Source organism: Amycolatopsis mediterranei (genome assembly GCF_026017845.1).
GTDB classification, from domain to species: Bacteria; Actinomycetota; Actinomycetes; order Mycobacteriales; family Pseudonocardiaceae; genus Amycolatopsis; species Amycolatopsis mediterranei.
Genome location: NZ_CP100416.1, coordinates 1,507,818 through 1,620,592, shown reverse-complemented (window position 1 = coordinate 1,620,592; position 112,775 = coordinate 1,507,818). Strand labels below are relative to the sequence as shown.

The window sequence follows — 112,775 nt, the reverse complement described above, 5'->3', positions numbered from 1 at the left end:
CGACCCAGCGCTCCCCCTCACACACATACCGGCGCAGAGCAGCCACCGCCACGGCAACGTGCGCCTGACCGAGGACGGCCAGTACGTCGACGGTCTGACCGAACCGGTTGCCGTCGTACTTTCTGTTCAGCCCGGTTCGCCAGAGCTGTTCGACGATGGGATCGATGGACAACTCGACGTCGAGGACCAGCCGGGCGAGGTAGACCGCCCGTTCGTCGACCTGCCGGTCCCACCGGTAGTCCCGGCGCACGCAGTCCAGCACCAGTTCCGGATCGACCCGATGAGCCGCGACCCAGGCGCCGGCCGCGCCGCAGCCGCGTTGCAGCGCTCCCCGCAACGTGGTGGCGGATGCGTAGGACCAGCAGTCGTTCCCGGCATCCGGATCGTCGGTCATCCCGGCCAGTGTGCGTCAGCGCGAGCCCGGCGGCGAGCGAATTCCGAAGAGCGGGTGACGTTGCTCAGACGGACGTCGTCGGCGTGGCGGGTGCGTCGAGCAGGCCGCTCAGCAGCTGAAGCCGTTCGTGGTCCGGGCCGCCCGGCTCGGCGGTGTAGACGACGAGCACGGGCCCGGGAGCACCCGGCATCGGGTAGGCGTCCCAGTCCAGGTTCAGCTCGCCGACCAGCGGGTGCTGGACGCGCATCCGGCCCCGTGTCGTGTCCTCGACGTCGTGGCGGGCCCACAGCGTCGCGAACTCCGTACTGCGCACCGCCAGCTCACCCACCAGTTCGACCGCGCGCGGGTGCCCCGGCTCGGCGGCGACCTGGGCCCGCAGCATCGCGGTCAGCTCGGCGACGGTGGCCGCCCGCTCCGGGCACGTCCGGTCGGCCTCCGGGTGCAGCAGCAGCGCGAGCAGGTTCCGCTCGGCCCGGGGCAGCTCGGTGAACGCGCCGAGCAGCGCGCCGGCCAGCGGGTTCCAGGCCAGCATGTCCAGGAAGCGCCCGACGACCAGGGCGGGCGAGGCGGTCGCGCGCAGCAGCCGCAGCGTGGTCTCCGGCACCTCCTCCGGCGGGTACGCGCGGGCGGGGCGGGCCGGCGTGCGCGCGGCGGCGGCGAGGCTGTGCAGGTGCCGGGTTTCCTCGGCGGAGAAGTTCAACGCGCCGGCGATGGCGTCGAGGACCTGGTCGGAGGGCCGCACGTCACGGCCCTGCTCCATGCGCTGGTAGTAGTCCGAGCTCACGCCGGCCAGCAGGGCCAGTTCTTCGCGGCGCAGCCCGGCGACGCGCCGCCGCGGGCCGGGTTCCAGACCGACGTCCTGCGGCCGGATCCGGGTTCGCCGGGTCCGCAGGAAGTCGGCGAGCGCGCCGCGGGGGTCGTCGGTCATCGGCCCAGTATGCCGGTGCTGCGCCGGGCCAGGGTGGGTCCGGCGGTCCCAGGAAAAGGGGAACGACCGTGCGGTCGCGAACAGGGCCCAGGATCGGTTCCGCACCAGCCGATCACGAGAGGAAACGCGCCATGAAGGCCGCACAGATCATGAGCTTCGGAACGCCGGACGTCCTGCGGGTCACCGAAACCGAGACCCCCACGCCCGGTGCCGGCGAAGTCCTGGTGGCGGTCGAGGCGTCCAGCGTCAACGGACACGACACGATGGTCCGCGCCGGTGGGCTCAAGCTGGTGCTGGGCCGCAAGGTCCCGATGGGTACCGGCCTGGACTTCGCCGGTGTCGTCGTCGAGATCGGCACGGGCGTGGCGGGTTTCCGCGCCGGGGACCGGGTGTGGGGCATGGTGCACCCGCGGCGGCGGCACACGACCGCGGCGGCGGCCGAGTACGTCGTGGTCGCCGCCGACCGCATCGGCCTCGCTCCTGCCGGTGTCTCGGCGATCGAAGCCGCGTCCCTGGTCGTGACGGGCAGCACCGCGTTGATCGCGTTGCGCGAGAGCGTCGGGCTGGCCGGCGGCGAGCGGGTGCTGGTGCGTGGCGCCGCGGGTGGTGTCGGCACCGCGGCCGTGCAGCTGGCGCACGCGATGGGCGGTCACGTCACCGCACTGGCCCGCGGCCGCCACGCCGCGGCCCTGCGCGATCTGGGTGCCGACGAGGTCCTCGACTACGGCACCACCACCGCGGAGGAGATCGGGCCGTTCGACGTCATCCTCGACACGGTCGGCTCCGAGCTGAACTGCTACCGCAGCCGGCTGGCCAAGGGCGGCCGGATGGTCACCGTCGGGCTGTCGGCTCCCGCACTGGCCGCGATCGCGGCCTCGGCCATCCACGGTTCCCGGCGTATCCGCACGTTCAGCGCCAATCCCGGCTCGGCCGTGCTGGACGATACGGCCGATTACGTCACCTCCGGCGCACTGCGCCCGATCGTGCACAGCGTGTACCCGCTGGCCGATATCGCCGCCGCGCACCAGGCCTTCGAACACGGCGGCGTCCTGGGAAAACACGTACTCGCCGTCTCGAGCTGACCCGTCGAACGCGTGCTCGTGCCGCCGGCGAGCACGGGGATCAGTCGGCGGCGGTCAGGGTTCGAAGCTGGGCGAACGACTGGTCGATGGCCTCGCGCAGGTCCAGGTCGCCGGCGTCGTCGGCCCAGCGCCGGAAGGCGACCCGGTACACCGCGGCGCCGGTTTCGGCGGCCAGCTCGGCCTCGGCGTCGCCGATGCCCCGCCGGCGAAGCCCGTCGGCGAGTGCGGCCGTCATCTGGGCGAGCTTGATCAATTCGCGTTCCCGGAGTTCGGCGTTGGCCATGATCACCGTGTGCCGGATCCGGGCGAGCTCACGGTCGTGTCCGATGGTGCCGGCCACCGCGTCGAGCGCGGCCGCGACGAGCTCCAGCGCCGACGCCGTGGCGGGCGCCCCCTCCAGCGCGGCCAGCGACTTCTCCTCCATTTCGGCCGCGGCGTCGAAGAGGACCTCGCGTTTGTCGGCGAAGTAGCGGAAGAAGGTCCGGGCGGTCACGCCGGCCCGTTCGGCGATGTCGTTCACCATGGTCTGGTCGAAGCCGCGTTCGAGATACAGGTTCAGCGCGGCCTCGCGCAGCCGGCCACCGGCTCCCGGCTCCCATCGCCCCATCCGGCGAGTTTAGTGCGCCCGTCCACGCACCCGCAGAGTGATGTCAGCTGATGACATCGCCGTGGTACGGTGATGTCATCAGCTGACATCACTGCGGAGGGGTCCTCACCATGACGACGGCGAAACGCATCCAGTACCACCACTACGGCGGTCCCGAGGTACTGCGCCTGGAGGACTTCCGGCCGGCGCGGCCCGGTCCCGGCGAGGTGCTGATCCGCGTGAAGGCAGCGGCCGCGAACCCGATGGACCGGAAGATCCGCAACGGCGAGATGAAGATCCTGACCGGCCGGAAGTTCCCGCGCGGCCTGGGACACGACTTCGCCGGTGTCGTGGCGGCCGTCGGCGAGGGCGTCACCCGGCTCGGCGTCGGCGACGAAGTGCTCGGCGGGACCGGCCTGAAGGCGGCGGGAGCGTTCGCCGAAATGGTCGTCGCCGAAGAAAAAGCGGTCGTGACGAAGCCGGCGAACCTCTCCTGGGAGGAGGCCGCCACGATTCCCGTGGTCGGGCTCACCGCGTTCCAGGCCGTGGTCAACGCGGGCGAACTGCACGCCGGGCAAGCGGTGTTCATCCACGGCCGCCTCGGCGGAGTCGGCCGCTCCGCCGCACAAATCGCCTTGGCCCGCGGCGCTTCCGTGGGAGGCAGCTGCCGCGACACCGCGAGGCGCGAGGCACGCGGCCTCGGAATCTCGCCGATCGTGGACTTCGACTTCGACGCGACGAAACTCGCGAAGCAATTCGACGTCGTGTTCGACACCGCGGGCACGCTGCCGATCAGCACGGCACAGGCGTTGCTCAAGCCGGGTGGCCGCATCATCGACATCAACCCCACGCCGGCGAAGTTCGTGAGAAGCGTCCTGCCGGGACCGTATCGGGTGCTGATGGGAAAACCCGCCGTGGCGGACCTCGACGCGGTCGCGCAGGCTGCGGCGAAGGGCGTGTTGCGGTTGCCGGTTGCGCGCAGCGTGCCGCTCGGCGAGGCGATCGCCGCGCTCACGGAACTCGAACGCGATCGCCCACCCCAGGGCGGAAAGCTCGTCATCACGACCGAGTGACCACCGCGTCGCTCGCATCCCATGAGGACTCTCCGGGCCGACCCGGCCCGGCGTGACAACACCCCTGATCACCCTCGAAAGGACCGGCCATGTCACCGACCCGGAACACCGCCGCGACGCCGACGTTCATGGTGTTCGCGACCCTCCGCGACGACACCGACTTCGCGGAATTCGCCGCGCTGCGCGAGGACGAGCAGAAGCAGCTGGAGGTGCTGCGCTCGGAGGGGCGGATCGGCGCCCACTACGTTTCCCCCGCCCGGCGGGCGACGTTCCTCGAGATCGTCGCCGACGACGAGGCGCAGGTCGCGGAGACGCTGGCGACCCTGCCGTTCGCCCGGTTCTTCGACGCCGACGTCTACCCGACCACTCCCCCGGACCCCGCGGAGGTCGCCCACCGGGCGCGATCGTGAACCCTCCCCGGCGCCGGCAACGGCCGCACCGGCCCCAGCCGCTGACGGCGACCGCGCTCGTGCCGGCTTCACCGATCTTGTCGCCGCCCCAGCCCGCGTAGCTGATCGCTCGTCAGTCGCAGGTCCAGCGCAGCGCGGCCGGTGCGTTGCTGGTGTTGCCGAAGATGACGCCGTCGTCGCCGATGACGAACACGTCCGCGTCGCCGCCGTCGGGGAACGGCAGCCGGCCCAGCAGCTTGGTGTCCTGCCAGACCGCGGCCGGTCCGACCAGGTTGGTCAGGCTGCCCGCGATCAGTCCGTGCTTGTTGGTCGCTTCCGCCGTCCCGCCCTGCTCGAGGGGCCGCGGGTCGGCCGGGCCGTGCCACGCCAAGGCGCGCGAAGCGGGCCACGAGCCGATCGCCGTGCCGACCACGACTCCGTTGCGGATCTGGCGGATCAGCACGGGACGGTCTTCGCCGGTCAGCGGGATGACCACGCCGGCCCGCCAGAGTCCGCCGAGCTGGTTGTCCGGGGCGCCGAGCAGCACTGTGCCGTCGTCGTCGAGGTCCATCCCGAACCGGTCGCGGATGTCGATGATCCGCGGTCCCGCGGCCAGGACCGACCAGAGGACGCTCACCCGGTGGCCGTCCCGGAGATCGGTGGCGGAGGTGAGCACGTCGCCCCGGTCGTTGAGCGCGACGGCCGATTCGAGCCGGTAGCCGGGCGGGTCGGGCAGCCGGGTCAGCGTGCCGGGACCGCGGTGGCCGCCGCTGAAGAGGTAGACGCCCCTGGTCGTCGACGGAAGGCCGCCGTCGAGCAGCACCGTTCCCGCGGCGTTCTCGTCGGCGACGTGCGGGTAGACGAACGGCGCGAGCGCGTCCGGGATACGGGGCTTGCCGTCGGTCCAGAGCACGACCTTGCCCATGTCGACGCTCCGGTCGCTGACGTCACCGGAGTAGTTGCCGTGGCTGTCGGTCCCCCTGATGTCGACGTCGGCGTCGAAGTAGCCGTCGGGCGCCACGATCCTGTGCGCCGTCCAGGTGCAGGCCGCGGCCGCGGTCGCCGCCGGCGTGGTGACGGCGGCGCCCAGTGCGAGTGCCGCGAACGTGAACGCGGCAGCACGTCGGAACATGCGAATTCCCCCTCGGAATCGGTCGACGCCGACTCCACGCCCCGGCACGCCCGCGGGTTGAGCCGTGTCACCCGCACGGCCCAGTCAATGATGCCTGCGGCAACTCGCCCATGACGCCCGCCTGGCTAGTCTCCGGTCTCATGGGCGCACCCGATCTCATCGCGATCGACCACGACACCTACCACGCCGAGCACGTCGGCCGCACGGCTGACGGCCGGCAGTTCTTCCTGACCACGCCGTTCGAATCGGCTGCGAAAGGACAGGGCAACGAGTTCGTTGCCCTGTTCCTGTTCGATCCATCCGGACGGTTGCCGGAAGCCAGGATCGACGAGTTCGGGCCGCGAGCTCAGATGGATCGGGACCGCCGCCAGAGTCGATATGAGGCCAGGCTGCGGGAACTCGGCCCGGTCACGTTCACTCGAATCGAGGTCGCACCCTTCGCTCTCGAGCGGTTCGGCACCACCTTCGGTCTCGTCCCCAGGCCCGGCGACGACGAAGACGATGCGTGGTGGGTGGAGCTACATCCGGGCAACTACATGGCGTTCACCGAGCCCTGGGACAGCGGCAGGTACGACACCTGAGCGGCGAGGCCTTTTGGGCCCTTAACGGCGCGAACACCGCCCGCCGCGACGCCGATCTGCTGCGTGCTCCGGCCATCGATCGACGGCCGTACGGAGCGTGGCGCGGGCGGGACAACTCGGCGAGACTGCTCCGATGGTTTCCGAATACACCCAGAGCGACCAATTCCGCGGTGGCCGTATCCACCTGTGCGACCTCGCGGGCCTCGAGATCCGCGACTGCGAGGTGAACGGCCTGAAGATCGTCGACTGCTACGGCAGCGACGTCTACCTCGGTGGCGACTTCGAGCGCCTCGTCGTCAACGACGTCGACGTGACCGCCTACGTCGAGGCCGAGCTCGACCGCCGGCACCCCGCGCGGGCGGTCGCACGGAATGCGGTCTCTCCCGAGGACTACCGGGCTGCTTGGGACGCCATTGAGGCCCTGTGGCGCACGACGCTCGACCAGGCGAGGCTGCTGCCCGAGGCCGAACTGCACGAGCAGGTCGACGGCGAGTGGTCGTTCGTCCAGACGCAACGGCATCTGCTGTTCGCCGGCGATGCCTGGCTCGGCAACGCCGTGCTCGAAGAGGAATCGCCCTACCACCCGCTGGGTTTGCCCGCCGGGGGCACGCCTCCCGACGCGGCGGCGAAGCTCGGCCTCACCCTCGAAGCCACGCCGACGCTCGACGAGGTGCTCGCGCCGCGGCTCGCCCGCATGGCCGTGATGCGGCGGGTCGTCGACGGGCTCACCGCGGCCGAGCTCGATCGGGTGTGTGGTCGCAAGCCGGCTGATCTGTATCCCGACCGGGAATACGTTGTGCGCCGCTGCCTCAAGGTGGTGCTGAAGGAAGAAGCCGAACACCACCGTTACGCCGTGCGCGACCTCGCGGTGCTCGAGGCGGGTGTCTGACCCGCGGTGGTCGCCGACGCGGCTGCGGGATGGCAGCCACGAACCACACCGCTCCCGCGGCGAAGCCGAGGCGCACCGCCATCGGCACGTCCACCACTTCCCCAGACACCGACACTGCCATCAGCTCGCCGACCAGGCCCCGGTTCCAGCCGCTCCCAATACGTGGCGGTCCCGCGAATCGGCGTCCCCAGGTACCGGTCCCACCGGCTCCCGGGACCGGCGTCGGGACCGATGCGCTCCGGACCCTCGTCACCCAGGCTGAGATCCGGACGAACAGATCACGCGTCGCGTCCAGAACGGCCTGCGCGGCAGCTCGCCATCCCGTGGGTGAGCTTCGTCCACAGCCCGGCCCCCATCGACGCGGCTCTCGAGGGCGGCCTGGTGAAAGCGCCGGCGCAGCGCGACCTGACGCTGCCCGTCCGGCTGACGACCGTCCAGCTGTGGCCGGAGTGGCTCGAGAGCGAACCGGCCGGAGATGGTGGTCCACCCTGCGAGACCGCCTCGGCGGTTCCGCGCGGTAACCCGGCCGACCTCGGGCTCTCCTGCCGAGAGTGGGCCATTCGGCTTAATTCCGGAACGTCTGCCGCACGCCGCTTCGATTTCGGTGGTTTCCTCGTACCCGACTCGGGGATGGGGGGATGGACAACAGGATGAGGGAGCCGATATCGGACAAAGCCGAGAATGCGGAAGCCCGCGTCGACCAATTGGTCGCGCAAGCGAAGCAGAAAGCGCAGCGTTACCGCGCGATGCAGCAGGCCGTCGAGCAGGTCTCGGTGTCGGCCGCCAGCAAGGACGGCACCGCCACGGTCACCGTCGACTCCGCCGGCAACGTCACCGACCTGCGGATCACCGATCGCGTCCGGGAGATGTCGGGCACTCAGGTCGCGAAAGCGGTGCTGTCCGCGCTGCGCACCGCGCAGGCGAAGCTGCCGGACCGGCTCGGCGAGGTCATGGCGGAGACCATCGGCGACGATCCGCAGACCCGCGACACCATCGTCGGCAGCTACCGGGCGAAGTTCCCGGAACCCGAACCCGAGCCGGACGAAACCGGGCCGGGCGCCCGGATCGGCCGGCTCGCCGACGAACCCGAAGCCGCGTCGACACCACCGCCGCCGCAGAGGCCGCAGCCGCGCCGGCCACCCCCGCCCGACGATGACGATGAGGGCTTCGGCGGCCCGGTCATGATCCGCGAATAGCCGGGACGAGAGGCGACCGTGCCGGACGGTGCGATGAACGGCGGCGGCTACCAGGTCCGCCCGGACGAACTGCTCACCCACGCGAAGGCGGTCGAGCAGGTCGGGCAGACGCTGGGGCAGGCGCTCGCCGCCGCCGAGCAGGTCACCATGGGCGTCCAGGCCTACGGCCTGATCTGCGGCCCGCTCTTCGTGCCGATGGTGCTCGGGGTCAGCGCGCCCGGGGTGATCACCCTCGGCGCCGCGCAGGACGCCATGGGCACGCTGGCGCAGTCGGTCCGGCAGGCGGCGAAGACCTATCAGGACGCCGAACAGGCGCACGCGCAGCGGATCACCGGCCTCGGCGAGGGCCTGTCGTGAGCAATCCCCTGGTCGCCGCGAAACAGGATTCGACGACCTGGCACACCGGCATCAACGTCCTCGACGACGCGATCGGCGCCTACGACGGCATCAAGTCCGGCTCGTGGATCGAGGGCGGCATCGCCGCGCTCGGCACCGCGATGGACCTGCTGACCATCGCGATGAACCCGGTGGGCACGCTCATCTCCTACGGCCTCAACTGGCTGATCGAGCACGTCCAGCCGTTGCAGGACGCGCTGAACCAGCTCGCCGGGGACGCCGACCAGATCACCGCCTACGCGCAGACCTGGGGCAACATCGCCAAGGCCGTGGAGAAAGCGGCCAAAGACCTCGGCGACAGCGTGCGGAAGGACACGGCGAACTGGACCGGCCGCGCCGCGGACGCCTACCGCGCGAACGTCAAGGACAAGATCGACCACCTCAACGCGGCCGCGACCTGCGCGAACGGGATCAGCACCGTGGTGGAGGTCGTCGGGGTGATCACCGCCGCGGTGCGCGCCATGGTCCGCGACATGATCACCCAGGCGGTCGGCGACTTCATCCAGGACGCGCTGGAGGAGGTCTGCTCGCTCGGGCTCGGCACGCCGGTCGTGGTGGCGCAGGTGGTCGAGCAGGTGTCGGCGTGGATCGAGAAGATCGGCGCGCTGGTCAAGAAGCTGATCAACTCGGTCGAGAAGCTGCGGCCGCTGATGGCGAAGCTCGAAGAGATCTTCGCCGCGGTCAAGAAGGTGATGTCCGAGCTGCACGGACGTCCCGGCGAAGAAGGCACGCACGTCTCGTCGGCCGAACCGGGCCACTCCGGCCCGCCCGAAGCCGGCGCCCCGCACGACGGCACCTCGCCGTCGTCCGCGCCGGAACCGGACGGCAGTGTCCCCGACGGCACGCCGTCCGGCAGCCGCGGCACCGACCCGGCCGCGTCCGGGAGCCACGATCCGGAGGCGGCCGGCGGGCAGAAGTCCGAGGGCACCGGCGGCTGCGACGGCAAGGGCGGCGACCCGGTCGACGCGGTGTCCGGCCAGATGATCACCGCGGGCACCGACGTCGAGCTGCCCGGGCTGCTGCCGCTGGTGCTGAACCGCGCGTACGCCTCCGGCTACGGCGACGGCCGGTCCTTCGGCCCCGGCTGGGCGTCCACACTGGACCAGCGGCTGGTGCTGACCGACGACTTCGTCCGGTACTACGGCTTGGACGCGGAGGTGCTGAGCTACATCCACCCCGCCCGCGACGGCTCTCCGGTGCTGCCGAGCTTCGGCGCCCGCTGGCCGCTGAGCTGGGACGCCGCCGCGGGAACCTACCTGCTCGTCGACGAGGAATCGGGCTGGACCCGCCGGTTCGCCGCGCACCCCACAGCGCCGGGGGAATGGCAGATCAGCTCGCTGTCGGACCGCAGCGGGCACCGCGTCGACTACCTGCGCGACGAAACCGGCCGCCCGCTCGCGGTCACGCATTCCGGCGGCTACCGGGTCGGCGTCGACACCGTCGACGGCGCGGACGGCCTCCGCATCGCCGGATACCGCCTGCTCGGCGGCGGCGAAACCGGCGAAGACGTGCCGATCGTGTCGTTCCGCTACGACCGGCGCGGCCGGCTCTCCGGCATCGTGAACTCGACCGGCGCGCCCTACCAGTACGACTACGACGACGCGGACCGGATCGTCGCCTGGATCGACCGCACCGGCTACCGCTACGAGTACGAATACGGCCCGGACGGACGCGTCGTCCGCGGCGCCGGGCTCCACGGCTACCTCGACGCGACCTTCGGCTACGACCTGGCCGGCCGGGTCACCGTCGTCACCGACAGCCTCGGCGGGCGCACCGAATACCACTACGACGAGCACAACCACATCACCGCGGTGGTCGACCCGAACGGCGGCGTCGAACGCCCCGAGTTCGACCGGTTCCACCGGCTGCTGTCGTTCACCGACAAGAACGGCGCGGTCACCCGCTACCAGCGCGACGGGAACGGCGACCCGACGCGGATCGAATACCCCGACGGCACCGCGCTCACCATCGAGTACGACCCGCGCCGGCGCCTGCCGGTCACGGTGACCCAGCCGAACGGCGCGGTCTGGCGGCACACCTACGACGACGCCGGCCGCATCCTGTCCACAGTGGACCCGCTGGGCGCGGTCGCGACGAGCGAGCTGGACGAGCGCGGCCACTTGGCCGCCACCGTCGAACCGGACGGCGCCCGCTGGACCTACACTAGCGACGACGCCGGCCGCCCGCTGTCGATCACCTCGCCGGACGGCGAAACCACCACGTTCCGGCTCGACGGCTTCGGCCGGGCGATCGAAGCGACCGACCCGCGCGGCCGCACCACCCGGTACGGCTGGACCCGCGAAGGCGCGCTGGCCTGGCGCGTCGCCGCAGGCGGCGACCGCGAGGAACGGTTCTACGATCTCGAAGGCAGCCTGGTCCGGGCCCGCTCGGCCACCGGCGCGACCACGGTGTTCGAACGCGGCCCGTTCGGCCTGCTCGCCGCGCGCACCGGCCAGGACGGCGTCCGGCACACCTTCACCCACGACACCGAACTGCGGCTCACCGGCGTCCGCAACCCGGCCGGGCAGACCTGGTCCTACCGCTACGACCCGGCCGGAAACCTGATCGGCGAACAGGATTTCACCGGCCGCGCGCTCGAATACCGGGTCGACGCGATGGGCGCGATGATCTCGCGCGCCGAAGCGGGCGCGGTGACCGAACTGACCCGCGACGTCCGCGGCCGGGTGTCCCGGCAGACCTCCGGCGAAACGACCATCGCCTACGACTACGACGAAGGCGGCCGGCTGCGCCGGGTCGCCGACGGCACCGTCGAAGTGACCTACGAACGCGACCTGCTCGGCCGCCCGGTCGCCGAAGCCGTCGACGGCCGGGTGCTGCGCAGCGAGTACGACCTGACCGGCCGCCGCGTCCGCCGGATCACCCCGTCCGGCGTGGAAGCGCGGTGGCACTACGACGAGCTGCGCCGGGAAACCGCGCTGACCGGGACCGCCGGCACGGTCGCCTTCGAGTACCGGGAAGGCCGGGAGGTGCTCCGCCGCCTCGGCGAAAACGCGAGCCTGGCCCAAACGCACGACGAACTGGGCCGCCTCGCCGGGCAAACCCTCTTTTCCGGCGGCGAACCGGATCGCGCGCTCCAGGAACGCGGTTTCCGCTACCGCGCCGACGGTCAGGTGCTCGCGATCGACGACCGGGTGCACGGCCCACGCGTCTTCGCCCTCACCCCGGGCGGCCGGGTCACCGGCGTGCAAGCCGCCGGCTGGACCGAACAGTACGCCTACGACGCACTGGGAAACCTGGTCTCGGCCCAGCCCGGTCCGTCCACTGAGGACGCCTCGGACGTGGCCGGCCCCCGCGCGGTGGACGGAATGCTGCTGCGCAGCGCGGGCCGGACGTCGTACTCCTACGACGCGGCCGGCCGGGTCGTCCGGGAAATCCGGCGCAGCCTCTCGGGCCGGCGCCGGATCCGCGAGTACGCCTGGAACGACCGCGACCAGCTGGTCGGCGTCACCACGCCGGACGGCACCCGCTGGCGCTACCGCTACGACCCGTTCGGCCGCCGGATCGCCAAGCAGCGCCTCGCTCCCGACGGCGGCATCGCCGAAGAAACCACGTTCTCGTGGGACGGCAGCGTGCCGGCCGAAGCCGCCCGCACCGTCGACGGCCGGACCACCGTCACGACCTGGGACTACCGCGGCGGCTCGGCCGAGCCGATCGCGCAAACCACCCGCTCCTGGCTGGCGGACGCGCCCACCGCGGTCATCGACACCCGCTTCCACGCCATCGTCGCCGACCTGATCGGCGCACCGACCGAACTGGTCGACGCGACCGGCCGGATCGCCTGGTACCGGACCAGCGGCTTGTGGGGCAACACCATCGTCATGTCCACTTCGGACGGAATCGGCTGCCCGCTGCGCTTCCCGGGCCAGTACCACGACGACGAAACCGGGCTGCACTACAACGTGCACCGCTACTACGACCCGCACACCGCGCGGTACCTGTCGCCGGACCCGATCGGGCTGACCCCGTCCGCGAACCACTACACGTACGTCCCGAACCCGCTCGCCGTGGCCGACCCGCTGGGCCTGGCCGGCTACCGGGACCCGGGGAGCCAGCAATGGGCCCGTGACCCCGCGCTGCGGCCCGCCGACCACGTCCACAACCGGGGCACCGAATACCCCGGCGGCTACTGGCAGTCCACCCACGACGCGATGGCGACGAAGTGGACCACGGAGGGCCGTGCCCTCGGCGGCGTCCCGCGCGACCCGAGCGGTGCCCGCATCCCGCACGACCAGCTGACCTGGGTGGACGCGCAGGGCCGGCCGATCCCGTACTACGACGCGAACGGCAACCGGAACCTGACCTACGAGCACGTTCCCCCGGTCGTGGAGCACTGGCGCGACGAGGGCCACAACATGACCGACGAGGAGCGCAAGGCCTGGTACAACAACACCGACGACATGGAAGCCATGGGCCGATCGCAGAACTCGTCCGAAGGCGCGCAGCTCACCGACCGTTACGCGGAGACGGAGCCGGGACCTCGGCATCCGTGTACCTTGCACTGACCAGGCCGGATCGGGAGGCGAACAGTGGACCCACGGGAAACCTACGCGGCGATGCCCGGCGTCACCGCTCTCGGCGACCTGCCCGACGCCTGGCACTGGGCGGCCGCCCCCGGCTTCGACCACTGCGCCGCCCTGTACGACGACGGCAAGCGCGCGTTCCAGGCCTACGCACTGGATTCGTACGACGAAGGCTTCGCCGTCGCGCTGCTGTCCTTCGCCCGCTCGCACAGCGCCGAATTGACCACCGACGCCCCGCTGACGCCGGCCGAAGGCTTCTCCCACCGGGGATACGGCTTCGACGCGGTGGCCGCGGCCGCCCCGCCCCTGCACCGCTTGTACCCGGACGACGCCGAGATGAACGACGCCGTCCGGGCGGTCATCCCGGTCTACCGCTGCGAGGTGGCCGGCGACGAGAGCCTCCAGGACGCCGAATACCGCTACAGCCGCGGCTCGGGCATCCGCGGCACCCGCTGGGACCGCCCGCCGTCGCCGTACCTGAAGTACCGCTACCGGGGCGCCACTGGTTCCGTGCAAGCAAAACGCGGCTTCGCCGGGCTCAAGTCGATGATCAGCACGGTGACCCGGGGCGAGGGCCGGGACGACCTGTTCGTGGAGTTCGAGAACTACCGGCACGAGGTGTACACGATCACCTGGGCCGGCACTTGGACCCTGACCGGGCCGGACGGCATCGCCACGCCGGTCAGCCTCGAGGAACTGCTGGAAGCGATCAAGGTCGCGCTGTACGGACCGAACGTCGAGTACGCGGACTTCCCCGGCTGAAGCGGGCTATCTCTTCGTGAGAAGCCGGGTCTGTTCGCGCAGGATCTCGGCGGTGTTCGCCACCCAGCCCGCGATCACCGCCTGCTCGGCCGGGGAATAGCGGGCCATCAGCTTCGCCATTGCCGCGTCGAGGCCGGCGAACAGCTTCCTGAACGCTCCGGGCACCGCCGTGATCACCAGCCGGCGGCGGTCGGCCGGGTCCGGGGCGCGATGGGCCAGCCCCGCGCGTTCGAGCCGATCGACCACGCCGGTCACCGCGCCCGGGGTCAGGCCGATCTCCTTGGCCAGGTCGCCCGCCGACACCGACCCGGCCCCCGCGATCACGGCGAGAGCGCGCTGGTCGACCGCCGTCACGCCCAGGCTCGCCCCCACCGCCTCGTGGAACGCCACCACGGCGGTGCTGAGCTCACGTCCGGCGTCCCGACCTTCCATGCCGTCACTTTACCTGAGCAGATATTTCAGTACACTGAACTAAAATGTTCAACGACTGAGACATCGGGGTGGTCATGAGCGAACTGAAACTGGCGCTCGAGGTGCCGAGATGGGCCTGGCAGTGCTACATCGAGCACCTCGGGCTGGTGCTCGGCCTCTCGTCGGTCGCCTCGATCCAGCGGCTGGTCGTCGTCAACTGGACCGCGCAGATCCCCCACGGTGTCGCGCTCGCCTCCGAGGTCGTGGTGCTGGCCGCCCGGGTCACTCTGGTCGTCGCCATCTGGCGGATCGCCATGCGCGGCCAGGCCCTCCGCCTGAGCGCCGGCCGGGCATTCGCGCGAAACCACTGGCGCAGCCTGCTGTGGCAGGGCGCATTCCCCGGTGCCGCCTACTTGGCCTTCCAGATCCTGGCCGAAGACGCCCTGGCGAAGCTGCTGCCCGAGTCCGCCCGGCAGACCTTCCTGGCCATCCTGCTGTTCCTGAAGAACCCCACGATCATCGCGCTGACGTTCCTGTGGTGGATCGGTGTGCTGCGCCAGGCCTTCCGGCCGAACGTTCCCCGGCCGGCGGCTGGCGTTCAACAGCCCTCGAGCGCACTCTGTCGAAGTGACGGATGAGGACGAAGACGGCTTCGGCAGCGACTGGATCTTCGGCTCGGTGCCCTGGCGGGAGATCAGCGAGCCGGGGCCCCACACCGAAGAGCCGCTGATCGACGCGTGGTGGCACGGCACCCGGGTCACCGTCGTCGCGCCCGGCGTCATCGAGGAGTGGGCGGCGACGGCGCAGGCGGCCTTCTTTCCGACGGCGGACGTCGACGCGCAAGTCATCGACGTCCCGGCGACCTTGGCCGAGGAGGGACTCACCGGCCCGCTGCCGCGGAACGCGCTGGTCGTCAAGAACTGTGCCGGGATTCAGATCGGGAACTGGAACAAGCAGACGAACATCCACAAGTTCCGGGTCGAGGACGTGCGGATCACCCTCGACCAGGCACTGGCCCGGAGCTTCGCCACCAGCGTGCCGACGCCGGAGGCGGTGAAGAGCCGGACGAAGGTGGCGATCTGGAACTCCCGCGGCGTGCAGGTGGGCGACTTCAACCGGCAACGCAACGTGTTCCGCCACGTCGTCACCGGCCCCGAAATCGCACTGGGCCGCGGGGACACCGCGATCGTGGACCAGTTGCGTGACGGGCAGGTCGACGCGGCCGAGCGGGCGCTCGTCAAGCTGGTGCGGCGGGAATTCGAGCGGGATGCGGCGCAGCTCTACACGGCGCTCGACGTGACGTGCAACGAACGGCTCCCGGTTCCGCCGCCGATCGTGGAGAACACGTTCGGTGGCGAGTACGGGCTCGGCAACGAGCAGAAGGTCCGCGAAGACATCACCGTCACCGGGGTGAACGCCACCGACCTGATCGACACCCTGGTCGAATTGCTGCTCGAAGCCGAGGCGCTGAAGGGCCCGTCACCCGGCGAAGAGGCGGTCGGCTTGGAGCCGGTGGACCTCGAGCCACCCGCCCCTCTCGATCTCGAAGACATCGTGCTCGAAGCCGAGCCGGATCCGTTCACGATCAAGCCGGTGGAACGCGAGCCGATCCCGCCGCCGGTCATCGACGAGCCCGCTCGAGACCCCTGGTTCCGCTGGTGACCCGGTCGGCCCGCGGTTCGCCGGTCGGAGCACGCTTCGGCGCGGCGAGCCGGCCGATCGCCGGAATCGGACTCCGAAGCCGCCGGACCAGGGTTGATCCGCGTGTCGGGTGGGACCTACTCTTCAGCGTCGATGCTTGCCGAGGAGGACCCATGCGAGGCGTCAACCGTAGCCGTGGTCACCGGGTGATCATCTCCTGTGCGCTGTCCGCCGGTCTGCTGGCCGCGACGAGCCCGGCAGCGGAGGCGGTCCCAGCGCCACGGTTCACCCCCGGTGCACCCGGCGCCGGGGATCCGTACTTCCCCGACATGGGCAACGGCGGCTACGACGTCGGCCACTACGACATCCGGCTGGCGTTCGACCCCGGCACCGGCGCGATCGACGCGACCACGACGATCCTCGCCACGGCCACCCAGGACCTCTCCCGCTTCGACCTGGACTTCCAGGGACCGCTGACGATCAGCAGGCTCTCGGTGAACGGCCGCAACGCCGCCTTCACCCGCAGCGGCGCCCAGGAGCTGGTGATCACCCCGCCGTCCGGCCTGCGGAAGGGCAGCCCGTTCGTCGTCTCGGTGAGCTACGCCGGCGTCCCGCAGAAGATCGACGACCCGGCGCTGGGCCTCTCCGGCTGGGTCGCCACCAAGGACGGCGCGGTCGCGCTCAACCAGCCCATCGGCGCGGCGACCTACTACCCGGTGAACGACACCACCGACGACAAAGCGACCTACACCCAGACCATCACCGTGCCGGCCGGGCTCACCGTGCTGGCCAACGGCGAACCCGGGCCCAACACCACCCGCGACCACCAGACGACCTTCCGCTGGTCCATGAACCGGCCGATGGCCAGCGAGCTGAGCATGCTCGCGATCGGCCACTACGACGTCACCCGCGGCGTGACGGCCGGCGGCCTGCCGAACATCACCGCGATCGGCCAGTCGATCGACACCAAGCCCGGGCAGGGACAGGTGTTCAACCAGACCACGGCGCAGGTCGTCCAATGGGAATCCTCGGTGTACGGGCCGTACCCGTTCGACTCGACCGGCGGCATCCTCGCCGACGTCGGCGTCCACTACGCCCTCGAGACCCAGAGCCGGCCGGTCTACGACCAGGACACCAGCGACGTCGACGGCGACCTGCTCGCCCACGAACTCGGCCACCAGTGGTTCGGCGACAGCCTCACCCCGGTGCACTGGTCGGACATCTGGCTCAACGAAGGCTTCGCGACCTACTCCGAGTGGCTCTACCAGGAGAAGTTCAACGGCGTCCCGGTGCAGCAGACCTTCGCGAAGACCTACACCGACGAGAAGGATTGGACCGGCGCAGTCGCCGACCCCGGCCGTGACAACATCTTCAACGACCTGGTCTACAACCGCGGCGCGATGACCCTGCAGGCGCTGCGGATGAAGATCGGCGATCGCGCGTTCTTCGAGGTGCTCACGCTGTGGCCGACGCTGCACCGGTACGGCAACGTCTCGACGCGGCAATTCATCCAGTTCGTCGAGCGGCTGACCCACCGCAACCTCGACTCGTTCTTCCAGACCTGGCTCTACCAGCCGGGCAAGCCGGCACTCTGACCCCCGGCCGGAGTGCCTATCCGGGCTCTCCCGTCCGCACGGCCGATGCTTCCGTGGCGCTCGCCAGCGCGCGGTTGTTCAGCCGGGGATAGGCCACCAGCGTCAGCAGGATCAGGAAAACCCCTCCGGCCACGTACGGGATCCGGACGCCGAACGCGTCGGCGAGGATGCCACTGAGGGCCGCGCCGATCGGGCCCCCGATCATCACCACCATCCGGCTCGACGAGAGCACCCTGCCCAAGAGGCGGCGGGGCACGATCTGCTGGCGGAGTGTGCTGACGACGACGTTCTGCGCGGTCGTCAGCGCGCCGGTGGCCATCATCATGAACGCCGCAACCCACACATCGGCGACCAGCCCCAGCCCCAGAACGGCCACCCCCACGCCGCCTTTGCCCGCGAGCAGCACCGCACCCGGGCCGAATCGCTTGCTGACGGCCGAGGCCGCCAGCCCGCCGGCCGTCGCCCCCACCGCGGTGGCCGTCAGCAACAAGCCGAAACCGACGTCCGGAAGCCGGAGAACCTGCTTGGCCAGCAGGGCCAGCATCGCGAACTGAGCCGAGGCGACGACGTTGCTGAGGCAGGTGATCACGGCCAGTGCCCGCAGGGTGCGGTTTCCGAGCAGCCACCGGATACCTTCGACGATTTCCAGCCGCGCGCTTTTGCGTAGGGTGCCGGACGGCACTTCGGTCGTGCCGTCGGCCCGGATCGACCGGATCAGCACACCGCTGGCCGCGAACGAGAGTGCGTTGCCCGCGAACGGCAGGACGTTCCACACCCCGAACAACGCGGAGCCCAGCGGCGGCCCCACGAAGTCCTCGCCGTTGCTTTCCGCCGCGGCGATCCGCCCGTTCGCAGTGGACAGGTGCCGAGGGTCTCGTGACACGAAATCGGGAACCGCCGACTGAGCCGCGAGGTCGAAGAAGACCTGCCCCACGCCGAGGGCGAAGGCCGCGAGCACCAGCCACACCAGGTTCACCCGCGAAGTCAGGATCAGGACCACGAGAGCGGCCAGGACCGCGAACCGACCGGCGTCCGCCCACACCATCACCCGCCTGCGGTCGAGTCGATCGACCACGACACCGGCGTACAGCGAAACCAGCACCCAGGGAAGCTCGACGGCCACGACGACCAGGCTCAACGCCACCGGGCTACTGGTGATCTGCAGGACCAGCAGGGGCAGCGCGGCCGCGTGCATGCCGGTGCCGGTGGCCGAAACGAGCGTGGCGGCGAAGAGCCGGTGGAAGCGGCCGCCCAGTTTCACCTTGGTGCTGCCGTGGTCCTTCGCCCGCAATTTGCGACTTCCCCCACCGTCGATGGTGATCCCCGCGAGCCGCGCCGCGCAAAAATGGACGACGTGACGATCACCTTGACCGTACCGCGGACCGGGTCCGAGCCCGCCCTGCGCTTGCGCCCGTGGCGGCCGGACGACCTCCCGGCACTGGTCGCGGCCCATCGCGATCCGGTGCTGCGCCGGCGGCTGACCACCGCCCTGGCCGACGAAGCCGAGGCCCGGCGGTGGCTCGACGCCCAGGCCGCCGGCCGGAAGTCCGCGACCCGGTTCGGTTTCGCGGTGGTGGCCGAGGACGACGACCGGACGCCCCTCGGCCACGTGGGCATCAAGGTGGTGACCGCCGGCGTGGCCGAAGCCGGCTACTGGACAGCGGCGCAGGCCCGGGGGCGGGGCATCGCCACCCGGGCCCTGGAGACCACGTCGCACTGGGCGCTGCACACGCAGGACGTCGTCCGGTTGACCCGGCTCGACCTGCTGCACGCGGAGGACAACCCGGCCTCCTGCCGGGTGGCGGAGAAGTGCGGCTACGTCCTGCGCGAACTGCTCCCGCCCGCACCGCCGGCCTTCCCGGCCCGCGGGCACCGGCACGTGCGCACACCGTGCGTCCCGAACCGGCTGACGCTCGTCCGGGTGGGTGAGGCTCGTTCCGAGCTTCACCCACCCGCGCCGAAGAGCGTCCTTCAGCCGGACTCCGGCCGAACTCAGCCGTGCAGGGCGCTCCCGGCCTGCCAGGCCGCCCAGCTGATGGCCCAGTCGCCGTGGCCGTTGTTGATGGCCAGCTGCGGGCCGCCCGAGTTGGTGACCTCGACCACGTCGCCGACGTTGAAAGTGTCGAAGAACCACTTGGCGTTGTCGGTGTTCATGTTGAGGCAGCCGTTGGAGACGTTGTCGCTGCCCTGCACACTGACCGTCTTCAGGTTCTCGTGCAGGTATTCGCCGTCGTTGGAGATGCGGACGTTCCAGTTCTCCGGTGCGCTGTAGTAACCGGGGTCGCCTTCGCACACGCCGTAGGTGCAGGAGTCCATGATCTTGTGGTCCTCCTTCCCCAGCACGGTGTGCGTGCCGTTGAAGGTCGGGGTCGCGCCCCGCGGCGGGGTGTCGGCGGTCTTGCCCATGCTGGTCGGCGCGGTCCGCACCAGCTGGCCGTTGTGGAACGCCTTGATCTGGTGCGTCTTGCCGTCCGCCTTGGCGATCCAGGAGTCGTGCACCTTGTAGGTGGCCGAGACGTCCTGGCCGCCGTACAGGCCGCCGCCGATCGGCGTGCCGAAGGTCGTGGTCTCGAGCTTCACTGTCGAGCCGGCCTTCCAGTAGTCCTTGGGCCGGAAGTGCACCTCGCGCTTGCCGACCCAGTACCAGCCGCCCTCCTGGGCGGGCGAGGACGTCACCTTGAAGGACTTCTCCACCGTGGCCTTGTCGGTGATGTCGTGGTCGAACTTCAGGCCGATGATCAGGCCGACGCCGAAATCACCCGACGCCGACTGGAAGAGCGCCGGGGTCGCGACCCCGGCCGGCTTGACCGTGTGCACTTCCCCGCGCTGCTCGCTCGCCGCGCCCGCCTGGTTCACCGCGGTGGCGACCACCTGGTAGGTGGACGCGTAGCGGAGGCGGTCCGAGCTGGTCCACGTCGTCTTGTCCGGCGAGAGCTCGCCCTTGACGGCGTTGCCGGTCTGCGGGTTCGTCACCGCGACCGCCTGCAACGTGCCACCGGACGCCTTGACGACGATCGGGTCCTTGGGGCTCAGCTGGTCCCCGCCCCCGAACGCCACAGTCGCGGCCGGCACCCCGGGTACGGTCGCCGTCCCGGGCGCTCCGGCCGCTCCGATCGCGCCGGCCGGTTGCGCAGCCCCCACGGTGCCGGTCTCTCCACTACATGCCGCCAGCAGCAGGGCCACCAGGCCGAGTCCGGCGATGCGGATCATTCTCACGACCACAAGACGTCCGACCCCCACCCGAAGTTGTGTAACGATCCGATCTCTCGAGGACCCGGCGGGCAGACGCGGGCCGCCGGCCGGGAGGCCCTACGCTCCCACCGTCGATTCCCCCGTCTTGGAGGTGCTGTGGAGCGGCTGGTTCCCGACGTCACGGGATGCGATCCGGCGCTGGCCGGCCGGATGCTGGCCACCGTGGCCTGCATCGACGCCGACGGCATCCCGAAGGTCGCCGACGCGGGGGCGTGCCGCGACCACGAGGGCGGCCGCGTGCAGGTCATGCACAACGGCCTGCTCGTCGAGGAGGGCGGGTACTACGGCGCCTGGATGTCCGAGATCATCCGGGCCCTGCGCGGCCACCACGAACCGCAGGAAGAGATCGTCTTCCACCGGATTCTCGAACGCCTGGCCGCCGACGGCGGGGCGCCCGCCATGATCGAGTTCGGCAGCTTCTGGACCTACTACGGCCTCTGGTTCTGCCACACCATCCCCACCGGCCGGGTCGTCGGCCTCGAGCCGGACCCCGCCTGGATCGACGTCGGCCGCCGCAACGCCGCGCTCAACGACTGCGAAGACCGCATCCGGTTCGTCCGGGGCGCCCTCGGCGACGCCCCCGGCGAGCCACTGGCCTTCGAGGCCGAGAGCGACGGGCAGGTGCACCACGTCCCCCAGTACGACCTGGCCTCACTGCTGGCCGAAACCGGCCTGGACCGGGCCGACCTCGTCCTGGCCGACGTCCAGGGGGCCGAGACGGTCCTGCTCGCCCGCGCCCGCGGCGACCTCGAGGCCGGGCGGGTGCGGTTCCTGGTCGTCTCCACCCACCACTACACCATCTCCGGCGACCCGCTCACCCACCAGAACGCCCTGCGGCTCCTGCTCGACGCCGGCGCGCACGTCATCGCCGAGCACACGGTCGGCGAATCCGTCAGCGGCGACGGCCTCATCGCGGTGTCCTTCGACCCGCGTGACAAGGACTTCACCGTCCCGGTCACCCATGCCCGCCACCGCGACTCCTTGGGCGGCGAACTCGAGTACGACCTCGCCGCCGCGCTGGCGGCGCGCGCCGAAGCGCAGGAGTCCGCCAAGGCGGCCACCCACCACGCCGGCCTGCTCGACGAACAGCTCGGGCACCTCCGAGCCGAGCTGGCCCGCACGGCAGCCGAGCGCGACGAGTACCGGACGGAACTCGAGGCCGTCTTCGCCACCAAGCTCTGGCGCTGGGCCAAGAAGCCCCGGGAGATCTACGGCCGCCTGACCAACCGGCACTGACCGGCTCGAGGGCGTCAGAACAGGGTCGCGGGCTCGACCGGCGCCGGCTCGGGCAGGGGGTCGAGTCCGGGCACCAGCGCGCGCACGTCGTCGTGGAACCGGCGGGCGAGTGCCGGAGCGTCGTTGTTGTCGGGGGTGTGCACGAACACCGTCGGCGACCGGCCCTCGCGCAGCCAGCCCGCGACCACCGCCGTCCACGGCCGCCACCCCTCGATCGTCTCCTCGGCCGAGTCCCGGCCCAGGTAGCGGACGACCGGCCGGTCGGTCAGGGCCCGCGTCCGCCGCGGCAGCCGCGGTTTCATGGTCCAGGTTTCGCGTTCGACCTCGCTCTCCGGCGGGCGCCGGAAGAAGACCGTGGTGTCGAACGGCACCCACTCGGCGTGCGCGCCGGCGAGCGTCTCCTCCAGCAGCGACGTCGAGCCGGCGTCGGTGAAGAACCCGGGGTGGCGCACCTCCACGGCGCGCCGGTTGCCGGCGGGGAGCCGGCGCAGGAAGCGGCCGAGGGCGTCGACGTCCGCGGGGCCGAACGAACCGGGCAGCTGGGTCCACAGGACCGCCCGCTCGCCGAGGGGTTCGATCGCGTCCAGGAACGCCCGCATCTCGGCTTCGACCCCGGCGAGCCGGCGCTCGTGCGTGACGACCTTGGGCAGCTTGACCACGAACCGGAAGCCGGGATCGGTCTGCTGCGCCCAGGTTTCGACGGTCGCCCGGGCCGGAGTCGCGTAGAAGGTGGTGTTGCCTTCGACCGCGTTGCACCAGCCGGCGTAGGCCCGCAGCCGTTCCTTCGCCGGCAGCGACTGCGGCAGGAACCGCCCGGGCCACGCCTTGTGGGACCACATCGCGCAGCCGACATGAAGACGGGCCACCGGCGTCAGCTCCCCTCGATCGTGGGTGAACAGTTTGCCAGGTGCCGGGCGGGCCCGCCGGACGCCGGAACCCCGTTTCCCGGCGCCAGGCCGGTTCGAGCGCCTCGGCGAACCGCACCGCCGGCACGGGGACAACTGGGCCGGCGACCGGAAGTGCTTGAAGGAGCAACTAGATGCGAGTAGTAGTGGCATGAGGACCGAACGAGTCCGTTCACTCTTCAGGGGAGAAGCAATGCCACTGGGTTTCAGCCTTCCGGTGTTCGGCAAGGCGGCGGCCACGCCGGGCGGGATCGCGCGGTACGCGCGCGAGGCGGAACGGGCCGGCGCGGCCAGTCTCTGGGTGGGTGACCGGCTGCTGTCGCCGGTCGCGCCGGTGGTGCCGTACCCGGGCTACGACACCATGCCCGAGGAGTTCCACACCGCGCAGGACCCGTTCGTCGCGCTGGCCGTCGCCGCGGCGGTGACCGAAACCGCGGTGCTCGGTTCCAGCACCATCAACGCGACGCAGTACCAGCCCGCCAACTTCGCCCGGCTGCTGACCAGCCTCGACGTCGCGAGCAACGGCCGGCTGCTCCCGGGGCTGGGCATCGGCTGGTCCCCCGACGAGTACGACGCGGTCGGCGTGCCGATGTCCGAGCGCGGCAAGCGGCTCGACGACCTGCTCGACCTGCTCGAGACGTGGTGGACGAAGGACACCGTGACCCACGAGGGTGTCGGCTACAAGATCGCGGAGTCCGACGTTGCCCTGAAGCCCGTGCGCAAGCCGCCGATCCACCTGGCCGGCTTCGGCGAGAAGTCGCTGCGCCGGGTCGCCGAGCGAGCCGACGGCTGGCTCCCGGTCTGGTCGGTGCCCGAGCAGTTCCCCGCGGACGTGATCACCTCGACCCTGGCCAAGCTCCGCGCCGACGCCGAGCAGGCCGGCCGCGACCCGCAGGCGCTGGGGGTGGCGCTGCGGGTGAACCCCGACCCCGGCACGGACGCGGAGACCATCGCCGAGTCGGTCACCCGGATCGTCGAGCTGGTGAACCCGGACCACACGTTCGTGGACCTCACCTACCTGACCGGCAGCATCGAGGAACACCTCGACCTCACCGGCCGGCTGCTCGAGCTGACCGCCAAGGGCTGACCGCCCGGCGCGGGAGCCCCTCGGCGGAGGGGTTCCCGCGCCGACGCGCACGGCGCCGGCTGTTCGAGGTGCAGGCGAGCGGCTACCGGGAACCGACGTCACCCCGGCCCTGACGGCCGGAGCCGACCGGGTCCGAAGTGGACTGTGGTACGGCGCCGCGGAGGAGCGGGGCGAAGGCGACGAGCAGGAGCGCGGCGCCCAGCGGGATGAAGTCCTTGTCGAGCAGGGGCAGGACGATCTCGGCGAGGACCAGCACCGGCGCCCACGGCTTCACCCTCCGCCGGAGGGCGAGGAGCGTGACCAGGACGAGCTGGCCGGCGAAGAACAGCAGCGGCCCGTAGCTGTAGAACGCCGCGTCGACTCCCGGCACGTCCTGGATCCGGGCGAAGGACGCGTCCATCCCGGCGCGGTCGGCGGATCCGAACCCGACCACGAGGTCGATGCCGAACTGGACGCCGACGGCCAGCTCGCCGGCGAGCCCGGCGAGGAACCCGGCGGTGGCGAGGCGGCCACGGCCGGCGATCGTCCACATGGTCCGGAAGGCGTGGGCGAAGAACCCCAGCCCCACGAGGAAGACCAAGTGACCGGCGGTCCAGGCGAGCCCCGGGCCGCGGCTGCCGTCCAAGCCGTCCAAGATCCTGATGACACCGTAGAGGCCCAGGCAGAGCGGGGCGGCGAGGAACGCGAAAGCGGAAGAACGCATGCGGCAGAGTCTCTTCGCGTGCGCTGCCGCGGACAATCGGGGAAACCCCCGGGCGTACCCCCGGCTTCGGCTCAGGGTCGCCGGCGAACGGACTCCGAAAGTTTCGGCCGGAAATCCGTTCTTTTCGAAAGCGGAAACGGTGGGGAATAACCACGATTCCGGTCCGGCGTTTGGTTGAAGTTTGTCCGGATCGGGGATAAGCTGCTGCCACCCTGGGAGCGCTCCCACATGAACCACCACCGCTCGATCATCCGAGAATGGAGGCTCATCCATGCGTAGGCGCAACTTCTCCGGGTCCGGCACCGGACGGCGAGGCCTGCTCGCCCTGGTCATCGCCGGGCTGGCCGGTTTGTTCGTCGGGGTGCCCGCCGCTTCGGCGCACGGGACCATCGTCGATCCCGCCACCCGGGCCTACCAGTGCTGGAAGGACTGGGGCAGCCAGCACACGAACCCCGCCATGCAGCAGCAGGATCCCATGTGCTGGGCGGCTTTCCAGGCCAACGCCGACACCATGTGGAACTGGATGAGCGCCCTGCGGGACGGGCTGCACGGCAACTTCCAGGGCGTGACGCCGGACGGGCAGCTGTGCAGCAACGGCTTGGCGCGCAACAACTCCCTCAACACCCCCGGCCCGTGGCGCACCACCAGCATCGGCAGCACCTTCTCGATGCACCTCTACGACCAGGCCAGCCACGGCGCCGACTTCATCCGGGTCTACGTCAGCAAGAACGGCTACGACCCCACCACCCAGCCCCTCGGCTGGGGCAACCTCGACCAGGTCACGCAGACCGGCCGCTACGCCCCGGCGAAGGACATCACCTTCACCGTCCAGACCAACGGTGGTTACCGCGGACACCACGTCGTCTTCACGATCTGGCAGGCTTCGCACCAGGACCAGACGTACATGTGGTGCAGTGACGTGAACTTCGGCTGACCGCGATCCGCCGTGCCGCATTGAACGGGCAGCGTCCTGTTCAATGCGGCACGGCGGTGTTCTTTTCTGACCGATCCTGAACGGTTCGCTTCGGAACCCTGGCCGCTTGCCCGGGCCGGGTGTTAACCAGTGTCTCGACCATTTCCGGCTGCGCAGGATCCGGGAGGAACGAGCCGATGAGACCGACCCATTCCGTGCTTCGCAGGACGCTGTCCACGGCAGTCCGGTTCTTGGCGCTGTCCGCGCTCGCCGGTGGGCTGCTGACCGCCGTCCCGTCGCAGGCCCAAGCGTCCACGGCCGGGCTCAAGGGCGTCAACTGGGCCGACGCGCGGGACAACTTCGTCAACGGCGTGCTGTACGTCTCCGGGCTCGGTGCCTCGGACACGTACTCCTCGGCCGCCGCCACGGCGAACCAGGTCGTCGGCCAGCTGTACTCGATCACCGGGGGCAACACCGTCCGGATGCCGATCAACGAACCGACGGTCTCCGGCTACTGGGGCACCTACACCGGGGCGATCGACACCGCGCTCGCCAAGGGCAAGGTGATCCTGGCGTACTGGGCCTACACCGGTGGCAAGCCGACGGACACGGGCCGGTTCCAGCAGATGTGGGACACCGTCGTCGCCAAGTACGGCAGCAACCCGAACGCCTACTTCGAGGTCATCAACGAGCCGTACGCCTACAGCGCGGGCGACCTCGACAACTTCTACTATGCCTGGCTGAACCGCTACCCCGGCGTGCCCCGCGACCGGGTGATCCTCGACGGCACCGGGGACGCCCAGAACGTGCCCGCGGTCGGCAGCGACCGGCGGCTCGACGGGACGCTGCTGGCGGCCCACGACTACTCGTTCTTCGCCGGCTACGAAAGCGAAACCGAGTGGGCCGACCACATCGGCGGCTACATCGGGGCGTACGCCGACCGGACCGTCGTCACCGAGTGGGGCGGCCCGATGTCGCCCGGCAGCAAGAACGGCGTGCACTACGACACCCTCGACTACAGCATCCCGAGCGGATCGTTCTTCGCCGACTACATCCGGGGCGTCAGCGCGAAACTGCGGAGCCTGGGCCTGGGCAGCGTGTACTGGCCGGGCCTGCGCGACGGCGACTGGTACAGCTTGACGACCAAGGCGGGCACCGGTGCGGGCATCAAGCTGACGCTGTCGAACCCCAGCGGGCTGACCCGGCTGCGGTACGCGTGGGGCCTGGGCGACGGAGGCGGCACGTACGTCCGGATCGTCAACGCCGCCACCGGGCTGTACGTCGACGGGCTGGGGCGCACCGCCAGCGGCTCCGGCACCGGCCAGGCCGGCGGCGACCCCGCCCGCTACGACCAGCAGTGGGTCGTCGAGAACGCCGGCAACCGCGTGCGCATCAAGAACCGCGCCACCGGCCTCTACCTGGACGGTGCGGGCCGCACCACCAACGGCGCCGTGGTGAGCCAGTACGCCGCGAGCGGCAGCGCCAACCAGCTGTGGTCGGTGGTGACCGACGCGAACAACGTCCGCATCCGCAACAGCAGCACCGGGGAATACCTCGACGGCATGGGCCGCACCGGCAGCGGCACCGACCTCGGCCAGTACGGCGACAGCAGCAGCACCAACCAGCGGTGGCGGATCGTCGCCGCCGGCTGAACCCACCGGAGGGCCGCGCTGCCGGCTCCCTCCGGCCTTTCTGCACCGCATCGTCGCATTTGCCCGCTCATTGCGACCCGCAGGCATGTTTTGCCGACCGCAAGGGCGTCAAACCGTGACCGAGCGGTCCGGCGGCCACGCCGTCGCGGAAGGGAGCGGGGCCATGCGAGCACTCACCGTGGTGCCGGAACAGCGGGGATCGCTGCAGGTGAGCACCGTGCCCGAGCCGCGGCCCGCGCCGGGCGAGTTGCTCGTGCGGGGGCTCGCGCTCGGCGTGTGCGGCACGGACAAGGAGATCGTCCGCGGCGAATACGGCTGGGCGCCACCCGGCCGGGACCGCTTGGTACTGGGGCACGAGTCACTCGGTCAGGTGATCACCCCGGCCGCCGGCTTCGCCGAGGGCGACCTGGTCGTCGGGATCGTCCGCCGGCCCGACCCGGTGCCGTGCGGCGCGTGCGCGGCCGGGGAGTTCGACATGTGCCGCAACGGCCGCTACACCGAGCGCGGCATCAAGGAGATCGACGGCTACGGCAGCGAACGGTGGACCGTCGAGGCGGAGTACGCGGTCCGCCTCGATCCCCGCCTGCGGGACGTCGGCATGCTGCTGGAACCCACGACGGTCGTCGCGAAGGCGTGGGAGCAGATCCAGCGCGTCGGGGAACGCGCCTGGTTCGAGCCGCGGCGGGTGCTGGTCACCGGCGCGGGCCCGATCGGGCTGCTCGGCGCGCTGCTGGGTGTGCAGCGCGGCCTCGACGTCCACGTCCTCGACCGCGTGACCGACGGCCCCAAGCCCCGGCTCGTCGAGGCGCTCGGCGCGACCTACCACCACGACCCGGTCGAAAAGGTGCTGCCGTCGCTCGAGCCGGACATCGTCCTCGAGGCCACCGGCGTCGGCTCCCTGGTGTTCGACGCGATGGCGGGCACCGGCGCGTACGGCATCGTCTGCCTCACCGGCGTCTCCCCCGCCGGCCGGAGCCTCACCGTGGACGCCGGGACCGTCAACCGCGAACTCGTCCTCGAAAACGACGTCGTCATCGGGTCGGTCAACGCCAACCACCGCCACTACCGGGCCGCCGCCGACGCGCTCGGCCGCGCGGACCCGGACTGGCTGGGCGGGCTCGTCACCCGGCGGGTGCCGCTGGCCCGGGCGGCCGACGCCTTCGCGGTGAACGACGACGACGTCAAAGTCGTCATCGACCTCGACGGCGAGCGCTGATCCCGATGGCCCCGATCGAGGACTACGCCCTGCTGGGCGACCTGCACACGGCGGCGCTGCTCTCGCGCGACGGCGCGATCGACTGGCTGTGCCTGCCGCGCTTCGACTCCCCGGCCTGCTTCGCCGCGCTCCTGCACGACGAGCACGCCGGCACCTGGCGGCTCGCCCCGGCGAGCGGCGGCCCCGCGACCCGGCGTTCGTACCGCGGCGAGTCGCTGATCATGACGACCGAGTGGGACACCCCCGGCGGCACGGTCCGCGTCCTGGACTTCATGCCGCCGCGCGGGGAAGCCGCGGACGTCGTCCGGATCGTCGAAGGCGTGTCCGGCCGGGTGCCGATGCGCATGCTGCTGCGGCTGCGCCTCGACTACGGTTCCGTCGTCCCCTGGGTGCGGAACGAGGACGGCGAGTTCGTCGCGGTCGCCGGGCCCGACGCGATCCGGGTCCGCACGCCGGTGCCGCTGCACGGCGAGGACCTGGCCACGCACGCCGAGTTCACCGTGGCCGCCGGGGAGCGCGTCCCGTTCGTCCTCACCCACAGCGCCTCCCACCGGCCGCGCCCGCGGTCCGCCGACGCCGGAACCGCGCTCGCCGGCACAGAACGTTTCTGGGCGGAGTGGATCGGCCGCTGCCGGTACGAAGGGCCGTGGCGGGACGCGGTCCGGCGCGCGCTGATCACCCTCAAGGCCCTCACCTACGCCCCGACCGGCGGCATCCTCGCCGCCGCGACGACGTCGCTGCCGGAACAGCTCGGCGGGTCGCGCAACTGGGACTACCGCTACTGCTGGCTGCGCGACGCGACCTTCACCCTGCAGGCCCTGATCGGCACCGGCTACCACGCCGAAGCCCGCGCGTGGCGTGAATGGCTCGTCCGCGCGGTGGCCGGCGACCCGGCCGACCTGCAGATCATGTACGGCCTCGACGGCACCCGACGGCTGCCGGAGTCCACATTGGACTGGCTGTCCGGCTACGAAGGTTCGACGCCGGTCCGGGTCGGCAACGCCGCGGCGGACCAGTTCCAGCTCGACGTCTGGGGCGAGGTCCTCGACGGGCTCCACCTGGTCCGCGAAGCCGGGCTCCCGACGTCCCACCCGGCCTGGGACCTGCAGCGCCGGCTGCTCGACTTCCTCGAAGGCCACTGGGACCAGCCGGACAACGGTCTCTGGGAAGTTCGCGGGCCGCGCCGGCACTTCGTCCATTCCAAGGTGATGGCCTGGGCCGGGGTCGACCGCGCGGTGCACACGGTGCGGGCCCACGGCCTCGACGGCCCGGTCGAGGATTGGGGGGCCCTGCGCGAAAAGATCCACCAGGACGTCTGCGCCCACGGTTACGACGCCGACCGCAACACGTTCACCCAGTTCTACGGCTCCCGCGGCCTGGACGCGGCGCTGCTGCTCATCCCCCGCGTCGGCTTCCTGCCGGCCGGGGACCCTCGGGTCCGCGGCACGGTGGACGCGGTCCGGGCCGAGCTCGCCCACGGCGGGTTCGTCCGGCGCTACGACGCCGACGCGGACGGAGGTGTCGACGGACTGCCCGGCGGCGAGGGCAGTTTCCTGGCGTGCAGCTTCTGGCTCGCCGACGCCCTCCACGCGACCGGTCGCACGAGCGAGGCCCGCGCGCTGTTCGAGCAGTTGCTGGGGCTGCGCAACGACGTGGGCCTGCTGTCGGAGGAGTACGACACCGACTCGGGCCGGCAGGTGGGGAACACGCCGCAGGCGTTCAGCATGGTCGGGCTGGTCAACACGGCCCGGCAGCTCTCGGGTTCGGAAACCGGCACGAACGCCCCGGGCGAGCACCAGCGCTCCTAGCCCTGCCGTAGCTGGTCGTGAGTGGTTAGGCGGGTTCTTACCCGCCCTACCACTCACGACGGTCTAGCGAGGAGGCGGTGCCGAGCGCCCGCAGGAACGTGTCGACGATGACGTCGGCGGCCTGGACGTCGTTCAGGACCGAGAGGTCCTTTGTGGACAACCGCACCAGTGCCCCCAGGACGCTGCCGGGCCAGCGGGCCGGCAGCCCCGCCCGCAGGAAGCCCTCGTAGGTGGCCCGCTTGAGAAACCGGTCGACCTCCTCGACCGCGCGCTGGCGGCGGGCCCAGATCTCCGGGTCCGAGCGCATCCGGCTCACCTCGGTCGGCCAGGTGCGGTTGACCCTGACGATCCCCTGGACGTACTGGTACAGGGCCACCGGGACCGGCGCCTCCCGCAGGCGGGCGGCCTCGATCGCCGCTTCGATCGCGTCCAGGCGGGCCTGATAGACCGCCGTCAGGAGCTCCTCGCGGCTCGTGAACCGGCGGTACACCGTGCGGCGGTCGACGCCGGCCTCCGCCGCGATCGCCGCGATGCTCGTGGCCGGGTCTTCGGCGAGCATGCGGGCGCCCGTGGTCAGGACCAGTTCGAGATTGCGTGCGGCGTCGGCTCTCACTCTCCCACCCTAGCACTAACTGACACATTGATGAGACAGTTAAGTGCTACACTGATGTGACAGATCGACATAGGAGGCAACAGTGATCACCTACGCAGAACTCTTCATCGGCGGCACGTGGACCCCGTCGAGCAGCACCGAGCTGCTGGACATCCGGTCCCCGCACGACAACTCGGTCATCGGCCGCGCCGCGCAGGCGCTGCCCGCCGACGTCGATCGCGCCGTCGCGGCCGCCCGGAAGGCCTTCGACGACGGCCCGTGGCCGCACACGTCGCCCGCGGAGCGCGTCGCCGTTGTCCGCAAGCTGACCGAGCTGCGCGAGAAGCGCGCCGACGAGATCGCGGCGCTCATCTCCGCGGAGAACGGCTCCGCCCTCTGGTTCACCAAGGCCGGCCAGTCCGGCCTGACCCGGCAGGCCAACGCCTACCTGAAGGCGGCCGAAGAGTTCGGCTGGGAGGAGACCCTGGCGCCGTCGGATCCCGCCGCGCCGTTCCGGTCGGTCGTGCGCCGGGAGGCGATCGGTGTGGTCGCCGCGATCATCCCGTGGAACTCGCCGTTCTCCTCGGCGTCGGCCAAGATCATCCCCGCGCTGCTCGCCGGCAACACCGTCGTGCTCAAGGTCTCGCCCGAGAACACGCTGAGCATGAACCTCCTCGCGGAACTGCTCGCGGAGGCCGGGCTGCCCGAGGGCGTCATCAGCGTGCTGCCCGCCGACCGCGAGACCAGCGAGTACCTGGTCAAGCACCCGGACGTCGACAAGATCGCCTTCACCGGCTCCACCCGCGCCGGGCGCCGCATCGCGTCGCTGGCCGGGGAACAGCTCAAGCGGGTCAGCCTCGAACTGGGCGGCAAATCGGCCGCGATCATCCTGCCCGACGCCGACCTCGACGCGGCCGTCCAGGGCCTGAAGTTCGGTTCCCTGCTCAACAACGGCGAATCGTGCATCGCCCAGACCCGCGTCCTCGCGCCGCGCAGCCGGTACGAAGAAGTCGTCGCCGGGCTGAAGGACCTGATCGAGTCGCTGGGTGTCGGCGACCCGGCCGACGATCGCACGTTCATCGGCCCGATGATCCGCCGCGACCAGCAGCAGCGCGTCCTCGACTACGTCCGCCTCGGCGTCGAAGAAGGCGCGCGGCTCGTCACCGGCGGCCCGGAAGTCCCGCCAGGACTGGAAGCGGGCAACTACGTCACGCCGACGCTCTTCGCCGATGTCGACAACTCGATGCGCATCGCGCAGGAGGAGATCTTCGGCCCGGTCCTGGTCGTCATCGCCTACGACGACGAAGACGACGCCGTCCGCATCGCCAACGACTCCGAGTACGGCCTGTCCGGCGGCGTCTGGTCGGCCGACCCGGCGCACGCGCTCGCCGTCGCCCGCCGCGTGCGGACCGGCACGGTCACGATCAACGGCGCGCCGATCGGCTTCGACGGCCCGTTCGGCGGGTTCAAGGCCAGCGGTCTCGGCCGCGAGTACGGCGCCGTCGGGCTCGGCACCTACACCGAGTACAAGACCATCACCGTTCCGGAAGCGAAATGACCCTCGACGTCTCCCTCAGACCCGCGGTGCGCCCGGCGATGACGGCGCTGGTCCTCGCCGTCCTGCTGGCCGCGCTGGACCAGACCATCGTGGCCACCGCGCTGCCCCGGATCGCCCGCGACCTCGGCGGATTCCGGGACATCGCCTGGATCACCGCGTCCTACCTGCTGGCTTCGACCGCCGCGACCCCGCTCTGGGGCAAGCTCGGCGACATGCTGGGGCGCAAGCGCCTCTACCTGCTCGCCACGACCGCGTTCCTGGTCGCGTCCGCGCTGTGCGGCCTGGCCGGGGACCTGCCCCAGCTGATCGCCGCCCGCGCGCTGCAGGGCCTGGCCGGCGGCGGAATGATCGTCCTGACGTTCGCGCTGGTGGGCGACATCGCCGCGCCCGCCGACCGCGGGCGCTACCAGGGCCGGTTCGGCTCGGTCTACGGCGTCGCCAGCATCGCCGGGCCGCTGCTCGGCGGCCTGTTCACCGACCACCTCTCGTGGCGGTGGGCCTTCCTGATCAACGTCCCGGTCGGGCTGGTGGCCGTGGTGCTCGCGGCGCGGGCCCTGCCCGCCGCGGTCCGGGAGCCGCGGCGCGCCCGCGTCGACTACGCCGGCGCGCTGCTGCTGGCCGGCGCGGCCACCGCGCTGGTCCTGATCACCTCCTTCGGCCCGCGGTGGGGCTGGACGTCGCCGGGCACGCCGGCCCTCGCCGCCGCCGCGATCGTCCTCATCGGACTGGTGGTCCCGGTCGAACGGCGCGCCGCGGCGCCGGTGCTGCCGCCGGCGATGTTCACCTCGCGCACGGTCGTGCTCGCCGCGATCGTCGGGCTCATCGCCAACGTCGCGATGTTCAGCGTGCTGGTCTACCTGCCGACGTACCTGCAGGTCGTCGACGGTGTCTCGGCGACGCTCTCCGGCGTGCACCTGCTGCCGCTGGTGCTCGGGCTGGTCGTCAGCCAGTCGCTCGCCGGGCGGTGGGTCGCGGACCCGGCGCGCGTGCGGGTCGTCCTGGTGACCGGCATGGCGCTGAACGTCGCCGGGCTGCTCCTGCTGAGCACCCTGGCGCCGGGCACCGCGCAGCTCGCGCTGATCGGGTACTTCGCCGTCACCGGCGTGGGGATCGGCATGGTCCCGATGGTCGCGCTGACCGCGGCGCAGAACGCGGTGCCCGCCGCCGGCATCGGGGCCGCGAGCGCGGTGGTCACCTTCGCCCGGTCGATCGGCGCCGCGTTCGGGGTCGCCGTCTTCGGCAGCCTGCTCGGCGAGGACGTGGCCGGGCACATCGGGGGCGCCTTCCTCGCGCTGACCCCGGTGGTCTTGCTCGGCACCGTCCTCGCCGCACTGCTGAAGCGTCCCGCTCAGCTTTCTTCGGCGACGGCGGCGAACAGTCCGGGCTCGTAGGACCCGCCCTTCTGGTGCACGATCACGGCGAGCCGGTTGGCGGCGTTGATCAGGGCGACCAGCGCGACCAGCGCGGCGACCTGCTCGTCGTCGTAGTGCTCGCGCACCCGGGCCCAGGTCGTGTCGGACACGCCTTCGGCGGCGTCGGCGAGCCGGGTGCCCTCCTCGGCCAGCGCGAGCGCGGCTCGCTCGGCTTCGCTGAAGACCGTCGACTCCCGCCAGGCGGCGACGAGCGCGAGCCGGACCGCCGACTCGCCGGCCGCGGCGGCTTCCTTGGCGTGCATGTCGAGGCACCAGCCGCACCCGTTGAGCTGGCTGGCCCGCAGGCTGACCAGTTCCCGGGTGAGCTTCGGCAGCGGCGACCGGTCGATGACCTGGCCGAGGCCCGCGAAGCGCTTGGCCAGCCGGGAGCCGGTTTCGGTGGTGAACAGGTCGAAGCGGGGTTCCATGGGTTCGTCCTCCGGTGTCATGGGCTGGGAACGACCTCGAGACACCGGTGGGGCAGAGCTTGTGACACTCAGTCCTCCGGGACGGCCACCTGGATTTCGACGCGGTGCCCGAGGTAGTCGTCGGGGTGGGTCCGCGCGAGGTGCACCGCCTCGGCGACCAGCGGGCGCAGTTCGGCGGGATAGCGAGCCGGGTCGAGGGTGAGGCCGGGCAGCACGCACCGGCGGACGTCGAGGTCGTCGTTGGCGACGAACTCGCGCAGCGCGGCGCGGTTCCAGCGCTCCTGGAGGTCGTCGAGCCGCTCGAGCGTGGCCCAGTACCAGGCGCGGGCCGCCCCGGCGCGTTCCGGATTCGTGCCGGTCGTGAGGACTGCGAGGAGCGCTTCCTGCGTCCGGCGGGCACCGAACACGCTGCGCAGCGGCTCGACGAACTGCCGGTTGAAGCTGGGATTCGGGTCGTGGACCGCGGCGCGCACGAGCGCGGCGAAGAACGGCTCCGGGAGGTCGGGGTAGTCGGAGTTCCGGTAGCCCAGCGCGCTACGCAGGACGATGCGTCGATCCCACTCGTCCTCGCCGGTCTCGGCCGTCCGGGCCGGCAGGTGGACCCGGCACAACTCGACCAGCTCGGCCAGACAGCGCGGGAAGCCGTCGCTCGCGGCGCGGTCCGGCAGAGGCATGAAGGTCATCGTGTCTTGTCCTTCGCTCCGGCCGGCCTGCTCGTTACCGGACGTATCACCGCTGCTCCCGGCGTGCTCAGAGGGGCGAAAGTGCTCCGAATCGAGGGAGGGACCGACATGTCCGCAACGTTTTCCGGGGGACGAAGCCGGCTACTGCGCAAGCTGAGTGGCGGCACCGTCGCCGCCGTGCTGGCCGCCGCGCTGATGGCCGTGACGTCCGGGGTGGCCCACGCCTCGCTGTCGCAGGTGCAGGACGGGTTCGAGGTCAACCCGCAGTCGTCGTGGCTGGTGGCGACCGGTGGTGCCGCGTCGGCCGGGTTCGACGTCGGGGCCGGGACCGCCCGGTCCGGCCGCAACAACGGCTGGCTGTTCGCCACCGACGGCTGGGCCTTCGAGGGCTTCTGGGTGCCGACGAACTCGGTGCCGGGCAACGCCCAGTGCGCGTCGCAGTTCTACCTGCAGACAGCGGGCGGAGCGCAGGTCGGCATCGAGATCTGGGACGCCTCCGGGCACCTGCTGGCCGGCACCTACCCGTGGCTCAACGGCAGCGGCGCGTACCAGGCGGTCAACACGGCCCGGTGGAACCTCAACGGCGTCAACCCGGTGTTCGTCAAGGCGATCATCGGGGCGAACGGCTCGTCCCGGTTCGTCCGGCTCGACGACATGACCACGCAGTGCTACTGGTGATCGGGCTGTACCATCACTGCCGATGAGCTGGGCGGGGTGGAAGGTGCGGTTGCGGGAGGTCCGCCCGGCGGATCACCGCACCCTGATCGGGTTCGACCGCGCGTCGGACCGGCAGATCGGCGGCTACCGCCACTGGGCGACGCACCGCGGCCCGGCGGGCGACGACTTCCACTTCGCGATCGAGACGCTGCACAACCGGACGCTGGTCGGGTCGATCTGGATCCAGGCCGACCCGGCCGGCGGCCACTTCAGCTACGGCATCGGCATCGGGACCCAGTACCGCCGCTGCGGCTACGCGGCCGACGCGGTCAGGGTCCTGCTGGCGTACATGTTCGAGCTGCAGCGCTACCGCAAGTGCGAGGTCAGCATCAACGGGAGCAACTTCGCCTCGCTGGCGCTGCACGGCGAGCTGGGCTTCCGCGAGGAGGGCCGCCCGCGGGACACGGAACTGCGCCGCGGGGAGGTCCGGTACCCGGTGCTGATGAGCCTCACGGCGGAGGGTTTCGCGGAGCACCAGCCGGCGTTCCTGGCGGCGCGTGGTCCGGTGCGGCCGTGGCGGGGACGCCATTGGCGGACACCCCGGCGGGGACGGCACTGGCGCACCGACCACCTGCGACCGGCCCGCTGAGCGTTCGATCCGCGGCTTCGGTCGCGGTTCGGCCCGCTGCGGACCCGGCACCACCCGGCTCGGCCGACGGGGTCGCCGGACCGGACCTCGCCCGCGACCACGGCTCACCTCGCGAACACTGCCACCGGACCCGGCGGTGACGTCGCCGGGGTGAAGCTCACCACCACCGGGTCCGGGCGGTCGCCCATCCGGGCCCACCCGCCGCGGCAAACCCGCCGCGTCCAGCCAATACCCGGCCGCACCGCCGTGGCCGCGGCCGTCGCGCGGGGCGGCTGGGGGCCGTCGACCACGATGTCGCCGACCATGTCCGGGCGCGGCTGAACTCAGAAAGAAGGCACTCGCCGAGGGGGCTACGGCCAGTGAATGAAGCCGGGAGGCTCGCGCGGAGCCTCCCGGCGTCCGGGTCAGCCGTCCGATTCCGCGGACGGGAGGTACGCGCCCGGCACCTGCTCCGGGGCGTACACCTGGTTCTCACCCGGGTAGGGCAGTTGCCACCCGTGCGTCTGGTACCACGTGAAGTGGTTCATCTGCGCGGGGTTGGCGAAGTCGGCGACCGCGTCGGGGCCGGTCAGCCGCTGGTGCGTCGTCCACTCCTGCCACTGCGCCGCCACGTGCTGCTTGTCCGACGGCACCGCCGAGGACGGCACCGGGGCGGCGGCCGGGTTCGGCGGCGCCGGGGTGTCCGCACCGCAGGACGGCTGGGTCGCCAGGCCGCCCGTCAACGACGTCCGGTTCGGGAGCGCCGTGAAGGGCGTGTAGTCCGGCTTCTGCGTGAACGCCGCGCTCATCGGCGTCGCCGCGCTGTCCTTCTGGTTCATCGGCTTGACGCCGAGGATCTGCTCGATCGTGCGGATCATCGTGATCTGCGAGTAGTAGTGGCTGTCGACGACGCCGTGCTGGGCGTACGGGCTGATGATCTGCACCGGCGCCCGGTGGCCGTCGACGTGGTCCAGACCGGCCTGGGAGTCGTCCTCGACGACGAAGATCGCCGAGTCCTTCCAGTACGGGCTGTGCGAGATCTCGTCGACGATCTTGCCGACCGCGAGGTCGTTGTCGGCGACCTGGGCGGCCGCGTTCGGCGGGCCGCCGGTGTGGTCGCTGGACAGCCAGAACATGTTCAGGTTGGCCGGCCCGTGCTTCTCGAAGTCGTCCTTCCAGATCTGGTAGCGGTAGACGTCCGGCACCGAGGTGTCGAACTTCGGGAAGCCCGGCACCGACACGTCGTTCAGCGACGGGATCGGCGACGACGACACCAGCGGGTAGGCCGTCGGCTGACCGGTGGCCGCCATGTTCTTGGCGTCGCAGTAGAGGTTCTGCCAGCTCGCGCCGGCCGGCTTGGTCAGGAACTGCTGGAATTCGCCGAAGTCCCGCACCGACTTCCCGGCCGCCTGCGCGCCGGTCCAGAGGAATCCCGACGTCTGGTGGCCGAGCGCGTCGTCCTCGGTGTCGTAGCTGCGCAGGTACTCCCCCGCCGACGATTCGGTGTATTCGGGGTTGTCGGCCTGCATGAGCCAGTTGTGGCCCTCGGCGGAGTTCGTGCCGATGTCGTAGGTGTTGTCGTACAACCCGAACTGGCGCTCCAGCGCGTGCTGGTTCGGCGTGACGTTCTCGCCGAACTGCGTCACGGCCGGGTCGCCGTGGCCGCGGGTGTCGTCGCCGAACACCTGGTCGTAGGTGCGGTTTTCCTTGACCAGCAGGAAAACGTGCTTGATCGTCGACGGGTCGCCGAGCCGGGCGGGCACCGGCACCGGACGGCGGTGGCCGTAGTCCTGCGCCACCTGGACCGAGTTGTCCGTCCAGCCGTTCTGCTTGAAGACCTGGCCGGTGTAGCCGCGGATCGCGCGGTCGTCCGGCAGCCGGAACTTCTGCACGCTCGACGTCGTGTCGTGCGTCCCGTGCCCGGCCGCGGTCGTGGGACGGCGGGCGTCGATGCCGCGGGTGTTGGAGACCACGACGTCCTTGCCGACCGTGGTGATCGCCGTCGGGAAGTAGTCCGTGGGCAGCAGGCCGACGTAGCTCACCGGCGCCTGCGCCCACCAGTAGCGGTAGACGGCGACCGCGTTGGCGCGGCCGAGCGTCACCAGCAGGTGGCCGTCGTCGGTCAGCGTCACGCCGTCCGGCTCGTACCCGACCGAGGCCTGCGGCCACGGCTGGGTCGCGATGGTCTGGACGACCTGGTCGCGGCCGGTGTCGATGACGGAGACGCTGTTGCTCGCGGTGTTCGTGACGAACAGCGCGCCGTTCTTGAAGTACACCGCGGTCGGGTGCAGGCCGACGTCGATGCTCTTCGGCGCGGCGGCCGCGTTCGCGAGGTCGATGACGCTGACCGTGCCGCTGGTGGTGGCGCCGGTGAACTGGCTGGCCGGCACCTGGGTGTCGTACGAGTTCAGCGTCGGCTCGCCCGGCTTCGCCGCGTGGCCGCCTTCGTTGCTGACGTACAGCTTGGTGCCGACGCGGACCAGGTCACGCGGGGCGTTGCCGGTGGCCCAGCTCTGCTTGATCGCGCCGGTCGCCGCGTCGAGGGCGACGACGCGGTTCTGGCCGTTGACCGCGGAGTACACGGTCGCGCCGTCGGGCGAGAAGACGGCCTGGGCCACCAGCGCGTGCTTGGTGCCGTCCGCCGGGATCTTCACCGACGCCGGCGCGGCGACCGTGCCGTCCGGGTTCACCGTGAACTTGGTGTAGCCGTCGGTCTGCGCTAGCCACAGGCTCTTGCCGTCCGGGGAGTACGACGGACCTTCCTGTCCGACGTCGTTGCCGGCGATGCGCAGGTTCGCCGTCGCCGAGTTGCCGACGAGCTGCTGCACCTTCCAGCTCTTCAGGTCGACGATGGTCAGCGCGATCCCGCCGTCGGCGGTCAGCGCGGCGAGGTGGGCGCCGTCGGGGCTGACCGCGGACGCCATGATCTTGCCGTTGTTCACGACCAGCCGATCGCCGATCGGCTTGAGGTACTGGTCGGCCGAGACGACCTGGCCGTTCTCGGTGACCTGGCCGACCTGGTCCTGGCCGAACTGCGCGGTCGACGCGACGCCGGCACCGGTGCCGGTGGCGATGAGCACGAGCGTGGCGGAGCCGGCGGTGGCGTAGCGCAGCCGATGGCCGCCCAGCCGGCTTTTCCCGGCACGCCGTCTGCGGCGTGTTACCTGCATCGGACTCATCCCTTCGTGGTGGGAAGCAGCTCGACGTTCGCGTCGAACTGCCAGAGCGGGTTGGGTTGGTCTCCCTCGGGGGTCCGCACCTGGAAGTAGCCGTTGACTTCCTTCGGGCCGTCGCCGTCGGCGACGTACCGCCCGTCCGCGGTGACGTCCAGCTGGTAGATCGCCGATCCGGTGGCCGCGACGCCGGGCAGGTGCCAGGTGACGACGCACCGCCAGTCGTTGCCGGGTCCGTCGGCGGCGACCAGGCCGTCGCCCTTGGTGCACGCGGCCGTGGCCGCCAGCTCCGCTTCGGTGACGTCGGGGCGGTGCAGCTGCCCGGTCTGCAGGCGGTAGAGGTGCGCGAACGCGGTGGCGACCGACTGCTGCACCTTGTTTTGGGTGATCCCGGAGCCCAGCGCGGGTGTCGCCACGGCGACGATCGCGGCGGTGGCGCCGAAGAGCACGACCAGCGGCACGGCGGCGAGCGCCCGGCGTCCGGAGCCTTCGTGGGCGGCGTTGGTGAAGTCGCGGCGCACGAACAGCAGGTACGCCGGCGTCGTCGCGGCCACGGCCCAGGCCAGGCTGACACCGGCCGCGACGAGCAGCGGCCCGAGCTGCGCGGGGCTGGTGAAGAGACCGTTCCACGCGATGAAGGCGTAGCTGGGCAGGGCGAGCCGCACGGCGACGGGCAGTGGCAGCAGCTGGGCGAGCGCCATGGCGAGGGCGGCGACGGCGGGCAGGAGCAGGCCCATCGGCGACCGTCCCCAGAGGACGGACCCGAGCAGCCCGAGCGCGGCGAGGGCCAGGGTCGGAGCGAGCACGCTCACCCAGGCGAGGAGCACGCCGGTGGCCGCGTCGCCGGGAGCGAGCAGGTGCCCGTCGAAGCCGACGAGGGCGCGGTTCCCGGCGGTGAGCAGGCCGCCGGCGGTGCTGGAGACGGCCATCCCGGCGACCAGCACGAGCAGGACGGTCAGGCTGGCCAGCGCTTTCGCGGCGAAGAGCCGGCTCTTGGACCGGACGGCCACGAGCAGGTGCCGCCAGGTACCCAGCCGGTCCTCGGCGGCGAACACGTCCCCGGCGACGACGGAGGTGAGGAGGGGAAGCGCGTAGGTGCCGGCGAAGCCGAGCATGACGAGCGGGCCGGCCCACCCGGTGGCGTTCATCCAGCGGCCGAAGAGGGTGTCGACGGGCAGCGAGCTTTGTTCGCTCACGGCGGCGACGAAGATCGCCGGAGCGAGCCAGCAGGCCAGCACGAGCAGGCGGATGCGCCAGGTGGAGAAGAGCTTGACGAGCTCGAAGCGGTAGGTGCGCGCAAGGGGAACCGGACGGGCGGGGACGGCGACGGTCGCGGTCATCGGGTGGCCTCCTGCCCGGTCAGCGCGAGGAACGCCGCTTCCAGGGGCGACACCACGGGCGCGAGCTCGCGCACCGCGACACCGTCCCGCCCCAGCCGCAGCACCAGTTCGTCCAGCGCGGGCACGAGCGCGCGCACGACCACGCCCTCGGCCTCCCGCGGCGCCTCGACGAGCCGGATCCCCCGCGTCTGTTCGATCACCCGGCGGGCGGCGGCCGGGTCGGAGGTCCGCAGCCGGTAGGCCAGCTCGCCGCTCTCCGCGGACAGCTTGGCCAGCGGGCCGGTGAAGACCACCCGGCCGGTCGCGAGGATCGTCACCTCCGCGCACAGCGCCTCGAGGTCGTCCATCCGGTGGCTGGACAGCACCACCGCCGTGCCGGCCGCCGCCAGCCGTGCCAGGACGCCGTGGACGTGCTGCTTGCCCGCCGGGTCCAGGCCGTTGGCCGGCTCGTCGAGCACCAGCAGCCGGGGCGAGGTGAGCAGGGCCGCCGCCAGGCCGAGCCGCTGGCGCATGCCGAGGGAAAAGCCGCGCACCCGGTCGTCGGCGACGTCGGCGAGCCCGACCTCCTCGAGGACGTCGCCGACGGGGTGACCGCCCAGCTTGGCCAGTGCGGTCAGGTTCTGCCGCGCGGTGAGCGACGGGTAGAGACCCGGCCCGTCCACGAACCCCGCGACCCCGGCGGGAGCGGCGAGCGCCCGGCCGACCGGCGTCCCGAGGATTTCCAGCCGCCCTTCGTCGGCGACGGCCAGGCTCAGCAGCAGGCCGAGCAGCGTCGTCTTGCCGGCACCGTTCGGGCCGGCCAGGCCGTGGATCCGCCCGGGGGCGACGTCGAAGTCGATGCCGTCGAGCGCGACGACGTCACCGAAGCACTTGGTGATCCCGCGCGCTCTCACAGCCAAGGGTGCGTCCACGCGAAGAAACTTAGGCACCGCAAATGACGGGTGCGGGCGACCGAAGTGAACGCTGCGGGAACGGCACCCGACCGGCCGTCACCGGGCCGGTGAAATGTCCGAGTTAACCGGCGCCTTGCCTTGGCCGGCGGCTGGGAAATCCACTGTGGAGGGTCGGATGGTGGCGCGGCGGGGTGCAACCGCCGCGCCACCTCCCGCACCGTCAGCCCGGGGCGACCGCCCGCCCCGTCTGCGGTGAGATCATCCCGGCGCAGAGCCCGCGGCCGGCGAGCGTCTGGGCGATGCGCGGGATCGCGGACAGGGTGTTGGCCGGCCATTCGTGCATCAGGATGACCTGGCCGTTCGTGAGCCGGGCGTTGGCCGCGACGATCGCGTCGACGCTGGCGTTGTTCCAGTCTCCCGAGTCGACGTCCCAGATGATCTGGCGGAGGCCGTACTTCGACTCCACCGACTGGACCGTCGCGTTCGTTTCCCCGTACGGCGGGCGGAACAGCCGGGGTGTGCCACCGCCGGCGGCCGCGATCGCCTGCTGGGTCCGGGAAATCTCGGAATCCACCTGCGCCTGGCTCAGCTGGGTGAGGTGCGGGTGCGTGTAACTGTGGTTGCCGACCCACATCCCCGCGCTCACCTCCGCTCGGACCTGGGCCGGGTACGCGGCCGCGTACTGGCCCTCGTTGAACATCGTGGCCCGTAACCCGTTCTGCCGCAACGCGTTCAGGATGGCCGGGGTGTGGGCGTTCGACGGCCCGTCGTCGAAGGTCAGGCCCACGTACCCGTTGCACGTCGCGGCTTGCGCCGGGGTGACGGCGACGGCGCTCGCCACGGCGATGGCCGCCGTCGCCAGCAAAGTGCTCCACGCGCGCATGGTCAGCCCACCGTCAGGTTGGAGTTGCCGCTGCTCTGGTACCCCTCGGTCGCGAGGATCATGTAGTAGTTGAAGCTGCCGAGGTGCATGCCGGCCCGGCCCCACGCGTCGAAGTGGTTGCCGGTGGTGATGGTGCCGCCGGTCCGCCGCTGCTGGCGCACGCTCCAGTACTGGTTGAACGTCTTGTTGCCCTCGACGGACGGCGCGTTGTAGCGGGTCGTCTGGTAGATGTCGTACGTGCCGCCGTCGCTGGTCACGGTGCCCTTGTACGTCCCGGTCGGCCGCCAGCTGCCCCAGTTGTCGACGATGTAGTACTCGACGAGCGGGTTGGACGTCCAGCCGTAGAGCGACAGGTAGCTGTTGCCGGAGGGGTTGAAGCTGCCGGAGTAGTTCACGTTCCGCCGGCTGCCGTTGCTCCAGCCCTTGCCGGCGACGAAGTTGTTGACGTTGCTCCAGTTCGTCCGGTAGTTCCCGCCGGACCCGAGCGTCATGGAGACCGAGCCGCCACCGGCGGACCAGAACGAGTAGTAGTACCCGTTGTTGTTGCCGGTCTGGTTGGTCGTGATGACGGTGTCGGCCCAGGCGGTTCCGGGCAGGAATGCGGCGATCAGCGCAAGGACGGCGCCGCCGGCGAACATCCTGCTGCGGCCGCGTTTCTTGGTGAGCATGCTTCCTCCTCGTCGAGGCTGGCAGGCGAGCCAGGATGGCCAAAAGCATGCGAGTGGTTCCCCTGGTCGGGCAATAACTTTCGGAAAATTTCGATGATCCCGCGATGCGGGGTGAGCCCGGCAGGCCCACCCCGCACCCCCCTACTCGCGCAGGCCGATCGCGTCGATCGGCCGGGCCCGCAGCGCCACCGTCGTCGCCACCCCGATCGCCACCATCCCGAGCAGCACCGCGCCGGCGATGATTCCGAAGTAGACGGACGGCGGCCCGGCCGGAACCGGGTTGCCCCGCAGCCCGATGTTGAGCAACGCCAACGGGATCACGGCCACCAGCGTCCCCATGACGACGGCGATCCCGACCGTGGCCAGTGCTTCGAGCCGCATCATGCGGGTCACCTGACGGCGGGTCGTGCCCACCAGCCGCAGCAGCGCGAACTCGCGGCCGCGCTGGGCGGTCGTCAGGACCAGCGTGTTGGCCACCGAAATCGCCAGGTACCCGACGATCACGCCGGCCGCCACCAGGTTCAGGTAGAACTGCGCCTGCCGTTCCCCGCCTTCCGGAGCCGCGACGACCGCGGCCGGGGCGACCACCAAACCCGGGTACGGCAACGCATTCAGCGCCGCACCCACCGCGCCCGCGTCGGCGCCGGGCTGCCGCCGGATCAGCACCGAGTCGTCCAGGCGGCCGCCGATGTGCTCGCGGGCCAGCGCGACCGGCAGCACGAAGTCGCCGAAGGCCAGGTCGTGCCTGTAGGTGGCGACCAGCCGCAGCTTCGCCGGGACGCCGTCGCCGAAGTAGAACTCGACCTCGTCACCGAGCTTCTTGTCCAGCCAGTCCGCTTCCGAACGGCTCAGCGCCACGGTGTCGCCGGTCAGGTCGGTGAGCCGCCCGGCGTCGACGCCCAGTTCGAGGGCGGCCCCGGCCTGGCCGCCCGCCAAGCCCTGCGCGGGCGTCCGCTGGACCTCCACGCTGTCGCCCACCGTCGACGCGGTGATCACGGACGTGCGGACCACCGGTGTCGCCGCCGCGACCCCCGGCACCCGGCCGGCCGCCGCGGCCACCTCCGGCGAGACCCCGCCCGGCGCCGTGAGCACGTAGTCGGCGGTCGTCGACCGCGCCGACTCCTGCTGGGCCGCCGCCGTCATGGCCGTCGGCCCGTAGAAGGTGGCGAGCGCGAACGCCACCGCCAGCATCAGCGGGGTCACCGCCGCCGCGACGCGCCGGGCGTTGGCGTGGCCGTTCGCTCCCGCGAGGTAGCCGCTGATCCGCCAGAGCCGGGCGAGCACGGGGACCAGGAACCGCATCACCAGCCCGGTCACCTGCGGGCCGACGACGGCCAGCCCGATGACGATCACCAGCGTCGCCATCGACGATGTCGCAGCGGCGATGTCGCCGCGCAGGAACAGCGGGACGAGCGTGCCGCCGAAGCCGGCCAGCACCAGGCCCCAGCCGGTGAGCAGGCGGCCCCGGCCGAGCTCGCGGCGCTCCACGGCGGCCTCGCCCAGCGCCTCGACGGGCCGGATCGACGACGGCCGCCGCGCCGCCGCCCAGGCGGCCAGCCGGGCCGCGCCCAGGCCGAGCAGGACCGCGGCCAGCAGCGGGAGCGGGCTGATCGCCAGCCCGAAGTCGGCCGGGATCACCCCGATCGCGGCGAACGCGTCCCGCAGCCCCCCGGCGACCGCCAGGCCCAGCACGCTGCCCAGCACGCCGGCGACGAGCGCGATCAGCGTCGTCTCGGTGCCGATGAGCTTGCGGATCTGCCGCGGGGTCGCCGCGACCGCCCGCAGCAGCGCGAACTCCCGGCGGCGCTGGTTGATGGTCAGGGCCAGCGTGCTCGCCACCACGAACACCGCGACCAGCAGGGCGAAGCCGCCGAACGAGCCCGCGATGGCCAGCAGCAGCGTCCGCGTCTGGCTGACGTCGAGGAACTCGATGCTGCTGCGTTCGATACCGGTGGTCACCTCGGCGCCGTCCGCAACGGCACGCACCCGCTCGGCGAGGGCCGCCGGCTCGACCCCGGGCTCGGCGAGGACGCCGATCGCGTGCGCTTGGCCCGGTCGTCCGGCCAGCTCCGCCGCCCGTTGCGGGGTGAAGAACACCGCCGACTGGCGCGAAGTGCCGTCGACGACGCCGCTGACCTTGACCGCCTCCGTTCCGGACCGGGTCGTGATCCGCACCTGCCCGCCGATGCCGACGTCGGCCCGGCGCGCCAGGTCGGCGTCCAGCACGACCTCGCCGGCGGTCGCGGGTGCGTCGCCGCCGCGCAGGGTGAACGGCGCCAGCACGGCCGCGTCCCAGTTGTGCCCGAGCGACTCCCGCCCGGCGAGCACCTGCCCGTCCCGGCTCACGACCTGCGCCGGGAAGCTCTGCTCCGCCACCGCCGCGCGCACCCCGGGCACCGCGGCGATCCGCCCGGCCAGCGCCACCGGCACCGACGGCTGCTCGCCGACCTGCTCGGTGGAGAGGGCGTCGGCGCCGGGCGGGCGCACGGTCTGCGCCCCGCCGACGACGACGGCCGCGGCGGCGTAGCGCTGGGTGGGGACGCCGGCGCGCAGGCCGGACTCCATGAGGACGCCGCAGGCGGCCACCAGTGCGGTGCCGCACAGGATCGCGATGAAGGCGCCGGCGAAGCCGCCGAGCCGGCTCCGGATGGTCTGCCAGGCGAGAGTCAGCACGCTCACCACTCCCCGAGGTGCGTCATCCGCTCCGCCACCCGCTCGGGGGTGGGGTGCGGGAGGTGCCCGGCCAGCTTGCCGTCGGCCAGGAAGAGCACGCCGTGCGCGGCCGACGCCGCGACCGGGTCGTGGGTCACCATCAGCACGGTCTGCCCCATCTGCTCGACGATCGCGCGGAGCAGGTCCAGCACCTGCCGCCCGGTGCGGGTGTCCAGCGCGCCGGTCGGCTCGTCGGCCAGCACCACCTCGGGCCGGGTGACGAGCGCCCGCGCGATCGCGACGCGCTGCTGCTGCCCGCCGGACAGCTCCGCCGGGCGGTGTTCCAGCCGGTTCGCGATCCCCACGCCGTCGACGATCTCCCGCAGCCACTGCGGGTCCGGCTTCCGCCCGGCGAGCCGCAGCGGCAGCGTGATGTTCTGCAGCACGTTCAGCGACGACAGCAGGTTGTAGGCCTGGAAGACGAACCCGATCCGGGTGCGCCGCAGCTCCGTCAGCTCGCGTTCCTTCAGCCTGCCGATCTCGGTGCCGCCGAGCAGCACCCGCCCCGACGTCGGCCGGTCGAGGCCGGCCGCGCAGTGCAGGAAAGTGCTCTTGCCCGAGCCGGACGGGCCCATCACGGCGGTGAACGACCCCCGCGCCACCCCCGCCGACACCCCGTCCAGCGCGGTGACCGCGCCGTCGCCGGAGCCGTACACCTTCCGCACCCCGCTCAGCTCCAGCGCGTACGCGCTCGCTGTGGTCATCTCTGTCCCCTTAAGACTGATCCTTGCGTCCCAAGGAAAACTAGGTCGCGCGCACCGGGACTTCGATCCCGTGGAGGGGTGGATCGGGGGTAGCGCCAGCACCACCACGGCGGTGGGGTGGGACACTGTCCGGGTGACGACCCGCCTGCGCGAGTGCTGGTCGGCGGTTCGCTACCTGGTGGTCGGCGCCGGCACCTCGTTGCTCTCGTTGTTCGCCCTCATCGGGCTGTTCGCGGTCCTGCTGCTGTGCCCGTTCGGCATCGGGATCCCGTCGCTGGCTCCGGCGATCCGGCTGGCGCGGTGGCCCGTGGGGGTCGACCGCCGCCGGGCCGCGCGCGCACTCGGCGAGCCGATCCCCGAGCCCTACCGCGACGGCTCCCCGTTCAAGGACCCGGCCACCCGGCGCGACCTCGCGTGGCTCGCGATCCACGGCGCGACCGGCCTGTTCATCGGCGCGCTGGCGTTCGGCCTGCCGCTCGGCGCGGTCCAGCAGGTGATCACGGTCTTCGTCTGGCCGCTGGTGCCCGGCGGGATCGAAGGCTCGCTGGGGATCGTGGTGGACTCCTGGCCGCGGGCCGGGCTGGACCTGCTGGTGGCCGCCGCCATGGTCGCGGCCACCCTGCAGCTGCCGCGGGTCGCCCGGTGGCAGGCCCGCACCGCGCGGAAGCTGCTGGCGCCCGCTCCGGGCGTCGTGCTGGCGGACCGGGTCGCCGAGCTGACCGCGACCCGGGCGGCGGCGCTGGAGGCGCACGGCGCCGAGCTGCGGCGCATCGAGCGTGACCTCCACGACGGCACGCAGGCGCGGATCGCGGCGGTCGTGCTGCAGCTGGGCATCGCCGGCCAGCTGTACGACCGCGACCCCGAGACCGTGCGCGATCTGCTGGTCAAGGCCCAGGACACCGCGACCGACGCGCTGGCCGAGCTGCGCACGGTCGTCCGCAGCATCTACCCGCCGCTGCTGAGCGAACGCGGCCTGGCCGGGGCGGTGCGCGCGCTCGCCGAGCGCAGCCCGGTGCCGGCCGTCGTCGCCGTCGAGTACGAGACGGGCCGCCCGGCCGCGGTCGAAGCGGCCGCCTACTTCGTCGTCGCCGAAGTGCTGGCCAACGTCACCAAGCACGCCGACGCGTCCCAGGTGGACATCACGCTCGGCGGCACGGCGTCGGTGCTGTGCCTGGAAATCCGCGACGACGGCCGCGGCGGCGCCGACGAGTCCCGCGGCAGCGGGCTGGCCGGCATCCGCCGCCGCGCCGAAGCCTTCGACGGAACCCTCACCCTGACCAGCCCACCCGGTGGGCCGACCGTGCTGCGAGTGGAGCTGCCATGCGGGTCGTGATCGCCGAGGACGACGCTTTGCTGCGCGAAGGCCTCTCCCTGCTGCTGAAAACGGCGGGCATCGAGGTGGCCGCCGCGGTGGACAACGCCGAGGACTTCCTGGCGTTCATCGAGGGCGAGCGGCCCGACGCGGTCGTGATGGACGTCCGCATGCCGCCCACGCACCGCGACGAGGGCCTGCGCGCCGCCGTCCGCGCCCGCGAGATCCACCCGGCGCTGCCGGTGCTGGTGCTCTCGGCCCACGTGGAGACGAGCTACGCGGTCGAGCTGCTCGCCGACGGCGTCGGCGGGGTGGGTTACCTGCTCAAGGAGCGCGTCGGCAAGGTCGAGCGGTTCCTCGACGCACTCCAGCGGGTCGCGAAGGGCGGCACGGCGATGGACCCCGAGGTGATCGGCCGGCTGATGGCCCGCCACCGCACGGCCGACCCGCTGGAGTCGTTGACCGCCCGCGAGCGGGAAGTGCTGGGGCTGATGGCCGAGGGCTACAACAACAGCACGATCGCCGAGCTCCTGGTCGTCAGCGACGGCGCGGTGCTCAAGCACATCCGGAACATCTTCGCGAAGCTCGGCCTGCCGTCCGACGAAGGCGCGGGGCACCGCCGGGTGCTGGCGGTGCTGGCCTACCTGGGCCGGGACGCGGGGTAGCGCAGGCACCACCCCGCATCCGGGTGCGGACGGCATTCTCGCCGTCGCCGCGAGTCCCTAGCGTTGCCGGTATGAACAACGACAACGTTTCCACGCGTCCTTCGAGCCCGGTTCTCCTGTGGCTGGTGCTGGTGGTCAGTTCCGCGGTCAACGCGGCAGGCCCGTTGGTGGGCTTCGGAATGCCGGTGCGGATCGTCGCCGGTGTCATCGCGATCGGGGCGATCGCGATGCTGGTCGTCCACTACGTCCGGCGGCGCCGCTGACCACTCGGCACTCGAACCGCGGTCAGCCGATCCCCGGTGTGGTGTCCCCGGGGTCCTCGAGCACCCCGACCTGATCGGGGTCTTCCGGAGGGGGCATGTGCCGGATGCTGTCGCTGCCCTTGTGGTCGTGGGCGCGGTTGTACCGGGAATCCAGCACGCGCACCAATTTGTGCTTCGCCCCGGCGAAGGCATCGTCCACAGTGGCCGCGTGGTGGGTGACCGCCACCGGCTGCTTGCCACCCGGCCGCGCCTCGATCACGCACTTCTTGTCTTCCGGTTTGCTGCCGCCGTCTTCGCTGAGGTGCACTTCCACCCCGGTCAACCACGTGCCGAACCGGGACAGGCCCTCCTCCAGGTCGGTGGTCACGAAGGTGGCCAGCCGTTCGCCACCGTGGACGTTGTGGTCGGTGTTGACCTGGATCTGCACGAGCACCCTCCAAAGCGGGACAGCGTTGATTTCGGTCAGTACCACGGCGGCGGCGAAGTCAAACGAGCCCGAGCCCCGGCGCCGGCACGGGACGAGATCACAGCAGTTCGAGCCTCTCCGCGAGATCTTCTGTCGACAAGTCGACCGGGATGCGTCGTTTCGTCAACCACGCCTGGAACTCGCGGTGCCGGAAACGCAGCACGTCCCCGTACACACCGATCAGCCCCGCCGCCTGAGCCCAGTCCAGGAAGCGCGCGGGCCGGGGAGCGAATCGGCCACTGAACCGGAAGGTGAGCGCCGCGACACCGTAGAGCAGCCACGGCGAAAGCGCGATCAACATAGCGGACAGGAAGCCGAAAGTAAACGCGATCCGAGCCAAGGACGCGCCGGTGAAGATCACCAGCGGGCCGAGCATGGTGAGGACCGTCGCCATGGACACCGCGGTCGCCACCACGCCGGACCGGACCAGCCGAGCAGCATCGGCGGCACCGACGTTCTGGAACAGCGAGAAAAAGTTGTCCTGACCCGTATACCCCGGGTCTCGGAAGCTCCGGAACAGAGTAACCGGCCCCATCAAGAAAAAGAAAGAGAACAACAGCCAGGCGGACGCAGCGATTGCCGAAACCCTTTTACTTCCGGAAAACATCAATGCGGACGAGACCGTCAGCCCGGCGAACGACACGAGAAATGCGGCATTTCGGCTCAGCTTCCGCAACTGCGTTGCGTTGATCCTCGGCACCCCCACATTCACGCCCATCATCTGTGTCGCGATGGCCGCCAGGATCATCACCAGGTAGGCGAACGGGGTGAACCCGTCTTCGAGCGAAGACCAGCAAAGCAGCCACGTGGGCAGCAGGACGGCACCCATCACGAAGGCCGCCAGTAGCCGGGGAAGCCTGCCGCCGATCCGGTGGATGCGCGGGATCTGGATGTCGATCGATGATTCGGCGATCGTGCCGTGGAGGACCTGGGCCTCGGCCAGGTTCTCCAGCCAGTGCATGGCTCGCTCGGGCGGGAGGTGGCGGTAGCTGCCGAGCACCTGCCCGTTGCGTTCGGCGCCGGCCACGACCAGCAGCTCGAACAGCCGGTCGCGAACCTCATCGACCGTGGTCAAGCGGAGGATTTCGGCGGGTCTGCTGTCATCGGACCGGTACGCCGCGGTCAGCAAGAAGAGGTAAAGCGGGACGGTCATGGCTTGCTTGAGCGGGGTTTCTTTGCCCGACCGCAGTTCGGTGATGATCGGCTGCCACCGCGCGTGCGCCCTGGGCGAGCCGGCCGGATCGGGGAAGCGGTACTTGAGATAGGCGATGACATCCGCGCGCTTCAGCGGTTCCAGCTCGATCACCGTGGCGTGCTGGAGCGGGACGGCCTCCTGATCACCCGGCGGCTTCGTCAACCGGTCGAAGCAGCCGGGACGGGAAGTCAGCACGAAACGCGGCAGTTCACCCGAGGAGAAGTGGTTGAGCGCCCGCACGAGCTCGGCCGCTCGCGCAGGCCGGTACTGCCTCGCATCCATTTCGTCCAAGCCGTCCAGGACCGGCACGATACGGCGTTCCCCGACCAGCCGGGCGGCCATCTTGGCTTCGATGCCGTACATCTCGGTCAACGACCGGACGATCCAGGCTTCGAGGAGGCGGGCCGCCACCGAGCCGGGCTGGTCGTGCGGGCTCCCGCCGGGGTTGAACCTGAGCAAGCTGAGCTTGACCGGCACCGGTTCCCCGGACGGGTTGCCGATTGCCGCAGCGGCCAGATCGATGCACAGGCAGGTGGCCAGGATGGACTTCCCGGCGCCCGGCCCACCCACCACGACGAGCCGGCCACGGTCCAGGTCCGTGTAGTAGCCGGCGACTTCCCGGCTGGAGCTGCGCCGGCCGCCACCGTCGGTGTGCCAGTACACCAACGGCGGTTGCCGAAGACCGATCGTCGCCGGCACGACCTCGCCGGGCACCCCGAGAGCGGCGGCCAGGGCGACCCGTTCCCGCTGAAGGACTTTCCGGGCGAGATCGAGGATGACCGCGTCCGGGATGGCCCCGGCATCGCCGGCGCGTTTTTGACCGACCAGCACCGTCGCCAGGATCCCGAATATTCCCACCGGAACCGCCACGACGTTCGCGATACCGATCCCCGTCGGCCCGAGCACCAGCAACAAAGCGGTGCCGAGAATGGTGATCCCCACACTGACGATCATCGTTAGCCGTCTCACCGGAACATCTTGTCAGAGCGCGGCCATTCCCCGGGTCGTCAGCCGCACCAACCGGAGCGGACCGGCTTCGGCTTAAGGACGGAGACTGCGCAGCATCAAATCCGCGAAGTGCTTCCCCACCTGCTCCCCCGACAGCTCCCCGTCGGCGTGGTACCACATGCCCAGCCGGTGGATGGCACCGAAGTGGTAGTTGATCGCCAGGTCGGCCGGGACGTCGTCGCGGAAGATGCCCGCCTGCTGGCCTTCGGCGACCAGGTCGCGCACCCGCTCGTGGTAGGTCCGCCGCTCGGCGCGCACCTGGACCTGCTTGGACTTCTCCAGCAGCGGGAACGACTGGAAGAACACGGTCGCCGCGTCGAGGTCGGCGATGCTCGTGACCACGACGTCGGCGATGATCGCGTGCAGCCGCTCCGGCAGCGGCAGGTCCGACTCGGCGATCGTCACCATCCGCCGCGTCTGCATCCGCAGCATCGCCGCGTAGATCTCGAAGAGCAGGTCGTCCTTGGACTCGAAGTAGTGGTACAGCCCGCCCTTGGTGACGCCGGCCTCCTCGACGATCTCGCGGACCGTCGTCGCCTCGAAGCCCTTCTCGGCGAACAGCCGCACCGCCGCCCGCACGACCTTGTCCCTGACACTCATGCCGCCACCCTATGTGAGCGGGCGGGCCGGCCCGTGGTGCCCACGAGCCGGCCCGTCGTCACTTGCTCACCAGGTTGACCTGCTCCGGAGTGGCCCGCTCACCGGAGTACGGCGTGATCGCGCCGGTGCCGCGGTCGGTGACGGCCGGTGGCTGGATCACCGTCGTCGACGTGTCCGGGTTGATCTTGAACACGTACGCGCCCGTGTAGCCGGCGTGCGACTCCTTCGAGAAGCCGAACGGCGTCAGGCCCGGGCCCTTCAGCGCGCCGGAGCTCATCGCGTCGACGACCTTCTGCCGCGTCGGGTCCGGCCCGGCCGCCTTGAGCGCCTGCCCGAACGTGTAGGCCTGCACCATGCCGAACAGCACGGTGTTGGTGAACGGCTCCTTCGCGATGTACTTGTCGTGGATCCCCTTGAAGTAGGCGACCCACGGGTCCGACGTCTGCGCGACGTCCGGCAGGTACCCGGTGCCGATCAGGCCGGCCAGCAGCTGCCCGCTGGACACGCTGGCCCCGCCGCGCTTGGCGAAGTCCTGCAGCAGCCCGGACAGCGTCGCCGGGTCCGCGCCGATGCTGCTGACCACGAACTGCGGGTGGTAGCCGATCTTCGCCGCGGCCAGGATGGCCAGCGCGGTGAACGCCGGGATGCACGCGCAGACGACGACCTCGGCGCCGGCCGACTTCAGCGCGGACAGCTGCGGCGTGACGTCGGTGTTGGCGCTGTCGTAGCCCTGCCGGACGACGGCCTGGTCCTTGACGAACTGGTCGAGCCCGGCCTGGGTGTCCCGGCCGACGTCGTCGTTCTGCGTGAAGTAGCCGACCTTCTTGCCGGCGAAGGTGTCCTTGATGTACTTGCCCTGGATCTTGCCTTCCCGGGTGTAGTCCACCTGGTAGCCGAAGGTCATCGGCGCCTTCTGCGGGTTGTCCCAGGCGAGCGCGCCCGAGGACACCAGCAGGTCCGGCACGCCTTCGGCGTTCAGGTAGTCGACGACCTTGGAGTGCGTCGGCGTCCCCAGCCCGCCGACGATCGCGAACACCTTGTCCTGCAGGACGAGCTTCTTGACGACCTCGACGGTCTTCGTCGGGTTGTAGCCGTCGTCCTCGACGCGGTAGTCGATCTTGCGCCCGTTGATCCCGCCGCCGTCGTTGATCGCCTGGTACACCGCACGGGCGCCCACGGAGATCTTGCTGTACCCGGGCGCGGCCGGGCCGGTGAGCGGCTGGTGGGTGCCGATGACGACGGCGTCCTTGGTGACGCCGACGGCCGAATCGGCCGCCTGCTGACCGCCGCCGTCGCTCTCCCCCGCGCCGCCGCACGCGGTCAGCGCCAGGACGAGGGCGAAGAATCCCGCGCCGAGCTCAGTGCTTCTCATGGTTCTCCTTCTGCTTCGCGGATCGACGGAGGAGGACGCCAAGCCGGTGGAAGCCACCTTGGATGCCCCGCGGGAAGGCGAGCACGACGACGATGAGGATCACGCCGTACACCGCGAGCGGGAGGTTGTTGGCCACATCGGTGTTCAGGTGCAGGGCGTCGGCGAGGTCCTCGGACCAGGCCTGGAAGTACACGAGCGCGACCGCGCCCCACAGCGCGCCCCACAGGGACCCGAGGCCGCCCAGCACCACCGCGGCCAGCAGGCTCAGCGACAGCGCGGGCGTGAACGAACCGGGTGCGGCGGTGCCGAGCAGGAACGCCTGCAGGCCACCGGCGAGCCCGCCGCACACCGCGCTGACCAGGAAGGCGAGGATCTTCGTGCGCCCGACGGCGATCCCGCTCAGCGCGGCGGCGACCTCGTCGTCGCGGACCGCGCGGAAGTTCCGCCCGAGCCGGCCGCGGACGATGTTGACCACCAGCACGAGCGCGAGCAGCACGCTGAGCCAGACGATCCAGGTCTGCCAGCGCAGTTCCGGGACGCCGGCGCCGGCCCGTCTGCTGTGGACGGTGAAGCTCAACCCGTTGCTGCCGCCCAGGAAGTCCGGGAACTTCCGGGTGAGCGCGGGCAGGCCGACGGCCAGCGCCAGCGTCGCACCGGCGAGGTACGGGCCGCGCAGCCGGGCCGCCGCCGCGCCGGCCAGCAGCCCGGCCAGGCCGCCGGCGGCCGATGCGAGCAGCAGGTCGGCCCACAGCGGGAACGTCGGCACCCGCCGCACCAGGAGCGCCACGGTGTAGGCGCCGATGAACATGAAGGCGCCGTGTCCCAGCGAAACCTGGCCGGTGAGGCCGGTCAGCAGGGTCAGCCCGGCCACCGCGATCAGGTAGTAGCCGATCGTCGCGATGCGCAGGTTCGTGAACTCGTCGGTGACCAGGGTCAGCAGCACGATCACGGCGAGCGCACCCAGCGCGGCCAGCGCGTGGACGAGCAGCGGCGGCGGTGTGCGGCGCCGCTTCGGCGTTTCCACCCGGGTTTCCGGGAGTTCCGTGCGCACGCTCATACCCGCCTCACCTTGGCCCGGCCGAACAGCCCGCTGGGCCGCAGCGTCAGCACGATCACCAGGATGGCCAGCGCGGCGATCGTCACCATCTCCGGTCCGAAGTAGCCGGACACATAGGACAGTCCGACGCCGAGGACGAACCCGCCGGCGATGGTGCCCAGCGGGTTGTCGAGGCCGCCGAGCACCGCCGCGGTGAGCGCGTAGACGAAGACGCCGTCCAGCACGTTCGGGAAGAGGAACGGCGGCGTGGCGAGCAGCCCGGCCAGCGAGCCGACGGCCGCGGCCAGTCCCCAGCCGGCGGTGAGCATCAGTCCGACCCGCACCCCGAGCGTCCGCGCGACTTCGGGGGCGAACGCGGCCGCGCGCATCCGCAGGCCCAGCGGCGTGTACTTGAACACCACCAGCACCAGCGCGGCGATGGCGACGACGACGAGCACGACGAACAGGTCGTTGGCGGAGAACCGGCCGCGGAAGTCGAAGGCGTACGGGAACGCCAGCGGCTCGTTGGACCAGATCATGCCCGCGACCGCCTGCAGCACCAGCAGGAGCCCGAGCGTGACGATGATCGAGCTGAGCTCGGAGCGGTGCCGCAGCGGCCGGATGAGCAGCCGTTCGGTGACGACGCCCAGCACGGTCCCGGCGACGACGGCGACGGCGAACCCGAGCCAGTAACTGCCCGTCGCCTTCGTCACCGAGTACGCGAAGTAGGTCGAGATCAAGGCGAGGGCGGGTTGCGCGAAGTTCACCACCCGGGTGGCCCGGTAGATGATGACCAGGGCGAGCCCGAGCGCCGCGTACACCGCGCCGGCCGAGATCCCGCCGAGAGTCAGGTCGAAGAAGTCCTGCATACCGGACCGTTCACCTCCATGTAGCCGTCGTGGAGAACCCGGAAACCCCCGGAAGACCCCGGAAGCCTCAGAAACCGAGGTAGGCGTGGCGGAGGCCGTCGTCGGCCAGCAGTTCCGCCGCGGTGTCGACGGCCACCACCCGGCCGAGCGCGAGCACGTACCCGCGGTCGGCGATGGACAGCGCGCTGTGCGCGTTCTGCTCGACGAGCACGACGGTGAGCCCGGTGGTGGCCCGCAGGTCGCGCAGGATGCCCATGATCCGGGCGGTGATCAGTGGCGCCAGCCCCAGCGACGGTTCGTCGAGCAGCAGCAGCGCGGGCCGGCTCATCAGGGCGCGGCCGATGGCCAGCATCTGCCGCTCGCCGCCGGAGAGCGTCGAAGCGGGTTTCGCCGCACGTTCTTCCAGCGCCGGGAAAAGCTCGTACACCTCCCGGCGGGCGGCCGCGCGATCGACGCGGTCCCGTCGCCACAGCGCGCCCAGCCGGAGGTTCTCGTCGACGGTCAGCTCGGTGATGACGCCGCCGCCTTCGGGCACGTGCGCGACCCCGCCGCGCGCGATCCGGTCCGGAGCCAGCCCGGTCAGTTCTTTGCCGTCCCAGGTGATCCGGCCACCGCGGGCGGGCTGCAAGCCGCTGATCGTGCGCAGCAGCGTGGTCTTCCCGGCGCCGTTCGCCCCGAGCACGGCGGTGATCCCGCCGCGCTCGACGGTGAGGCCGACGCCGTCCAGCGCGCGGACGGCGCCGTAGGCCACGGACAGCTCTTCGATCTCAAGCACCGGACGCCTCCTCGGCGGGGTCGCCGAGGTAGGCCTCGGTCACGCGGGGGTCGGCCTGGATCTGCGCCGGGCTGCCCGCCGCGATCACCTCGCCGAAGTTCAGCACCACCACGCGGTCGCAGACCTGCATGACCAGGTCCATGTGGTGTTCGACGAGCACGACCGCCATCCGCCGCCGCAGGGAGCGGATCAACGTCGAGAGCTCGGCGAGCTCGGCGGACGACAGCCCGCTCGCGGGTTCGTCGAGCAGCAGCAGGTCGGGCTCGGCCACCAGCGCCCGCGCCAGCGCCACCCGTTTCCGCACGCCGTAGGGCAGCACGCCGGGCAGCCGGCCGGCGAGGTCGGCGATTCCGAGTTCGCCGAGGGTTTCGCGGGCCCGCCCGGCCAGCTCGGCTTCGTCGCGCGCCGACCGCCCGGCGCCGGCGAGGGCCGGGAACAGGCCGGTCCGGGCGTGGCGGCCCGCGCCGGTCAGCACGTTCTCGAGGACGGTCAGGCCGGGGAACAGGCCGAGGCCCTGCAGCGTCCGGACGATGCCGAGCCGGGCGAGGTGTTCGGGACGGTGCCGGACCAGCGGACGGCCCCGCCACAGCACCCGGCCCGCCTGGGGCCGGACGAACCCGCAGACGACGTTGAACAGCGTCGTCTTGCCCGCGCCGTTGGGACCGATGACCCCGACGACGGTGCCGGCTTCGACGCTCAGGTGGACCTCGTGCAGGGCGGTGAGACCGCCGAAGCGCACAGTGAGGCCGTCGACCACGAGCGGGTCTTCGCCGGGCACTGCCTCACCGAGAAGCGTCATCGATGACTCTCCTATCCCACCATGTGGACTTCGTCGTACCGCGCGGTCGGTATGAAGAGGGTGGGCTGCGGCGGCGGTCGTGTCAAGGTGCGAATCGGCGATACCGGACCGGGGCGAGCGGTCCGAAAATTTCGGCATTCCTGCCGGGCGGGGGAAGTCCTGACGACAAGAAGGGCGGGTGCGCGAAGCGCACCCGCCCTCGGCGACCGGTCGCCGGCTCAGCCGGTGCCGGTCTGCGGAGCGATCATCGAAGAAGCGTCGATCTTCGTCTGGACCACGCCCAGCTGCTGCAGCAGGTCCGGCACCCGCTGGATGCGGCGGGCGTCCAAGCTGGACCCGAAGGCGGGCATCACCATCAGGCTGGCGACGTCCTGGTCGACCTTGGCGTTGCGGACGACGAGCGGTTCGATCCGGGCCCGGTCGACCGCGGCGCGGGTGGCGTTGAGCATCGCGCGCTGGAACGCCCGCAGCGTCTTCGGGTGGTCCTGGACCCACTTGGCGGTGGCGCCGTAGCCGGTGAGGGGGAAGTTCTGGGTGCTGCCGCTGGCGGCGTCGATGACCGGGTAGGCGCCGGCGGTCCGCGCGGCCTGGGTCAGGAACGGTTCCGGCTGGTAGGCCGCGTCGATCCGGCCCTGCGCGAGGGCACCGCTCATCTCCGACAGCGGCATCGGGACCCACTGCACCTTGCCGGGGTCGACGCCGTGGTCGCGCATCACCGACCGGGTCAGCACGTCCGAAGCGGCGTTCTTCGAGCTGATGGCGATCCGCTTGCCCTCGAGGTCGCGCACCGTCTTCACCGGCGAGTTCGGCACGGTGACGACCTCGTTGCTGCGCGGGCTCGCCGAAGTGCCGTCGGTCACCAGCTTCACGTCCGCGGCGCCGCTGCTCTTGGCCAGGAAGAACAGGGTGTAGGTGGACAGCGCGATGTCGTCCTGACCGCTCGTCATCCGGCTCAGCGTCTCCTGACCGCTGGTGCCGACGTCGGCCTGGACCTCGAGCCCCTCGGCCTTGAAGTACCCGCCCTCCTGCGCGAGCCACAGCGGCGCGAGGTCGACGGTGGTGAGGATCGCCACCCGGATCGACGGCTTTTCGACGGCACCGGGGGTGGAGGAGCTCTTCAGCTGGCTGCACCCGGTCAGCAGGACGGCGACCAGCGTGAGCACGGCGAGCCGGCGTGTCGAGGCGCGATGAAGCATGCCACTCCTCGGAGAAGATTATGGGGATCACGGAATACGGCTCGGTCGGCCGTGATCAGCCGGACTGTAGATGACGATTTCCCGGGCCGCAAATGTGTTGCCGAGAAATACGTCACGTCATGTTCACGCGAAAGAGTGACAAGAGGCGGAACGCGTAACCCACTGACAGGGCCGACGAAGCCGCGGGAAAGAAACCGACGTCGATCTTGCGGATTTTGTGATCTTGCCACTCCAGGTGACAGGCCTCGCGCCCCGCTTCGGACCACCGGACCGCGCCACCGAGGCGGCCGCGGTCCCCGAGCGAGGAAGTCCGCCGAGTCGCGGAGTATCGCCGCACACCACCGACCATGCGTTCGCAAACTGATTCCCGCTCAATTCCTCTTCGCTGCAACCGAGCTATTCTGAATTTGCGCCACATCCCGGCGCCGCGCCAATTGCCGAGCCGGAGGACCAGAGCGGAAGGCCGCATTCACCGCGTCGACACCATAGGGCCGAACGGCCGTACCAGGTGCGGGCTGATCGGCTCATCCACAGAAACCACTTGCGGGACAACGAATGGCGGGTCGCCGCCGCCGGTGTTCCCGCGGATCCACCGGCCGGACGGAACGCATTCCCCGGCCGCACCGGCCGGCACCCCGCATGAATTCGTCGAAATCGAAGACCCGCGCGGAGAATCAGCTCGCCGCGTTCTCGGCGGGGGTCGCGAACCGGCGCAGGCCGGGCGTCGCCGCGCCGACCAGCACCACCGCCACCACGCACAGCAACCCGCCGCTGACCAGCGCGAACGTTCCGGACGTCGCGCCGGCGACGAGACCGCCGCGCACGTTGCCGATGTCCGGGCCGGCCTGGCCGACGATCTGCTCGGCCGCCGCCACCCGGCCGAGCAGGGCGTCCGGGGTCGCCAGCTGGACCAGCGCACCCCGCGAGACCACCGAGACCGTGTCGGCCGCTCCCGCCAGGACCAGGCAGGCCAGGCCGAGCCACGGGTCCGGCGCCAGGCCGAACCCCGTCAGCGCGACGCCCCAGACGGCCGAGCCCGCGAGCATCACCCGGCCCGGCCGCGACCGCCGGGTGAACGTCCCCGAGAACACCGACGCCACGCCCCCGCCGACCGCCACGGCCGAGAGGAACAGGCCCAGCGTGCGCGGGTCGCCGGCGAAGCGTTCGGCGTTGACCAGCGGGAACAGGCTGATCGGCATGGACAGCACGGTGGCGGCGAGGTCGGTGAGCAGTGCTCCCCGCACGACGGGCGACCGCACCAGGAAGGCCAGCCCGTCGAGCACGCCGTGCAGCCCCGGCCGCGAAGGCTCGCCGCCGGGGCGCATCGCCGGGAGGCCGAAGACGCCGTAGAAGCCCATGCCGAACGTGAGCGCGTCGACGAGGTAGCAGCCGCCGACGCCGAGCCACCCGAGGACCAGCCCGCCGAGCGCCGGGCCGAGCAGCATCGCGGCCTGGAAGGCGATCCGGTTCAGCGCGAGCCCGGCGGACAGCTGCTCCGGCGGCAGCAGCCGCGGGATGAAGGTGCGCCCGGCCGGCCCGCCACCCGCGACGAAACACGACTGGACGGCCACCAGCCCCAGCACCGCGACCACCGGCACGTCGCCGAGAAACCCCTGCACCGCAAGGAGAACCGAGCACACGGCCTGCCCGGTCGTGGCGGCGAGGGCGAACTTCCGCCGGTCGACCCGATCCACGAGCGAGCCGGCGAACAACCCGAACACGACCAGGGGCAGCGCCTGGGCGAGCCCGACGGCACCGGTCCACACGGTGCTCCGGGTCTGCTCCCAGACCTGGAACATCACGGCGACGAGCGTCATCTGGGAGCCGAAGCCGGAGAAGACGCGCCCCACCCAGAGCCGCCGGAACGGCGCCGAGGCGCGCAGCGGGGTGAGGTCGACGAGGGCGCGGGTCAGGGGCATGGCCGCATCACAGCCGAACCATAACAGCGCTTACGTATTTTCTGAACGGCCCGCGGATGCCGCCTCACGGCTCGGACCCGGCCGCCGCGGGGCCGGTCGGTGCGCGGCCCGCCGGGGTGCGCGGTCCCCGCCGGCCGATTCCCGGCGGGGACCCGGGCGCCGGCTACGCCCCGGTCAGCTTCGGCGCCGGCGCCTGCCCCGCCATGGCGGAGATCAGGTGCGTCGACCGCAGGACGGCGTCCCGCAACAGGGCGGCGCTGTCCTGCGCCCGCGCCGGCGTCAGCACGAACCCGGCGCTCGTGTGCTCCCCCCAGCCGGTCATCACGTGCGGCTCGCCGAACCCCCGGATCGGGCAGGGCAGCGGCGGCGCCACCGGGAGGTGCGCGTCGCTGGCCAGCAGGCTGACGTCGGCGCGGCCCGCCTGCTCCGGCACCGCGCGCGCGGCCCGGGACGGCGGCGCCTGGTGCGCCACGACGAGTGCCCGCGAGACCCCCAGTCCCGCGGCCACCCGGCGCTGGGCCAGCCGGTAGGCGACCAGGGCACCGAGCCCCGCGCCGAACAGCACGTGCGGGCTCTCGAGCACCCCCGCCAGTTCCCCGGCCAGGGCCTCGACCAGCAGCCACATGTCCCGGTAGGGGTGCTCGTCCCGGCGCTCGCCCCGGCCCGGCAGCTCCACGACCTGCACCGCGATCCGCGGATCGCGCCAGGCCCGGTAGCGGCCGGCGGCTTCCCCGGCGTCCGGGAAGCAGACGAACAACAACCGCTGCACGTCGTCTCGGTCCACCCGTGGCCTCCCTCGTCGCCTGCCCTCAGTTGCCGATCCGACCGAAAGCAGGCGGAAACGGACCGGAGCCGAACCGCTTACCGGCACCTTGTTCCGCCGTGACTGCCGGTCTGATCGGCAACCACCGGCACAGTAGGGTCGGGGACGGCACTTCCGTTTCGCTTCGGTCCGTCTTCCGGGGGGGCATCTCGTGCGCTACCGCCTGCTCGGACCGGTCACGGTCCTCGGCGACACGGGCCCGGTCCGCCCCGGCGGCCAGAAGCAGACGTCCGTGCTGGCCGCGCTGCTGCTGAACCCCAACCGGGTGGTCACCGAGGACCGCCTCATCGACCTGACCTGGGGCGAGAACGCGCCGCCGAGCGTGCGCGGGCGGCTCCAGGTGCACATCTCGGAACTGCGGAAGCTGCTCGGCCGCGACGTCATCGTGCGGCGCGCACCCGGTTACCTCATCGAAGTCGCCCCCGGCGACCGCGACCTCGACGTCTTCGACGAAGAGGTCGCCAAGGCCAGGGCGACCTCCGGGGCGGACGCCGTCACGCACCTGCGTGCCGCGCTGGCGCTGTGGGAGGGCACCCCGCTCGGCGGGGTGAGCGAGGCGCTGGCGGAGTACGAGGGCCCCGCGCTGGCCGAACGCCGGCTCGTCGCGCTGGAGGAGCTGTACGAGCAGGAACTCGCCTCGGGACGGCACGGCGAGGTGGTCGGGGAACTGCGGCGGCTCGTCGAGGAGCACCCGTTCCGCGAGCGCCTGCGGGCCACGCTGATGCTCGCGCTGCACCGCTGCGGCCGCACCCCGGAAGCCCTGGAAACGTACACACGGGCACACGAACTGCTGGTCGACGAACTGGGCATCGAGCCCGGCCAGGCCCTGCAGGACCTGCGGATGCGGATCCTGCGCGGCGAGGGCGAACCCGCCCCGGCCGCCGCCCCGGCCACCCCGCGGCCCGCCGAGCTGCCGCTGGACGTCCGCGGGTTCGCCGGCCGGGCCGCGGAGCTGGCCGCGCTCGACGAACCCGGGGACGTCTGGGTGATCACCGGCACCGCCGGCGTCGGCAAGACCGCGCTGGCCGTGCACTGGGCCCACACCGCCCGGACGCGCTACCCCGACGGCCAGCTGTACGTGAACCTGCGCGGCTTCGACGCCGAAGACGAGCCGCTCACCCCCGCCGCCGCGCTCGCCCAGCTGCTGCGGACCCTCGGCGTCGACCTGCGGGACGTGCCGCCCGGCCTCGACGACCAGAGCAAGCTCTACCGGTCGCTGCTGGCCGACCGGCAGGCCCTGGTGGTGCTGGACAACGCCCGCGACACCGCCCAGGTGCTGCCGCTGCTGCCGTCGTCGGGGCGGGTGCTGGTGACCAGCCGCCACCGGCTCGACGAGCTGGTCGCCCGCGTCGGCGCGCGGTCGCTGAGCCTGGCGCAGCTGCGCGAGGCCGACTCCCGGGCGCTGCTGACCGCCCTGCTCGGCGACCGGACCGCCGCCGAGCCGGAAGCGGCCGCCGAGCTGGCCCGCCTGTGCGGCCACCACCCGCTGGCGCTGCGGATCGCCGCGGCGAACACCGGCGTCGCCAGCATCGGCGAGCTGGTCGACGAGCTGCGCGGCGATCCCCTGGCCCACCTCGGCTTCGACGGGGCGGGCGAGAGCGCCGTCGCCAAGGCGTTTTCGGTGTCCTACCAGGCGTTGCCGCCGGCGCTGCGGCAGGCGTTCCGGCTGCTCGCGCTGGTGCCGGGCGCCGACTTCACGGCGATCGCTGCGGCAGCCCTGCTGGAGGTGCCTGCCGAGGAGGCGACCCGGCGGCTGCGCGGGCTGATCGCGGCGAACCTCCTGGAGGCGCACGCGCCCCGCCGCTACCGGTTCCACGACCTCGCCCGCCGCTACGCCGAGCAGTGCGTCCGCGCCGAAGAGGACGAGCCCGCCCGCGACCGGGCGTGGGAGCGGCTGTTCACCGGCTACTGCGCGGCCGCGGACGCCGCCGTCGCCCTCCTCGGCGCGCGGATCGTGGCGCTGCCCCGCGAGGACGCGCCCTCGGCGCCGAGCCCGGTCGTCTTCGCCGGCGCCGCGGAAGCCGTGGCCTGGCTGGACGTCGAGGTGCCGAACCTCTCGGCCGCGCTGCGCCAGGCGGCGGCGCGCGGGCCGTACCCGGGCGCCTGGTACCTCGCCGACGCGTTGCGGCGGTTCTTCCACGACCACGGCCGCCGGGCGGAGTGGCTCGAGCTGGCCCCGATCGTGCTGCGCGCGGCGCAGGACCACGGCGCCCAGCCCGCCGAAGCGCTGGTCCAGCTGTCCATCGGCGGGGCGTACTTCCGCGAAGGCCAGCACGAAGCGGGCATCCGGCACTCGGAGAAGGCGGTGCTGGCCAGCCGCGCGTGCGGCTGGCGGCAGTGCGAGGCCACGGCGGTGGCGAACCTCGGGGCGATGCTGGAGTGGACGGGACGGCTGTCGGAGGCGGTGGAACACAGCCGTCGCGCGATCCAGCTGTTCCGCGAGCTGGAGAACCGGTCGGGTGAGGCGCTCGCGCTGAACTCGCTGAGCTGCCACTACCGGCAGCTGGGTCGCCTGGAGCAGGCGGAGGACTGCTTGGTCGAGGCGATCGCGCTGGCCCGCAAGGAGGACTTGGCGTTCTGGGAGGCGGCCAACCTCGCCGACCTCGGCTGGGTACTGATGGCCACCGGGCGGCCGTCGGAGTCCGGAGAGACCCTCGACCAGGCGTTGCAGGCGTTCCGCGACCTGGGGTCCAGCTTCGGCGAGGCCACGGCCCTGAACGTGCTGAGCGCCCTCCAGATGGCCCGCGGCGAGCACTCGGCGGCCGTGGCGACGGCGGAGGCGGCCTTGGCGTGCGTCCGCCGCGACGGCGACCGCCAGGTGGAAGCGGCGGCCCTGATCGCACTGGGCCGGGCGGAGGAGAGCCGGGGCGACCTCGGTGCGGCGGAGCGGGTCCTGCGCGAGGCCCGGTCGCTGACGGCGGAGTCAGGCCTCCGAGGCCAGCTGGCCGAGGCGGAGGCCACGCTGGCCAGGGTCCTGGCGGCCGACGGGCGTGCGGGCGAGGCGGGCGAACACGCCCGGACGGCCCTGGACGCGGCCCGGGCGGGCGGCTTCCGGGTGGTGGAGGCGGAGGCGTTGCTGGGATTGGCGGCGGTCCAGGCGGCAGCGGGCCGGTCGACGTTGGCGGCCGGGACGGCCCGGGAGTCCCGAGCGCTCTACCGCGCGGTGGGGCACGTGACGGGAGAGGCCCAGGCGGCGGGCTTCCTCGACCGGCTCGGGGACCGGGCCACCGGCTGAGCCACCCGCGCCGCGGGCCGGCTCTCCCGGATTGCCACACCTCCCTCGCCGGCCAGGCCACCCGCGCCGCCGGATGCCGCGTGGCCGAACGCCCCGCTCCGGACTTCCGCACCCCACCTCGGGGACCGCGCCACCGGCTGAGCCGGGCGCGCCGCCGGGTTCCGCGTGATCGAAGCGGCCGCGGGGGCGGGGCGCCGTTCCCAGCCACGGCCGCGCGACCCCGGTCAGCGAAACGGCAACCTGCACCACCGTGACCGGAGGCCCCCGCCGCAAACTTCGGCACCCACCTCGGCGACCAGCCCACCACCTCAGCCGCGCCGGGTGTTACCTCCCCGGGCGTTGCGCGACATACTGAAGGCATGCCCCGTCCGAAACACGTCGCCGCGAGCGATCTGCGCCTTCCGGACGCGCTGCAGCCGGGGCGGCCCAAGGGCGATCAGCTGCGCGAGATCCTGGAAAGCGTCGCCACGGAGGCCGGGCCGGGGCGGCTGATGCCGTCCGAACGGTTCCTCGCCGAGCACTTCCAGGTCGCCCGCGGCACCGTGCGGCAGGAAGTCAACCGCCTGGTCGCGGACGGCGTCCTGTACCGCCAGCACGGCACCGCGACCTTCACCGCCGAACGGCAGGCCGCGCACATCGACATGCTGACCTCGTTCACCGAGGACATGCAGGCCCGCGGCGTCGTGCCGAAGACGAAGGTGCTGCACGCCGAAGTCGAAAGCGCGGGCCCGCGCATCGCCGGGCGGCTGAACGTGCCGCCGGGCGCCCGGGTGTTCCGGCTGGAACGCCTCCGCTACGTCGAAGACGAGCCGTTCGCGGTCGAGCGCACCAACCTGTCCGTCGACCGCTTCCCGGACATCGAGCTGTTCGACTGGGAGACCCAGTCCCTGCACCGCACGATCGAGGAACGCTGGGGCGTGCGCCCGGAGTGGAACGACACGGCGATCTCCGCGGTCCTGCCGAACAGCCACGACGCCGCCCTGCTCGGCATCGAGGCCACCCAGCCGTGCCTGATCATCGAGGGCACGCTGCACGACCAGAGCGGCGGCGTCATCGAAGCGGGCCGGTCGCTGTACCGGGCCGACCGCTACACGGTCTTCACCCAGGCCCGGCGCAGCCCGGCGTCCTGAAAAACCCCGCCTAGCAGCAGCCGGCCTGGTGCGCCCGCAGCACCTTCAAGCAGTGCTCCACCAGCGCGTCCGCGGCCTCCGGGCCGAACAGCGTCACGTACGACTCGTAGATCCCGTCGCGGTGGCCGTCCGCGTCCGGCAGATAGCCCAGGTACCCGTCCGTGTAGCCGATCACCCGGGTGTGGCGGAACGGGCTGCCGCGGCGGATGCGCAGGCCCAGGGACGCGAACAGCTCGAACGGGGTGTGCAGCCAGGCGATCTCGCCCAGCGACACCACGCTGACCGGCACCTCCGCGCAGCCCGTCGGCCGGCCGCCTGCCGCCATCGTCGCCAGCATCGCGCAACCCTCGTACCGGGTTTGCGCGATGCGGACCGCCGGGTGGTCCTCGCCGTGGTGGGCCAGCTCGCGCTGCCACTCCTCCTCCGCCACCTGCCGCAGCTCCAAGCTGTCCTCCAGGGACGGGATGTCGCGGTAGGGCAGGTGCAACGTCGACCGCGTCAGCCGCACCGGGCCGGCCGTCGCGGGCGGGGGCGACACCGCCGCCAGCGTGCGCGCGATCGACGTCGCCAGGTGGCCGCCGAGCGTGCGGACCTCGGCGTGGTCGCGGCCGCGGCGGACGAACCGGGAGCTGGCGTCGCCCGCCGCGCCCTGCAGGAACGCCGCGACCGGCTGGCCGATCAGCGTGGCCAGCTCGCGGCGGGTCGCGCCCGGCCAGTCCGCCGACCAGGCGAGGTTGTCGGGGCCGAGCACCGTGGGGTGGCTGGCGTAGTCGAACAGCAGCGCGGCCGGCGTGCCGTCGTCGCGCCGCAGCTCGAGCACGCCGAACGACGTGTCGTGCGGTCCGTCCGGCCGGTAGCGGTTGCCGCCGACGGCTTCGGTCGAACCCGCGTGCCAGCGCGCCCGGACCCGGCCGCGGCCGGCGCGCAGCCGCAGCGCCGCGCCGGTGACCTTCTCCGCCATGCCGCCGACCAGCCCGGCGTCGCGCTGCCCCGGCAGGCCGGGGTGCAGCGGGCCGGTCCAGCCCTCGGGCCCGGAGTGCGTGTGCGACGCGCAGACGAGCACCCGGTCCGGGTCGATGCCCACCGCCGCGGCGACCGCGTCGGCCAGGGTGCGGGTGAGCCCGGCGTCGACCGCGAGGGCGTCGAGCGCCACCCACACCACGCCGGGGTCGTCCTCGGTGGACAGCCAGATCAGCGACGCCTCGAGGTCGTCGTGCGTGCCGGTCGCGACGCCGTGCCGGGCCAGGTAGCCGCCGAGCGGGTGCCCGGGCCCCGGCGTGATCCGGACGTCTTGCGCGGCGAGCAGGAGCGCGGCGGTCACCAGGTCGATTCCAGGACGTCGACGACGCCGTCGCGGCCGGCGGCGCGAGCCACCCCGGCGAGCACGGTGACGTCGTCGGTCGTGTGCAGCAGGACTTCCAGCAGCATCGGCAGGTTGAGCCCCGAGACCAGCTGGAGGCGCGGGTGCCCGGCCGCGAGCGTGCGGACGGCGTTGAACGGCGAGCCGCCGTGCAGGTCGGCGAGCACCAGCGCGCCGTCGGCCTCGCCGGCCAGCTCGAGCACGCGGTCGCCGAACTCCTCCGGGCTGTCGCGCGGGCTCAGCTCGCAGACCTTGAGCCGCGCCTGCGGGCCGAGGATCATCTCGGCGGCCTCCCCGACGCCGGAAGGCAGGCGGCCGTGTCCGGCCAGGATGATCGGAACGGACATGGCGGACTCCCCTACTGTGTCGTTTGTCAGCAATCCGACCACAGTCACGGCCGGATGGCTTTCGTGGCAAAGGTTCCTATCGCTCGAAGGGCGGCCTGCTTTTGGCCGGATTGCTAACTCTTCGCCGGGGCCGACGGCGCGAACCAGCCGAGCCACCCCAGGACGACCCCGGCGACGACGACGATGCCGATGACCCAGACCGGCCGCAGCCGCGCCTTGACCGTCAGCAGGTAGACCCCGGCGGTGACGAGCACCGGGAGCAGGAACGGGAGCAGCTCGTCGAGCCGGTCCTGGATCGCCACCGACTGCGTCACCGGCTGCCCCTGGACCGTGGTGGTCTGCCGGTAGGTCAGCGTGGTGACGACCTTGACGATCGACGGGATGAACCCGCCGAGGACGACGAACCCGAGCACGGTCGCCCCCTGGGCGACGCGCGCGAGCGCACCGGCGGCGAGGTGCCCGGCCAGCCGCTTGCCCTCGCGGTAGGCGAACCCGAACTGCCAGCGCCGCACCAGCGCGTACGGCACGAGGACCATGACGGCGGCGAACGCGGGGCCGAGCCAGTTGCCCTGCAGCGCCCACGACGCGCCCATGGTGAAGACGATGCTGTTGTACAGGGCGAAGACGAGGGTGTCGCCGATGCCGGCCATCGGCCCCATCAGCGCGACCTTCGTGCTCGCCGCCGATTTCGGCGTGCCCGCCTCCTCCAGCGCGACGCTGGAGCCGAGGATCAGCGGGCCGCCGACGAGCACCGAGGTGTTGAAGAACTGCAGGTGCCGCTGCAGGCCGGCGACGTAGTCGGCCTTCGCCGGGTACAGCCGGCGCAGCACCGGCTCCATCGAGTACGCGAACCCGAGCGCCTGCATCCGTTCGTAGTTCCAGGAGATCTGGCTCGACCAGAAGTACCGGCGGAACACCCGCCGCAGGTCCTGTTTCGTCAACCGGGGGTCCACTGTGGACTCTTCGGTGGACTCTTCGGCGGTGTCTTCGGGGACGGCGAGCACCGGCTCGTCGCGTTTCAGCGTCACGAACAGCATCGCGACCGCGACGCCGATCAGCGCGATCCCCAGCACCGGCAGGTGCAGGTAGGCGAACCCGACGAACCCGATGAGCAGCAGGTACCAGTACCGCGACAGCTCCATCATGCCGAGCAGCAGCGCGAAGCCGACCGCCGGCAGCAGCGACCCGGCCAGCGTCATGCCCTGCACGAACCCGGCGGGGATGCTCGCGGTGATGTCCTTGACCAGCCCGCCGGACGCGGCGAGCGCGGCCAGGAACGTCGGCACGGCGCGCACGGCCACCCACGGGATCAGGCTGACCCAGTGGATCATCGCCAGGCCGCGGGCGTTGCCGTCGGCGGCGTAGCCGTCGGCCCGGTGCACCAGGCCGGTGGTGACCATCTTGCCGACCGGGTCCAGCGCCGAGAGCAGGATCGCGGCCGGCAGCCCGACGCCGATGCCGATCGCGGCCTGCGCGGCCGGAGCGCCGGCGGCCCCCGCGGCGAGCGCGGTGCCGACGATCGCGCCGGTCTGGTAGTCCGGGATGGTGGCGCCGCCGTAGGTGTAGACACCCAGCGCCGCGAGCTCCAGCGTCGCGCCGATCAGCAGGCCGAGCAGCGGGTGGCCGGTGATCAGCCCGGCCACCGAGCCGGCGATGAGCGGACGCTGGGCGTAGATGAGGAACGGGCCGAGCCCGTCGTAGGTGCAGTAGATCGCCCAAAGGGTCAGGGCCAACGCGACGAGCATGCTGGAGCTATAGCCCTTTCCGGTCGAGCAGCGAGACGAAATCGGCGGGCTTGTCCTGCGGCAGCAGCTGCGTGACCAGCGGGACGCCCGCGGCGGCGAGCTTGCGGTAGGCGTCGGCCTCGTCCGCGGTGACCGCGACCGAGCGGGTGACCATGGTGTAGGAATCACCCGGCCGGGGGGCCACGTTGCCGACGTTGACGACCTCGGGCCGCAGCCCGCCCTCGACGAGGCGGAAGACGTCCTCGGGGTGCTTGGCGATGATCATGACCGCGGCGCCGGCCTCGGAGGCCAGCGTGGCCTCGACCGACAGCACCTCCGTGGGCAACCCCCGGGCGGCCTGCGGGAGCAGCATGCGCTGGAGGTCGTCGGCGGCGACGTCGTCGTTGCAGACGACCAGGCGGCGCACGCCGAGGCGGCGGGTCCACGCGACGGTGACCTGACCGTGGATCAGCCGGTTGTCGATCCGGAGATGTGCCCCCGTCATGTTTCTCCTCCCGGACGGCAGGAGACATACTGGTTCGTACCAGTATCTGTGTCAACACTGCCGGTGACCGGCCTTCGCGCGGCCGACGGAAGGACCCCTCAGACCTTCCGTCGGCCCACCGGCGCGAAGTCCCCCTGGTTTTCCCTTCCCGGACCCTCCCATAAAGGTATATACCAGTATGGACGCTCGTGATCGACTGTCAAGACCTTTGGCCCGATACCATCGGAAAAATTCTCGACCGATCAGCCGATAGAAATTAAAAGAATTCCCGGGCTCGGACACCCGCCGCCCGGCACGGCCGCGACCAGGGCCCCGGCACCGGCCGCCTCCCGGGAGAACATTCGGGGAGAACCCGCGCAACCTGACCCGGTCACCGTCGTTAACCGCATCGTCCGTTCAGGGGAGGAAAGCATGCCGGCCGTCAGATCGAACATCGTCCCGCTCCGGCACGCGCGGCCCGGAGTGGTGGCGTACGTGAAGAGCCCGGCCGAGTGGTTCGTCGCGAACAGCGGCTGGATCCAGGGCACCGAGGGCGTCGCGCTGATCGACACCTGCGGCACCGAGCAGGCGACCCTGGAGCTGCTGCGCGACGTCCGCAAGTACGCCGGCGACCAGGAGCTCACGGTCGTCATCACGCACGCGCACGGCGAACACCACAACGGACTCGGCGTCGCCCTGCGTGACGGCGGCACCGCGCTGGCCGCCCCGGGCAGCCTCGAGCAGGTCAAGGCCGGGCCGCAGACCTACGGCAACGTCTTCACCTGCACCCGCTGGGGCGTGCTCGAGCCGCCGGAGCCGGACGCGGTCCGCCCGGTGACCGGCCGGTACCGGCTGGACCTCGGCGGCGCGGCCGTCGACGTCGTGGCGGTACCCGGCGTCGCGCACACGGCGGGCGACCTGGTGGTGTACGAACCGCGGTCGGGCACACTGTTCACCGGCGACCTGGTGGGCATCGGCGACACCCCGATGGCGGTGCAGGGTTCGATCCCCGGCTGGCTCGACGCGCTCGACTGGCTGCAGGACACGTTCCGCCCGCGCATCCTGGTGCCCGGCCACGGCCCGGTGGCGAACCCCGGCCACACGGCCTTCCACGGGATGCGTGTCTACCTGGAGTGGCTGCTCGAGGCGACCGCGCGCCAGTCCAACTTCGGGAAGCTGGCGAAGCAGGCGTCCCTGCGGTGGCCGTCGTGGCGCAACCCGGAGCGGCACATCGGGAACCTGATGCGCGCGTACGCCGACCAGCACGGCCGCAAGCTCGACGTCGACCTGGCGATCGACGCCGTGCTGGCCGCGGCGGGCGGGCGGATCGACCTGGACCCGCTGCTGGACAGCGAGCCGGTCCGGCAGATTTCCTAAGCGGCTCTTCTAGGCGACCGAGCCGCCGAGGCTCTCCAGCAGCGTCCGCAGCGTCGCCGCCAGCTCCGCGCGCTCCCCGGCGTCCAGCGCGGCCAGGATCCGGTGCTCCGTCTCGACGTGCTCCGGCAGCGCCCGGTCGATCACCTCGCCCCCGGCTTCGGTCAGCCGCACGCGGACCCCGCGGCCGTCCGCCTCGTCGGGCGTGCGCTCCACCAGTCCCCGGGCCTCCATCTTGTCCAGGCGCTGGGTGATCGCCCCGGACGTCACCATCGCCGACCGCATCAGCTCGGTCGGGGTCAGCCGGTAGGGCGGCCCGCTGCGGCGGAGGGTCGCGAGGACGTCGAAGGTCGCGCGGTCCAGGCCGTGGCGGGCGAACGTGCGGCGCAGCTCGGCGTCGACCAGTGCGCTCAGCCGGGACAGCCGGCCGATCACCGCCATCGGGGAAACGTCGAGGTCGGGGCGCTCGGCGTGCCACTGCGCCAGTACCCGGTCCACGTGGTCGGCCATCTTCACAGCGTAACCGATTCCTTAGCGGTAAGTGAAAAGTCGCTTTTCGGGGGGTCCGGGTGGCGAAGCCCCCGGCCCGGGGCGAAGCCCCGGATGTCACAGCTGGCCAGTTACCTTAGCGCTGAGGTAATCTGTCTTAGTGCTAAACAAACAGCTCCTCTTCACCGCACTGGCCCCGGCCATCTGGGGCACCACCTACCTCGTCACCACCGAGTTCCTGCCCCCCGACCGCCCGCTGCTCGCCGCCGTCATCCGGGCGCTGCCCGCCGGGCTGCTGCTCGTCGCGCTCACCCGCCGCCTGCCGAAGGGCGACTGGTGGTGGCGCTCGCTCGTGCTCGGCACGCTGAACATCGGCGCGTTCCTCGCCCTGCTGTTCGTCGCCGCCTACCGGCTGCCCGGCGGGGTCGCCGCCACCCTCGGCGCCCTGCAGCCGCTGCTGGTCGCGGGCCTGTCCACCGGCCTGCTCGGCGAACGCCTGACCCGGCGCACCGTGCTCGCGGGCATTGCCGGGGTCGCCGGCGTCAGCCTGCTGGTGCTGCAGTCCACCGCACGCCTCGACGCGATCGGCGTCGCCGCCGCAGCCGGCGGTGCCGTCGTGATGGCCACCGGTGTCGTGCTGAGCAAGCGCTGGACCTCCCCCGCGCCGCTGCTGGCGACGACCGGCTGGCAGCTCGTCGCGGGCGGCCTGGTGCTCGTCCCGGTCGCGCTGGCCGTCGAAGGCGCTCCGCCCGCGTCGCTGTCCGGCGCGAACCTCGCCGGCTACGCCTACCTCGCGCTGGTCGGCGCCGCGTTCGCGTACGCGTTGTGGTTCCGCGGGATCCGCGCGTTGTCGGCCACCCACGTGACGTTCCTCGGGCTGCTGAGCCCGGTCGTCGCCACCCTGCTCGGCTGGCTCGTGCTCGGCCAGCGGCTGACGCCGTGGCAGCTGCTGGGCGCCGCGATCGTGCTGGCCGCCGTCGTGGTCGCCCAGCGACGGCCGCTGGGCCGGACGGGGGCTGATAATTATCAGCCTTTGACAACCGCTCACCGGGCCACGGACGCTGAAATGGTCTGAACAACTTGCGATCATCAGCCTCGACGAGGAGGCGCCCGTGCGCACGAAAACGTCCGTCCGGCAACGGCTTGCGGTGCTGGCCGCGGCGATCGCGGTGGTCACCGCGATCGCCCCCGCCGCCGAGGCGGTGCCGGCCACGATCCCCCTGAAGATCACCAACAACTCCGGGCGCGGCGACCCGGTCTACCTCTACGACCTCGGCACGAACCTGGCCACCGGCCAGCAGGGCTGGGCCGACGCGAACGGCGGGTTCCACGCCTGGCCCGGCGGCGCGGTGCCGCCGATCCCGGCGCCCGACGCGTCGATCCCCGGCCCCGCGAACGGCCAGTCGATCACCATCCGGATCCCGAAGTTCTCCGGTCGGATCTACTTCTCCTACGGGCGGAAGCTGGTCTTCAAGCTCGCCACCGGCGGCCTGGTCCAGCCGGCGGTCCAGAACCCGTCGGACCCGAACGTCGACATCCTCTTCAACTGGTCGGAGTACACGCTCAACGACGGCGGCCTCTGGATCAACAGCACCCAGGTGGACATGTTCTCCGCGCCGTACGCGGTCGGCGTGCAGCCCGCCGGCGGCACCACGAAGAGCACCGGGCACCTGAAACCGGGCGGCTACAACGGGTTCTACACCGCGCTGCGCGGCCAGCCGGGCGGCTGGGCCAACCTGATCCGCACCCGGTCCGACGGCACGGTCCTGCGGGCGCTGGCCCCGAGCCACGGCATCGAGACCGGCGCGCTGCCCGCGACCGTGCTGCAGGACTACATCAACCGCGTCTGGACGAAGTACAGCTCGTCGACGCTGACCGTGACGCCGGTGGCGGACCAGCCGACCGTGAAGTACTACGGCCGGGTTTCCGGCACCACGATGAACTTCACGAACACGTCCGGCGGGTTCGTGACGGCGTTCCAGAAACCGGATTCCGACAGCGTCTTCGGCTGCTACAAGAACCTCGACGCGCCGAACGACGTCCGCGGCCAGATCTCGCGCACGCTCTGCGCGGGCTTCAACCGTTCAACGCTGCTGACCAACGCGAACCAGCCGGACACGAGCTCGGCGGCCTTCTACCAGGACGCCGTGACCAACCACTACGCGCGCAAGATCCACGCGCAGATGGCCGACGGCAAGGCGTACGCCTTCGCGTTCGACGACGTCGGCCACTACGAATCCCTGGTCAACGACGGCAACCCGGCAACGGCTTACCTGACGCTGGATCCGTTCAACTAGAGCTTGACGAAGACCGGCGCCACCGGCGTGTCCCCGAGCAAGTCGCCCGGGGGTGCGCCGGTGCTCGCCGGCACCGGCTGCGCCCGGCCCTTCACCTCCACCACCGGCTGCCCGCAGGCGACCAGTTCCACCACCAGCACCGGCACAACGAGCAACACCCGAATGCGCATGACCGGCTCACCCCGATCCGTCTCCACCACTCCCACCGGGCACACGACGGCCACCGGCGACCCGGTTCAGGTATTTCCCGCGCTCTCACCGGATCGGAGGAGTGGGGGGAAGACGCGAAGGAGTCCCCCGATGGCGTACGGGTCCGAAGGGCTGCTGTTGGTTAGGCTGAGCGGGTCAAGCGGAGGTGAAGTGGACACCACGACCCTGCTCGAGGCGGCCGCGCGCGGCGACCAGGCGGCGTGGGACGCGCTGGTCGACCGGTACGCCAGCCTGCTCTGGTCGATCGCCCGCGCCCACCGGCTTTCCGACGCCGACGCGGCCGACGTCGTGCAGACGACGTGGCTCAAGCTCGTCGAAAACCTCGGCCGGATCAAGGAACCGGAGCGGCTGCCCGGCTGGCTGGCCACCACCACCCGGCACGAGTGCCTGCGCCAGCTCCGCCGCACTGACCGGGAGCGCCCGGCCGACGACCAGGTCTGGCAGAACGAGCCGGCTCCCGGCCCGGCCGTCGACGCGGCCCTGCTGCTGGGCGAGCGCGACGCCGCGCTCTGGCGCGCGCTGGACAAGCTGTCCGACCAGTGCCGGCGGCTGCTGCGCGTGCTCATGGCGACGCCCCCGCCGTCGTACGCGGAGGTCGCGGAGGCCCTCGACATGCCGGTCGGCAGCATCGGCCCGACCCGGCAGCGCTGCCTGGGCCGGCTGCGCGCGCGGGCCGGCCACGCCGGGCTCGGAACGGAGGACCGGGCATGACCACCGACGACGAGCTCATGGACGTCCTGCGCGCGGCCGCGGCACAGGCGGACCCGGTGCCGGACCTCGTGCTGCGCCAGGCCCGGGCGGCGCTGACCACCCGGGACCTCGACGCCGAGCTGGCCGCCCTGGCCTTCGATTCGGACCTGGCGGAAGCCGGCGCGGTGCGCACGGCGGGCGACGACGTCCGGCTGCTGTCGTTCGAGTCGGCGCGGGTGTCGGTGGAGCTGCAGGTCGAGTACGCGGGCGGCCGGGTCTCGCTGCGCGGCCTGATCACCGGCGCGACGGGCGACGCGGTGATCGAGGTGGCGGGCGAGCGGCACACGAGCCCGATCGGCGCCGAAGGCTGGTTCACCGCGGCGGGACTCCCGCGCGGAGCGACCCGCGTGACGGTGACCGCCGCGGACGGCACGACGGTCACCACCGGCTGGGCGAGCCTCTAAGCAGGCATCGAAGCCACGAAGGGCCGTTCCTGCTGCCCGTTGACGTCCCAATAGGTCACCTTCGAGCTGTTGTCCAGCACGTCTTCGGCCGCCCGCCGGGCGGTCATGCCCCGGTTCGCGGCCATCTTCGCCGCGATCCGGCCGGTCACCGTGGCGGCGGCGAACGAGGTTCCGCTCCAGACCGCGTAGCCGTTGAACCGGGGCTCGCCGTCCGCGGTCTGGTTCGGGAAGTCCCCGTGGAAGTACGGACCGACCACGTCGACCCCGTCCGCGTAGGCCGTGACCCAGGGTCCGTAGTTGCTGAACCCGGCGATCTCCGGCGCGGCACCGGCGGTCGTTTCCACCGCGCCGACCGCGATCACCTTCGCGAACTTCGGCTCGGCCGGTTCGTCGCGCCGGGGTTCCAGCGAAATCGCGGCCGGGAAGACCCGCTGCCGGGACCCCCGGTTTCCCGCGGCCGTGACCACCACCGCGTCGGGCGGCAGCCGGCGCAACGCCTGCTCGATCGCCTTGGGCGGTTCGTCCTCCCAGGTCGCGCCCGAGAACGACAGGTTGATCAGCCGGATGCCCCGCCCGGCCAGATCGTCGATGGCGTTCGCCACGGCCAGGTCTTCGACGTCGCCCGTGCTCTCGTCGACCACGCCTTTCATGCGCACCGCGACGGTCGCCGGCACCTCCTTGAGGATCACGCCGGCGACGAACGTGCCGTGCCCGCCCGAACCGACCGGGTTCCCGGCTGCATCCCGCACGATCCGTGCGGTGTCTTCCGGGTCGTAGCGCACGCGCGTGCCCAGGTACTCGTGCGGCTCGCCGTTCCGGAGCACCACGCCCGTGTCGACCACCCCGACTTCGAACTCGGCTCGCTGCTCACCCGGCAGGGGGAACAGCAATTCCTCGGTCGCCTTGGCCTCCAGCACGTTCCAGATGATGCGGTCGAGCCCGAAGAGGTGGTTCGGGCTCGCGCCGTGGCCGCGCAGGGCGGCGAGGACCTCGGGGACCGGGCGGGTGCCGGTGAAGCGGCGCAGCGGGCCGGTGCCCCCGTCCGGGTGGTAGCCGAACCCTGCCAGTTCGGCGTGGATCGCGGCAGAATCGTCGGCATGGACCAGCAGTTCGCCGGCGCGATGGCGGTATCGGGTCATCTGTCCCCCTCCGGGACCGGTCATGGATGAACGGGTCGGTAGCCCGATCCGCGAACCCCTCAATCTGATACACACCACCCGGAACGGGCACAAGCGGTGACGGGCGCACTGGCCAAGGCCGTCGCCGCGGCGGACCTCGCGTTCACCGCGCCGGCGCGGGCGCGGGCGCTGGCCGCGGCCGCGCTCGCGGAAGCGGACGGCCACGCCGAGGCCGCCGCGGTCGCCGAGCACGCGCTCGGCCTCGCCGGGGTGGCCACCGGCCGTCTCGGCGACGCCGAAACCCGGCTGCGAGCAGCGGTCCGGCTGGCCGACGGCGCCGGCTTCCGCGAGCGGGCCGCCCAGACGCGCGGGGTGCTCGGCTACGTGCTGACGTTGACCGGGCGGACGGCCGAAGCCCTGCGCGAGCTGGACCGCGCGATGCCGGAGCTGACCGGGACGGCGGCGGCGCGGCTGCGCATGCAGCGGGCCGTCGTGCTCACCGAAATCAGCCGGTTCGGTGACGCCGCCGCGGAGTTCGCGGCCGCGCTCGAGACGTTGCGCGCGGCGGGCGGGGACGCCCTGATCGAGGCCACCGTCCGCACGAACCGCAGCATCGTGCTGGCCCGGCTCGGCGACTGGCGGGGCGCCGAGGAGGACCTGCGCCGGGCCGAGCAGGGCTTCGCCGCGACCGGCCACCTCGGCCGGACGGCGATGGTGTGGCAGAACCGCGGGCTCGCCGCCACCGTCCGCGGCGACGTGCCGGCCGCGCTCACCGCGTACGACGAAGCCGCGTCGCGCTACGAAGAAGCCGGAACCGACCAGGGCCTGCTGCCGATCGAACGCGCCGAAACGCTGCTCTCCGTCCGCCTGATCGCCGAAGCGCGCGAAGCCGCCACGGCCGCCGTCGCCGACTACGAACGCCGGCGCAACGCCGTCGACCTCGTCCAGGCGCGGCTGCTGCTGGCGAAGGTCGCGCTGGTGGACGGCGACCCGGAAACGGCGGTGCGCGAAGCCACGCTGGCGCGGCGGTCCGCGGCCCGGCAGCACCGGCCGGGCTGGGCCGCGCTCGGCGGTTACCTGGCGCTGCGGGCCCGGCGCGACAGCGGGCTCCGGACGACGGCGATGCTCCGGTCCGGGCAGCGCACGGTGGCGGCGCTGACCGACGCGGGCTGGGTGGTCCCGGCCCTGGACGCGCGGCTGATCGTCGCGACGCTGGCGCTGGCGCTGGGCCGTCCGGCCGTCGCGGAGGCCGAGCTGACGATCGTCGGCCGGGCCGGGCGCGGCGGCCCGGCCGAGCTGCGGGCCCGCGCGTGGCACGCGACGGCGTTGCTGCGGCTGGTCCACGGCGACCGCCGGGGCGCGGACGCGGCCGTGCGCGCGGGTGTCCGGGTGATCGGCCGGTTCCGGGCCGGGCTGGGCGCGAGCGAGCTGCGCGCCCACGCGTCGGGCCACGCGAGCGAGCTGACCGGGCTGGGGTTGCGGCTCGCCGTCGAAGCGGGCCACCCGGAGGCCGTCCTGCGCTGGGCGGAGCAGCGGCACGCCGGTGCGCTGCGGCTGCGGCCCGCGCGGCCGCCGGACGACGAGGGCCTGGCCGCGGACCTCGCCGCGCTGCGCCAGACCGCCCTCGACCTCGCCGCGGGCACCGGCCAGGCGCCGGCCCTGCTGCGCCGGCAGGCCCGGCTCGAGAAGGCGGTGCGCGACCGCGCCCGGCACGCCACTGGAGTGTCCACTGCGGACACTCGCATCCCGTCGCGTGCCGAACTCGCCGCGGCATTGGGGCCGGCCACCCTGGTGGAGTACGTCGAACTGGACGGGCGGCTGACGGCGCTCGTCCTCGGCGGCGGCCGGCTGCGGCGGTGCGAGCTGGGCTCGGCGGCCGAAGCCGCGGAACGCCTGGACGAGCTGCGGTTCGCCCTGCGGCGGCAGGCGTTCGGCCTCGGTTCGTTCGCCGGGCTCGCCGAGCGGACGGCCCGCCGCCTCGACGACCTGCTGCTGGCCCCGCTCCCGCTGGGCGAGGGCCCGCTGGTGATCGTGCCGACCGGGCGGCTGCACGAACTGCCGTGGCCGGCGTTGCCGGGCGCCCGTGGACGTCCGGTGTCGCTGGCGCCGTCGGCGGCGCTGTGGCACCGCGCGGCGACCGCCCCGCGCGGCGAGGGCGGGGACCGCGTCGTCGTGGCCGGTCCCGGGCTGCCGCACGCCGCCGCGGAAGCCGCCGCGCTGGCCCGTCGCTACCCGGGCGCCCGGCGGTTCACCGGCCGCACCGCACGGGTCGAGCCGGTGCTCGCCGCCCTCGACGGCGCCGCGCTCGGCCACCTCGCGGCGCACGGGACGTTCCGCACCGACAACCCGCTGTTTTCCTCGCTCCGGCTCGCCGACGGCCCCCTGACGGTGTACGACCTGGAACGGCTGGCCTGCCCGCCGCGCCAGGTGGTGCTGTCGGGCTGCGACTCGGGCCGCTCGGCGATCCACGCGGGCGACGAACTGCTGGGCCTGGCCTCGGCCTTGCTCGCTCTGGGCACGACGAGCCTGGTGGCCACCGTCCTCCCGATCCCCGACGACGCCGGCCGCGCCCTGATGGTCCGCCACCACCGCCACCTCGCGGCGGGCTTGAGCCCGGCCGCGGCCCTCGCCCGCGCCCAGTCGGACCTCCCGGACTCCCCCGCGGCCGCCAGTTACGTCTGCTACGGCGCCGGCTGACCCCGCAACCGGCGTACCCCGGCCCGTGCGCAAAGAGGCCTCACGCGTGATGCCCGCTGGATCACGGGAGATGCCGGCCGGGCGTGGGCGGGGTCATCATGGACCTGTGCGGATCACGGCTTGGTGGGGCGGGCTCAGCCCGCGGCGGCGGCTGATGCTGAGCAGCGTCGCCGTCGCCGTGGTGGCCGTGGTCGTCGCCACCGTGATCGCCACCTCGGGGGCGAAGGCCGCGCCCGAGGCCGGGACGCCGGACCAGAACAAGCCCGGCCCCGTGCTGCTCGTCCCCGGCTACGGCGGTGGCCGGGGTGCGTTGGAGACCCTCGCCGAGCGGATCCGGCAGGCCACCGGCCGGTCCGCCGAGGTGCTCACCCTGGCCGGCGACGGCACCGGCGACCTCGCCGAACAGGCCGGCGTCCTCGCCGAGGCCGTCGAGAAGGCCTACGAGCAAGGCGCGCCTTCGGTCGACGTCGTCGGGTACTCCGCCGGTGGGGTCGTCGCGCGGCTGTGGGTCGGCCGGGAGAGCGGCGCCCACCAGGCCCGCCGGGTCGTGACGCTCGGCGCGCCGATGCACGGCACCGGCCTGGCCACGGCGGGCGGCGCGCTGGTCCCGGGCGGCTGTCCCACCGCGTGCGTCCAGCTGGCCCCGGGCAGCAGCCTCCTGCAGGAGCTGGCCAAGCAGCCGGTCCCGCCGGGCCTGCCGTGGCTGTCGCTCTGGACCGACCGCGACGAGACGGTGACCCCGCCGGACTCCGCCCGGCTCGACGGCGCCGTCAACGTCTCGCTGCAGCAGGTCTGCCCCGGCAACGCCGCCGGCCACGGCGATCTGCCCACCGACCCCGCCGTCACCGACATCGTCCTGCAGGCCCTCGGCACCACCCCGCTCGAGGCGCCCACCGACTGCCTCAGCTCGTGACGTCCTTCGTCGCGAAGTTCGCCCACGCGGCCCCGAAGAACACCACGATGTAGCCGGCCTGCAGCAGCAGCCCGTGGTCGATGTTGCGCCACAGCACCGGATCGCGGAAGAAGTCGATCCAGGACAGCCAGTAGTGCGTCGGCAGGTAGGGCCGCACGGACGCCGCCGCGTCCAGGGTCTCCAGCACGGTGCTCGTGATGAGCACGGCCAGGCCGCCCAGCGCGGCCCCCAGCGCCGAGTCGGACACCGTCGAGAGGAAGAGGGTGATCGCCGCGAACCCGAGCATCGACACGACGATGTAGGTCACCGTGCCCAGCAGCCGCAGGCCCAGCGCGGACGAGCTGAGCGACTGCCCCGACAACGACGTCACGCCGGCCGGCTGCCCGCCGGGCCCGGCGACCCCGGGCGTGCCGCCGGTGCCGAACAGGATCACCCCGAGCACCAGCGACGTCAGCACGACGATGACGATCGCCGCGGTCACGTACACGGCCAGCGCGATCATCTTGGCGCCCAGCAGCCGCGTCCGGCCGACCGGGCGCACCAGCAGGTAGCGCAGGGTGCCGGTGGCGGCCTCGCCCGCGATCGCGTCGCCCGCGGTGACGGCGACCGCGATCGGCAGGAACAGCGGCAGCACCAGCGCGAGCGCGGCAGCCGGGTACAGCGCGCCGTCGTTCACCACCGCCGAGAGGAACGCCCCGCCCTGCCCCGGCGGCGGCGCGAAGTCGGCCGTGGCCAGGAAGACGCCGACGATCGCGGGCAGCAGGCACAGCAGCAGCACGCTGAACCAGACCCGCGGCCGCAGCGCGAGCTTCCGCAGTTCGACGCCGATCATCCCGCCGCCCCGAACCGGTCCGAACCCGGACCTGTCACGTCGAGGACGACCTGTTCGAGCGTCCGCTGTTCGGCGTGGATCGACGTCACGCGCACCCCCGCCTCGACGAGCAGCGCGTTCAGCGCCGCCGGATCGCCGTGCCGGATGACCAGCCGGTCGCCGTCGCGGGCTTCGAGCTGCCCGTCCAGGACCGCGGCCGCCGCGGCGGCGTCCGGCGTGCCGACCAGGACCCGGCCGGTGGCCGCCCGCAGCGTGGCCAGGTCGTCCTCCAGCACGAGCCGGCCGCGGTCGACGACGCCGACGCGCGTGCACAGCTGCTCCACCTCGGACAGCAGGTGGCTGGACAGGAACACCGTGGTGCCGCTCGCGTTCAGCTCGACCAGCAGCTCGCGGATCTCCTTGATGCCCTGCGGGTCGAGCCCGTTGGTCGGTTCGTCGAGGATCAGCAGCCGGGGCCGCCGCAGCAGCGCGCCGGCGAGCCCGAGCCGTTGCCGCATGCCGAGCGAGTACGCCTTCACCGGCCGCTGGTCGACCCCGCCCAGGCCGACCTGTTCGAGGGCTTCGCCGATGCGACGCCGCCGGGTGCGCCGCCCTCCGCCGCGGCCCGCGGCGTCCAGCAGCGCCAGGTTCCGGCGCCCGGACAGGTGCGGGTACGCGGCCGGGCCCTCGACGAGCGCGCCGACCTCCGGCAGCACCTCGGCGACCCGCTTCGGCACCGGTTTCCCGAGCACCTCGATCTCCCCGGCGGTCGCGTAGACCAGGCCGAGCAGCATCCGGACCGTGGTGGTCTTGCCCGAGCCGTTCGGGCCGAGGAAGCCGTAGCGGTCGCCTTCGCGGACTTCGAGGTCGACCGCGTCGACGGCCACCGTGCGGCCGTAGCGCTTGGTCAGCGCGCGCGTGACGATCACGGGCCGCTCCGGCGCAGCCGGGACAGCTCGTCGGCCACCGACTGCAGGACGCCGGGCGTCACCGTCCCGGCCAGCAGGTAGGAGCGCCGGGACACCGACGACCGCACGATGCCCAGTGACAGCGGCGTGATCGACAGCTGCACGACGCTCCCCGCGGCCAGCTTGACCTGCACCGCACCGGCCTTCCCGGCGGCGTCCCCCGCCGCGTTGGCCACCGTCCGCGGCACGGCGATCACGGCGAAGGCGGCCAGCCCGCGGCCGTAGAGCGCGGCGCCCTGCACGCCCCCGAAGTTCGACGACACCACCGGGCGCCCGGCGAGCGAGGAGGGCAGCGGGACCTGGCCGAACGCGCCGAGCGTGTCGGCGACGTCCGGGGTGCTCGCCACGGAGAACCCGGACCCGAGCGCCGGCCGCGGTGCCTCGACGACCGGCGTCGTCTGTTCGAGCTGCTGGAATTCGGTCACCAGGATCGGGGCCTCCTGCCCGCGCGCGGTCACTTCGACGCGCACCGCCACCCCGGTCGCCGGATCCGCCCACACATCGACCCGCCCGACGGTGGTGTCCGGATCGGCGGGGACGAGCCGCAGCCCGGACGCGGCAACGCCGGCGACGTTCCGGCCGGGCAGCGCGCTCACCGGGTCGCCTTTCGCAGCGCCCAGGATCCGCCGCGCGAGCTCGGGCGGCAGCAGGTCCCCGGCCCGCGGCAGCCGCAGGGCCGGCTCGCCGATCAGCTCGGTCAGCGTGTTGTCGCCGTAGTCCCAGGTGTATTCGCCATCGGGCAGCCGGTAGACGTCGTGCTCACCGGCGGTGCCGAGGATGTCGACGCGGTACCGGCCGGGCCCGGCGTACCAGGCCCGCATCGGCGTCCGCATGGAGAAGAGTGCGGTGACGGCGGCGAGGTTCGGCAGCTCCGGCAGGGCCAGCGAACCGGCGCTTTCGGCGTAACCCTGGTACGGCCGTCCGGCGGAATCGAGCACGAGGGCGCGCAGCCGGTCCGCGTCGGCCGCCGCACCGGCCGGAGCGAGCGCGGCAACGACGGACGGCGCGGAAACCAGAACGGCGGCCACGACGGCGACGACCGCCCACCGGCGCCGCTTCTCGTGCCGCACCACCGAAGGCGTCATCCGGCATCACCTCTTCGTCCTTTGTACGCCATGGCCCCGGGACGACAGCAAGAACGGAAACCCCCGGAGGGTGGCTCACCTCGCTGTGCCCGGCGGCCGGCGATCCGACCGGCGGCCGGCAGCCGGCGACCGGCGAACTGACAGGCGGCCGGTGGCTGGCGGCTGGCGGCCGGCGGCCGGCGGCTGGCGGCCGGCGGCCGGCGGCTGGCGGCCGGCGGCTGGCGACTGGCGACTGGCGACCTGATCGGAGACCGGCGGCCGGCAGCGCAAGCTGACCAACGACGTCACCAGGCCTCCCCCGCCCCTCATCCCAGCCTTCTCTTCAGTCGACGGTCGGGTTTGTCAAGGCACGCTTTCCCGCCTTGACAAACCCGAGCGTCGACTGAAACTCCTACCGGAGGGGCGGGGGAGGTCGGACCCGCCCTGCCGCGGAAGAAGCGGTTCTAAAGCCCGCCCTGCCGCGGCAGAAAGCAAAAGCTGTCCTCGCCGGACGGGCAGGCTCTGGGATGGCCACCCCTCGCCGCTGCCCACTCACTTTTGAGAGGTGGGCCGCGGGGTGGTCATCCCGTCGCCTGATTGAGGCCTATCACTTTGAGCCGGGCCCGCAAGCCTGCGCTGGCACCTCGCCTTGCGCTCTGTGTTGCGGGCCCGGCTCAAAGTGATTTGACGGCCTCAGGCGACGGGATGACCACCCTGCTCCTCTGTTTGGAGGGGCTCAGTCCACAACGGACTCCAGCCCGGCCACCGCCTCCACTGCTTCCCTTGTCTCCCTGACGTTGTGCGCCCTGAACACCGCCGCACCTGCGTGCGCCGCGATCGCCGTGGCCGCCAGGGTGCCCGCCAAGCGGTCGTGGGCTTCGACGTCCAGCGTCTCGCCGATCAGGTCCTTGTTCGACAGCGCCACCAGCACCGGCCAGCCCGTCGCCACCAGCCGGTCGAAGTGTCTCAGCAGCTCCAGCCCGTGGCGGGTGCTCTTGCCGAAGTCGAACGTCGGGTCGATCAGCACGCCGCCGCGAGGCACGCCGGCGGCGACCGTCCGTGAAGCCGCCTCTGTCAGCTCGGCGACCACGTCCGCCACGACGTCGTCGTAGCGGGGCCAGAACGGGCGCTCCGGGGTCGGCTCCGGGTACGGGTCCGTGCGCACCGGCATGCCCCCGACGTGGGAGCAGACGTACCCGGCGCCGAACTCCGCAGCGATCTCGACCAGCTTCGGGTCGGCGCCCGCCCAGGTGTCGTTGAGGAGGTCGGCGCCCGCTTCGCAGACCTGGCGGCCGACCTCGTGGCGCCAGGTGTCGACGCTGATGACGAGCCCCGGGTGGCGGCGGCGCACCTCGGCGACGAACGGCACCACCCGCCTGCTCTCCTCGTCGACGTCGACCTCCGGGCCCTCGCCCGCCTTGACCCCGCCGATGTCCACGATGTCGGCGCCCGCGGCGACCGCGCGGTCCACCGCCTCCAGGGCCGCGGTGTCGGCGAAGGTCGCCCCCTTGTCGTAGAAGGAGTCGGGCGTGCGGTTGACGATGGCCATGACCAGGGCGCGGTCGCCGGGCATGCGACGGCCCCGGAAGACCATCTCCGGCCGGTGTGACGTCATGCGCCCAACCCTGCCAGGTCACGGCTGGGTCCGGAACGCCGCGTCCGGGCCGTGCGCCGGTTATCCTCGGGCGCAACCGAGCAGGGGGACGCGATGAACGAGGGCCCGGTCCGCAGCGACGCCGAGGCGATGATCGCCGAGGCCAAGAAGGCCCTGTGGGTGATGGTCGGCCTGCTGGCCGTGCTGTGGGTGATCCAGCTCGTCAACGCCCCCACCGGCTACGGCCTGAGCCGCGAGTTCGGCATCGAGGCGCGCGATCCGGGGTCGCTGCCGGAGATCCTCAGCTCTCCGTTCCTGCACTACGGCTGGACCCACCTCGAGGGCAACTCGGGGCCGCTGTTCATCTTCGGCTTCCTCGCCGCCTACCGCGGGGTGAAGAAGTGGGTCGGTGTCAGCCTGCTGATCATCGTCGCCAGCGGCCTCGGCGTCTGGTTCATCTCGCCGGCGAACTCGGTCACCGTCGGCGCCAGCGGCCTGGTCTTCGGCTACTTCGGCTACATCATCGTGCGCGGGCTCTTCGACCGGCACCTGATCGACATCGTGCTCGGGCTGGTGATGGCGTTGTGCTTCGCCTACCAGTTCACGTCCCTGCTGCCGAGCCAGGAAGGGGTCAGCTGGCAGGGCCACCTCGTCGGGTTCGCCGGCGGCATCGTCGGCGGCTGGCTGTTCCGCGACCGGCGGCCCAAGGCGGTCGCCGCCCCGGACCCGGCGACCGCCCTGCTCCCCAAGGACGTCAGCTAGGCGGCTCGAGCTCCGCCTCGACGACGATCCGGACGTACCGGCCGATCAGCGGCCGGGGTGCCCGCATGCCGAGCGGGGCGCGATCCAGCGTCCCGGTGGCGCGGCCCCGCCCTCGGGGCCGACGGTCAGGGTCAGCGGGCAGGACGTCCTGCGCAGCCGCCAGATCGCCCACCGGCTGGTGCTGTCCGAGCGCACGGTGGAAAGCCACGTCCGCAGCGTGCTGGCCAAGCTGGGCCTCGCGAACCGGACCGAGGTGACGGCGTGGGCGCACCGCCGCGGCCTCGCGGTGCCGGCCGGGGACCCCGCCACCCGGCACCCCCGGTAGGCCGATCGAACGCCGGCGCCTCCCGCAGCTGTGCGGCGCTGTGCGGGCGCTGTGGGATCGCTGTGCATCCGGCTTCACACGCTGCGAATACGGCGGTGCTGTGGTGATCTGAAGTGGTGGCGATCAAGATTCCCCGCACCGCGCTGACGGCCGCGGCGGCGTTGCTGGTCATGGGGACCGGGCTGGTCCTCGGCACCGGCACGACCGCCGACGACGCCTACGCCGCGGGCGCGCCGGTCCCGGTCACCACTTCGGCGCCTGCTCCGGTCGCCACGTCCGTCACCCCGCCTGCTTCGGCTGCCCCGGCTGCTCCGGCTGCCCCCGTGAAGTCCGCCGCCGCTTCCCCGGTCGGGGCACTGTTCGCGGGCGGCCGCCACTTCTGCTCGGCGAGCGTCGTGCACTCCACCGCCGGCGACCTCGTCCTGACCGCCGCGCACTGCGTCCGGGGCGGCATGACCTTCGCCCCCGGCTACCACGACGGCGTCGCGCCCTTCGGAATGTGGACGGTGACGTCGGTGGCCGTCGCCGGCGGCTGGACGGCGTCGGCGGACCCGGATCTGGATTTCGCGTTCCTGACCGTCCGGCAGAGCGGAAACCCGGCTTCGCTGGAAAGCCTCACCGGCGCGAACGTGCTCGGCACGAATCGCGGATTCGAGCACCGGATCACCCTCACGGGCTACCCCGACACGACCGATTCCCCGGTGGTCTGCGCCGGGAACACCACGCGTTCCGGCGATTACCAGCAGCGCGTGGCGTGCCCCGGTTTTCCGGACGGAACCAGCGGGGGGCCGTGGGTGACCGGCGGCGCGGTGATCGGCGTGATCGGCGGTTACCAGCTCGGCGGCGACACCCCGGACGTTTCCTACAGCGCGTATTTCGACGACGACATCGCGAAGCTGTACGCGTCGGTCACCGGCTAGTTTCACCGGCCGAGTCATCGGCTCGGTCATCGGCCGGAATGCGGACCGGGCCCGTATCCCTGGCGGAGGACACGAGCCCGGTTCACCTCTCGCGAACCCTCAGCAGGTCACGATGAGCCCGGTGAGCGCCGAGCACGTCTTCGACGCGCTGTCGTTGGCGGGGTTGGGATCCGCCGGCGAACTCGCCGTCCGCGTCGCGGTCGTGGTGTACGAACCGAGCGCGAGCAGGCCGCCGTTCACCGAGAACTTCGGCGTCGCCGACGCGCCGCTGGCCAGCGAAGCGACGTCACAGTTCACGGTCCGGGTGGTGCCGACCCGGACGCACCCGGAGCCACTGGCGAACGACAGGCCCGCCGGATACGCGGCCACGACCCGGATTCCGGTCGCCGCGGACGGGCCGGTGTTCGTCACGGTCACGGTGTAGTCGATGCGCGCGTTCAGCCCGCCGTGCCCGGTGGCGCCCAGCGCGACCTTGACGTCGGCCTGCGTGACCGGCTCGGCGACGGTGATCACCGGGCCGTCGAGGGTTTCGAAGGCGTAGTTGTCGCCGACGAACTGGTGCTGCAGCGTGAACGACCCGAGCGCCGCCGTGTCCTTGACGCGCAAGGTCCACACCGTGGTCCGCGTGCCGCCGGCCTCGAGATCGCCGAACGCGGCACGGTAACTGCTCCCGGCCTGGAAGCAGCCGACCGCCGTCGTATTGGTGCACGACACGACGTCGACGACGTCGGTGATCGGGGTCGGCGAACCGTAAATGGCGGCCTTCGCGAAAGTCACCGTGAAATCGGTGGGGTTGTGAATGGTTTGCGTGATGGTGAACGTCTGCCCCGGCACCACGGTGGTCGGGCTGACTTCGACGGAACTGGTGGGCGTGTCCGCCTGCGCGGCGGGGGCGAGGGCGATGAACGCCGAGGCCAGTGCGACCACCGCGGACAGGATCGTGGGCTTTCGCCAGCTTCTTTGCATAGTCGTCATCTCGCAGTTCCAGTCCGGGGAATGCCGCTCTGACAGATCTTGCGTAGGTCTTTTCGGACCGCCGACGCTGATCAGTCGTCGCACTCCCGGAATTCGTTACCGCCATCCGGGCGCGTCCCGGCGCCGCCGTCAGGCCGGACGCCAGCGGCCGTTCATCTCACCGGGACGCGGCGGCGGGCCCGGCAGATCCGGACCTTTCGCCGACAACCCCTCGATGAGCAGCGCGAGGTACCGGCGGCGCAGTTCCGACGTCCGGTCTTCGTCGTCGACGCGGATGGCGGCGCAGCACTCGAGGATCATGCCGATGTCTTCGGCGACGGCGTCCGGCCGCAGACGCCCGGTTTCGTGCGCCCGCTCGACCAGCTGCTTCGTCAGCTCGCCCGCCCGCCGCGCGTCCCGGCCCATCTCGGGGCTCGGGGTGAACGTGCCGGCGAGGTGGACGGTCAGGGAGTGCACGTCGAGTTCGACGACCCGGGAGAGGAACCCGGTCAGCGCCGCCCAGCCGTCCCGCTCCTCCGCGGCGGTCTCGGCTTCGCCGATGTAGGCGAGGAGTCCGTCGTGGCAGATGCGGCAGAGCAGGGCTTCCTTGCTCGGGTACCGGCGGTAGAGCGCGCTGATGCCCACGCCGGCGCGCTCGGCGACCTGCGAGATCGGCGCTTTCGGGTCGCCGAGGAAGACGTGGCGGGCGGCGTCGAGGATGACGATGTCGTTGCGGGCGGCCTGGCCGCGGCGGCCGGGCAGGGCGGTCTCGGGCGTGGCGGTCTCGCGCATGGGCCGAGACTAGCACTGGAACGGATCATTCCGGTCTGCTACAGTTCGGAACGAAGCATTCCGTTCCCGCTCGAAGGAGCCAGCCATGACGGTCCCCGCCCTCCGCCCGTTCCGCGCCGAGATCCCGCAGCCCGCCCTCGACGACCTGCAGAACCGCCTGCGCGGGGCACTGTGGCCGGATGAGCTGCCCGCGGAGTACGGCGTCACGAACGAGCGGGTCCGCGCGCTGGCCGAGTACTGGCTGGAGAAGTTCGACTGGCGGGCGTTCGAGGCGCGGCTCAACGCGCACCCGCAGTTCGTGACGGAGATCGACGGCGAGACCATCCACTTCCTGCACGTCCGCTCGTCGCGGGCGGACGCGACACCGCTGGTGCTGACGCACGGCTGGCCGGGCTCGATCGTGGAGTACCTCGACGTGATCGGCCCGCTGACCGAGCCGGCGTCGGCCGCCGAACCGGCGTTCCACCTGGTCATCCCGTCCCTGCCGGGCTTCGGGTTCTCGGGGCCGGCCCGGTCGGCGGGCTGGGGCACGCGGCGCACGGCGGCGGCGTGGACCGAGCTGATGAGCCGCCTGGGCTACGAGAAGTACGGCGCGGTGGGCAACGACGCGGGGTCGATGATCTCCCCGGAAATCGGCCGGATCGCGCCGGAAAAGGTCGTCGGGGTGCACGTCACGCAGCTGTTCTCGTTCCCCTCCGGCGACCCGGCCGAGCTGGCGGACCTGAGCGAAGCCGACCAGGCCGCGCTGGCGCATCTGCAGTGGTTCTACGAGAACATGTTCTCCTTCAACACACTGCACAGCCAGCAGCCGCACACGCTGGCGTTCGCGCTCGCGGACTCGCCGCTGGGCCTGCTGGCGTGGAACGCGCAGCTGTTCGGCGAGCACCTGGACCCGGAGTTCGTCCTGGCGAACGTGGCGCTGTACTGGCTGACCCGCACCGGTGGCTCGTCGATCCGCTTCTACTACGAGGACGCGCACGCGGCGTCGCGCCCGGAGGGCCCGACGACGGTCCCGACGGGCCTGGCGATGTTCGCGGGCGACTTCCGGTCGATCCGGCGGTTCGCCGAGCGCGACCACGCGAACATCGTCAGCTGGCACAGCTACGACGTGGCGGCGGGCTCCGGCGGTCCCCGCGACGCGGCCGGCCACTACGCGGCGCACGAGGCCACGGACGTTCTGGTGGCCGACATCCGCCGGTTCTTCGCCGGCCTGAACCGCGGCTCGTCCTGGCCGGTCCTGGCGGCGGCGCACGAGGCGCTGCGGTCGGCGATCGCGGGTGTGGCGGACCGGTCGGCGCCGACGCCGTGCGCGGAGTGGAACGTGACGCAGGTCCTCCAGCACGCGGCGGGCGACCAGCTGGGCTACGCGGCCGCGATCACGGGTTCGGGCGGCCCGGACTTCAACCCGTTCGCCCCGTCGGGCGAGCTCCCGGGCCCGGCGGCGGAGTACCTGGAGCCGGCTCTGGCGGCCTCGGCGGCGGCGTTCGCCACGGTGGCCCTCGACGCGCCTTCGGTCCCGACGCCCCTGCCCCAGGGAGCCCTCCCGGCCCCGGTGGCGGTGGGAGCGGCCGCGTTGGACGCGGCGGTCCACGCCTGGGACATCGCCAGGGCGGCGGGCCAGGAGTCCCCGCTGACGCCGCAGCTGGCCGAGCAGCTGCTCCCGGTGGCCCGCCGGCTGGCCGAGCCCCTGCGCGGCTTCGCGTACGCCCCGGCCTTGGAGCCTTCGAACGGCGACGACGCGGCCGCGACGCTGCTCCGATACCTGGGCCGCGATCCGGAGTGGACCGCCTGAGACAGGGGCCGGGAGTGCCGGGAGCCGCGGTGGCGGCCTCCGGCACTCCCGCATGCACGGCATCCCCGGCCTTCGTTCCCGACGGCACCGGTCCGGATCTCCGGCGGTGGGTGACTTCGGTAAGTACGCGGCGGCGTTTGCCCCGGCCGCACGATCACCGCAGGCCGCTCCTCCTGGCGCCCGAGCGCCGCCGGCCGCCGCCACCGATCACCCGTCCGCGCCCCAAGTCACGACGGAAGCCCCGCCGATCACCCCTCTGACCTGCGATCCTGACTGTCCGCACAGGCCGAGGACCCACCTTCGGCGCCTCCCGCCGTACCGATCCCCTCGGTACGGTGGCCGCATGATGCGGAAGGCCGTGGCCGTGCGGCGGGAGGAGATCGTGCGGGCCGCGCTCGCCCAGATTCGCTCCCGGGGCATCTCCGGCGTGCGGGCCGCCGATGTCGCTCACGCACTCGATGTCAGCACCGCGCTGATCTTCTACCACTTCGGGACCCTCGAAACGCTCGTCATCGAAGCCTTCCGGCAGGCCGCCGAGCACGAACTGGCCAAGCTGAACGACGAGCTCGGCAAGGCAGGCCCCGCCGACAAGCGGCTCCGCGCCGTCCTCGCCCTGTACGGGCCCTCGCACCACGACAACTGGCAGCTGTGGATCGAAGCCGGCGCCGCGGCCATGCGGGACGCCGCCCTGCGGGCCGTGCTGCAGCGGCTGGACCTGCGGTGGCGGGATGCCGTCGTGGCGCTGATCGCGGAGGGTGTCGGGGCCGGGACCTTCCGGTGCCCCGATCCGCACGGCGCCGCGTGGCGGCTGACCGCGCTGCTCGACGGGCTCGCCGTCCAGGTCGTCGCCCGGCAGGGCACCGTCACCACCGGGGACTGCGACCGGTGGGTCGAACAGGCGATGGCTTACGAGCTCGGATGTCGACCGGGGGATCAGGAGGGGCGATGACCGAAACAGCCTTGCTCGAGGTGGCGTGGACCGACCCCGTGACCGGGTGCCGCGGGTACCTGGTGATCGACCGGCTCGTGCGCGGCGTGGCCAGCGGGGGCCTGCGGATGCGCCGCGGCTGCTCGCTGTTCGAGGTCCGCGGCCTGGCCAGGAGCATGACGCTCAAGGAAGGCCTCAACTACGACCCCGACGGCCGGTACGTCCCCCTCGGCGGCGCCAAGGGCGGCATCGACTTCGACCCCTACGACGAGCGCGCCCGCGACGTCGTCGCCCGCTACCTGCGCGCCATGCGGCCGCTCATCGAGCAGTACTGGAGCATGGGCGAGGACCTGGGGCTGCGGCAGGACGTCATCGACGGCGTCATCGCCGAAATCGGCCTGCTCAGCCCGGTGCAGGCGATCTACCCGCTGCTCGAAGACCGCGACGCGGCGACCGCCCGGCTGGCGGAGGCCTTCCGGATCGAGGTCGGCGGGCTGGGGCTCGACGAGCTCGTCGGCGGCCTCGGCGTCGCGCAGGCCACGCTCACCGGGCTCGAGATGCTCGGACTGGACCACCGGCCGAACCGCGTCGTGCTGCAGGGCTTCGGCGCGATGGGCGGGGCCACCGCCCGCTTCCTCGCCGACGCCGGGCTGCGCGTGGTCGGCGTCTCGGACGTGCGCGGGGTCGTCGCGAACCCGGACGGGCTCGACGTCGAAAACCTGCTCCGGCACCGCGACCGCTTCGGCGGCATCGACCGCGACAACCTCAAGCCGGGCGACGAGCTCCTGCCGCCGGAAGCCTGGCTGGACGTGCCGGCCGAGGTGCTGGTGCCCGCGGCCATCTCCTACTGCGTCGACGCCGACAACCAGGCCAAGATCGGCGCGCAGCTCATCGTCGAGGCCGCGAACCTGCCGGTCACCCCGGCCGCCGAAGAGCTCCTCGATGCCCGCGGCATCCGCGTGGTGCCGGACTTCGTCGCCAACTCGGCGACCAACTCGTGGTGGTGGTGGACGCTGTTCGGCGACGTCGGTGCGGACGCCGAGGAAGCCTTCGGCAAGGTCCGCGCCCGGATGCGCGCCCTGGTGACCAGCATGTTCGAGGTCGCCACCCTGGACGGCCTGAGCCTGCGCGCCGCCGCGCTGCAGCTGTCGGAGAAGAACCTCGAGGCCATCCACGCCCGCTTCGGCTGACACCGGGGGCCGGGGAACGAATCCGGGCCCGAGATAGTTGAACGTTTCATGAAACTCGGCATCTACAGCTTCGGCGACCGCGCGCCGGACCCGCGCACCGGCGAACAGCCCACTGTCGCGCAGACGCTGGCCAACACCCTCGAGCGGATCAAGCTCGCCGACGAGCTCGGCCTCGGCTTCTACGGCCTCGGCGAGCACCACCTCGACCAATACGCGATTTCCAGCCCGGGCACCGTGCTGGCCGCCGCCGCGAGCGTCACGAACCAGATCACCCTGAGTTCCGCCGTGACCGTGCTCAGCACCGAGGACCCGGTCCGCGTCTACCAGCAGTTCACCACGCTCGACCAGCTCAGCCACGGCCGCGCCGAACTGCTCGCCGGGCGCGGGTCGTTCACCGAGTCGTTCCCGCTGTTCGGCAACGACCTCGGCGACTACGACGAGCTCTTCGAGGAGAAGCTCGCCCTGCTCCTGCGCATCGACCGCGAGGACCCGCTCACCTGGTCCGGCAAGTTCCGGCCGCCGCTGGAGAACGCGCGGATCCTGCCCCGGCCGTACGGCAGGCGCCTGCGCATCTCGATCGGCACCGGCGGCAACCCCGAGTCGTCGATCCGCGCCGGGCTGCTCGGCCTGCCGGTCGTGTACGCGGTGATCGGCGGGCAGCCCGAGCGCTTCGCCCCGCTGGTCGACCTCTACCGCCAGGCCGGCGAGGCCGGTGAGCAGGACCCCGCGGACCTGCACGTCACCATGAGCGCGATCGGCTTCATCGCCGAGAAGTCCCAGGACGCCAAGGAAACCTTCTACCCGTACTGGCTCGAGACGATGAAGTACGGCGCCCGCGCCCGCGGCTGGGCGGTCCCGACCCGCGCGGAGTACGACGAATACACCCGCGGCGCGCAGGCGCTGTTCGTCGGCAGCCCGCAGGAGATCGCCGAGCGGCTGATCGCGGTCGGCAAGCGCACCGGCGCGGACCGGTACGCGATGCAGATGGACTGGTCCGGCGTCCCGCACGCCGAGGTCATGCGGGCCATCGAACTCCTCGGTACCGAAGTTCTTCCGTTGGTGGAAAAGGAGTTCTAGACGTCGTTCGCGGCGATGTAGCCGAACGTCATGGCGGGGCCGATGGTCGACCCCGCGCCGGCGTAGCTGTGGCCCATCACCGCCGCGCTCGCGTTGCCGGCCGCGTACAGGCCGCGGATCACCGAGCCGTCCGGGCGCAGCACCCGCGCCCGGGCGTCCGTGCGCATGCCGCCCTTCGTGCCGAGGTCGCCGGGGACGAGCCGCAAGGCGTAGTACGGCGCCGCCCACAGCGGCGCGAGGCAGGAGTTCGGCAGCACCGACGGATCCGTGTAGTAGTGGTCGTACGCGCTCGCGCCGCGCCGGAACTCGGGGTCGGTGCCGGACCGGGCGTAGCCGTTGAAGCGGTCCACAGTGGACTTCAACGCGGCCGGCGGCACGCCGATCTTCGCGCCGAGGTCCTGGACGGTCGACGCCTTGAAGACCGCACCGGCGGCGTACCACGCATCCGGGAACGGCAGCAGCGGCGCGATGTCGCGGAAGAGGTACCGGTTGCGGTAGTTCTGGTCGACGATCAGCCACGCCGGGATGTCCGGCGCCGCCGGGTTCTTGTCGTACATCGTGTGCACGACGTCGCTGTAGGGCGCGGCTTCGTTGACGAACCGCTGTCCCGCCTGGTTGACGATCAGCCCGCCCGGCAGGGTCCGTTCGGCCAGGCAGAAGTACGGGTCGCCGGGGGTCGGGATGGCCGGGCCCCACCAGGCGTCGTCCATCAGGTCGAGGGCGGCGCCGGCGCGCTGCCCGGCGCGGTGGCCGTCGCCGGTGTTCTCCTTCGCGCCGACCGTCCAATCGGTGCCGATCGGCTGCCGCTGGTACTGCGCGCGCATCGCCGCGTTGTGCTCGAACCCGCCCGAGCCGACGATCACGCCACGGCGCGCCCGGACCAGCCCCTGCGGCGTCACGACCCCGGTGACCGCGCCGTTTTCGACGTTCAGGTCGACGAGCGGGGTGTTGAGCAGCACCGGGACGCCGGCCCGTTGCAGGCCCACGCGCAGGCCGGCGGCGAGCGACTGCCCCATGGTGAGCGGCTTCTGGCCGGCCAGCGCGGCGGCCGTGCCGCGGGCGAGGCATTCGGCGGCGACCGCGGCGCCCTTGGCGTTCACCAGGGCCAGGTTCAGCCACTTGTAGTCCGCGCTGAAGACGACGAGCCCGGCCGGCGTGGCGAGGTAGGGCGGGTTCAGGTTCGCCAGCTCGGCCCCCAGCAGGTTCCCGTCGAACTGGTCCGGCTCGATCGACCGGCCGTTCGGCAGCCCGCCCGGGAGCTCCGGGTAGTAGTCGCTGTAACCCTCCATGAAGCGGAACCGCAGCGGGCTGTTGGCCAGGACGAAGGCGATCATCGCCGGGCCGTTGCGCAGGAACGCTTCCTGCCGCGCGGCCGGGACGTCCGGGCCGACGACCGCGGCGAGGTACTGCGCGGCCTTCGCGGGTGTGTCCGGCACCCCGGCGGCGAGCAGGACCGGGTTGTTGGGGATCCAGATGCCGGCGCCGGAGCGCGCCGCGGAGCCGCCGAACGTCGGCGCCTTCTCGAGCACGACGACGCTCAGCCCGCGTTTGGCGGCGGTCAGCGCCGCGGTCATGCCCGCCGCACCGGACCCGACCACGACGACGTCGTACTCGCCGGGAGGTGCCGCGGCGGCGGGGGTCGCGACCCCCGCGGTGACGGCGAGGCCCACCCCGGCGGCGCTGCCGCGCAAGAGCTGACGGCGGGTCAGGTCGGCTTCCATGGCGCACTCCTCGCTCGCGGAACGGCGAGGGCCATGATCTCCGCAGCGGCCCAAAACTGGAACAGGTTCTACCCGACTGGAGCAGTCACGGCCGGTCCGGCTCGGCCGGTGGCGCCAACCGGAAGCGGCATTCGGCGCAGGTACGCGACCGCGACGGCTTGCGGCACTTCGACACCCGGACGGCCGCCTCGACCGTCCCCTGTAGACCCTCGAGACAAGTTGACGGCACGCTCAACTTGTGGCTAAGTTGAGGACAGTCTCAGTTTTCTCCAAAAGGAGGTTCCCTTGCCGAAAGTGCTCGCCGTCCTGGGCGTCGGTCCCGGGCTCGGCCTGTCGATCGCCCACCGCTTCGGCCGCGAAGGCTTCACGACGGCGCTGGTTTCCCGCACCGACGCCCGGCACGCGGACTACCGTGCGTCGCTGGCCGGGATCACCGCCCCCACCTACACGGCCGACGTGACCGACGAAGCCCAGCTCGGGGCCGTGCTCGCCCGCATCACCGCCGACGCCGGCGAGATCGACACGGTGTACTTCGGGCCGGCCGACGCCACGGCCGGCGGGGGTATCACGCCCCTCACCGAGGCCGGCGCCGGCAGCCTGCGCGCGGCCTTCGATTCCCTGGTGGTCCCGGCGGCGAAACTCGTCGGAGCCGTGCTGCCGGGCCTGCTGGCGCGCGGTTCGGGTTCCCTGCTGTTCGCCGGCGGCCTGAGCGGCAAGTACCCGATGCCGATGCTCGGCAGTCTCGCCCCGGCGTCGGCGGCGCTGCGGATGTACGTGCTCACGCTGCACGCGGCCCTGCGGGAAACGGGCGTCCACGCCGGGATCCTGACCATCGGTGGCCTCGTCGAGCGCGGCGACATCCACCGCATGATGACCGCGCAGGACCACGGCTTCACCGTGGGAACGCTCGATCCGGACGACATCGCGGAGAAGGCGTGGTCGCTGTACGTCCAGCGCGACGCCGAAGCGGAGTTCACCACCACGGCGGCGGTTCAGGCGAGGTAGGCGAGTTCCGGGTGCGCGGCGACGTAGGCGTCCAGCAACCGCCGGGCGACCGGCACCGAGCCGACCAGCGGGTGCAGTGCGAACGCCCGCAGCGCCGCCGCCCGCGAGCCCGTCGTCGCCGCCTCGATCGTCGCCCGCTCGACCGCCTTGACCGTCGTCACCAGGCCCAGCGCGTGGTCCGCCAGCGGCGCGGTGGCGAGCGGGCGGGCGCCGCCGGCGTCGACCGCGCACGGCACCTCGACGATCGCGTCACCCGGCACGCCCGGGAGCGCGGAACCGTTGCGGACGTTGAGGATCAGCGTCGTGCGCTCGCCGTGGGCGAGGGCGCGCATCAAGGCCAGCGCGACCTTCTCGTAGCCACCGCCCTCGAGGTCGTCACGCTCCCCCTCGCGCGTCTCGGCCATGTACGTCGCTTCGCGTTCCAGGCGCGTGCGTTCCCACGACACGAGCGAAGGTTCCGCGTAGAAGCCGCGTTGCTGTTCCAAAAGGAACGCCCCGCGCGACTCCGAACCGGCGGCTTCGCGGGCGAAGTAGTAATAGTGCAGGTATTCGTTGGGCACCGCGCCCAGCGTGCGCAGCCAGTCCGCACCGAAGAGCCTGCCCTCCTCGAACGACTCGCACGCGGCGGTGTCGGCGAGCAACCGCGGCAAGACGTCCTCCCCGCCGACGCGGACCGAGCGGAGCCAGCCGAGGTGGTTGAGCCCCGCGTAGTCGAACTTCGCCGCCGCCGCGTCGATCCCGAGGGCCCGGGCGACGCGGCGGCACAACCCGGCCGGCGAGTCGCAGATGCCGATCACCCGGGCGCCGAGGTGCGCGGCCATCGCTTCGGTGACCATGCCGGCGGGGTTGGTGAAGTTGATGACCCACGCCCGCGGCGCCAGCTCGCCGATCAGCCGCGCGAGGGCGACCGCGACCGGGACCGTCCGCAGTCCGTAGGCGATCCCGCCCGCGCCGGCGGTTTCCTGCCCCAGCACGCCTTCCGCGTGCGCGACCTGCTCGTCGAGCCGACGGCCGCGCAGACCGCCGACGCGGATGGCCGAGAACACGAAGTCCACATCGGACACCGCGGCGGCGAGATCGGTGGTGGTGCGCACCCGCGGCGCGTTCGCCGCGCCGCCGGCCTGCTCGGCCAGGACCCGTTCGATCGCCGCGAGGCGACCGGCGTCGACGTCGTGCAGGACGAGCTCGGTGACTTCACCGCCGGCCAGCAGCGCCCCGTGCACCAGCGGCACGCGGAAACCGCCGCCGCCGAGGATCGCCAGCCTCATCGTGAAACGCTTTGCTCGATCGGGTGACCCACCACGTCTTGCGGGGGTCCGGGTGGCGGGGCCTCCGGATGACCCACCAGGTTTTCCGGGGGTCCGGGTGGCGGAGCCCCCGGCCCGGAGCGAAGCTCCGAGTGACAGCCGTGCCGCATCCGGCGACCCTAGCAGCCCCCGAGCCCGCACTCCGCGGCTCGAGCGGCCCCGCTCTTGCGGATCTCGCGCCGCTGACGCAGGCTCGGGCCACCGTTGCGTGATCCGTGGAGGCGCCTGTGCCGGCTGAGCCCGTACCCGAAGTCGATGTCTTCCTGTCCGGCCTGCTGTTCTTCGACCTGGTCTTCACCGGGCTCGAACGCCCGCCGGCGCCGGGCACCGAGGTGTGGACGGGCGGCATGGGCTCGGGACCGGGCGGGATCGCGAACTTCGCGGTCGCGCTGAGCCGCCTCGGCTTGCGCACGTCGCTGGCGGCGGCGTTCGGCACCGACGTCTACGGGCGCTACTGCTGGGACGTGCTGACCCGGCAGGAGCGCATCGACCTGTCGCGCTCGCGGCGGTTCCCGGAGTGGCACTCGCCGGTGACGGTCTCGCTGGCCTACGCGGGCGACCGCGCGATGGTCACCCACGGCCACCCACCGCCCGTCCCGGTCGCGGAGCTCGCCGGTTCGCCGCCGCCGAGCCGGGCGACGGTGGCGCACATCGGCCTCGACACGGCCGAGTGGGTCCACACCGCACACCAGTCGGGCAGCCTCGTGTTCGCCGACGTCGGCTGGGACCCGTCCGAGGCCTGGTCGCCGGCGTTGCTGGAGCAGCTGGCGTGCTGCCACGCCTTCCTGCCGAACGAAATCGAGGCACTGCGCTACACCCGGACGGACACCCCCGAAGCGGCGCTGGCCAGGCTGGCGGACCTGGTCCCGATCGCGGTGATCACCCGCGGCGGCGAGGGCGTGCTGGCGGTGGACGGGACGACCGGCGAGACGGCGGCGGTCCCGGCGCTCCCGGTCGACGTGCTGGACGCCACGGGCGCCGGCGACGTGTTCGGTGCCGGGTTCGTGGCCGCGACGCTGACGGGCTGGCCGCTGGTGGAGCGCCTCCGGTTCGCGTGCCTGACGGCGAGCCTGTCGGTGCAGCACTTCGGCGGCGCGCTGGCGGCCCCGGGCTGGCACGAGATCGCACAGTGGCACGCGCGGACCCGCAGCCCGGAGTACGCGTTCCTGGACGAAGTGCTGCCGTCGGAGACGGTGGCGGGGATCCGCCGCGGCCCGGTGACCCTCGGCTTCGGCGACGACAGCTGGCGCTGACACGCGGGCGGAATCCGTGCCACGATGGCAGCAGTGCCGGAGGGAGGCCGCCTGTGCCCGAGCGGGGATCGCGCGACCTGTCGCCGGGAACGCAGGCGCGCTTCGACCGGTTCTCCCCCACCGGGCCGAAGACGTCGCTGCTCAGCGTGCCGGGCGCGGTGGGGGCCGACGTGGCCGGCTTCACCCCCGTCGGCGACGTCATGGGCTGCGTCGTCCACCAGATCGGCTTCACGGGGACGGACACCTGGTCCGCCGACCGGATCGGGCAGCTGGCGGGGATCCTGCGCGAGGGCTACGAGACGGCCCTCGACCGGCTCGTGGAGGAAGCGGCCGCGATCGGGGCCGACGGCGTGCTCGGGATCGACTTCGCGGTGACTTCGCCCGATGGCGCGGCGCAGGAGTTCGTCGCACTCGGCACCGCCGTGCGCGCCAAGGCCGGGCCGCGGCCGCGGCACCCGTTCACCACCGGCCTGCCGGGCCAGGACGTCGCCAAGCTGATGCTCGCGGGCTGGGTGCCCGTGCGCGTCGCGGTCGGCATTTCCGGCCGGGCGTTCACCGACTACTGGCAGCGGTCCCTGGTCAACGAGTGGGCCGGGAACGTCGAAATCCCCCTGGCCACGGAACTCGCCACCGCCGTGCGGGCCGAGGCGCGAGCCGAGTTCGCCCGCGAGATCGGCGACTGCGGTGCCGACGGCGGGATCGTCTCGGACCTGAAGTTCGACATCTGGCCGGTCCACGACATCGCGGTGGCCGCCATGGCCACCGTCATCGGCACCGCGATCGCCCGCTTCCACGAAGGCCCGGCGACCCCGGCCGGCACGCTGAAGATCCTGCCGTTGAACCGTTCCGAGGAGGCTTCGTGACGCCTGCACCTTCCCCAGGGGATCCGGAGGGCGAAGCCCCGCCCGGCGCTGAGCACCACATCCCCGAGGATGCGATGCGACGGCTCACCGAGATGCGCCCCGGCGGGAAAGCCGGCCTGTTCACCTCGGACCTGAGCGTCAACGAGTTCCTCCTCGTGCGCGAAGCCGGGTTCCGGCCGCTCGGGCTGGTGCTGGGCTCGAGCATCTACCACGTCGGGTTCCAGTGGCGCCAGTGGACCAAGAACCAGGAGCTGGACCGGCTTTCCCAGGCCATGTACCACGCGCGCGAGCTGGCGATGTCCCGGATGGAGACCGAGGCGGACGTCCTCGGCGCGGACGGCATCGTCGCGGTCCGCCTGGAGATCGAGTTCAAGGAGTTCGGCACCGACCTGGCCGAGTTCATCGCCGTCGGCACCGCGGTCAAGGCCGAGGAACCCGGCGAATGGCGCACCAACGCCGGGAAGCCGTTCACTTCGGACCTGTCCGGACAGGACTTCTGGACGCTGGTGCAGGCCGGCTACGCCCCGCTGGGGATGGTGATGGGCACGTGCGTTTACCACATCGCGCACCAGCGGTTCCGGCAGGTGGTGGGCAACTTCGGCAAGAACGTCGAGATCCCGCAGTACACCGAAGCGCTGTACGACGCGCGCGAACTGGCGATGTCGCGGATGCAGGCGGAGGCGGAGCAGCTGGAGGCGGAGGGCATCGTCGGGGTGCAGCTGCTCTCGCTGCCCCACCAGTGGGGCGGGCAGACGACGGAGTTCTTCGCGATCGGTACCGCGGTGAAGCCGCTGCGCGCCGACCACCACATCGCCAAGCCCCAGCTCGTGCTGCCCCTCACCGACTGATGGGCGCGCTGGACTTCCACCTGCTGGTGGCCGCCCTGCGCGCGGACCGCGCGGACGTCGAGTCCTACCACCGGGTCCTGTCGGAGACGCTGGGCAGCGCGCTGCCACCGGGCATGGTCGAGGTCGCGCGCCGCCGGACCCTCGCCGACCGCGTCGCGCGCCGGGACGGCCAGGCGGTGTCGGTGCGGGTGACCACCCCGGACCACGTGCTGGTGCTGAGCGAGGCCGCGCACGGCGGCGTCGCGGCGGAGATCCACCAAGTGGTCCGGGGCGTGGTGATCAGCCGCAAGCCGGCCTCGGTCGAGGCCTGGCTCGCGGCTTTGGCCCGGGAACTGACCGCGCTGGCGGAAACGGACACGAAGGCCCGGGACGCGCTGACCCGCCTGCTGGACGGCTGAGTTCCCGGCCCGGGCGGTGGCCGCTACCCGACCGACACCCGCAGGATCTTGTTGTGGCTGTTGTGCGGGGTGCTGTCCTTGTCACCGTCCACACTGGTCGCCAGCCACATCTGGCCGTCCGGGGCCGGCTCCACCGTGCGGAGCCGCCCGTACGTGCCGTTGAAGAACGTCTGGAAGTTCGTCAGCGAGCTGCCACTGATCACCGCGCGGTAGAGCCGCGTCCCGCGCTGGCAGGCCACGTACAGCGCGTCGCGGATGATCGTGATGCCGCTGCACGAACCCTGCGCCACCGGGTACGTCTTCTTCGGCGCGATGGAGCCGCTGCACGAACCCGACGTCCCCTCACAGGAGGGCCAGCCGAAGTTGCCGCCCTTCACGATCAGGTTCGTCTCGTCCATGATGCTGTTGCCGAACTCCTGCTCCCACAGCCGGCCCTGGGAGTCGAACGCCAGGCCCTGGACGTTCCGGTGCCCGTAGCTCCACACCGCGTTGTGGAACGGGTTGTCCGCCGGGATCGAACCGTCCGGGTTGATCCGCAGCACCTTTCCGTTGGGACTGCTGGTGTTCGACGCGTTGTCGCCGTTCTGCGCGTCCCCGGTGCCCGCGAACAGGTACCGGCCGTCGGGGCTGAACCGCAGCCGGCCGCCGTTGTGGAACTTGTTGCGCGCGATGCCCGTCAGCAGGATCTGCTCGGTGCTCGTGGTCAGCGAGTCGCCGGCCGGGTCGTACTTGATCCGGACGATCCGGTTGTCGTTCGGCGAGGTGTGCATGATGTAGAGCCAGTGGTCGGAGGCGAACGACACCGGGTTGATCTCCAGCCCGGTCAGCCCGCCTTCGCCGTCGGTGCTCTGCACGTTCGGCACGGTGCCGATCGTCTTCTTCGCGCCGGTCTTCGGGTTCAGGTGGACGATCGCGTGCGCGTCGCGCTGGTTGTAGAGGATCGTGCCGTCCGGCAGGGTCACCAGGCCCCACACGACGTCGTCGTCGGTGCCGACCTGCGTGGCGCCGCAGACGCCCTGCGACGGCGAGCAGCTCGACCCGCCGGTGGTGGTGACGTCCAGGACCGGCGTGCTCGGCTCGCTGAGGTTGCCGTTGCCGTCGAAGGCCCGGACCTGCAGGTGGTAGGCCGTGTTCGGGGTCAGCCCGCCGAGCGTGGTGCTCGTCGTGTCCGACGTCCCGATCTGCGTGCCGCCGTCGTAGATCCGGTAGCCGGCGACCCCCACCTCGTCGGTCGACGCGGTCCACGCGAGGCCGATCGAGGTGCTGTTGACCGCGGTCGTGTGCAGGTTCGACGGCGCGGACGGCGGCGTGTGGTCGTCGGACGGCGGCGTCTTCACGATCAGGGTGCCGCTGGCCTGCGAGACGTTCCCGGCCGCGTCGCGGGCGTTGACGTAGAAGCCGTAGCTGCCGTTCGGGCCGAGGTTGCCACAGGTCGCCGTCAGCGCGCCGGTCGTGCTCGCGCAGAGCTGGCCGTCGCGGTAGACGTCGTAACCCGTGACGCCGACGTCGTCGGTCGCCGCCGTCCAGGAGATGGTCGCGCTGGTGGGTGTGACCCCGTCGAGCGTCGGCGTGCCGGGCGGCGACGGCGGCCGGACGTCACCCCCCGAGCCGTAGACGCCGAATTCCTGCAGCGAGTAGCCCTTCGACGCGTCGGTGCGGCAACGTTTCGTGCCGTACACCCGGACGTACCGGCCGGTGCCGTCGAGGGCGGTCAGGTCCTCGACGCCGCCCTTGCCCGCGGTCGTCGCGTAGATCTTCGTCCACGTGGCGTGGTCGGCGGACGTGTCGATTTCGTAGGCGGTGGCACAAGATGCGTCCCACTGCAGCCGGACGCGGCTGACGTGCACCGCCGCGCCGAGGTCGACGTAAATCCACTGTGGATCGACGCCAGCCGCGCTGGCCCAGCGGGTCGCCGAGTCGCCGTCGACCGCGTTCGCCGCCGGGCAGCACCCGCCCGACGACGACGCTGTCACGAGTTTTCCCTGTGACAGCAACGGGTCCGCGGCCTGCGCCGGTCCCGCCGTGATCATCGTGCCGGCGACGAGCGCGAGCGCGATCGCCCCCACCCGAATCCGTCTGCTCATCCCGTCCTCCATGGCTGATGACGACGGCGGAGGTCCGGGAAAACCCTACGAGCGCGGCGACCCGGTGGTCAACTGGCGTCCCGGTCAACGGGCAGCACCCGGCCGAGGAAACCCCGGAGGTACCCGGCGATCGCGTCCAAGTGCGTCTCGAGCGCGAAATGTCCGGAGTCGAGCAGGTGGATTTCGGCGTCGGGCAGGTCGCGGGCGTAGGCGCGGGCGCCGTCGGCGACGAAGATTTCGTCGTTGCCGCCCCAGACGGCGAGCAGCGGCACCCGGCTGGTCCGGAAGTACTCGTGGCACTTCGGGTACAGGCCGATGTTGTGGTGGTAGTCCGCGAGCAGCGCCTGCTGGATCGCCGCGGCGCCGGGGCGGTCCAGCAGCGCCTGGTCGTGGATCCAGACGTCCGGGCTGACCAGCGTCGGATCCGGCACGCCGTCGAGGTACTGCGCCCGGGTGGCCTCGAGGGTGACCATGGCGCGCAGGTCGTCCTCGCTCAGCGTGCCGGCGGCGAGCTTCTGCGTCAGGCCGGCGCCCAGGCCGTCGACGTAGGCGTTGCCGTTCTGCGTGACGATCGCGGTCACCCGATCGGGGTGCGCGGCCGCGATGCGGAGGCCCACCGGCGCGCCGAAGTCCTGGATGTAGAGCGCGAAGCGGCCGAGGCCGATCTGCTCGAGCAGGCCGAGCGTGAGGTCGGCGAGCGCGTCGAAGGTGTAGGCGAAGTCGCTGGTGGGCGGCGCATCGGACGCGCCGGCGCCGAGGTAGTCGGGCGCGACGACGTGGTAGCGGTCGGCCAGCGCGGGGATGAGGTGACGGAACATGTGCGAGCTCGTCGGGAAGCCGTGCAGCAGCACGATCGTGGGCGCCTCGGCGGGCCCGGCTTCCCGGTAGAACAGCCGGTGCCCGGCGACGGTGGCGTAGCGGTGATGAACGGTGACCACGGCGGTCTCCTCTCTCATGGTTACTTTTTCATTTATCCATGAGACAGCGTAGACTGTCAACCGTCGGGGACACTGCGGGCACGGACTTCGGGAGGCGGACATGGTCACGGCGGCACCGGGCGAGGACCGCTCGCCGGCACTGGCGCTGGTCAACACGCGGCGGCTGACGGCGGGCGGCGAGATCGACGACCTCGCCGAGCCCGGCGGCGCGGCCGGCTGGCTGCGGCAGCACGGACTCGCGGCGGCCGTCCCCGGCGCGGCCGAGCTGGGCCGCCTGACGGACTTGCGTCGCGCGGTCCGCGAGCTGCTGGCGGCGCTGACGGAGCACCGGGCACCAGACGCGGCGGCGCTGGAGACGGTGAACACCGCGGCCCGGGCGGACGCGGCGGCCTTGTCCCTGACTTGGGGAGACGGGCCGGTGCGCGAGTGGCACAGCACCCGGCCGGGCAGCATCGACGCGGCGGTGGCGGCCTTGGCGCGGGACGCGATCGAGGTGGTGAGCGGCGAGCTGGGGCCGCTGGTGCGCCCGTGCGAGGCCCACGGCTGCATCCGGTATTACGTCCGCGAGCACGCCCGCCGCCGCTGGTGTTCGACAACCTGCGGCGACCGGGTACGGGCGGCCCGGCACCAGCGGTTGGTGGTCGAGCAGCGCGAAGGGTCCCGCTGAGGGTCTCGAAGCGCCGGCCGATCCGGTGGTTCTCGCCCTAGTCGACCAAAGCGCCGCAGCTGACGTTCACCGTCGCCGCCGTCATCGAAGCCGCTCGGTCCGAGGCCACGAAGGCCGCCACCGCGCCCACGTCGGCCAAGGTCGCCGCGCGGCCCAGCATCGTCTTGCCCGCGATGTTCTCCGCCAACTCCGACTTCCCTGGGAAGTCCACCGGGAGGGTCTCCGGGATGCCGCCGGTCCGGAGCGTCACCGTGCGGATCCCGTGTGGGCCCAGCTCGGCCGCGAGCTGGCGGCGCATCGCCTCCAGCGCGTGGAACGCCACCTGCAGCCCGCCGACCGCGAACTCCCGCACCGGATCGGCCGCGCCCCCGAAGAACAGGATCGCCCCGGACCGCCGCGCGATCATGTGCCGGGCCGCCGCGCGGGCGGTCAGGAACTGGGTGCGCACGGCCGTCACCACCGGGCGTTCGTAGTCCGCGAGCGCCATCTCCACCAGCGGCTTGCCCTGGACGTCGCCGTGGCCGATGAGGTTGACCGAGACGTCGATCCCGCCCTCGGCGGCGACCGCGGCGGCGTGCTCGTCCACCGCTCGCTCGTCGAGGGCGTCGACCACCGCCGGCTCGGCCCGGCCGCCGGCCGTGCGGATGCCGCCGGCCAGCGCGTCGAGGCGGGCCCGGGTCCGGCCGGCGAGGAACACCCGGGCGCCTTCCCCGGCGAACGCGGTGGCGACGGCCGTGCCGATCCGCCCCGCGGCGCCGTAGATGATCGCGTTCTTGCCGGCGAGCAACGTCATGGAATCCTCCGAAGTCCGGGTGCGTTCACCGGTGCGTCGAGCGGGCCCGGCCGGAATCGACACTCACGGACGGGTGACACCCATCGGGTTCGGCACCGGGACGACGCCGCTGTCGAGCACCGCCCGTGCCAGCGGCACCGCCAGCTCCAGCAGCCGCTCGACGTCCGCGCCCAGGGCCTCGACCGGGGCCGTGGCCAGGCGATCCGTGTCGTCCTCGAGCCCGCGGCGCAGCTCGCGCCCGGCGTCGGTCAGGCGGCCGTCGGCGTCGAGGATGCCGCGGGTCCGCAACCGGTCCACCGCCGCGTCCCACTGGGGGTCCGACCAGCCGCGGTGGGGCTGGACGTCCTGCCGGCCGATCACACCGTCACCGATGTGGGTGAGCGTCGTCTCCAAGCCGTCCAGCCCGGCGTGGACCGCCGCCAGGACGTGGCCGTCGCCGCGGTGCTCGCGCAGGATCGTCGTCGCCAGCCACAGGCGCGACAGCGGGTCCGCCGGCTTCGGCACCGCCGCCCACGCCGCCGCGAGCGGGCGGCCGCCGAACTCACACGCCTCCGCCGCCCGCCACAGGAGCGCGCTCAGCTCCGAGACGTCGTCCGCGACCGCCCGCAACGCCGAGCCCACCGCCTCGAGCCGGGACCCGAGGACGGCCGCGGGCGAGGCGAACGACCACGCGTCCGGCACCGCCCGGGCCACCATCGCCGGCGCGAAGCCGAACAGCATCGCCGTCGCCGGCCCGGGACCGATCGGGCCCAGGGGCGCCAGCCGCCCCGCGAAGTAGCCCATCCAGTAGCCGCGCAAGCCGGCCGCCTTCGCCGCTTCGGCCGTCTCGGGCGCGAAGTAGACGACGGCGTGCAGCGGTTCCACGGCCGCCCAGAGGCGACGAGCGGTCATGGGCCCTCCTCACGGGGTCAGCCGGTGCAGGTCGCGCGGGAACAGCGTGACCTCCCGGACGTTCGCGGCGCCGAGCAGCCGCGCCGTCCAGCGTTCCAGACCGATCGCGAAGCCGCCGTGGGGTGGCATGCCGTGCGCGAACGCCTGCAGGTAATCGGCGTACTCCGGCGCGGCGTCGCCCAGCACCGCGAGGTAGTCGGCGTGCCGGTGCAGGCGCTGGCCGCCGGTGACCAGCTCCACCCCGCGGAAGAGCAGGTCGAAGCTGTTCGAGTAGCGGGGCCGCGCCGGGTCGGGGTGCGTGTAGAACGGCCGCTTCGCCATCGGGTAACCGGTCACGAACAGGAAATCCGACCCGTGCTCGCGCCGCGCCCACTCCGACAGCGCCCGTTCGTGGGCCGGGGCGAGGTCGGGCTCACGCGGGTCCGCCTCCAGCAGGTCCACCGCCGCCGCGAAGTGGATCTCCGGGATCTCTTCGGGCACGGTGACCAGCGCCGGGTCAGACATCCCGGCCAGTACCTCGCGGAGCACGGCCATGACGTCGTGGTGGTCCCGGATGAACCCCAGCTCGACGTCGAGGCTGGTGTACTGCGCGAGGTGCCGGGCCGTGTCGTGCGGCTCGGCGCGGAAGACCGGGCCGACCTCGTAGACGCGTTCGAACACGCCGACGAGGGCCTGCTTGAAGAACTGCGGCGACTGCGCGAGGTAGGCGGGGCGGCCGAAGTAGTCGATGCCGAAGACGCATCCGCCGGACTCGGTCGCCGACGCCACGATCTTGGGCGTGTGCACCTCGGTGAACCCTCGGCTGTCCAAAGTGGACCGGAACCCGCGCACGGCGGCCGCGGCCACCGCGAAGCGCTCCTTCAGCGCGGGATGCCGCAGGGCGACCGGCGCGTGGTCGAGGATCGCCGGCAGCGACGCGGTGACGGCGGGCCGGTAGAGGTCGAACGGCGGCGGCACCGCTTCGGCCAGCGTTTCCACCACCGGCTCGGTCAGCTCGACGCCACCGGGTGCGCGCGGGTTGGCCGACACGGTGGCGTGCACCTCCACCACGGTTTCCTCCGGTGGCGCGGCACCGCGCAGCACGACCTGCGCGAGCCCGGAACGGTCCCGGACCACGACGAATGTGACGGACTTCAGGCGGCGCCGGCGGTGCACCCAGCCGGCGACGCGGACGCGGGCGCCGACGTACCGGGGCAGGTCGGCGGCCAGAACACGAGAACTCATCACCCTCCCAACACGGATCCCTCGGGAGTGCGGGCGATCAGGGGAATCGCGGTGCCACCGCACTTTCACCGCCGGTGAGGCGGCCTCTTCGCGGCCCGGTGACGGGGGCCGGCCGGCGGGGCATGGGGCGCGGACGCCGTTCCTCCCCGCACTCCGGAGGGTCTTCGCCGCCGGGCACGGGACCGCCTTCCCAGCTACCGGCGGCTCTCTCGACCCGTGCGCTCCCGGGACTACTCGGCTCCATCAGCGCGTTGCCGGCCACGGTAGCCGCCCGGCCGCGAAGACGCCCCCCATTTTCCGGGTCAGCACAGTCGGGCCGGCACAGTCAGCCCCAGGCGACCGGCAGCTCCCGGACGCCGTACACCAGCGTGTTGTGCTTGTACGCCAGCTCCTCCCGCGGCACGGCCAGGCGCAGGTCGGGCACCCGCCGGAACAACCCGGTCAACGCCTCCTGCAACTCCACCCGCGCCAGCTGCTGCCCGACGCACTGGTGCGCCCCGAACCCGAACGCCACATGGGTGCGCGGGTGCTCACGATCGAAGTCCAGCTTGTCCGCACCCGGGAACACCGGCTCGTCGCGGTTGGCCGAGTTCAGCGCGGCCACGAGCCACTCCCCCGCCCGGACCTCCCGGGACCCGACCCGGACGTCCTCGGTCGCGTACCGCAGCACCCCCCACTGCACCACCGACAGGTACCGCAGCAGCTCTTCGACCGCCCGCTCCGGCGCGGCGAGCACCGCCTCACGCTGGCCGGGGTGTTCCAGCAGCACCAACGTGCTCAACGCGATCATGTTGGCCGTCGTCTCGTGGCCGGCCACCAGCAGGCTCAGCCCGAGCACGACGAGCTCCTCCATCGTGAGCGGATCATCGGCGCCGGCCGCCGAAAGCCTGCTGAACAGGTCTTCCTGCGGATTCCGCTGCTTTTCGGTGAACAACTCCGCCAGATAACCCGAAAGCGCGTCGTAGGCCTGCTCGCCTTCCTCACGCGTCGCGTCCGTGCTGACCAGCGTCGTGCTCTGCCGCTGGAACTGCGACCGGTCGGCGTACGGGACGCCGAGCAGCTCGCAGATCACCAGCGACGGGATCGGCAACGCGAAGTCCCGCACCAGATCGGCCGGCGCCGCCTGAGCGAGCATCGCGTCGAGGTGGCTCTCCACCAGCTGCCGGACGTAGCCGCGCAACGCCTCCACGCGCCGCACGGTGAACTCCGCGAGCACCTTCTTCCTCAGCCGCGAATGCGCGGCGCCGTCGAGCTGGATGATCGAGCCGGGGTGGACCTCTTCGTCGAGGTCGGCGTTCGGGTTCACGTGCACCGAAGACGCGCCGCGCGAGCTCATCGTGCGGTCGGCGAGCACCGCGCGGACGTCGGCGTAGCGCGTCACCAGCCAGGCGTCCATGCCCGCCGGGCACCGCACCTTCGACGTGGGCGCCGTTTCCCGGAGGGTGGCGTAGCTGCCGGGCGGGTCGAACGGGCAGCCGGCCGGCCGGGTCGTCGGGAGGGCCGGGGTTGCGGGAGCGGCCGTCACGGCGGATCACCTCTCTCTTCCGGTGGTCAGTCCCTTTCCACCTTGGAGACGACCGCGGCCGCCGTGGGGCGGGCGCCCCACTTGCGACCCGGATGGCCTAGCGGGCGCCGTACGCGCCGCCGTTCACGTGCACGACCTGGCCGGTGAGGTGCGCGGCTTCCGGCGCGGCCAGGAACCGCACGGTGTCGGCGATTTCCTCCGGACGGCCGGCGCGCTGGTTGAAGGCGATGGCGATCCGGGAGCTCAGCCATTCCTCGGTCAGCGTGCCGTGGAAGAACTCCGTGTCGAGGACGACGCCCGGCGCGACGACGTTGGCCGTTCCCGCGGCGCCCAGTTGCCTTGCCAGGTCGGTGTTCCACGCCTCGATCGCCGCCTTCGCCGCGCCGTACGAGCCTGAGCCCTGCTTCGCCGCGATGGAGCCGAGAGTCACCACGCGCACGTTGTCCGCGAAGCGCGGCTTCAGCGCCGCGGTGACGAGCACGGCGGAGAGCACGTTGGCCTCGAAGTTCGCCTGCCACGCGTCGGCCAGGCCCTTCAGGTCACCGGCCGCGGGCGCCTCCCGGACCCGGTCGGTGTTGCCGCCGGCGTTGTTGACCAGGACGTCCACCCGCGCCGGCAGTTCCGCCAGTGCGGCCTGCACGGCCGCGGGGTCGCTCGCGTCGAAGGCCACCGCCCGTGCGCCGATCTCCTCCGCCGCCGCTTCGAGGACGTCCTTGCGCCGCCCGGTGACGGTCACCCGCTCGCCCGCCGCCGCGAACCGGGCGGCGATCGCCAGCCCGATGCCGGTGCCGCCGCCGGTGACCACGATTTCCCGCTGTTCACTCATGGCGCCATCTTCGCCGAGGAAACCGCTTCCCCACCGATATTTCCCGCCGAGCGGGACACAACCGCAGTTTGTTAGGAACATTTACGAATAGGTCTTGACGCGCCGCCGCCGTCCCGGCGAACCTGGACCCACGCCGCAGTCACCGTCCGCCCAGTCCTCCCGGAGGCAGCATGACCCGGCGCGCGCTCGTGCTCGTCGTGACCCTGTTCCTCGCCTTGACCACCGCGCTGATCGGCGCGGGCACGGCGAGCGCGGCCACGACCCAGCCGACGTTCCTCACCTTCTACGGCTGGTGGGACAACACCCCGCCCGGCGGGGACATCTCCTACCCGCAGATCCACGGCACCGCGGGCGGCAAAGGCACCTACGCCGACCCGATCACCTTCGCCACCAGCAGCGACGAACTCAAGCCCGGCACCAAGGTCTGGGTGCCGCGGGTGCAGAAGTACTTCATCATGGAGGACGGCTGCGACGAGTGTTCCGCCGATTGGAACAGCCACGGCCCGAACGGCGGCCCCGGCCTGCGCCACATCGACCTCTGGCTCGGCGGCAAGGGCGGCAGCGCCTTCGACGCGATCGACTGCGAAGACGCGCTGACGCACTACAACGCCGACAACACGCCGGTGATGGAGCCGGTCGTCGTCGATCCGCCGTCGAACGAGCCCTACGACGCCACGCCGATCTTCAACACCAGCACCGGTGCGTGCTGGGGCGGTGCGGAGCCGAACACCACGGTCGGCCAGTACCGCAACAACTCCACCGGCACCTGCCTGGCCGCCCCGAGCAGCGGCACCACGCTGAAAGTGGCCGCCTGCACCGCCGGTGCCGAGCAGCGGTTCACCTTCCACGGCGCGTTCCTCGTGATCGACGACAAGTGCGCCGGCATCTCCGGCAGCTCGATCGTGCTGCAGACCTGCACCGGCGGCCCGGCCCAGCAGTGGTCGATCAACCCCGACGGCACCATTTCGGACATCCAGACGAGCAAGAAGTGCTTCCGCGCGTCGGGCACCACGCTCACCGCGGGCAGCTGCTCCGGCACCGCCGCCCGCTGGACGTTCACCGCGGCGGGCACCGCGGGCCTGAGCGTGACACCGTCGTCGGTGTCGGTCGCGCCCGGCGCTTCGGCGACGGCCACCGTGACCTCCGCCGACGCCGTGACGCTCTCCGCGAGCGGCGCCCCCGCGGGCGTGACCGTGTCCTTCTCCCCCGAGTCGGTGCCGGCCGGCGGGACCTCGACCGTCACGGTCGCCGCGGCCACCACCGCGTCCCCCGGCTCCGCGACGATCACGCTCACCGGCGGGACGAAGACGGCTTCGCTGGGTGTCACGGTGACCGGCACCGGCGGCCCGGAAACGCTGCTGTCACAAGGTAAAACGGCGACGGCGTCGTCCACCGAATCGTCGTCGTACCCCGCGAGCGCGGCCTTCGACGGCAACCTGACGAGCACGCGGTGGGCGTCCAAGGAAGGGAGCAACGCGGAGTGGCTGCGCGTCGACCTCGGCGCGGCGAAGTCCGTCACGCACGTCAAGCTGAGCTGGGAAGCCGCCTACGGGAAGGCGTACAGCGTCCAGACGTCGGCCGACGGCACCACCTGGACGACGATCTACAGCACCACGACCGGCAACGGCGGCACGGACGACCTCACCGGCCTGGCCGGCACCGGCCGGTACGTGCGGATGAACGGTGTCACGCGCGGCACGTCGTACGGCTACTCGCTGTACGAAATGCAGGTGTACGGCACCGCCTGAGTTGCTGGATCGGCAACGAGGTTTGCCTTCTCGGGGACGTTGTCCGCATGCTCGGAGGACGTCCCTGAGGAGGAACCATGCCCCACGACCACCCGATGACCGTCGACGCGATGCTCAAGCAGGACTTCTGGGAAGCGATGTACCAGCGTGACGAGCACCGGATCTGGAGCGGGAACGCCAACGTCAACCTGCGCACCGAGGTCGAAGGCCTGAAACCCGGGCGCGCGCTCGACCTCGGCAGCGGTGAGGGCGGCGACGCGATCTGGCTGGCCGAGCAGGGCTGGACGGTCGACGGCGTCGACATCTCGACCACCGCGCTCGCCCGCGCGGAAGAAGCCGCCGCCAAGGCGGGTGTGACGGTGAACTGGCTGCACCGCAACATCCTCGAATGGCAGCCGGAGGAGAGCTACGACCTGATCTCGGCGCAGTACATGCACCTGCCGCCGGACCTGCGCCGCGCCGTCTTCACGGCGGCCGCGGCGGCGATCCGGCCCGGCGGTTCGCTGCTGGTCGTCGGGCACTCGCCGAAGGCCATGCGGGAATTCGACGGCCAGAAGCCGCCGGAGGAGCTGTACTTCGAACCCGAGGAGATCACGACCTACCTCCGCGACCCGTGGCCGTGGGTGGTCGAAACGTGCGAGACGCGCGGCGAGGGCCACCACACCGACGCCGTCTACCGCGCGAGGCGGCTCGAGGCGTGAAGGAGCGAGGGCCCGCTCACCTCCCCCGACGGCGGTGAGCGGGCCCTCGCCCCGGCTCAGGCGAGCTCGAGGCCGTAGGCCTGCAGCTCGAGGGTGAGCGGGTAGAAGTAGCTGGTCACGGTGTCGCCGCCGGACAGCGTGCCCAGGCCCGTGGAGCCGTCGTAGGCCGGGCCGCCGGAGTCGCCGTGGTCGGTGTGCGCGGTGGTGCCGAACTCGTGGTTGAGCACGCCGACGTCGAAGTTGACCGACTCGTCGACCGAGGTGACCTCACCACTGCCGCCACCGGTGGTCGAGCCCTGCTTCTGCATCTGCTCGCCGACGGTCGGCGTCGCCGCGCTGGTGATCGGCCGGCCGGTGTTGATCTCGCCCGGCCCGGTGCCGTTGGGGCGGGTCAGCAGGCCGGAGTCGGCGCCGGGGCAGTCGCTCTCGACGACCTGCGCGCCGGAGACGTCGCCGCCGGACCAGGTGCCGCCGAGGTTGGTGCAGTGGCCCGCGGTGAGCAGGAACGGCGAGCCGCCGCGCGTCACGTTGAAGCCGAGCGAGCAACGGCCCTGGCTGTTCTGGATCGCGTCGCCGTCGGCGATGTAGAGCGACAGCTTGCCGGTGCGGTGCTCGACGCGGACGCTGTCGCCGTACTGCGCGGCGGCCGCGGCGACCTTGCCGGCGGTCTCCTTGCTGGCCGCGTCGTAGACCTTCACCACGACCTGATTGGTCTTGGTGTCGATGCCCCAGGCGGTCTGCGGGACGTTCTTCACCGCGTCCAGCCGGTTCTTGACACCGGTCAGCGCGGCGAAGGTGTGCTTGACCTTCTTCGCGGTGAGACCGGCGGCCTGCACCTGCTGCATGGCGGCGTCGTCGACGACGTTCACGACGGCCTTGCCGTTCTCCAGGTAAACGCCGCCGGACGCGGCACCGAGCGCGTCGGCCACCTGGGTGGCGTTGGTGATCGCGTGGGCCTGCAGTTCGGCGAAGGCCAGCGGGGACGCGGTGGCCGCCGAGGCGCAAACGCCGCTGGTCAGCGCGGCGGCCGACAAGACGGCGAGGGTCTTGAGAGCGGTCTTCCGGGGAGTCATCAACTTCCTCCAGTGGGGCGTTCGAAGCCGGTTGCCGACACTTTCGTTGCCGAGCAACCAACGCACTACCGACGAAGGTTGGTTAATAACCAAGGGAACCGGACATACCGCTCAGATCACCCGGACGGCCCAGCTTTCGCAGGGCGTCCGGCCTACTCGCGCCGCCGGCGGACGTGCTCCTCGTACCGCGGGTTCTTCTTCAGG

General features: G+C 72.1%; 105 protein-coding genes and 1 pseudogene (2 of these 106 cut by a window edge). 51 read left to right on the top strand and 55 right to left on the bottom strand.

The window, feature by feature from the left end:
* On the bottom strand, positions 1-394 hold the 5' portion of the coding sequence (locus ISP_RS07750; RefSeq protein WP_013223331.1) for a hypothetical protein. 887 nt of this gene lie to the left of the window's left edge; the window shows 394 of its 1,281 coding nt (coding positions 1-394); its start codon is at positions 392-394; the stop codon falls past the left edge of the window.
* A 64-nt stretch (positions 395-458) separates the two neighbouring features.
* Positions 459-1,322 (bottom strand): helix-turn-helix domain-containing protein, encoded by an 864-nt coding sequence (locus ISP_RS07745; RefSeq protein ID WP_013223330.1) that lies wholly within the window; start codon positions 1,320-1,322, stop codon positions 459-461.
* A 131-nt stretch (positions 1,323-1,453) separates the two neighbouring features.
* Between ISP_RS07745 and ISP_RS07740 the strand changes: the two genes are divergently transcribed.
* On the top strand, positions 1,454-2,404 hold the full coding sequence (locus ISP_RS07740) for an NADP-dependent oxidoreductase (protein WP_013223329.1): 951 nt from the start codon (positions 1,454-1,456) through the stop codon (positions 2,402-2,404).
* 40 nt (positions 2,405-2,444) lie between these two features.
* Here the strand turns inward: ISP_RS07740 and ISP_RS07735 are convergent, their stop codons facing one another.
* Positions 2,445-3,011 (bottom strand): TetR family transcriptional regulator, encoded by a 567-nt coding sequence (locus ISP_RS07735; RefSeq protein WP_013223328.1) that lies wholly within the window; start codon positions 3,009-3,011, stop codon positions 2,445-2,447.
* A 110-nt stretch (positions 3,012-3,121) separates the two neighbouring features.
* Between ISP_RS07735 and ISP_RS07730 the strand changes: the two genes are divergently transcribed.
* Entirely contained in the window at positions 3,122-4,063 is a 942-nt protein-coding gene (locus ISP_RS07730; protein ID WP_013223327.1) for an NADP-dependent oxidoreductase, read from the top strand.
* An 89-nt stretch (positions 4,064-4,152) separates the two neighbouring features.
* Positions 4,153-4,473 carry a muconolactone Delta-isomerase family protein gene (locus ISP_RS07725; RefSeq protein WP_013223326.1) on the top strand — a complete coding sequence of 107 codons (321 nt, stop codon included), beginning with the start codon at positions 4,153-4,155 and terminating at the stop codon, positions 4,471-4,473.
* A gap of 112 nt (positions 4,474-4,585) precedes the next feature.
* Here the strand turns inward: ISP_RS07725 and ISP_RS07720 are convergent, their stop codons facing one another.
* Positions 4,586-5,584 (bottom strand): hypothetical protein, encoded by a 999-nt coding sequence (locus ISP_RS07720; protein WP_013223325.1) that lies wholly within the window; start codon positions 5,582-5,584, stop codon positions 4,586-4,588.
* A 140-nt stretch (positions 5,585-5,724) separates the two neighbouring features.
* Between ISP_RS07720 and ISP_RS07715 the strand changes: the two genes are divergently transcribed.
* The 6 genes from ISP_RS07715 to ISP_RS07690 all read left to right on the top strand — a co-directional run bounded on the left by ISP_RS07715 (position 5,725) and on the right by ISP_RS07690 (position 13,949).
* Entirely contained in the window at positions 5,725-6,165 is a 441-nt protein-coding gene (locus ISP_RS07715) for a hypothetical protein (RefSeq protein WP_013223324.1), read from the top strand.
* A gap of 97 nt (positions 6,166-6,262) precedes the next feature.
* Positions 6,263-7,054: a DinB family protein gene (locus tag ISP_RS07710; protein WP_230468730.1), complete on the top strand. Its 792-nt coding sequence runs from the start codon at positions 6,263-6,265 to the stop codon at positions 7,052-7,054.
* A gap of 650 nt (positions 7,055-7,704) precedes the next feature.
* Entirely contained in the window at positions 7,705-8,250 is a 546-nt protein-coding gene (locus ISP_RS07705; protein ID WP_034284719.1) for a YbaB/EbfC family nucleoid-associated protein, read from the top strand.
* 18 nt (positions 8,251-8,268) lie between these two features.
* Positions 8,269-8,607 carry a type VII secretion target gene (locus ISP_RS07700; protein WP_013223321.1) on the top strand — a complete coding sequence of 113 codons (339 nt, stop codon included), beginning with the start codon at positions 8,269-8,271 and terminating at the stop codon, positions 8,605-8,607.
* The gene (locus ISP_RS07695) at positions 8,604-13,169 is read left to right on the top strand and encodes an RHS repeat-associated core domain-containing protein (protein WP_013223320.1); all 4,566 of its coding nucleotides are present in this window, start codon (positions 8,604-8,606) and stop codon (positions 13,167-13,169) included. The genes ISP_RS07700 and ISP_RS07695 overlap by 4 nt, the downstream gene beginning before the upstream one ends.
* 24 nt (positions 13,170-13,193) lie before the next feature.
* Complete coding sequence (locus tag ISP_RS07690; RefSeq protein ID WP_013223319.1) at positions 13,194-13,949, top strand: hypothetical protein; 756 nt, start codon at positions 13,194-13,196, stop codon at positions 13,947-13,949.
* Between the two features lie 6 nt (positions 13,950-13,955).
* On the opposite strand, the gene ISP_RS07685 is transcribed toward ISP_RS07690, so the two are convergent.
* Positions 13,956-14,381: a MarR family winged helix-turn-helix transcriptional regulator gene (locus ISP_RS07685; protein WP_013223318.1), complete on the bottom strand. Its 426-nt coding sequence runs from the start codon at positions 14,379-14,381 to the stop codon at positions 13,956-13,958.
* A gap of 74 nt (positions 14,382-14,455) precedes the next feature.
* Between ISP_RS07685 and ISP_RS07680 the strand changes: the two genes are divergently transcribed.
* The 3 genes from ISP_RS07680 to ISP_RS07670 all read left to right on the top strand — a co-directional run bounded on the left by ISP_RS07680 (position 14,456) and on the right by ISP_RS07670 (position 17,596).
* Positions 14,456-14,998, top strand: a complete 543-nt coding sequence (locus tag ISP_RS07680; RefSeq protein ID WP_230468729.1) for a hypothetical protein — start codon at positions 14,456-14,458, stop codon at positions 14,996-14,998.
* Positions 14,988-16,022 carry an RIP homotypic interaction motif-containing protein gene (locus ISP_RS07675; protein WP_013223316.1) on the top strand — a complete coding sequence of 345 codons (1,035 nt, stop codon included), beginning with the start codon at positions 14,988-14,990 and terminating at the stop codon, positions 16,020-16,022. The genes ISP_RS07680 and ISP_RS07675 overlap by 11 nt, the downstream gene beginning before the upstream one ends.
* 152 nt (positions 16,023-16,174) lie before the next feature.
* A complete protein-coding gene (locus ISP_RS07670) occupies positions 16,175-17,596 on the top strand; it encodes a M1 family metallopeptidase (RefSeq protein WP_230468728.1) in 1,422 nt (473 codons plus the stop codon).
* 16 nt (positions 17,597-17,612) lie between these two features.
* On the opposite strand, the gene ISP_RS07665 is transcribed toward ISP_RS07670, so the two are convergent.
* Positions 17,613-19,049 (bottom strand): MFS transporter, encoded by a 1,437-nt coding sequence (locus tag ISP_RS07665; RefSeq protein ID WP_350602417.1) that lies wholly within the window; start codon positions 19,047-19,049, stop codon positions 17,613-17,615.
* On the opposite strand from ISP_RS07665, the pseudogene ISP_RS48245 reads away from it, so the two are divergent.
* A pseudogene (locus ISP_RS48245) lies at positions 18,942-19,355 on the top strand (GNAT family N-acetyltransferase); the annotation flags it as partial. The gene ISP_RS07665 and the pseudogene ISP_RS48245 sit on opposite strands and share 108 nt — an antisense overlap.
* 233 nt (positions 19,356-19,588) lie before the next feature.
* Here ISP_RS48245 and ISP_RS07660 read toward each other — a convergent pair.
* Positions 19,589-20,806 carry a L,D-transpeptidase gene (locus ISP_RS07660; protein WP_013223313.1) on the bottom strand — a complete coding sequence of 406 codons (1,218 nt, stop codon included), beginning with the start codon at positions 20,804-20,806 and terminating at the stop codon, positions 19,589-19,591.
* Positions 20,807-20,944: 138 nt separating this feature from the next.
* On the opposite strand from ISP_RS07660, the gene ISP_RS07655 reads away from it, so the two are divergent.
* Positions 20,945-22,084, top strand: a complete 1,140-nt coding sequence (locus ISP_RS07655; RefSeq protein ID WP_013223312.1) for an FkbM family methyltransferase — start codon at positions 20,945-20,947, stop codon at positions 22,082-22,084.
* A gap of 14 nt (positions 22,085-22,098) precedes the next feature.
* On the opposite strand, the gene ISP_RS07650 is transcribed toward ISP_RS07655, so the two are convergent.
* A complete protein-coding gene (locus ISP_RS07650) occupies positions 22,099-22,923 on the bottom strand; it encodes a DUF72 domain-containing protein (protein WP_014466665.1) in 825 nt (274 codons plus the stop codon).
* A gap of 259 nt (positions 22,924-23,182) precedes the next feature.
* Between ISP_RS07650 and ISP_RS07645 the strand changes: the two genes are divergently transcribed.
* Positions 23,183-24,076: a TIGR03619 family F420-dependent LLM class oxidoreductase gene (locus ISP_RS07645; RefSeq protein ID WP_013223310.1), complete on the top strand. Its 894-nt coding sequence runs from the start codon at positions 23,183-23,185 to the stop codon at positions 24,074-24,076.
* Between the two features lie 82 nt (positions 24,077-24,158).
* Here the strand turns inward: ISP_RS07645 and ISP_RS07640 are convergent, their stop codons facing one another.
* Complete coding sequence (locus tag ISP_RS07640; protein WP_013223309.1) at positions 24,159-24,779, bottom strand: hypothetical protein; 621 nt, start codon at positions 24,777-24,779, stop codon at positions 24,159-24,161.
* Between the two features lie 271 nt (positions 24,780-25,050).
* On the opposite strand from ISP_RS07640, the gene ISP_RS07635 reads away from it, so the two are divergent.
* The 4 genes from ISP_RS07635 (at position 25,051) to ISP_RS07620 (ending at position 30,368) form a co-directional block, all read left to right on the top strand.
* Entirely contained in the window at positions 25,051-25,713 is a 663-nt protein-coding gene (locus ISP_RS07635) for a lytic polysaccharide monooxygenase auxiliary activity family 9 protein (RefSeq protein ID WP_013223308.1), read from the top strand.
* 176 nt (positions 25,714-25,889) lie between these two features.
* Entirely contained in the window at positions 25,890-27,344 is a 1,455-nt protein-coding gene (locus ISP_RS07630; protein WP_013223307.1) for an RICIN domain-containing protein, read from the top strand.
* A gap of 163 nt (positions 27,345-27,507) precedes the next feature.
* Complete coding sequence (locus ISP_RS07625) at positions 27,508-28,560, top strand: glucose 1-dehydrogenase (protein ID WP_013223306.1); 1,053 nt, start codon at positions 27,508-27,510, stop codon at positions 28,558-28,560.
* A 5-nt stretch (positions 28,561-28,565) separates the two neighbouring features.
* The gene (locus tag ISP_RS07620; RefSeq protein WP_013223305.1) at positions 28,566-30,368 is read left to right on the top strand and encodes a glycoside hydrolase family 15 protein; all 1,803 of its coding nucleotides are present in this window, start codon (positions 28,566-28,568) and stop codon (positions 30,366-30,368) included.
* A gap of 46 nt (positions 30,369-30,414) precedes the next feature.
* Here ISP_RS07620 and ISP_RS07615 read toward each other — a convergent pair whose 3' ends face one another.
* Entirely contained in the window at positions 30,415-30,981 is a 567-nt protein-coding gene (locus tag ISP_RS07615; protein ID WP_013223304.1) for a TetR/AcrR family transcriptional regulator, read from the bottom strand.
* Positions 30,982-31,063: 82 nt separating this feature from the next.
* Here ISP_RS07615 and ISP_RS07610 point away from each other — a divergent pair, with 82 nt between their 5' ends.
* Positions 31,064-32,518, top strand: coding sequence for an aldehyde dehydrogenase (locus tag ISP_RS07610; RefSeq protein ID WP_013223303.1), 1,455 nt, complete (start codon positions 31,064-31,066; stop codon positions 32,516-32,518).
* Positions 32,515-33,909 (top strand): MDR family MFS transporter, encoded by a 1,395-nt coding sequence (locus ISP_RS07605; protein ID WP_013223302.1) that lies wholly within the window; start codon positions 32,515-32,517, stop codon positions 33,907-33,909. The genes ISP_RS07610 and ISP_RS07605 overlap by 4 nt, the downstream gene beginning before the upstream one ends.
* On the opposite strand, the gene ISP_RS07600 is transcribed toward ISP_RS07605, so the two are convergent.
* Both ISP_RS07600 and ISP_RS07595 read right to left on the bottom strand, forming a co-directional pair.
* Positions 33,867-34,358, bottom strand: coding sequence for a carboxymuconolactone decarboxylase family protein (locus tag ISP_RS07600; RefSeq protein ID WP_013223301.1), 492 nt, complete (start codon positions 34,356-34,358; stop codon positions 33,867-33,869). The two genes, ISP_RS07605 and ISP_RS07600, sit on opposite strands and share 43 nt — an antisense overlap.
* Positions 34,359-34,426: 68 nt before the next feature.
* Positions 34,427-35,041, bottom strand: a complete 615-nt coding sequence (locus ISP_RS07595; protein WP_013223300.1) for a hypothetical protein — start codon at positions 35,039-35,041, stop codon at positions 34,427-34,429.
* 108 nt (positions 35,042-35,149) lie between these two features.
* On the opposite strand from ISP_RS07595, the gene ISP_RS07590 reads away from it, so the two are divergent.
* From ISP_RS07590 to ISP_RS07580, 3 genes are all read left to right on the top strand, one after another.
* A complete protein-coding gene (locus ISP_RS07590; RefSeq protein ID WP_013223299.1) occupies positions 35,150-35,719 on the top strand; it encodes a hypothetical protein in 570 nt (189 codons plus the stop codon).
* 22 nt (positions 35,720-35,741) lie between these two features.
* The gene (locus ISP_RS07585; RefSeq protein ID WP_049878090.1) at positions 35,742-36,347 is read left to right on the top strand and encodes a GNAT family N-acetyltransferase; all 606 of its coding nucleotides are present in this window, start codon (positions 35,742-35,744) and stop codon (positions 36,345-36,347) included.
* A 150-nt stretch (positions 36,348-36,497) separates the two neighbouring features.
* A complete protein-coding gene (locus ISP_RS07580; protein WP_155258921.1) occupies positions 36,498-36,668 on the top strand; it encodes a hypothetical protein in 171 nt (56 codons plus the stop codon).
* 83 nt (positions 36,669-36,751) lie between these two features.
* Here the strand turns inward: ISP_RS07580 and ISP_RS07575 are convergent, their stop codons facing one another.
* The 7 genes from ISP_RS07575 to ISP_RS07545 form a co-directional block, all read right to left on the bottom strand.
* Entirely contained in the window at positions 36,752-39,496 is a 2,745-nt protein-coding gene (locus ISP_RS07575; protein WP_013223297.1) for a bifunctional YncE family protein/alkaline phosphatase family protein, read from the bottom strand.
* 5 nt (positions 39,497-39,501) lie between these two features.
* A complete protein-coding gene (locus ISP_RS07570) occupies positions 39,502-40,839 on the bottom strand; it encodes an ABC transporter permease (RefSeq protein ID WP_013223296.1) in 1,338 nt (445 codons plus the stop codon).
* A complete protein-coding gene (locus tag ISP_RS07565) occupies positions 40,836-41,732 on the bottom strand; it encodes an ABC transporter ATP-binding protein (protein ID WP_013223295.1) in 897 nt (298 codons plus the stop codon). Before ISP_RS07565 ends, ISP_RS07570 begins: the two co-directional genes overlap by 4 nt.
* Before the next feature lie 220 nt (positions 41,733-41,952).
* A complete protein-coding gene (locus ISP_RS07560) occupies positions 41,953-42,615 on the bottom strand; it encodes a polysaccharide deacetylase family protein (protein ID WP_013223294.1) in 663 nt (220 codons plus the stop codon).
* 2 nt (positions 42,616-42,617) lie between these two features.
* Positions 42,618-43,283, bottom strand: a complete 666-nt coding sequence (locus ISP_RS07555) for a glycoside hydrolase family 11 protein (RefSeq protein ID WP_013223293.1) — start codon at positions 43,281-43,283, stop codon at positions 42,618-42,620.
* Positions 43,284-43,424: 141 nt separating this feature from the next.
* Complete coding sequence (locus tag ISP_RS07550; RefSeq protein WP_014466661.1) at positions 43,425-45,965, bottom strand: ABC transporter permease; 2,541 nt, start codon at positions 45,963-45,965, stop codon at positions 43,425-43,427.
* Positions 45,959-46,699: an ABC transporter ATP-binding protein gene (locus ISP_RS07545; protein WP_013223290.1), complete on the bottom strand. Its 741-nt coding sequence runs from the start codon at positions 46,697-46,699 to the stop codon at positions 45,959-45,961. Before ISP_RS07545 ends, ISP_RS07550 begins: the two co-directional genes overlap by 7 nt.
* 133 nt (positions 46,700-46,832) lie before the next feature.
* Between ISP_RS07545 and ISP_RS07540 the strand changes: the two genes are divergently transcribed.
* The 3 genes from ISP_RS07540 to ISP_RS07530 all read left to right on the top strand — a co-directional run bounded on the left by ISP_RS07540 (position 46,833) and on the right by ISP_RS07530 (position 48,939).
* On the top strand, positions 46,833-48,032 hold the full coding sequence (locus ISP_RS07540) for a sensor histidine kinase (protein WP_013223289.1): 1,200 nt from the start codon (positions 46,833-46,835) through the stop codon (positions 48,030-48,032).
* Entirely contained in the window at positions 48,020-48,676 is a 657-nt protein-coding gene (locus ISP_RS07535; protein ID WP_013223288.1) for a response regulator, read from the top strand. The genes ISP_RS07540 and ISP_RS07535 overlap by 13 nt, the downstream gene beginning before the upstream one ends.
* A gap of 71 nt (positions 48,677-48,747) precedes the next feature.
* Complete coding sequence (locus ISP_RS07530; RefSeq protein ID WP_013223287.1) at positions 48,748-48,939, top strand: hypothetical protein; 192 nt, start codon at positions 48,748-48,750, stop codon at positions 48,937-48,939.
* A 22-nt stretch (positions 48,940-48,961) separates the two neighbouring features.
* Here ISP_RS07530 and ISP_RS07525 read toward each other — a convergent pair whose 3' ends face one another.
* From ISP_RS07525 to ISP_RS07475, 11 genes are all read right to left on the bottom strand, one after another.
* Entirely contained in the window at positions 48,962-49,372 is a 411-nt protein-coding gene (locus ISP_RS07525; RefSeq protein ID WP_230468727.1) for an HPF/RaiA family ribosome-associated protein, read from the bottom strand.
* A 91-nt stretch (positions 49,373-49,463) separates the two neighbouring features.
* Positions 49,464-51,554 (bottom strand): NACHT domain-containing protein, encoded by a 2,091-nt coding sequence (locus tag ISP_RS07520; protein WP_013223285.1) that lies wholly within the window; start codon positions 51,552-51,554, stop codon positions 49,464-49,466.
* A gap of 87 nt (positions 51,555-51,641) precedes the next feature.
* The gene (locus ISP_RS07515; protein WP_013223284.1) at positions 51,642-52,208 is read right to left on the bottom strand and encodes a TetR/AcrR family transcriptional regulator; all 567 of its coding nucleotides are present in this window, start codon (positions 52,206-52,208) and stop codon (positions 51,642-51,644) included.
* 58 nt (positions 52,209-52,266) lie between these two features.
* On the bottom strand, positions 52,267-53,580 hold the full coding sequence (locus ISP_RS07510) for an ABC transporter substrate-binding protein (protein WP_013223283.1): 1,314 nt from the start codon (positions 53,578-53,580) through the stop codon (positions 52,267-52,269).
* Positions 53,567-54,637: a branched-chain amino acid ABC transporter permease gene (locus tag ISP_RS07505; RefSeq protein ID WP_013223282.1), complete on the bottom strand. Its 1,071-nt coding sequence runs from the start codon at positions 54,635-54,637 to the stop codon at positions 53,567-53,569. Before ISP_RS07505 ends, ISP_RS07510 begins: the two co-directional genes overlap by 14 nt.
* Complete coding sequence (locus ISP_RS07500) at positions 54,634-55,485, bottom strand: branched-chain amino acid ABC transporter permease (RefSeq protein ID WP_013223281.1); 852 nt, start codon at positions 55,483-55,485, stop codon at positions 54,634-54,636. Before ISP_RS07500 ends, ISP_RS07505 begins: the two co-directional genes overlap by 4 nt.
* 67 nt (positions 55,486-55,552) lie before the next feature.
* Positions 55,553-56,260 (bottom strand): ABC transporter ATP-binding protein, encoded by a 708-nt coding sequence (locus tag ISP_RS07495; protein WP_013223280.1) that lies wholly within the window; start codon positions 56,258-56,260, stop codon positions 55,553-55,555.
* Positions 56,253-57,059 (bottom strand): ABC transporter ATP-binding protein, encoded by an 807-nt coding sequence (locus ISP_RS07490; RefSeq protein ID WP_013223279.1) that lies wholly within the window; start codon positions 57,057-57,059, stop codon positions 56,253-56,255. Before ISP_RS07490 ends, ISP_RS07495 begins: the two co-directional genes overlap by 8 nt.
* 218 nt (positions 57,060-57,277) lie before the next feature.
* On the bottom strand, positions 57,278-58,255 hold the full coding sequence (locus tag ISP_RS07485; protein ID WP_013223278.1) for an ABC transporter substrate-binding protein: 978 nt from the start codon (positions 58,253-58,255) through the stop codon (positions 57,278-57,280).
* Positions 58,256-58,929: 674 nt separating this feature from the next.
* A complete protein-coding gene (locus ISP_RS07480) occupies positions 58,930-60,174 on the bottom strand; it encodes an MFS transporter (RefSeq protein WP_013223277.1) in 1,245 nt (414 codons plus the stop codon).
* Positions 60,175-60,337: 163 nt separating this feature from the next.
* Positions 60,338-60,958 (bottom strand): thioesterase II family protein, encoded by a 621-nt coding sequence (locus ISP_RS07475; RefSeq protein ID WP_013223276.1) that lies wholly within the window; start codon positions 60,956-60,958, stop codon positions 60,338-60,340.
* A 190-nt stretch (positions 60,959-61,148) separates the two neighbouring features.
* Here ISP_RS07475 and ISP_RS07470 point away from each other — a divergent pair, with 190 nt between their 5' ends.
* Positions 61,149-64,232: an AfsR/SARP family transcriptional regulator gene (locus ISP_RS07470; RefSeq protein WP_013223275.1), complete on the top strand. Its 3,084-nt coding sequence runs from the start codon at positions 61,149-61,151 to the stop codon at positions 64,230-64,232.
* A 359-nt stretch (positions 64,233-64,591) separates the two neighbouring features.
* Positions 64,592-65,362, top strand: a complete 771-nt coding sequence (locus tag ISP_RS07465) for a GntR family transcriptional regulator (RefSeq protein WP_013223274.1) — start codon at positions 64,592-64,594, stop codon at positions 65,360-65,362.
* 10 nt (positions 65,363-65,372) lie between these two features.
* On the opposite strand, the gene ISP_RS07460 is transcribed toward ISP_RS07465, so the two are convergent.
* The 4 genes from ISP_RS07460 to ISP_RS07445 all read right to left on the bottom strand — a co-directional run bounded on the left by ISP_RS07460 (position 65,373) and on the right by ISP_RS07445 (position 69,298).
* Positions 65,373-66,683 carry a hypothetical protein gene (locus ISP_RS07460; protein WP_013223273.1) on the bottom strand — a complete coding sequence of 437 codons (1,311 nt, stop codon included), beginning with the start codon at positions 66,681-66,683 and terminating at the stop codon, positions 65,373-65,375.
* Positions 66,680-67,069 carry a PTS sugar transporter subunit IIA gene (locus tag ISP_RS07455; RefSeq protein ID WP_013223272.1) on the bottom strand — a complete coding sequence of 130 codons (390 nt, stop codon included), beginning with the start codon at positions 67,067-67,069 and terminating at the stop codon, positions 66,680-66,682. The genes ISP_RS07460 and ISP_RS07455 overlap by 4 nt, the downstream gene beginning before the upstream one ends.
* A 113-nt stretch (positions 67,070-67,182) precedes the next feature.
* The gene (locus tag ISP_RS07450; RefSeq protein WP_013223271.1) at positions 67,183-68,814 is read right to left on the bottom strand and encodes a PTS system mannose/fructose/sorbose family transporter subunit IID; all 1,632 of its coding nucleotides are present in this window, start codon (positions 68,812-68,814) and stop codon (positions 67,183-67,185) included.
* Between the two features lie 7 nt (positions 68,815-68,821).
* Positions 68,822-69,298 carry a PTS sugar transporter subunit IIB gene (locus ISP_RS07445; protein ID WP_013223270.1) on the bottom strand — a complete coding sequence of 159 codons (477 nt, stop codon included), beginning with the start codon at positions 69,296-69,298 and terminating at the stop codon, positions 68,822-68,824.
* Positions 69,299-69,709: 411 nt separating this feature from the next.
* Between ISP_RS07445 and ISP_RS07440 the strand changes: the two genes are divergently transcribed.
* Complete coding sequence (locus tag ISP_RS07440; protein WP_013223269.1) at positions 69,710-70,654, top strand: MBL fold metallo-hydrolase; 945 nt, start codon at positions 69,710-69,712, stop codon at positions 70,652-70,654.
* 9 nt (positions 70,655-70,663) lie between these two features.
* Here the strand turns inward: ISP_RS07440 and ISP_RS07435 are convergent, their stop codons facing one another.
* Positions 70,664-71,161, bottom strand: coding sequence for a MarR family winged helix-turn-helix transcriptional regulator (locus tag ISP_RS07435; RefSeq protein WP_176742221.1), 498 nt, complete (start codon positions 71,159-71,161; stop codon positions 70,664-70,666).
* Between the two features lie 139 nt (positions 71,162-71,300).
* Between ISP_RS07435 and ISP_RS07430 the strand changes: the two genes are divergently transcribed.
* Together ISP_RS07430 and ISP_RS07425 are read left to right on the top strand one after the other, a co-directional pair.
* A complete protein-coding gene (locus tag ISP_RS07430; protein WP_014466660.1) occupies positions 71,301-72,215 on the top strand; it encodes an EamA family transporter in 915 nt (304 codons plus the stop codon).
* Positions 72,216-72,252: 37 nt separating this feature from the next.
* On the top strand, positions 72,253-73,437 hold the full coding sequence (locus ISP_RS07425) for a glycoside hydrolase family 64 protein (RefSeq protein WP_013223266.1): 1,185 nt from the start codon (positions 72,253-72,255) through the stop codon (positions 73,435-73,437).
* On the opposite strand, the gene ISP_RS07420 is transcribed toward ISP_RS07425, so the two are convergent.
* Positions 73,434-73,607 carry a hypothetical protein gene (locus ISP_RS07420; RefSeq protein WP_014466659.1) on the bottom strand — a complete coding sequence of 58 codons (174 nt, stop codon included), beginning with the start codon at positions 73,605-73,607 and terminating at the stop codon, positions 73,434-73,436. The genes ISP_RS07425 and ISP_RS07420 overlap by 4 nt on opposite strands.
* Before the next feature lie 190 nt (positions 73,608-73,797).
* On the opposite strand from ISP_RS07420, the gene ISP_RS07415 reads away from it, so the two are divergent.
* On the top strand, positions 73,798-74,358 hold the full coding sequence (locus ISP_RS07415; RefSeq protein ID WP_013223264.1) for an RNA polymerase sigma factor: 561 nt from the start codon (positions 73,798-73,800) through the stop codon (positions 74,356-74,358).
* Complete coding sequence (locus ISP_RS07410; RefSeq protein WP_013223263.1) at positions 74,355-74,801, top strand: hypothetical protein; 447 nt, start codon at positions 74,355-74,357, stop codon at positions 74,799-74,801. The genes ISP_RS07415 and ISP_RS07410 overlap by 4 nt, the downstream gene beginning before the upstream one ends.
* Here ISP_RS07410 and ISP_RS07405 read toward each other — a convergent pair.
* The gene (locus tag ISP_RS07405) at positions 74,798-75,940 is read right to left on the bottom strand and encodes a S8 family peptidase (RefSeq protein WP_013223262.1); all 1,143 of its coding nucleotides are present in this window, start codon (positions 75,938-75,940) and stop codon (positions 74,798-74,800) included. The two genes, ISP_RS07410 and ISP_RS07405, sit on opposite strands and share 4 nt — an antisense overlap.
* A gap of 96 nt (positions 75,941-76,036) precedes the next feature.
* Between ISP_RS07405 and ISP_RS07400 the strand changes: the two genes are divergently transcribed.
* Both ISP_RS07400 and ISP_RS07395 read left to right on the top strand, forming a co-directional pair.
* On the top strand, positions 76,037-78,616 hold the full coding sequence (locus ISP_RS07400; protein WP_013223261.1) for a CHAT domain-containing protein: 2,580 nt from the start codon (positions 76,037-76,039) through the stop codon (positions 78,614-78,616).
* 106 nt (positions 78,617-78,722) lie between these two features.
* Positions 78,723-79,529 (top strand): lipase family alpha/beta hydrolase, encoded by an 807-nt coding sequence (locus tag ISP_RS07395; RefSeq protein ID WP_230468726.1) that lies wholly within the window; start codon positions 78,723-78,725, stop codon positions 79,527-79,529.
* On the opposite strand, the gene ISP_RS07390 is transcribed toward ISP_RS07395, so the two are convergent.
* The 4 genes from ISP_RS07390 to folP all read right to left on the bottom strand — a co-directional run bounded on the left by ISP_RS07390 (position 79,519) and on the right by folP (position 83,987).
* On the bottom strand, positions 79,519-80,361 hold the full coding sequence (locus tag ISP_RS07390) for an ABC transporter permease (RefSeq protein WP_013223259.1): 843 nt from the start codon (positions 80,359-80,361) through the stop codon (positions 79,519-79,521). The genes ISP_RS07395 and ISP_RS07390 overlap by 11 nt on opposite strands.
* Positions 80,358-81,269: an ABC transporter ATP-binding protein gene (locus ISP_RS07385; RefSeq protein WP_013223258.1), complete on the bottom strand. Its 912-nt coding sequence runs from the start codon at positions 81,267-81,269 to the stop codon at positions 80,358-80,360. Before ISP_RS07385 ends, ISP_RS07390 begins: the two co-directional genes overlap by 4 nt.
* The gene (locus ISP_RS07380; RefSeq protein ID WP_013223257.1) at positions 81,266-82,393 is read right to left on the bottom strand and encodes a hypothetical protein; all 1,128 of its coding nucleotides are present in this window, start codon (positions 82,391-82,393) and stop codon (positions 81,266-81,268) included. The genes ISP_RS07385 and ISP_RS07380 overlap by 4 nt, the downstream gene beginning before the upstream one ends.
* A 715-nt stretch (positions 82,394-83,108) precedes the next feature.
* Positions 83,109-83,987 (bottom strand): dihydropteroate synthase, encoded by an 879-nt coding sequence (folP, locus tag ISP_RS07375; protein ID WP_013223256.1) that lies wholly within the window; start codon positions 83,985-83,987, stop codon positions 83,109-83,111.
* Between the two features lie 93 nt (positions 83,988-84,080).
* On the opposite strand from folP, the gene ISP_RS07370 reads away from it, so the two are divergent.
* Positions 84,081-84,728 (top strand): rhomboid family intramembrane serine protease, encoded by a 648-nt coding sequence (locus ISP_RS07370; protein ID WP_013223255.1) that lies wholly within the window; start codon positions 84,081-84,083, stop codon positions 84,726-84,728.
* On the opposite strand, the gene ISP_RS07365 is transcribed toward ISP_RS07370, so the two are convergent.
* Positions 84,721-84,936, bottom strand: coding sequence for a hypothetical protein (locus ISP_RS07365; RefSeq protein ID WP_230468725.1), 216 nt, complete (start codon positions 84,934-84,936; stop codon positions 84,721-84,723). The genes ISP_RS07370 and ISP_RS07365 overlap by 8 nt on opposite strands.
* On the opposite strand from ISP_RS07365, the gene ISP_RS07360 reads away from it, so the two are divergent.
* Together ISP_RS07360 and ISP_RS07355 are read left to right on the top strand one after the other, a co-directional pair.
* Entirely contained in the window at positions 84,925-85,053 is a 129-nt protein-coding gene (locus tag ISP_RS07360) for a helix-turn-helix domain-containing protein (protein WP_230468724.1), read from the top strand. The genes ISP_RS07365 and ISP_RS07360 overlap by 12 nt on opposite strands.
* Positions 85,054-85,166: 113 nt before the next feature.
* Positions 85,167-85,973 carry a trypsin-like serine peptidase gene (locus ISP_RS07355; protein ID WP_013223253.1) on the top strand — a complete coding sequence of 269 codons (807 nt, stop codon included), beginning with the start codon at positions 85,167-85,169 and terminating at the stop codon, positions 85,971-85,973.
* A gap of 99 nt (positions 85,974-86,072) precedes the next feature.
* Here ISP_RS07355 and ISP_RS07350 read toward each other — a convergent pair whose 3' ends face one another.
* Both ISP_RS07350 and ISP_RS07345 read right to left on the bottom strand, forming a co-directional pair.
* Positions 86,073-86,900, bottom strand: a complete 828-nt coding sequence (locus ISP_RS07350) for a DUF11 domain-containing protein (protein WP_014466656.1) — start codon at positions 86,898-86,900, stop codon at positions 86,073-86,075.
* 177 nt (positions 86,901-87,077) lie between these two features.
* Positions 87,078-87,719 (bottom strand): TetR/AcrR family transcriptional regulator, encoded by a 642-nt coding sequence (locus ISP_RS07345; protein WP_013223251.1) that lies wholly within the window; start codon positions 87,717-87,719, stop codon positions 87,078-87,080.
* Between the two features lie 85 nt (positions 87,720-87,804).
* Here ISP_RS07345 and ISP_RS07340 point away from each other — a divergent pair, with 85 nt between their 5' ends.
* From ISP_RS07340 to ISP_RS07325, 4 genes are all read left to right on the top strand, one after another.
* Positions 87,805-89,511, top strand: coding sequence for a TIGR03086 family metal-binding protein (locus ISP_RS07340; RefSeq protein WP_013223250.1), 1,707 nt, complete (start codon positions 87,805-87,807; stop codon positions 89,509-89,511).
* Between the two features lie 343 nt (positions 89,512-89,854).
* Positions 89,855-90,460, top strand: a complete 606-nt coding sequence (locus ISP_RS07335; RefSeq protein WP_013223249.1) for a TetR/AcrR family transcriptional regulator — start codon at positions 89,855-89,857, stop codon at positions 90,458-90,460.
* On the top strand, positions 90,457-91,629 hold the full coding sequence (locus ISP_RS07330) for a Glu/Leu/Phe/Val dehydrogenase dimerization domain-containing protein (protein ID WP_013223248.1): 1,173 nt from the start codon (positions 90,457-90,459) through the stop codon (positions 91,627-91,629). The genes ISP_RS07335 and ISP_RS07330 overlap by 4 nt, the downstream gene beginning before the upstream one ends.
* A gap of 48 nt (positions 91,630-91,677) precedes the next feature.
* A complete protein-coding gene (locus tag ISP_RS07325) occupies positions 91,678-92,706 on the top strand; it encodes an LLM class flavin-dependent oxidoreductase (RefSeq protein WP_013223247.1) in 1,029 nt (342 codons plus the stop codon).
* On the opposite strand, the gene kstD is transcribed toward ISP_RS07325, so the two are convergent.
* The gene (kstD, locus tag ISP_RS07320) at positions 92,703-94,427 is read right to left on the bottom strand and encodes a 3-oxosteroid 1-dehydrogenase (protein WP_013223246.1); all 1,725 of its coding nucleotides are present in this window, start codon (positions 94,425-94,427) and stop codon (positions 92,703-92,705) included. The genes ISP_RS07325 and kstD overlap by 4 nt on opposite strands.
* Before the next feature lie 285 nt (positions 94,428-94,712).
* Between kstD and ISP_RS07315 the strand changes: the two genes are divergently transcribed.
* Entirely contained in the window at positions 94,713-95,432 is a 720-nt protein-coding gene (locus ISP_RS07315) for an SDR family NAD(P)-dependent oxidoreductase (protein WP_013223245.1), read from the top strand.
* On the opposite strand, the gene ISP_RS07310 is transcribed toward ISP_RS07315, so the two are convergent.
* The gene (locus tag ISP_RS07310; protein WP_013223244.1) at positions 95,420-96,700 is read right to left on the bottom strand and encodes a 6-phospho-beta-glucosidase; all 1,281 of its coding nucleotides are present in this window, start codon (positions 96,698-96,700) and stop codon (positions 95,420-95,422) included. The genes ISP_RS07315 and ISP_RS07310 overlap by 13 nt on opposite strands.
* A gap of 266 nt (positions 96,701-96,966) precedes the next feature.
* Here ISP_RS07310 and ISP_RS07305 point away from each other — a divergent pair, with 266 nt between their 5' ends.
* From ISP_RS07305 to ISP_RS07290, 4 genes are read left to right on the top strand one after another with little or no spacing between them, the layout of a single operon-like run.
* The gene (locus ISP_RS07305; protein ID WP_013223243.1) at positions 96,967-97,992 is read left to right on the top strand and encodes a carbohydrate kinase family protein; all 1,026 of its coding nucleotides are present in this window, start codon (positions 96,967-96,969) and stop codon (positions 97,990-97,992) included.
* A gap of 53 nt (positions 97,993-98,045) precedes the next feature.
* Positions 98,046-98,855: a heavy metal-binding domain-containing protein gene (locus ISP_RS07300; protein ID WP_013223242.1), complete on the top strand. Its 810-nt coding sequence runs from the start codon at positions 98,046-98,048 to the stop codon at positions 98,853-98,855.
* Complete coding sequence (locus ISP_RS07295; RefSeq protein ID WP_230468723.1) at positions 98,852-99,703, top strand: heavy metal-binding domain-containing protein; 852 nt, start codon at positions 98,852-98,854, stop codon at positions 99,701-99,703. Before ISP_RS07300 ends, ISP_RS07295 begins: the two co-directional genes overlap by 4 nt.
* Positions 99,703-100,101, top strand: a complete 399-nt coding sequence (locus ISP_RS07290; RefSeq protein WP_013223240.1) for a hypothetical protein — start codon at positions 99,703-99,705, stop codon at positions 100,099-100,101. The genes ISP_RS07295 and ISP_RS07290 overlap by 1 nt, the downstream gene beginning before the upstream one ends.
* Before the next feature lie 23 nt (positions 100,102-100,124).
* On the opposite strand, the gene ISP_RS07285 is transcribed toward ISP_RS07290, so the two are convergent.
* Positions 100,125-102,185, bottom strand: a complete 2,061-nt coding sequence (locus ISP_RS07285; protein WP_176742115.1) for a PQQ-dependent sugar dehydrogenase — start codon at positions 102,183-102,185, stop codon at positions 100,125-100,127.
* Between the two features lie 68 nt (positions 102,186-102,253).
* Positions 102,254-103,123 carry an alpha/beta fold hydrolase gene (locus ISP_RS07280; protein WP_013223238.1) on the bottom strand — a complete coding sequence of 290 codons (870 nt, stop codon included), beginning with the start codon at positions 103,121-103,123 and terminating at the stop codon, positions 102,254-102,256.
* Between the two features lie 100 nt (positions 103,124-103,223).
* Here ISP_RS07280 and ISP_RS07275 point away from each other — a divergent pair, with 100 nt between their 5' ends.
* Positions 103,224-103,790 carry a CGNR zinc finger domain-containing protein gene (locus ISP_RS07275; RefSeq protein WP_013223237.1) on the top strand — a complete coding sequence of 189 codons (567 nt, stop codon included), beginning with the start codon at positions 103,224-103,226 and terminating at the stop codon, positions 103,788-103,790.
* Between the two features lie 37 nt (positions 103,791-103,827).
* Here the strand turns inward: ISP_RS07275 and ISP_RS07270 are convergent, their stop codons facing one another.
* From ISP_RS07270 to ISP_RS07250, 5 genes are all read right to left on the bottom strand, one after another.
* Complete coding sequence (locus ISP_RS07270; RefSeq protein WP_013223236.1) at positions 103,828-104,583, bottom strand: SDR family NAD(P)-dependent oxidoreductase; 756 nt, start codon at positions 104,581-104,583, stop codon at positions 103,828-103,830.
* A gap of 63 nt (positions 104,584-104,646) precedes the next feature.
* On the bottom strand, positions 104,647-105,474 hold the full coding sequence (locus ISP_RS07265) for an SCO6745 family protein (RefSeq protein ID WP_013223235.1): 828 nt from the start codon (positions 105,472-105,474) through the stop codon (positions 104,647-104,649).
* Between the two features lie 9 nt (positions 105,475-105,483).
* Entirely contained in the window at positions 105,484-106,698 is a 1,215-nt protein-coding gene (gene aspS, locus ISP_RS07260; protein ID WP_014466653.1) for an aspartate--tRNA(Asn) ligase, read from the bottom strand.
* 325 nt (positions 106,699-107,023) lie between these two features.
* Entirely contained in the window at positions 107,024-108,223 is a 1,200-nt protein-coding gene (locus tag ISP_RS07255) for a cytochrome P450 (protein WP_013223233.1), read from the bottom strand.
* A 97-nt stretch (positions 108,224-108,320) separates the two neighbouring features.
* The gene (locus ISP_RS07250) at positions 108,321-109,049 is read right to left on the bottom strand and encodes an SDR family oxidoreductase (RefSeq protein WP_013223232.1); all 729 of its coding nucleotides are present in this window, start codon (positions 109,047-109,049) and stop codon (positions 108,321-108,323) included.
* Positions 109,050-109,219: 170 nt separating this feature from the next.
* Between ISP_RS07250 and ISP_RS07245 the strand changes: the two genes are divergently transcribed.
* Together ISP_RS07245 and ISP_RS07240 are read left to right on the top strand one after the other, a co-directional pair.
* Complete coding sequence (locus tag ISP_RS07245; protein ID WP_013223231.1) at positions 109,220-110,797, top strand: discoidin domain-containing protein; 1,578 nt, start codon at positions 109,220-109,222, stop codon at positions 110,795-110,797.
* Between the two features lie 77 nt (positions 110,798-110,874).
* Entirely contained in the window at positions 110,875-111,498 is a 624-nt protein-coding gene (locus ISP_RS07240; RefSeq protein ID WP_013223230.1) for an SAM-dependent methyltransferase, read from the top strand.
* Positions 111,499-111,554: 56 nt separating this feature from the next.
* On the opposite strand, the gene ISP_RS07235 is transcribed toward ISP_RS07240, so the two are convergent.
* Both ISP_RS07235 and ISP_RS07230 read right to left on the bottom strand, forming a co-directional pair.
* Entirely contained in the window at positions 111,555-112,571 is a 1,017-nt protein-coding gene (locus tag ISP_RS07235; protein WP_013223229.1) for a S1 family peptidase, read from the bottom strand.
* Between the two features lie 152 nt (positions 112,572-112,723).
* Positions 112,724-112,775: the 3' end of a GNAT family N-acetyltransferase gene (locus ISP_RS07230; RefSeq protein ID WP_013223228.1), read on the bottom strand. It continues 245 nt past the right edge of the window; only the last 52 of its 297 coding nucleotides appear in the window; its start codon lies off the right edge, out of view; the stop codon is at positions 112,724-112,726.

Bases quoted from the DNA above. Each gene is read 5' to 3' on its own strand.
- ISP_RS07535 (WP_013223288.1), top strand. From the start codon at position 48,020: ATGCGGGTCGTGATCGCCGAGGACGACGCTTTGCTGCGCGAAGGCCTC.
- ISP_RS07245 (WP_013223231.1), top strand. From the start codon at position 109,220: ATGACCCGGCGCGCGCTCGTGCTCGTCGTGACCCTGTTCCTCGCCTTG.
- ISP_RS07485 (WP_013223278.1), bottom strand. From the start codon at position 58,255: ATGCTTCATCGCGCCTCGACACGCCGGCTCGCCGTGCTCACGCTGGTC.
- ISP_RS07250 (WP_013223232.1), bottom strand. From the start codon at position 109,049: ATGAGTGAACAGCGGGAAATCGTGGTCACCGGCGGCGGCACCGGCATC.
- ISP_RS07515 (WP_013223284.1), bottom strand. From the start codon at position 52,208: ATGAGTGTCAGGGACAAGGTCGTGCGGGCGGCGGTGCGGCTGTTCGCC.
- ISP_RS07625 (WP_013223306.1), top strand. From the start codon at position 27,508: ATGCGAGCACTCACCGTGGTGCCGGAACAGCGGGGATCGCTGCAGGTG.
- ISP_RS07545 (WP_013223290.1), bottom strand. From the start codon at position 46,699: ATGACCACAGCGAGCGCGTACGCGCTGGAGCTGAGCGGGGTGCGGAAG.
- ISP_RS07325 (WP_013223247.1), top strand. From the start codon at position 91,678: ATGAAACTCGGCATCTACAGCTTCGGCGACCGCGCGCCGGACCCGCGC.
- ISP_RS07235 (WP_013223229.1), bottom strand. From the start codon at position 112,571: ATGACTCCCCGGAAGACCGCTCTCAAGACCCTCGCCGTCTTGTCGGCC.
- folP (WP_013223256.1), bottom strand. From the start codon at position 83,987: ATGACGTCACACCGGCCGGAGATGGTCTTCCGGGGCCGTCGCATGCCC.
- ISP_RS07660 (WP_013223313.1), bottom strand. From the start codon at position 20,806: ATGATCCGCATCGCCGGACTCGGCCTGGTGGCCCTGCTGCTGGCGGCA.
- ISP_RS07705 (WP_034284719.1), top strand. From the start codon at position 7,705: ATGAGGGAGCCGATATCGGACAAAGCCGAGAATGCGGAAGCCCGCGTC.
- ISP_RS07340 (WP_013223250.1), top strand. From the start codon at position 87,805: ATGACGGTCCCCGCCCTCCGCCCGTTCCGCGCCGAGATCCCGCAGCCC.
- aspS (WP_014466653.1), bottom strand. From the start codon at position 106,698: ATGAGTTCTCGTGTTCTGGCCGCCGACCTGCCCCGGTACGTCGGCGCC.
- ISP_RS07275 (WP_013223237.1), top strand. From the start codon at position 103,224: ATGGTCACGGCGGCACCGGGCGAGGACCGCTCGCCGGCACTGGCGCTG.
- ISP_RS07520 (WP_013223285.1), bottom strand. From the start codon at position 51,554: ATGATCGTCAGTGTGGGGATCACCATTCTCGGCACCGCTTTGTTGCTG.
- ISP_RS07500 (WP_013223281.1), bottom strand. From the start codon at position 55,485: ATGCAGGACTTCTTCGACCTGACTCTCGGCGGGATCTCGGCCGGCGCG.
- ISP_RS07345 (WP_013223251.1), bottom strand. From the start codon at position 87,719: ATGCGCGAGACCGCCACGCCCGAGACCGCCCTGCCCGGCCGCCGCGGC.
- ISP_RS07685 (WP_013223318.1), bottom strand. From the start codon at position 14,381: ATGGAAGGTCGGGACGCCGGACGTGAGCTCAGCACCGCCGTGGTGGCG.
- ISP_RS07455 (WP_013223272.1), bottom strand. From the start codon at position 67,069: ATGTCCGTTCCGATCATCCTGGCCGGACACGGCCGCCTGCCTTCCGGC.
- ISP_RS07730 (WP_013223327.1), top strand. From the start codon at position 3,122: ATGACGACGGCGAAACGCATCCAGTACCACCACTACGGCGGTCCCGAG.
- ISP_RS07420 (WP_014466659.1), bottom strand. From the start codon at position 73,607: ATGCGCATTCGGGTGTTGCTCGTTGTGCCGGTGCTGGTGGTGGAACTG.
- ISP_RS07240 (WP_013223230.1), top strand. From the start codon at position 110,875: ATGCCCCACGACCACCCGATGACCGTCGACGCGATGCTCAAGCAGGAC.
- ISP_RS07390 (WP_013223259.1), bottom strand. From the start codon at position 80,361: ATGATCGGCGTCGAACTGCGGAAGCTCGCGCTGCGGCCGCGGGTCTGG.
- ISP_RS07440 (WP_013223269.1), top strand. From the start codon at position 69,710: ATGCCGGCCGTCAGATCGAACATCGTCCCGCTCCGGCACGCGCGGCCC.
- ISP_RS07405 (WP_013223262.1), bottom strand. From the start codon at position 75,940: ATGACCCGATACCGCCATCGCGCCGGCGAACTGCTGGTCCATGCCGAC.
- ISP_RS07645 (WP_013223310.1), top strand. From the start codon at position 23,183: ATGCCACTGGGTTTCAGCCTTCCGGTGTTCGGCAAGGCGGCGGCCACG.
- ISP_RS07585 (WP_049878090.1), top strand. From the start codon at position 35,742: ATGAGCTGGGCGGGGTGGAAGGTGCGGTTGCGGGAGGTCCGCCCGGCG.
- ISP_RS07490 (WP_013223279.1), bottom strand. From the start codon at position 57,059: ATGACGCTTCTCGGTGAGGCAGTGCCCGGCGAAGACCCGCTCGTGGTC.
- ISP_RS07630 (WP_013223307.1), top strand. From the start codon at position 25,890: ATGAGACCGACCCATTCCGTGCTTCGCAGGACGCTGTCCACGGCAGTC.
- ISP_RS07310 (WP_013223244.1), bottom strand. From the start codon at position 96,700: ATGAGGCTGGCGATCCTCGGCGGCGGCGGTTTCCGCGTGCCGCTGGTG.
- kstD (WP_013223246.1), bottom strand. From the start codon at position 94,427: ATGGAAGCCGACCTGACCCGCCGTCAGCTCTTGCGCGGCAGCGCCGCC.
- ISP_RS07335 (WP_013223249.1), top strand. From the start codon at position 89,855: ATGATGCGGAAGGCCGTGGCCGTGCGGCGGGAGGAGATCGTGCGGGCC.
- ISP_RS07450 (WP_013223271.1), bottom strand. From the start codon at position 68,814: ATGCTCGTCGCGTTGGCCCTGACCCTTTGGGCGATCTACTGCACCTAC.
- ISP_RS07640 (WP_013223309.1), bottom strand. From the start codon at position 24,779: ATGCGTTCTTCCGCTTTCGCGTTCCTCGCCGCCCCGCTCTGCCTGGGC.
- ISP_RS07560 (WP_013223294.1), bottom strand. From the start codon at position 42,615: ATGCGCGCGTGGAGCACTTTGCTGGCGACGGCGGCCATCGCCGTGGCG.
- ISP_RS07330 (WP_013223248.1), top strand. From the start codon at position 90,457: ATGACCGAAACAGCCTTGCTCGAGGTGGCGTGGACCGACCCCGTGACC.
- ISP_RS07410 (WP_013223263.1), top strand. From the start codon at position 74,355: ATGACCACCGACGACGAGCTCATGGACGTCCTGCGCGCGGCCGCGGCA.
- ISP_RS07680 (WP_230468729.1), top strand. From the start codon at position 14,456: ATGAGCGAACTGAAACTGGCGCTCGAGGTGCCGAGATGGGCCTGGCAG.
- ISP_RS07600 (WP_013223301.1), bottom strand. From the start codon at position 34,358: ATGGAACCCCGCTTCGACCTGTTCACCACCGAAACCGGCTCCCGGCTG.
- ISP_RS07505 (WP_013223282.1), bottom strand. From the start codon at position 54,637: ATGAGCGTGCGCACGGAACTCCCGGAAACCCGGGTGGAAACGCCGAAG.
- ISP_RS07435 (WP_176742221.1), bottom strand. From the start codon at position 71,161: ATGGCCGACCACGTGGACCGGGTACTGGCGCAGTGGCACGCCGAGCGC.
- ISP_RS07665 (WP_350602417.1), bottom strand. From the start codon at position 19,049: ATGGGCCGCGACCAGTGCCGGGAGGTCGTCCGGCCGCCACGGGCGCAA.
- ISP_RS07735 (WP_013223328.1), bottom strand. From the start codon at position 3,011: ATGGGGCGATGGGAGCCGGGAGCCGGTGGCCGGCTGCGCGAGGCCGCG.
- ISP_RS07530 (WP_013223287.1), top strand. From the start codon at position 48,748: ATGAACAACGACAACGTTTCCACGCGTCCTTCGAGCCCGGTTCTCCTG.
- ISP_RS07290 (WP_013223240.1), top strand. From the start codon at position 99,703: ATGGGCGCGCTGGACTTCCACCTGCTGGTGGCCGCCCTGCGCGCGGAC.
- ISP_RS07575 (WP_013223297.1), bottom strand. From the start codon at position 39,496: ATGCAGGTAACACGCCGCAGACGGCGTGCCGGGAAAAGCCGGCTGGGC.
- ISP_RS07715 (WP_013223324.1), top strand. From the start codon at position 5,725: ATGGGCGCACCCGATCTCATCGCGATCGACCACGACACCTACCACGCC.
- ISP_RS07590 (WP_013223299.1), top strand. From the start codon at position 35,150: ATGTCCGCAACGTTTTCCGGGGGACGAAGCCGGCTACTGCGCAAGCTG.
- ISP_RS07740 (WP_013223329.1), top strand. From the start codon at position 1,454: ATGAAGGCCGCACAGATCATGAGCTTCGGAACGCCGGACGTCCTGCGG.
- ISP_RS07745 (WP_013223330.1), bottom strand. From the start codon at position 1,322: ATGACCGACGACCCCCGCGGCGCGCTCGCCGACTTCCTGCGGACCCGG.
- ISP_RS07265 (WP_013223235.1), bottom strand. From the start codon at position 105,474: ATGACCGCTCGTCGCCTCTGGGCGGCCGTGGAACCGCTGCACGCCGTC.
- ISP_RS07720 (WP_013223325.1), bottom strand. From the start codon at position 5,584: ATGTTCCGACGTGCTGCCGCGTTCACGTTCGCGGCACTCGCACTGGGC.
- ISP_RS07670 (WP_230468728.1), top strand. From the start codon at position 16,175: ATGCGAGGCGTCAACCGTAGCCGTGGTCACCGGGTGATCATCTCCTGT.
- ISP_RS07570 (WP_013223296.1), bottom strand. From the start codon at position 40,839: ATGACCGCGACCGTCGCCGTCCCCGCCCGTCCGGTTCCCCTTGCGCGC.
- ISP_RS07635 (WP_013223308.1), top strand. From the start codon at position 25,051: ATGCGTAGGCGCAACTTCTCCGGGTCCGGCACCGGACGGCGAGGCCTG.
- ISP_RS07445 (WP_013223270.1), bottom strand. From the start codon at position 69,298: ATGACGGGGGCACATCTCCGGATCGACAACCGGCTGATCCACGGTCAG.
- ISP_RS07380 (WP_013223257.1), bottom strand. From the start codon at position 82,393: ATGACGCCTTCGGTGGTGCGGCACGAGAAGCGGCGCCGGTGGGCGGTC.
- ISP_RS07465 (WP_013223274.1), top strand. From the start codon at position 64,592: ATGCCCCGTCCGAAACACGTCGCCGCGAGCGATCTGCGCCTTCCGGAC.
- ISP_RS07725 (WP_013223326.1), top strand. From the start codon at position 4,153: ATGTCACCGACCCGGAACACCGCCGCGACGCCGACGTTCATGGTGTTC.
- ISP_RS07650 (WP_014466665.1), bottom strand. From the start codon at position 22,923: ATGTGGTCCCACAAGGCGTGGCCCGGGCGGTTCCTGCCGCAGTCGCTG.
- ISP_RS07510 (WP_013223283.1), bottom strand. From the start codon at position 53,580: ATGAGAAGCACTGAGCTCGGCGCGGGATTCTTCGCCCTCGTCCTGGCG.
- ISP_RS07605 (WP_013223302.1), top strand. From the start codon at position 32,515: ATGACCCTCGACGTCTCCCTCAGACCCGCGGTGCGCCCGGCGATGACG.
- ISP_RS07620 (WP_013223305.1), top strand. From the start codon at position 28,566: ATGGCCCCGATCGAGGACTACGCCCTGCTGGGCGACCTGCACACGGCG.
- ISP_RS07595 (WP_013223300.1), bottom strand. From the start codon at position 35,041: ATGACCTTCATGCCTCTGCCGGACCGCGCCGCGAGCGACGGCTTCCCG.
- ISP_RS07285 (WP_176742115.1), bottom strand. From the start codon at position 102,185: ATGAGCAGACGGATTCGGGTGGGGGCGATCGCGCTCGCGCTCGTCGCC.
- ISP_RS07555 (WP_013223293.1), bottom strand. From the start codon at position 43,283: ATGCTCACCAAGAAACGCGGCCGCAGCAGGATGTTCGCCGGCGGCGCC.
- ISP_RS07270 (WP_013223236.1), bottom strand. From the start codon at position 104,583: ATGACGTTGCTCGCCGGCAAGAACGCGATCATCTACGGCGCCGCGGGG.
- ISP_RS07370 (WP_013223255.1), top strand. From the start codon at position 84,081: ATGAACGAGGGCCCGGTCCGCAGCGACGCCGAGGCGATGATCGCCGAG.
- ISP_RS07480 (WP_013223277.1), bottom strand. From the start codon at position 60,174: ATGCCCCTGACCCGCGCCCTCGTCGACCTCACCCCGCTGCGCGCCTCG.